This is a genomic window from Methanococcoides seepicolus (genome assembly GCF_023684405.1).
In the GTDB taxonomy this organism is placed as follows: Archaea; Halobacteriota; Methanosarcinia; order Methanosarcinales; family Methanosarcinaceae; genus Methanococcoides; species Methanococcoides seepicolus.
Genome location: NZ_JAGSOI010000001.1, coordinates 1 through 115,343 on the forward strand (window position 1 = coordinate 1; position 115,343 = coordinate 115,343).

Here is a 115,343-nt window from a genome sequence, read left to right on the forward strand (position 1 = left end):
ACTTCGAATGTCTTTAATGAAGTAGGAGTTGCACTTTCCGTACCATCGGATGCAGTGAATTGGAAGTTATGAGTATCAACTGGAAAACCTCCTACAGTGCGATAATAGTCCTTACCATCTGTAACATCCGTATCCCCCGTATTCACTTCAAACATTGAATAACTGGTACCATTAATAGATACATTGATAGGAGAAGGTAAGTCACCGTCATCATCCGTATAGGTGACAGTAAAATTGAAATCAGTAGAAGGAGTACCACTTGAAGGAGATACTGCATCAACAGACAATGTAGGAACAGTATTTCCTGAAGCCACTTCGAATGTCTTTAATGAAGTAGGAGTTGCACTTTCCGTACCATCGGATGCAGTGAATTGGAAGTTATGAGTATCAACTGGAAAACCTCCTACAGTGCGATAATAGTCCTTACCATCTGTAACATCCGTATCCCCCGTATTCACTTCAAACATTGAATAACTGGTACCATTAATAGATACATTGATAGGAGAAGGTAAGTCACCGTCATCATCCGTATAGGTGACAGTAAAATTGAAATCAGTAGAAGGAGTACCACTTGAAGGAGATACTGCATCAACAGACAATGCAGGAGCAGTCGCCATCGCCACCCCACAGCTCATTCCCAGAATGAGCAAGCTTATTAGCATAAATTTAAAATGTTTATTCATAGATAATTTCTCCAAATATTATATGATTATAAGTTATCAAATCTCCCCATATGTACATAACCTTTTCGATTTATCGAAACCTCGGACCCATCGCTCTTCTTTATAGATATTAAAGTGTCGTCAATAACTTCGCCTACAACATTTAAATAACAAACGGATTTGATATTGTCCAGCATTGAGGGGGAAACAGTGAACAACAGCTCAAAATCCCCGCCTGTGTAGAGTCCAAGTTCAAGGGCATCATTATTACCGACAAGGGCGATCACCTCATCGTCAATAGGAAGAGCTTCCCCGAATATTTTGAAACCGACACCATTGACCTCTGCCAGATCATATAATGACATGGCCAGACCATCGCTGGTATCCATCATGGAGGTGACACCACCGGTACTGGCAAGGGCCTGCCCTTCTTTTATACGTGGCACAGGTTCCAGTAAAGTATTCAGCAAATTATCGGTTACATCAAGCCCTTGCTGTAAGGCCAGCAGTGCAGCGCCGGCTGAACCGACATTTCCGGTAACACAGACAAGGTCCCCCGGTCTGGCACCACTTCTTCTCAAAAGCTGTTCCTTTTTCACCCTGCCAAGAGCGGTACCTGTGATGGTAAGTTCATCATGAAGGTCGATATCGCCGCCTATCACAGAAGTATCGCAAAAGCTTGCACAGGCATCCATGCCGCGTGCGATGTCCTCAGCGAATCCAAGTTCCATATCAGCCGTGATACCAAGGGCGGAAAGGAAACCCACAGGGGTTGCACCCATGGAAGCCACATCACTTAAGTTCACAGCAGCAGCCATCCAGCCTATCTGCCATGCACTCATGACCTCGGGAAAATCGGTCTTGCGATGCAACATATCGGTCGTTATCACCAGACAGTCCTCATCAGAGATATCTATAACAGCGCAATCATCCGAGCCTGCACCCTCCATAATAGCAGGGCTTTTCCTCGTAGAAAAAACAGAACACAGATGACCTATGAGCTCACGTTCGTTTATCCCGGATATCAGGTCTGACCTTTCCATAAGCTTATCCTACATTCTTAATATTTATTTGTAATGTCTAAAAGGAAGGATCATCTCCAGACCCTTCTCTTGACAAAAATAAGCATTATTCCCACAATACTTGCAAATATCACGATCGGGATAGCAACTCCGATGAACACGATGATACCATTGACACTGCCTATGAAACCACGTACTGAATCGGACAAGGCATCACGTAGTCCCCATGAATGCGTAATATTACGAGGCTCACTCACATCGACATTGATGGTCGCAAGATCGATCCTGTCATTAAGATAATTGAGTCTGCCAGTCAGACTTTCTATCTCACCACGCACACGTCCAAGTTCCTTCTCGACCGCAAGGACCTCTTCCACGGTCGTGGACATCTCAAGGATCTCCCCAAGACGAGTCTCCTGTTTCTCCAGATTGGAAAGGCGTGCATTCACATCGATATATTCCTCAGTAACATCAGAAGCAGTTGTGCTTTTGGAGGTCACTTTACCAAGGTCACCTATCGTCTCGAGCGCCTTGTCAAGTTCAGACGAAGGAACGCGTATAGTGATATAACCATACATACCCTCATCATCATATCGGGTATAAACAGAAGATGAAGACACATATCCATCGAACTCATCAGCGATATCGCTTATATTATCCAGCGCATCAGGAGTGTTCTTTACCTCAATGGAAACAGAAGATGTAGTAATTACCTTACGTGTAATACTGCTTTGAGATGATGCGCCGTTGTCAGCCAACTTATAAGAGGAGCCGCCATCAAAAGCAGATGTTTCTTCAAGATCATATATCATATCACTTTCAGGATAGACAGATTGCGGGCTGGAACTCTCATAGCCCGTGCAACCTGCTGCTATGACCGAAAGAGATAGCAGAATAAAAAGGAATAGATGTGTTCGTTTCATGGATACATTCCCCTTGACTTCATAAACAAAGAGACATCACGAACATATAAAGTTTTTACTTAAACTTCAGTTTGATTCGAAGTTAACCTTCTCATTACCCTTCTCTTTTGTACGTATCCACACATTATCGACAAATTCATGGGCACGCCCTGCAAGTTCCAGCATCTCATCGCGTGAAAAAGGCACAATATCCCTCATTTTCTCATCCATTGCGTTTGCAGGTATTCCCTGCTGAATTACATAGGTAGCACCCGACATGGACAGATATGGAGCTATCGAACTTGCGATCTTTGCAATATCATCCGGCTCGCCTATGAAGCCGCGTATCGCTGTGGTGCGAAGTTCATATTCCATACCTTTTTCAGTAATTATAGAGAGGCTTCTCCTGATATTTTGTACAACATCGGCAGGATCGGGAACAACAGAATATTCACCATACCCGATAGCCTTTCCGTACATATCAGGATCGTCAAGGGGGGCTTTTACATCAATGAAGAACTTGTCCACAAGGTCTAGATCCATCAATTCTTCCATAACATCGGGATAATAGCCATTCGTATGGATACCCACGAACAGCTTCTTTTTCTTTGCATAGGAAGCAAGATGCATAATTGCATTCTTCTGAGCCAGTGGTTCCCCACCGGAAAAGACAACACTGCTTACAAAAATAAGAGAGTTATCGATCTTTTCCTCAAGCTCCTTCACATCGACCATATCGGGAACTGTCAATATCTCATAGTTATGACAGTAAGGACACCTGAAAGGGCAGCCACGTAAAAAAAGAACGACTGACGCTTTTCCGTGCCAGTCAATAGTTGATATGGGGATGATCTCCCCAAAATTCACATTCATTTGATATCAAGCACCTTGGACTTCAGACCATATCGGCTGAGTTGTAACGCTTCCTGTCTTCCAGTTCCTGCTTCTTTGCAGCATTCCAGCCACTTACAGCCTGAATATAACCGGTGACCCTTGAAAGCTGCTCGATGTTATCGGAACCACAGTTCTCACAAACATCTTTCAGACCAGCCATCATATGGAAATCATCCATACAAACGCTCATATCCTTGGTAAAAGCGAAGTATCCCACCTGAGTGTTCTTCGCAATGTTCATAGCAAAATCTTTCAGACCCTTAGCGTCCGGTGAGCCTTCACCCATCCAGATATGCATGATATCCCCACCATCCACTATAGGGAAGAACACATGTTCGATATTGATCCTGTCGACCAGTGAAACATCAGCCCCTGGTGGCACATGAGTACCATTAGTGTAATAGATCGGCAGGTCGTGGGTGTTCTTTATACCTTCAACTGCTGCTTTTACATCACCCTTTACAACTGAGAGGACCTTGTCCCTGAACTCCTCATGAAGCAGATCGGAAACAGAGAACCTCTGACCAGTGGTCTCGGCAGGGGTCCTTGCAAGAGCGATCTCCATACCGTATTTCTTGGAAAGTTCCTTGCCGTATATATCCATCTCGGTCATTGCCCTGATAGCCAGCTTGAAAGCATCTCTGGATTCATGCATCTGTGAACCGGTGTGATATTGGACCATCTCATTGATACCGATAACACCAATGGTGAACACCAGCGAATCTATATCGACCGCAATCGCACCTTTCTTACCAGTAACAGGGTCCTTTGGCTGCTGTGTTGCGAATGGCATCCTGCCATTATCAATGATAGGCTTTAACCACTTGACCTTTGTCTGGAAAACTTCCATTGCCTCATCCATGAGATGTTTAAGATGAGAGAACAATTTCTCATCATCGTTCTCTGCCAGATATGCAGCTCTTGGACAGTTCAGTGAAATTACCTGCCAGGATCCCATTGAGAAATGTTTTCCCTCATTGAAGTACATTTTCTCATCGAATTCTGAATCTGAATCTGCGTTTGCTGAGAACTGGTAAGCACAGCACTGGTAACAGGAAATGCCTTCCCCAGCACCACGGTATTCAGGAAGCTGATTATCAAAGTAGGGAGTACCATACTTTGCGGTCAGTTCGAATGTCATGGTGTAAAGTTCATCATAGGTTGGAAGTTCCGGATTTGCACGGTTGAACATCTCATCCTCTTCCATGAAATCCGGTTCAATGGATATCTCAGGTTTCGGGAAGTTGAATGGTTTACCCCAGTAATCACCCTCGAGCATGACGTTCATCATTGCCTTGAAACCAAGCCTAACCTCACGTTCGTAGTCACCATAGACACGCTTGTCGGTACCATTGGTACCATCCCAGACACGACCCCTGTAAACAACAGGCTTGTCTCTCCACATCTTTGGAACACCTGGAGATAGCTGTACCGATGAGAACACAAGTTGTCCACCACGGGCAACCATCATCTGTGTCATCTCATAGATGAACATTTGCATTAGCTGTTCGATCTCCTTGTAGGGTTTGCCCTCGAAGAACGGAGCGCAAAAGGTCAGGAAATTGTAGAATCCCTGTCCGCCAGCGAAGTTGGTCTGGGCACTTCCCAGAGCCTTGACCGCGTGCAACATTGCGACCTCGGCCTTCATTGCCGGACCTGCAACACTTGCCTTTGCACCTGACCCATCGGGCATCAGACCATAGTAGAAGAAATACCTCAGGTCCCAATCCTGACAGAAAGCACGAGTACCAAAGTACTCAAGATCGTGAATGTGAAGATCACCATTGAGGTGGAGATCGGCTATCTTTGGAGGAAGCAATAGAAGATACTGCTCTTTGGAGATCTTGTCAGCTTTCTTTTTATGGGCGGTTTCCGCATTTTCCTGAAGGTTGGCGTTCTCATTGGCCTCAAAGCCTGAACCCTGGTCGATCTCACATGCATCGAAAACAGGTGAACCTACCCTTGTAGAGACATTACGCCATTCAAGATGACCACGTTCGAGCAGGATCAGGTTCACAAGTTCCCTGATAAGAGGACCAGAGAGGAACTTGATGTTCATGCCACGGATACGCTTTTCCGTTTCCTTTGCGATATCATGCGCCTCATCTTTCGAAATTGAAGAAATGTTATGATACCACTCACTAAGAGCGGTCTCTTTTAATAGTTGATTGACCACGATGTTGCGGTCCCAGTTCACCATATGACCATCGGTAGTACGAACCTTTGGCATGGTCGAAATGAAATGACCGTCAAGTGTCTGCTGCAAAGACTGTGGCTCGGTAAGTGGCATCATTGTAGCCTCTAATGACCCTTTACCCGGTACAGATCCTGCTGCACCGTTCTCAAATCCCTTATCGGGATCAACTATAGCTTTTGTATCCGATTGCACATGACCACATCCCTTATAAAATACTCTTCAGTGATCCAAGATCGACCCCATCACTGTTGAATAGCTCTTCATACGTAAGAAAGTCATCATCTATCTGTAATACCGGAGCCGTTACAGTGAAAACACCGTTTAAGCGTAGTTCTGTAAGGGACTCAGGAGTTGACATGTCCGCTTCAGTAAAAGCCACATTGTTGGACTTCAATACATTTTTCAATTGAACGCATTTCGGGCATGTTTCCGTTGTATAAATTATAATATCAGACATTGATCTTCCTTCCATTAGATTTTGATACGTAAGCGAGAGACCTTTCGCACCCATCCCCCATGAAGACATTAAATGATAAACGCCTTCAATAGCCCGCATATAATGCGGAAAAGGTCCCTACTTGAGCAAATTAGCATTATGGACCTCTCACTTAATAATGCTTTTTGCCCCCATGATTGGATACTAATACATCATACCTGGTAACAAAGCTGGTAATGGACGCAGGGATAACTCATCATTATAATGAGACAAATTGAGTATTGATTACCATGTTTGTTACCACATGAAATATCGAATAGATAACCATATTTGTTAAAGAGAAGTACACAACCTACATAACAGAACTAACATAAGAGAACATCCCTTTGCCAAAAGATGTATATCATAAATTCCACAATAGCATTTAATCCATATCGAGGTGAAGACAATAAAAGAACAGTTACCATCAAGCTGCAAGCCTCTAGATGAGCTCCTGGGAGGCGGTTTTGAAGCAGGGGTTGTTACTCAGATATTCGGAGAAGCAGGTAGCGGAAAGACCAATATTTGCCTGCAACTTGCCATCGAATGTGTTAAGAAAGGGAAAAAAGCAATATTCATCGATACTGAAGGCCTCTCTGCAGATCGATTCAAACAGATAGCCGGCGAGAACGCAAGAAAGATCGCCCAGGACATAATCATTTTTGAGCCCCATAGCTTCGAAGAGCAGTATTCTGCGGTCAGGGAAACCGAGAAGATAAGCACAGAGAACGTCGGGGTCATCATTGTTGACTCTGCAACAGCATATTATAGGTTCGAACTTGATGATGAGGATTCAAGCATAAGGACCAGAAGAGAGCTCTCAAATCAGATAGGATTCCTCCACAGTCTCGCACGAAAACGCGACATAGTGGTGGTCATAACCAATCAGGTCTATTCAGATATCAAATCAAATTCATTAAAACCAATAGGCGGCAGTAGTCTTGAGCATATCTCGAAAACAATAATTCAGCTTGAGAAGACCGGAACGGGAAGCCGCAGAGCAAAGATATGGAAACATCGCTCCCGCCCGGAAGGAACCACCTGCGAATTCACCATAACCGCAGATGGAGTCAGATAATATTCTCACAATCTGGCAATGGTGATATACCCGGTATGCCCGACCCTGGATGTTGAAGGACGTGTGCCACGATCTGAAAAGGACATTGCACGTTCGATACATTCGATCGTCCTCACCTCAAAGAAATCAGCCTCAGCTATTGCTTTTCTGATCTGTGCTGTCTGTTCCAGGAAAGGCGAATACGTGACAAGGAAACCACCGGGATTCAGTATCGAAGGAATATAAGGCACAATTGTCGCTGAATCGATGGTATCAAGCGTCACAATATCAAATTTCTCATCGAGTTCCTTAACTTCATCAACGATATTACCGCATCGCACTTCCACATTATCGAGACCTGCACGGCGTATATTTTCACGAGCAACCTCCGCGAAATCATCCCTTACCTCAAAACTGAGCACCCTTTTTGCAATAGAGCCCAGATACATGGCAAGAATACCGGAGCCTGTGCCGGCATCAAGTACAGTATCGTTCTTATTGAGACCGGTATAGCCCAATATCATACCAATATCCTTGGGCATGATAGGCGTTCCAGTACGTTTTGCATGCCTGAAGAAATCCGGCATCCTGGGAAGCTGGATGACAAATGTCTGGCCCATATGAGATTCCACCGTTTCCCCTTCTTTCTTTTCCAGCAACTCTGACATTTCTATCATGCCAAAATCCGAGTGGAACTTCTCATCAGATACCGATGTGATAAATTCTCTGATCTTACCCTTATGGCTGGTCTTTAACAGCACTATCTCGCCTAATTTCATTTTTTCGCACCTGATGTTCTCTTTTCCCGATCGCTCTGAAATCTTGCCAATGGCATTGTAACGATATCACGGGGAATGGAATGTTTGTTCATTGTAAGATCGGAAGTAATTATTTTATAATCACGTTGATAGGGATCAACAAGATCTGCCGCATATTGCACGCCTGCATCTGTCAGCACATATTCATACCGCTGCCTGAACCTGCCATCCTTCTCAAAATAACGCAGGTCCTCATCCACGACCCCCATAGCTACCAGCAACTGAATGTCCTCATAGACCTTGTTGCTGTAAAGGAAACCATATCTTGTGTGGAACTCATAGTCGAACAGGTATTTTAACCTGATGTCCTCTTTGAAAAATGCAACCTTCTTGTACAACCAGGTGATGTTCCTTATACGCGGGATAGAGACAAAACCATCGTGGACTTCCTCGAACATTTCATGAATAGCATAAAGAAGAAGGATCAAGCCCTCTATGGGAAGATACTGCTCCTCCCTGATGAAGCGAAGCAGTTTCGGCGAGAGGTCATCCACAATATTATGCATTACCACCTGGGCAGAAGAGAGTTCCGAGGTAATGGCAACATCGGGATGAGTGAAAACGGTCAATGACATCTGCCGGGATATAGCACGGACCAGACCGTTTGCCAGAGCAGACTCATCGTAGAAGAAATTCTCGCTCCCGCCAACCATCACCCTGGCACTTTTAGGGACCCCCGTTGCGATGCTCAGATCGACAAGCACATCCCCCAACCTCTTTTCCAGCTCCTTTTCGAACATCCTTGTAGCCTTGCCACTGCGTGCAATGGTCGAAAGTGCCATCCTTGTACCCGGAGATAGTGTCTTCTGATTGGACCGGGCAACCGGAACATAGATCTGCCCATCACGAATATCCTGCAACAGACCCCTTGCCACCTCACCCCCCTTCGCATTGATGAAATTCAGCAGATCCGCATCATTATAAGTAGTAAAGAAATCCGCAACCATGGTTCCAACGGCCTCATCCCCAAATAACTCCTTCTGCTGCTGAAGGGTCATCTCCAGCGCATAAAGGAGCATGACCCTGACAGCCTGAGTACGAGGATGATGAATGATCGCAGTGTAATGATGAGAACGCGCGATAAGCATCGATTCTGCCGCTGCCAGCGTAAGTTCCTCATCAAAACTGCCCGAACCCGGAGAACCGAACACAACATTATCATTCACAATGCACAGACTTTGCATTATCTGATCGACATCGATGAGTCCCAGGGATACCCCAGTATGGTAAGAATCGCGAAGTAGAAAATCGATACGATCGGCATCTATATCCCCTGACATCAACTGAGAAAGATAGGGCTTTTCAATGGATAGATCACCCGTAGCGATCTTTGACACCTCATTGAAGAACTCAAAGGGATCATACCCCAATTCATCACGAACATATCTCGCAATTATGTTGTCCTCAGGAATTACCTCTGATATGATATATTTTGTAAAAGCTTCATGATCAACAAAACAATTCTCACACATCTTTGGCTGTATCGCAGGATCCCTTTTCAATACACTTTCCACAGCATGTGAAAAAGCGGAATGACCTACATCGTGAAGAAGGCCTGCGAGCCTTAGTTTCATAATATCTTCATTGTCGAGTCCTACCGATCTGCCCAGAAGAGATGCCGTATGCATCGTTCCAAGACTATGTTCAAAACGGGAGTGGTTCGCACCCGGAAATACCACATCTGCAAGACCAAGCTGCTGAATGCCACGAAGTCTTTGAAGTTGAGGCGTACCGATAAGAAGCTGCTCCAATTCAGAGAGGATGATGGTCTTATGAACTGGATCATGAACTACCAGAGGTTTTGTCATCAGATATAATAGGTCAGCTGAGATATATAAATGAAGTGTGGTAAGGAACAGATAAGGTGAATAAACAGAAACCATTCAGAACGAACGTTCAAGCTTGAATACTTTTTTATTCGGAAACTTCGTTAAGGTCTTGAGTGATCCACATGAGAACAATAGACTGGAACGATGAATCCAAAAGTGTCGTGATGATCGATCAGACACTCCTGCCAGTAGAACTTAATGTTATTGAATGTAAGAACCTTGCATCCCTTTGTGAAGCCATAAGGTCCCTTCGGGTAAGAGGTGCTCCGGCACTTGCAGCCGCAGGAGGGTTTGGAATGGCACTTGCAGTCACACTTAGCAGTGCAGACACAATGGAAAAGTTGCTCAATGACTTGAAAGTCGCTGCTTCCACCCTTATAGCCACACGACCGACAGCAGTGAATCTCGCATGGGCCGTTAAAAGGGTCTTAAAGGCCACAGAAGATTCCTACGATCTTGAAAGCATCAAGGACATCGTTATCTTCGAGGCGATCAGGATAGCAGACGAAGATGTGGAGATAAACAAGGCCATAGGAAAGTATGGACAGAAGTTGCTGGATGACGGCGACACTGTGATGACACACTGCAATGCAGGAAGAATGGCCTGTGTTGATTGGGGAACTGCCCTTGGAGTAATTCGCTCGGCAGTTGAGAAAGGAAAGGAGATCAATGTCATAGCCTGCGAGACACGACCCCTGAACCAGGGCGGGCGCATCACCACTTGGGAACTTATGCAGGATAACATTCCGGTAAAGCTGATAACTGATTCCATGTCAGGGCATGTAATGAGGCATGGAATGGTCGATAAGATGATAGTGGGTGCCGACAGGATAACACAGGACGTTGTTTTCAATAAGATAGGAACTTACACCCATTCCATCGTAGCAAGGGAACATGAGATACCATTCTATGTTGCAGCACCGGTCTCGACCTTCGATCCTAATGGCTGGGAGGATACCGTGACAATAGAACAGAGAGATGCGGACGAGTTACGATATATTGGTGATGTCCAGATAGCACCTAAGAATGTGGATGTCTATAATCCGGCCTTTGATGCAACCCCCATGGAGAACATCACAGCACTTATTACTGAAAAGGGCATATTTGAACCACCTGTTCTTATTGATGAGATATTGGCGTAACGGGCACAAAGCTTAAAAATTTAAAGAACTAATTGAGGAACTATGACAGAAAAGAAGAAATCAAGTGGAAGTGGATTGATGTCATCTGCAGGTCTTATGACGTACTATGATGCGGATAAAAGAGCTATTCACGTACAACCAAGGACCGTATTCATCTTTGGCGCAATTAGCGGCATCGTGATCCTTGCACTTAGCGCAGGTTTTGGCCTCTGGCCCTAACCTGACAAGATCTTTTTTTGAATTCGTTCTTTTTTCATAATTACTAATTAGCTATCTTCAGATAGAGAGTTGAGACTATCGTATTTAAAAGAGCATAAATAATTTTCAACTAAATTTAAAGATTAAAAAAGGCAGTGTACCTGATCCGATGATCAGCCACCACGTGCTCCCTTGATGGCCTTTGCGATCTTTCTTGCGACCATGGTCTTAGCTTCATTGTTGTCCACAAGGATACGACCGCTTGATTCCCACCATGTACGGGGATACTTTTTATCAGCTTCCACTTCAGGGTTCAGGTTCAATTTCTCAGCTGCTGCCGTCAATTCCCTGAGTAGCGGAGCTTCGAGAGAGCTCTTTCTGGAGATTATCCTGCCACCTTTCCGCGATCGGGACTTGTCCAGGTTTGCAGGCCAAATGACCAGTTTGCCTTTTTCACGCATCATCATGCTGCATAGATTAGAACTCATATAATTTAAACTTGGTCAAGTGAGAGGTCTCAAAAATATAAAATAGATTCAGCGACCATACTAGTAAAATATTTGAAGAGGAGATACAAAATGGCTTTTTTTGGAACAAACGGAGTAAGAGGGATCGCTAACGAATATATCACACCACAGCTTGCGATAGATGTCGCAAAGAGCCTTGGGACATACATGGGTTCAAAGGGTACAGTCGTCGTTGGGAGAGATACCCGCAAATCAGGAGACATGCTAAAATCGGCTGCTATCGCCGGTGCGTTGTCCACAGGAGTTACTGTAATTGATATCGGAATAGCACCGATACCGGCCATCCAGTATTATGTAAGGGAGTATGCCGATGCAGGTATTGGCGTCACTGCATCACACAATCCAAGAGAGTACAACGGAATTAAACTGGTTGCCGGAGACGGAAGCGAGTTCTCAAGGGAAGGAGAGAGAGAGGTCGAAAAGATCTACATGTCAAAGGATTTCGCAGCAGCCAGCTGGGAAAGGACGGGCGACCTCTTCAAAGATACGAACGCAAATGAACAATATATCAATGCCATCATCAATTCCGTGGATGCGGAAAGCATACGTGAAAAGCGCTTCAAGGTAGTGGTGGATACCGGTTGCGGTGCCGGCTCTTTGACGTTGCCTTTCCTGCTTCAGAAACTTGGATGTGAGGTAATGGCACTCAACGCCCAGATAGACGGAACGTTCCCATGGCGCAATCCGGAACCTACCGAAGATGTCCTGACCGAGCTTTCCGATATTGTGAAAAGCAGGGGTGCGGACATGGGTGTTGCCCAGGATGGAGATGCGGATAGGGCAGTGTTCTTTGACGAGAACGGGAATTTCATCGATGAAGATGTCCTTTTGGCAATGATGGCGAAGTACATCCTCGAAGACAAGAAAGGAGACCTCGTCACGCCTGTCAGCTCATCACAGCGTATGCTGGATGTGGCAGAGGAGGCAGGAGTGAAACTTCACTGGACGGCTGTCGGTTCTATCAATGTCGCAAGAAAGATGATGGAAATAGGTGCGGCATTCGGAGGAGAAGGTAATGGAGGACTTATTTTCCCGGAACACCAATATTGTCGCGATGGAGCCATGGCATGTGCAAAACTTCTTGAAATAATGGCATCTGGCAGGAAACTTTCACACCTTGCAGAGAACGTACCGGTCTATTTCAATTCAAAGACAAAGGTTCATTGCAGTGACCTGGACCCCACGATGGAGAAAATAAAAGAAAGCGTTGTCGGAGGAGAACTGGAAGTAGATACAACCGATGGAGTAAAGATATGGCACCACGACGGCTGGGTGCTTATACGACCTTCTGGAACTGAACCTATTATAAGGATATTTGCAGAAGCAAAGACACTGGACAGAGCTGAAGCACTTATGGAAGAAGGTGTAAAGCTGGCAGAGAATTGCATGCAGAAATGAGATCAGGCTTTGCCGCGGGATTCGCCACAGATCATACCTGTGGCGATCATGTGTGCCACCCTGAGAGGTTCCGGAACATTGCTCCTTGTTGAAGACAAACGGACGATCTCACCTGCTTTTTCAGTATCGATGCCGGCACACTGGATGAATATAGGATTCAAAGGATCCTTTGAGACCACTTTTGTAATTGCACCTGCCCGAAGTATGATCCGAGATCTCTCTCCAGGGTCAGGCAGATTTGACAGGGCATCCTTGATCTTTTCAAGATCAGGGACCTCACGCATTATAACAATGACCGGTATTTCAGTTCCTTCATACAGCCTGACGATGTCAACCGGATTGAAACCACCATAGGTCACACCATCAAGCATTATCACTTTTATCTGACCATAGTGTTTGCTTGAGGTCACCATCTCAGCTATCCTCTCCGTAGCATCCATACCATCACGATGGATGCTGGAATGCATCACGCCATCAAGCCATTGCCCGCCACGAAAGAAAGCTCCCACTATCAGAATATCATCACTTATCAATGCGGAATCATCGATACCAAGTATCCTGATCTCAGGCTTGATATGAAATGCCAATGCAACACGACCTTTTGCTCACCAGAACATGTTCTCCGAATGATCGATATTGTTCGCTTTGGGGACCATGACCTTTGTAACTGCATCAAGCAGGTCAGACATGCCTATGTGGTCACTATCATTGCGTACAGCAAGCATTCCAGCTTCCATGACTATGGCCCCTATATCGGCACCACTTGCCCCTTCTGTAAGATCTGCCAGCTTTTTGACATCTACATCGCTGCCAATGTTAAGCCTCTCTGCATGGATACGGAAGATCGTTTCACGACCATCCTGATCAGGCAATGGTATCTCGATGATACGGTCAAGCCTTCCCGGCCTTACAATTGCCGGGTCTAGCACATCAGATCTGTTGGTGGCAGCAATTATGCGTACGTCACCCCTGTTGTCAAAGCCATCCATCTCAGCAAGCAGTTGCATGAGGGTTCTTTGAACTTCCCTGTCCGCACCGTTCGTATCTTCCAGACGTGTCGCTGCGATCGCATCCAGCTCATCGATAAAGATGATTGCAGGTGCTTTCTTCCTTGCCATCTCGAAAATATCACGAACAAGCTTTGCGCCATCGCCAATATATTTCTGTACAAGTTCAGAACCCACCACCCTTATGAAAGTGGCATTCGTCCTGTGCGCCACCGCTTTGGCAAGCAATGTCTTTCCCGTACCAGGTGGTCCGAAAAGCAGGACTCCTTTGGGAGGAGTTATACCAATGCGTTCAAAAACTTCCGGTTTAGTGATCGGCAATTCGACAGATTCACTTATCTCCATTATCTGTTGGTCCAGACCACCTATCTGCGAATAGTCAACTTCCTGTGAATCGATTACCTCCATAGCCGTGATAAGCGGTTCGTCTGATTCAGGAATGATGTCGACGACTGCCAGAGTCTGCTGGTTCAACCCCACCCTGACCCCCGGAACAAGCTGATCATCATCATCGAGGTCCTGTGAAACTTTCACAAGGAACTGAGGACCTGTACTGCTCCTGATCAGAGCTTTATCGCCATCAAACATATCCACTATACTCGCAACCACAAGTGGAGGAGACTTTAACCTATCAATTTCTGACTGAAGGCGATGCGTCTCACGTTCATACTTGAGCTTTTGTGATTCGATATAACGCTTATCGGATTCTATCTGTTCACATTGCTCTTTCAGGAGATTGTTTCGCGATTCAAGCTGCTTCATCCGATCCAGCAGATATTTTGAAAAATCCTCATCGCTTTCGGAAACAAAATCCCCATTACCAATGCCACTGAAGCTATAATCATTGCTTCTTGGCTCATCGTCGATCGTTTCTGTCATAGCTCCGAATAATTATTTAAGTAGAGACGGTATATAGCACTTTCGTAAAGAGCAATTAAAATAGCCTTTAAGAGATGATACCGATGCAATGTGAAATATGTGGTGCAGAGATCAGAGAAAAGCCGATAGACGTCACTATTGACGGAAGCCAGCTTAAGGTGTGCAGTAAGTGTTCACAATACGGAAATGCGGCAAGAGCACGCTCACCTGTATCCAGAAAGATATCACCTGTATCTCCAAAACCAATTCGGAATGTTCAAAAAAGGACAACATCAAGACGCGATCCTTTTGCTGAGCTGGATGACGAACTTGTGGACGAGTACGAGACCGTCATACGTGAAGCTCGCGAAAAACGCGGATGGACACAAGAAGTGCTTGCCATTAAGATCAAAGAGAAGGCTTCCCTGATAAAAAAGATAGAAAGGGGAGAGATAACCCCGGAAGATTCTGTCAGGAAGAAGATAGAAAAAGCACTCAATGTGAATCTTATGGAGCGGCAGGGCAAAGATGAATGGAATGCTGACCGTTTGAACAGCGGTACAACTCTTGGGGACATCGTCACAATAAAAAGGAAATGAAAATGTGGTCTCAGCCAACTATGGCTGGAATGAACTATTGCACACTGCCCATATCAAGAGACAGAAAAGGGAACTAAAATGCATCTTACAGAAAAAAGGATCGGATTCATAGGCACAGGCAAGATGGGAGAATCACTTATAAGAGGAATTCTCGCATCACATAGCGAAATAACTCTGAATGCAAGTGATGTTTACAAGCCTGCTCTTGAAAGACTCAACAATGAATTGGGTATTAATGTCTCAACTGACAATACTGAGACCATAGGAGACTCTGATGTTGTTGTGCTTGCGGTCAAGCCACAGATACTAAAAAGCGTGCTTGCAGCCATCAAGGACAGCATTACCGCTGACAAGCTAGTTATCTCCATCGCAGCAGGAGTTCCAGTAGCAGCAATTGAAGATGAACTGAATGAGGGCACAAGGGTCGTACGGGTCATGCCAAACATCGCAGCAACCGTTGCAGAAGCTGCATCTGCTGTTTGCGCAGGTACGAATGCCACTGACGAGGATATGGTGATCGCACTTGAGATGTTCCAGTCCATTGGAAGTGCAATAACGATCCCTGAGAAGCTCATGGATGCGGTCACCGGTCTATCCGGAAGCGGACCTGCATACATATTCCCAGTTATAGAAGCATTAGCTGACGGAGCAGTCCATGAAGGACTTGACCGTGCAAATGCGATCACACTGGCAGCACAGACAGTTCTTGGTGCTGCAAAAATGGTACTGGAGACAGGAATGCACCCAGGAGAACTTAAGGACATGGTAACATCCCCTGCAGGAACGACCATCAGAGCAATACGCACTCTTGAAGAGAGCGGGATAAGAGCTGCTTTTATGAATGCGGTCATTGAATCTTCAACGCGTTCAAAGGAACTTGGGAACTAATCCCAATGATCTTTTTTGAAAAACGTAACAAAATACCATACAGTATCCAAACATTAATATAATTGGAAACCTTAAATAGTTCCATTAAATTTTAATTAAGTTTGGTGTGGGGACAAAAAATGAAATCTTTTGCTGTAATTCGAGCGGAGGACCCGAACAAGGTCAAAATCGCTTTGCACGACCTAGAACACTATGGAAGTATGAAATTCGGATCGAACCCGAAAAGGATCGAGCCTAATTATGCAGATCAACTTCTTGTAAGTGTCTCAGGAGTACCACTTAAAACTAAATGTAATTCTGCAGCTTTGGTAGAACTTGATACGAATGCTGGTGCCGCAATAAGCAAGTTGAGAAAGATACACCCTCCTGCACATGTTGTGATCGTAAGTCCAAGGCACGATGCATTTGAAGAACTTCTGGAAAGCTCTGAACTTTATCCAGAGTTTGATAGAACATTCGACATCTAAAAAGGAAATAAGAGATCTTTTATTTTCTTTATTTCAGTGATCTGCGGATCTTTTTAGCAAACATATAGAATTTTGTCCCGGACCCATGGACCACGAGGCTATTGTAACAATTACAATTCCATAGAGATGTACTTGTAAGATCCCATAAGACCACGAGACAATTGTACATTCAAAGCTGAACAAGCGATAGTAGAACAATGACAATGTGGCAACTTATTTAGAGATAACATGAGCTCTAAAACTTGTTACAATCCCTAAAAAGTACCAGTAGTGATAATCAGATCAAACAGAAGAATCAGAATGGGGCCGGGACCGAGAGTCGAACTCGGATCGTAGCCTCCACAGGGCTACAGGATAACCGCTACCCTACCCCGGCACGGAATAGGTGGTGCTTCACTATGAAGCACCTTATACTAGTATTTTTATTAGATAAACTTTTTGGCTCAAATCAGCCATAGAAAGATTATCCAAGCCTTTCGATGATAAGCTCTGCAACCTGTTTGCCTGAAAGAAGCATTCCACCAAAGACAGGACCCATACGAGGTGCACCTGCAACAGCATTAGCAGCCATCCCTGCAACGTAAAGGTTTGGATATACCTCCTTTGTGGTCTCAAGGAGCATCTTTTCCCCGACATCCGCCCACATTGGCTTCTCACCCACTACACCGAGTTCGCCGAGCTTTGCCCCGGGAACCTTGCGCTGGACAGTGGAGCAAACGACTGCAGGATGGCCAGTACCATCGACAACGACCTTAGAACGTATTGCCAGAGGATCAACATGCAATTTCCCGATCTCAACAGCAGTCCAATTGATAACAAGACCACATATCTCATCATTTTCCCGGATCATAACATCCTCGACATTTACGAGGTTGAATATCTCAGCACCTGCAGATGTTGCACCACTGATGAGCTTACCAACAGATTCCACAGAATTTGCGATATAATAGCCCTTTTCGTACTCACGGTATGAGATACCGAACTCATCAAGGATGTGACGTGCATCTTCCTGTACGACAATACGCGGGAACATCATACCGCCAGCCCACATGCCGCCGCCAACAGCCAGTTTCTTCTCGTAGATGACCGTCTTCAGGCCTGCTTCTGCGAGATATTTTGCTGCTACAAGGTTAGCAGGGCCGCCGCCCACAAGTGCTACATCAACATCGGTGTAATCAAGGAAGACCTTTGAGAACTCGTCTATAATCGCTCTTGAAATCGTGACCTCATCCAGTTTCATATTAGTACCTCATGATAAATTGAAAGCAAAAGCTCATTGCATGCATGTATCTTAAAGTTATTGGAATCGGCAATTTCAGTATACAAACCGGATAATGAAAAGAATGACACGAACTAAAAAACACAAGAGATAAATGATCCCGAAAGATCATGCCTTATTAAGGGTCACCCAGAACACACTTCCTTTTTCGTAAGGATTGTCACCCACCCCAACTTTGCCACCATGCAGGTCAACTATTCTCTTGACTATCGCAAGACCCAGACCCGAACCTTTAATGCCGCCTTTATCCAGCCTCTTGAACCGTTCGAAGACCAACGGTTTATCTTCATCGGAGATACCGAATCCCTGGTCCAGAACCTTTACCTTCCACTCCTTGCCAAGATCATCTATTCCCACAGTAATACGAGTGTCCTCTGGACTATATTTTACTGCATTGGAAAGCAGATTAAAGAACACCTCTTCTATCGTCGTATCAACTGATGCAGAATAAACACCCTCTTGTGGCAGAGATATCTCAATACCAGCCCCTTTCAACTGTGGCTCAAGGGAGTGTACAACATTTCTTAATATTACAGCCAGGTCCATTGGCCTTAGCTTCACCTGTGAAACCGACTCCACCTTTGCAAATGCAGCTGCACTCTCGATCATATCAATAAGTTTGGAATTTGCACGTTTTATGGCCTGGAGCATCTTAAGGTTCTCACCTTCAAAATTACCCCTTTTTAGAAGGATATCGGTAAAACCTTTGACACCACCCGCCGGATTCATCAGGTCATGCCTGATAATGTCAATAAAGAGATCCTTTAGCTCATTGGAATGTTCAAGTTCCTCCGCATACCCCTTTAAAGCAACTTCTGCCCTCCTACGTTCGGTAACATCTTCACCAGAACCCAAAATAGAGGTATTTTCCCCCCCTTCATCCCATATAAGGACATGATGCCAACTGATAAGACGTGCTTCGCCATCAAGGGTACGGATCGGTATTTCGGTGTACTCATAGGTATTTGGATCGCCTTCGAGCAAACTGGAAAAAATAGCCTTTGAACTTTCAACATGGTCTTCAGGAATGAAAGTATCAAACCAATTCTTACCAAGGATCTCATCTTCACTGCCCCCAAGGATCTCACAGCCTTTTTTGTTGATAAGAGTGATATTTTGGGATTTATCAACTACCATGAGAATTACGCCTGCAACATCAAGATAGTTCTGTGCCTGATCCCTTTGTTGCACCAACCTGTCATTCAACTGCCTTATCCTTAAAAGAGAACGCACCCGTGTTGCAAGTTCCAGCCTGTCGACCGGTTTAGAAAGAAAATCATCCGCCCCCGCATCAATGCTCCGGATCTTATCATCCTTACCGGAAAGTGCGGTAACCATTATAATAGGTATCAATTGATAACGCGGATCGGCCTTCAACTGTTCGCATACTTCAAAACCACTAACATCCGGCATCATTATATCAAGAAGTATAAGGTCCACATCTTCAGTTGCAACCTTCTCAAGACCTTCCAGACCACCATATGCAGAAATTATTTCATAATCAGGGGAGAGATATATCTCCATCAGTTCCACATTCAAAGGTTCGTCATCAACGACCAGTATCCTCGGAGCGGCATCACCGCGCATTATTACACCAAACTCCTCTGATCAAGCAGTTTTACCGAGGTATTCCGGAATTTGCTTCTTGAACTCGTGGATGTCGATAGGTTTTGAAATATAGCCAGTACACCCGGCATCAAGGAATTTGGCCTCATCCCCTGCCATTGAGTGAGCAGTAAGAGCTACAACCGAAATATCTGCAGTATCAGGGTCCTCCTTTAAGTGAGAAAGCACCTCAAGTCCATCCATTCTCGGAAGTTGCATGTCCAGAAGAATAAGATCGTATTTAGCCTCTTTTACTTTATCAAGAGCTTCCGGACCATCTTCTGCCTGACCTACTTCATACCCCCAGGATTCTAAAAGATCAACTGTTAATTCCATGTTCATGGGATTATCTTCTACAACCAATATTTGAGCCATTATTGCCACCTTATTAATAATCTTGATTTAAATTCCGTTGAGTTTTCTATTGCACACAGCCTTGAGTGCCGCATTTAGAAAAATAAACAATAAATTAGCAGGAATGTGGATAAAGGGATCATGACCATGATCAACCAACTCCCAGCAATTTATATTTGATAAATGATATTATAACATAATATATTTACCAACTCAATATATATTAATTATCCCGTTAAAGTCATATATTGAGATGTTATAGTTCGCATCCTTAGAAATAATAATTTGAAACGGACCTTCGGTAGAATTCGCAGACCATCAGGAAACAGATTCGATCCAATAGATCTCTTACATTTATAACAAAAAAGAGCTGATAACATGGTCAGATCAACCCAGAAGACCACACAAAAAAGAGATAGGGAAGAGAATGCAGACCCTACTGAACACACTGCAGAGCTAGTCATATTGAAACCGCAGGGATATCCACTTAGCAGCATGCTTGATGAATATCCGGAGATAGACAACGCAGAGGTCTTTGAACACTATGCAAGGAAACAGTGGAACGGTTTTGTGGCAAATGAAGGAGAATATTTGTTCGACCGCCGGATGTACCCGGATTTTGCGTATAAGATAATCGAAGTAGTACCACCTGGTTCTGCCATAGGAATAAAAACCACCATAGTCATCAATGACGAAGAAAAAGCATCGATCATTCCCAGACTCAAGTCAGATGTCACTTTTGATGATGTGGTGGGGCAGAGCTCAGCACGACAGAAATGTAAACTCATCGAGAGGTTCTTGGAAGAGCCAGAGAAGTTTGGCAAATGGGCCCCCAGGAACGTACTGTTCTTCGGACCATCCGGCACAGGGAAGACAATGCTTGCAAAGGCCCTTGCAAATAAAACGGACGTTCCATTGCTACCCATCAAAGCAACCCAACTGATAGGAGAGTTCGTAGGAGAAGGTGCCCGACAGATCCATCAGCTTTACGAAAGGGCTGAAGAGATGCAGCCATGCATCATTTTTATCGATGAGCTGGATGCAATAGCACTGGACAGGCGAAATCAGGAATTAAGAGGCGATGTCGCAGAGATAGTCAATGCATTGCTTACGGAAATGGATGGGATCGTGGAACGCCGGGGAGTTTGCACCATTGGCGCGACCAACCGCCCCAACAGCCTTGATCCAGCAGTTAGGAGCAGGTTTGAGGAAGAGATAGAGTTTGCACTTCCTGATGAGCAGAACCGTTATGCGATAATAGAGAAGAACATCAGTACGTTCCCGCTACCCGCAGAGGATATTGATATGAAAAAGATAGCAAAACTCACAGCGGGGCTTTCAGGAAGAGATATTGTTGAGAAGGTTCTGAAAACCGCATTGCACCAGGCAATAATGAATGATGAAGAAGTTGTAAGGCAGGATTATTTTGAGGGAGTCATTTCCAAACTGACTAAAAAAGGAGACACTGCTGCCTTGGATAGACTTTATATATGAAAGATGGAACTTTCAACCATTATAACTCAAATGTGATATCATGAGCACCATAGAGGAAACTGACAGGTTTGAATGCAAGATCGTGAACATAATTGATAACCTGAAACAATGGAAAGGTGTCGTTGTCGAAGATATTGACTCCGGCGGACGTGTCTATTTTGCCAGGGTCAAAGCAGAAGGATTCACCAAGGAGATAGGAGATTCACTCTTTCTTAGCGTGAAGGAACTACCATACGATATTGAAGAGATGTCCATTGAGGTCCACCTTTACGATGAGAATGATACCGAAATTGACTGGACCATACTTTGAACATATGAGAACAGATCTTATTCATCGATCTCATAAGTGTGCATGATACCTTTCTCATCCACACTACTTATTTTTTGGACAGTGTGTTTCATTAGCAGATCGAAGCAGGCCGGATCGAAGAGGTTGAGACCACCACCCCATTCCAGAATAAGTGAATCCATATCAAAAAACTCATTGATGTTCACAACTCCTGCATTTGATCCATATTCCAGTCCTGCAGGAAGCATTTCCGGTGCCAGTTCAAATCTTGGTCTTGTGCTAAGCTCAAACCATTCGTGATTTATGACCAGGTTCCATTTATCCTGAGAAGCTTGCTGTGCAAAAAAAGCTTCAATGGCATAATTGATGTTTATACCAAGTTTCTTGTTCTCCGGTACTTTACGGAGAACGAGATCTTTTTTACGATTCATATCATAACGGAACTTTTCAGGATAGTGGAACATCTCCCCCAAATTCATCTTTTCGGATATCATCCTGTTAATATCATGTTCTATTTCCTTCGAATTGGCAAAATTCAGAGTGATAGCCTGATCGATAAGATTTAAAGGAATATCATCAGCTTCTTTTGCAAGTTTTACCGCAGTATTACAGACTTTGACAGTAAGTTTATTGATGCCTTTTGAGATTCTGGATATCTCTGCCCCCCATAGATGCCATCTTTGAGATGATATCGTTGAACTCATCTATATAATAAGGATCGATCTTCTGCTTTCGAATCGTTTCCCCATTGCCTCCCTCAACTCCATTTTGAATATTTTTAGACTAACACGTATGATCTTCATTTAGCATAGGCTGCCCCCCAACCAATCCCTGATACTTTATTGGGCAGTCTAGTAAAAAAGTTTTATCCGCATCCCCACGTATCAATCATCACTAAGGGGAACTTCGATCACCAGAAGGTCTTCGGCAAGTATCACGTCTTTGAATAACGCTTTTGCATCATTTAGGAGCGGAGTTGCATCGTCTGAATATCTTGAACTCAGGTGAGTCAGGACAAGCTTTTTGACACCGGCCTTCTTTGCCAGGGCAGCGGCTTCACCTGCAGTCGAATGCATGGACTCTTTTGCCCAGTCGATCATATTGTCAGCAAGGGTGCTGTCATGTATCAACAGGTCAGCGCCATCACTTGCTTTGAGAACGCCAAGACACGGGCGCGTATCACCAGAATAAACGATCGTCCTACCAGGCCGTGGATCACCTACTACATCCTCAGCTGATATAACCCTGCCACCTACCTCGACCGATCCACCATGGTGCAGTTTTGAAAAGAGAGGACCCACAGGAACGCCAAGCTCAATGGCCTTATCACGATCGAACCTTCCGGGGCGCTCAGCCTCCACAAGAGCATAGCCGATGCTTGGAACGTTATGCTCGGTATTTAAAGCTACAATGGAATAACCATCACGCTTTATGGACTCTCCACTTTTGAGCCTTATTGCATTTATTTCGAACTTCAATTTGTAATAACCCATTGCAGTGAGAAATTTCACGAATTCTTCCACCCATTCAGGACCATATATGGTAAGGGGTTCGGTACGCCCCTGAAAAGACATAGTCTGGACCAGACCGGGTATCCCGAGTATGTGGTCTGCGTGGAAATGAGTTATGAATATGGAAGATAAATTCATCATTCCGGTCTTTGCACGCATCATCTGCTGTTGGGCACCCTCACCGCAATCGAACATTATAAGTTCCCCATCCCTGTTGACCATGATCGCGGAAGGATTGCGGTTCGTTGTCGGCAAAGAGCCACCGGTACCTAAGAATGTAACTTTGAGCATGTAAAGATAAATATGCGATAGAATTATTTAGCTGTTATCACATAAATGGAATGCTCAATTGAATGGACAAAGCCGCTGGCTCGAAAAGTTCATATAGAATCCTATTAGTAAAGGAAATCCTATTAACCTATATTATAATAATAAAAATTCACATTACTTATAATAAATAAGAGGACTAATCATGCAATTCCAGGGAAGATCAAAAAGGAAATACACAGGAGCAAAGATCAAATCCGCACGCGGAAAGAGGAAGTTCGAGCTTGGCCGTGAGCCTGCAGCTACCCACGTGAACGACACAAAGAGGAAGAACGTTCCAACACGTGGCGGAAACAGAAAAGTAAGGCTCCTTCAGGCAAACATCGCAAATGTGACAAACCCAGCTGATGGGAAAACAGTTGTATCTGCTATCGAAACCGTTGTAGAGAACGCAGCAAGCGGGCACTACGTCAGGCGTAACATCATCACAAAGGGAGCAGTCATCAAGACCGCTGCTGGCAATGCACGTGTCACAAGCCGTCCAGGTCAGGACGGAGTGATCAACGCAGTATTGATCGAGTAAATTACTCGATCATTCTTTTTTTACACCCGAAGGTGTTCAAGGCATGGACGAGCAAACACGCAACATACTGGATATCCTTGAGGACGATGCAAGGACAAGCTCAGAAGAAATAGCAACACTCACTGGCATGACAGCCGATGAGGTCAGTAGGAAGATCGAGCAACTTGAGAAAGCAAAGATCATTCGCAAATACAAGACCATCATCGATTGGGACCTGGCAGGGGATGACTATGTGTACGCCATTATCGAGCTTAAGATAAGCCTTGAACGCAAACTGGGATATCAGGCAATTGCCGAGAGACTTTACAAGTTCCCCGAAGTACGTTCAGTAAGATTACTTTCGGGTGAAAATGACATAGCAATGACAGTGCGAGGCAAATCCATGAAACGGGTCGCCTTCTTTGTAGCAGAGAAAATAGCGACACAGGAACAGGTCCAGAGCACTTCCACACACTTTGTTTTGAAGACCTACAAGGAAGACGGAGTGATCCTTGATGAACCAGAGCAAGTGAAAAAGCTCGTTGTCTCACCATAAGATCTCCCCGCAGATCTGCTTTTTCTAATTAGATCGGAGGAATCGATCTTGAGAACACAATGCAAACCCTCTCAATTCATAGCAAACAGTATGCAAAAGGTACCACCATCGGGTATCCGAAAGTTCTTTGACCTAGTATCAGATAGCGAAGACGTGATCACCCTAGGAGTGGGAGAACCGGATTATGTGACACCATGGCACATAAGGGAAGCGTGCATACATTCCATCGAGCATGGAGAAACATCCTACACTTCCAACTATGGACTTATGGAACTTCGCGAAGAGCTCTCAAAACACTATACCCGAAGACATAATGTTTATTATGAACCTGAGACTGAGATCCTTGTCACCACTGGAGTCAGCGAAGGACTCGACCTTGCGATCAGAGCTATAGTCAACCCCGGAGACGAGGTAATAGTCGTACAGCCTTCATATGTCGCCTACGTGCCATCTATCATCTTTGCAGGCGGAGTCCCTGTGACCCTTGGGGCCAGGCCAGAGAATGACTTCAAGATTACAGCAGATGAGATAAGAGCCGCAATAACGAACAAGACAAAAGCGGTCATCATCAATTATCCCAATAACCCTACCGGCGCTACAATGGACAGAAGTGACCTCGAGGCCATCGCAGACGTCATTGTGGAACACGACATCCTGATGATATCAGATGAAGTGTATGAAAGGCTTACCTACGAAGGAACCCATACCTGCTTCTCCTCACTTGAAGGCATGCGCGACCGTACCATCCTACTCAACGGATTTTCAAAAGCATATGCAATGACAGGATTCAGGATGGCATACGCCCTTGCGCCGAAAGAGATCATTGATGCAATGATGCTTATCCACCAGTACACCATGCTTTGTGCCCCGATAACTGCCCAGGTAGGAGCGATTGAAGCCCTTCGCAATGGTGAAGAAGAAGTGGAAAAAATGGCCAGAGAATACAACCGCCGCAGAAAACTTATCGTAGGTGGTCTGAACAAGATCGGACTCGATTGCTTCAACCCTAGAGGTGCATTCTATGCATTCCCGGCAATAAGCAGCACAGGACTTTCAGCTGATGAATTTGCAGAAAGGCTGCTTAATGAGTATAAGGTCGTAACCATCCCAGGAAATATCTTTGGGGATACAGGAGATGGCTTCCTCAGATGTGCATACGCAGCATCAAGAGAAGATATAAAGGAAGCACTTGAAAGAATCGGCAATTTTGTCGATGGATTATGAATTGACCCATCTTTTTTTCAACAACGTCCTTTTCCAATAATTTGTTACAATAATTTCTTCTAACTACCCAGATCACTCACCCAGGAGTTCCTTATCAATATTTGCGACCAGACCGGTCACTTTTTCATACCACTTATCGATATTTTCCTGGATCATTTCTTTGACCCTTGTGGGATCAACAGCCACATATTCATAGAAATAGCCACCTATATCGATGGTCTTGGTCTCACGATAAACAAGACCACATGAGATGAGGTTCTGCAGTGAACGATAAGCTGTACTGCGCTCCCGGTTAAGGAACTCACCGAGGTTTTCAGCTGTCATTGGGCCGTTTGCAAGAAGGGATTTATATGCCTCCATATCAAGTGTTTTAAGCCCCAATATACACTTTGCCACATCGTCACATTGACAATTGGCCCTTAACATTTCCCGGATCGATGTCGTCATTTTTTACCACTTGATAAATTAGAACTTAGAAATTACTTTTGTATAGTTTATACAAAACCATAACATTCACGTCGTTAATTATATATATAGTTTATCAGAATCCATCACATGTTGAAAACTATAATCCCTGAAGATGAACGCTCCAATGAGCCCCTTGATACCGAACGCCTGATATATCACCCGGATATGATACGTGCCAATGAATGGGTATTATCAGAATATAAGCCACCGACAAGGGATTTTTGTATATTTGTCCCATGTGCAATGAGAAAACCATACCATACTAGTCCGTCACACAAAATGTATGACCGCATAATCTTTGGAATTCTCGAACAGGAAAATGCACATGTGGTCGTTTTCGGGACCTGCGGGATAACCCCCAGAGAGATCGATACAGAATATCCATTCACAGACTATAAGTTCATGATGGGAAAATGCAATGTGGCAAAGATAAAACGGGATTTTATAAAGATGGAAAGCGAGAGGCTTGCAAGATATCTCGAAAAAACACGTGATAACTACAAGCACAGGGTCGCCTACTGCATAGGAGATTTCAGAACAGCAATGGAAAAAGCTGTTAAGATGACAAATATAGAAGTCTCAATTATTCCTAAAAAAGAAACAATGGAAGAACTTGCCAACCCTGACAAGCGTTTCGTCTATGGCAGCCTGAGCCAGCAACAGTACCTTCAGGACTTTTCAGATTCCATCACAGAAAAAATGAACATCGACGCACGCACTGTTGGCGTTCACGAAGACCTGTCCACCAATGATATGGACTGGTACCTTTTGTAAAGCAGATCAATTATCAAAAAAAGTTTAAAATTAGGTACCTTAAAAGGTACCTTCTTGTTCTGTAAAATATTATTTCTCGAGGTATGGAGACTGCGGAAGTACTGCCATTCCGCTGTCGGAAATGTTGAGCACCCTTACTTCATTGATAGTGCCTGAACCCCTGAGCTTCATGACATAGACAGTACGCTGCAAGTTGCTTCCAATAATCTCACGACCGAGCTTGATAACAGAATCAGCACCATACTCGACCATCTCATCAAGACCGAACATTGAGCCTACTGTGACAAGGGCAGTGACCTCGCGTTTCCTGAAGACACCGAAGACATCATCGATCAATGTGCGGAGCTTATAATTGGACTCGATAGCAAGGAACATTGCCTCAACGGAATCGATAAAGACCCTGTCAGGTTTTACTTCCTCAAGCTTGCTCTCAATAAGCTTCTTGAAGCTCTTGATAAGTTCCGTAGGAGCGATCTCCACACTTTTCTGAAGACGAAGACTTGGGTCTGTAATATCCACAAATACAAGTTTTCCATCATTTACCAGACCATCAAGATCCCATCCGAAAGAAGATTGCATTTCACGTACAAGAGACTTTGACTCTTCAGAGGTGATTATACACATCGTTGTTTCGCCCTTGTTGACACCTTCCATCAGGAACTGTGTGCCAAAAATTGTTTTGCCGGTACCGGACTTTCCTGAAACTACGTTAGCAGTCCCTTTGAAAAAACCACCTTTCAACATCTCATCCAGACCACGAATTCCCGTACTGACCCTTTCTTGAATTACTTCATCAGCCATATTTACACCTGATAGTTATATTAGATTATGTTGAATATTTTTAAAAGAATTTTGAGAACCATACAGCAATGAAAAGATGCACCTCAATCGATCGAACATCTTAGAAACAACTGTATTGAAACATCAATATGTCTTGTTATGATATAAAAAATGATTTATGCCATGTAAAAATGATTGGAACTTAGCCCTCCACAACTTCTTCCTCCCCTTCCCGTAGAACCTCAAGGAAAATATCCCTGAACAACAATTTCTCGACCGTCCTCGCAACATATCCGCGATGCTGGTGTTTCTGTATATCCTCATTAAGACGAAGATCAGAATCCACCTGAATACGTATCAGACATAATCTGAATCCTTCAGCATCCTTTAGTTCAAGGGAATAAAAACGATCCAATAAATAAGGAAGTATATATGGATCATCTATAGCTTCACAAAGAAGCAATTGCTCCTCAGATATCCCAGTAACATCCGCAGCTAAGGACAGATCACCTGTTATCAATCGGAGACTTTTCAAAGAATATTTCTTATTATCAATAGTTATATATTCGACCATATGACCCCGACCTATCAGTTAGAGAACAAATTCTTCATAAGGAGATCTTCACACCGCTTCATATCATCCACCGTATTGATGTTCAATGCGATCTCAGGATCATCCAGCATATAATTGTGATATTCCTGCTCCTCGTTAATGAATTTCCCATCAAGAATATTGATGCCTGCAGGCACAATAAGATTTCCCTCCCAATTAAATACGGTATCAGGCCTGATACCAACTTCCTTACAAAGAGAGATAGGAACGAAAACAGACATCGAAGAACTATCACAGTCCTGATAAGCCTCAATGATGGAATCAATTAATTTAGGAGTCACCATTGGCAGATCAGACATGATTATCATCACAGGTTCCCTGATATTGGAACTCTCCACTGCATATACCATGTCACCCACGTAATTGTCACCATTGGTATTGATCGCCTGGATGTGATCCCCATATTTTTCATTCACAAGTTCTTCGGTAGCAGGGGTTGAGGGGGAGACCGCCACAAATATACGTTCAATGTAGGAGGATCTCTCAAGCGAGTCGATCACATAACTTATGAGAGGCTTACCGAGAAGCTCGACACATGGTTTTTCACCCATACCGAGCCGAAGTCCCTGGCCACCGGCCATTATAACGGCATCCAAAAGAGACCCCCGTAACCATTATTGACCGCAGTGATAGCAACTGTAAGCACCATCAATACGATGATCCTTGCAATTTCATTTGCTGTACCGATACAATCCCCATTTATGCCCTTGAAATGGCGGTTGGAAATATTCAATATTACAAAAGCTGTAACAATTGCAGAGATATAACCTATGATACCAAGGGTTCCAAATGCCAGCACACATGCCAATGCACCAAGCACGAAGGATACAACATACCTTGCAAATGTAGTATTATTGATTATCATGGAACCAAGACCTTCATGGATAGGCTTGCCAAATGCAGCCAGTGTCAGCATAGCCTGTTTTGCACTGATCTCAGCTATAAGAAGAGAGATGGGAACGATGAGTGCAGCATTGTCCGAGAAGAACAGGACCTCTGCCTGCAGGGAAGATATCGATGCATACAAAGCGATCAATGCCAAAACCGTATAACTGACTCCCCCGATACCGAGAGACAGATCTTTAAGGGCATTGACCTTCTTTTCCAAAGAACCGTGTGCTGTTGCACCATCGCCGAAATCACCCAGACCATCAAGATGATTCAATCCTGTAATATAATAGATGAACACCATTATCAGTACAGCGCTTATGGTCGAAGGGAGGAAAGATTCGGTCAAATATGCAAAAATGCCTATCATAGCCCCAAGGACAATGCCTGCAAAGGTCTGGAGATAACTGCGCTTTACAAGTTCATCAAGCCCTTCCATGGACATACCCACAGGTATTGTGGAAAGGAAACCAAAGCTTGTTCTAAGGGCAAGTAAAAATCCGCTCATCCTGCTATCACACCACTATTATCGAGATTCTTCTTTGGCTTCCTTTCATTTTCAGCCGCTTCTGCCATGCCCCTTGTGTACATGTTGGCAGAAACACCACCAATAAGACCTCCAATGACATCATCCATGAAAGGTCCCAGTTTTGAAAGGATACCAGGTTTTTGTTTGTCGAACCTCACAAACTCGAAAATGCCCTTATCCCCACTGATATATTTAGCAATGCTCATTCCCATGACCTCATCGGCGATGATGAACGTCAGATCCTTCTCATAAGAACTTCTGCTGATATTCGGAAGTTTGCCTTTTTCACCCTCCCGCTCCAGCAGTATACCGGAATATATCAGAAGACACAGGTTAGCATCGGAGATAGCAATATCCAGTTCCCTCCTGAAGCGTTCCTCTGCAATCTCACGGGTCTCAAGCCCGGGATGGGGAGCATAAAGCTCAAGAGCAGTATCAACAAGCATATCCACGGTGATACCTTCTTCTTCCAGTATTTCGATGATATTATGATTAATATCGCCTTCCAATTCCTTTGGTTGGTCTTTTTTGAGATCCTGAGAGTCTATATCTGACAATTTCATAATTATCACTTACAAGGTTCGATTATAGATAGTTGATTAAATTCGATATAATATAGATTAACGCCACAGATATTATTACAACAAGTATTGAAGACATACCGATAACTTCTGCTGCCTTTTTAATATCTTCTGCCTTTGGCAATGAGAGGCCCTTACCTATAACATAGGTATTGGGTTTCTCAAGCCGGACACCAAGAGTCCCTGCAATTGCAGCCATCGGATAACCGGAATTAGGAGAAGGCGTTGTCATGCAGTCTGTTGATGCACACCTGAACGCCCCAATATGGTCCAGTCCTTTGCTCTTCAAGAGAACACTTGAAAGGAAAGAACCTGCCATGATGAACACCACACAGATACGTGCAGGTATCCAGTTAAGCACATCATCGGTCTTTGCTGAGAAATAACCAATGTCCCTGTACTTCTCATTCATGTAGCCCACCATTGAATCAAGCGTACTTACCGCTTTGAAGATGTAAGCACCTATAAGGCCGTAAGGGCCGAATATCACATAGTAGAACAACGGGCTCAATATACCGTCAACGAAGTTCTCGGAGCAGGTCTCAATGACAGAAGAGGACACCTGCCCTTCGGTTAACTGTGAAGTATCCCTGCTCACATACATTGAGAGCTTTTTACGTGCAGATACAAGATCACCTTTTTCCAGTTCACCATAGACTTCCATTGCAGCTTCCAGTAATCTGCGAATGGCGAACGTGGATTTCAGGAAATAGGCCTCAATGAGAAGCACTACGAATTCCGGAATGAACGATAGATTTGCGATAAGAAGCACAACATAAGCTATAGAAGCTGCAAATAAGATGACAATGAGAGCAAATACCACACCATATGCTTTTTTATGTGTGGCTGGCACTTTTTTCTTGAAGAATCCAATAAGATTGCCTATCCAGACAACTGGATGCAATGCTGTGGGTGGCTCACCTATCAACAGATCAAAACCTGTTGCCAGAAGGAGCACGAATATCAGATGCCCCGTGTCAGGCAGGAAAGGTTCGATCATAAACGAGGCTCCAGCACCTTATCCCACGCTTTTTTCAATTTAATGTCCATATCGCCAGCCTCTGAAAGCACATAGAGAAGCTCTTCCACAACATCCTTTTCATGAACGAGAACACAATCCTCACAACTCCAGACCTGACCGCCACTGGAGCGGTCGACCCACTTGCCCCCTGTACGTTCATCCTCACATCCATAGAAAGGACAGAAACAGAAAGTGCAATCCTGACCGCTGAAATGACATGGGTAATAAGGGCAATCAAGGTTCCCACCAGAAGGAGCTGCATTTCCACTTTCAAGCATTGAAACAAGATCAGCTTTTGCATCGTCCCTTGCTTTTTCAACAACGACCTTTCCTATTGCCTGTGACAGTCTGTCAGTCTCCTCCTTGGGACGGACAGCGATACGGACAAAGTCCTCACCCAGGGATGGGAAAGAACTGCAATCCCTTATAAGCACCCCATGTGCAGCCAGACGCTGCGTGAGTTCAACAGAATCAAGGGGGGAGGCACTGATATCAACAAGGATATAGTTCACGGTGCTTTGAAGCGGTGTGAACTTGCGTATCCCTGAGATGCGCTCAGTAAGATAATTACGGTCGTTTTCAATGGCCTTACGTGATGCCACAAGATACGGACTGTTGCAACCGCCTTCCATGTTAAGCATTGCTATTCCGATCTCCTCGGGAATGGAACCGAGATTCCACGAAAGTCTTGCAGTGTTCAATGCATTTGCAATTGTTTTTGAAGCCACACCGAACCCGAGACGGACACCAGGGATAGCAAAATCCTTAGTAAGAGAGCGAAGAATGAAAAGATGATCGTTATCGATCACAGTATCAGTGATAGTTTGTGAAGGATCGTCCGTAAGTTCGATGAAGGCTTCATCTACGAACAAGAGAGTGTTATTGATAACACATCTTTTTGCGAGTGACAGAATATCATCCCTTTTATGAAGCTTACCGGTAGGGTTGTTCGGATTACATACGAAAAGGATCTTTGCACCCCCAAGCACATCGTCGGAGAGATCAAAGATATCATCCTGTCCTATGTAACGAACATCTGCGCCTGCTACGTTGCATTGTTGTTCATATTCGACAAACGTAGGGTGGGGTATCAGTACAATATCGCCCTGATCCACTATCGCCTCTGCCACAAGCCTGATTATCTCACAGGAACCATTGCCCGGAACTATGTTCTCGATAGACAGCCCGTTACCCAGAAACCGAACAGCGGCCTTTCTAAATTCAAGATAACGGTTATCAGGATATTGCCCAAATCGCCCCATGGCATGCTCTAGCAAGCTGTCAAGGTCAAGCCCGCCTAAAGGATGGTCGAAGGGACTTCCGAGGGGGTTAAGGCTGGCGCTCAGGTCCAGCATCTCCGATGCCGGGATGCCATACTTGTCAGCCATTTCACGAATAAGCCCGCCATGTGAGGGACAGGCCAATTCTATAATGTTTTCTTTCAGAGGGAGTTCTTTTTCTTGTGACACGCTGATCGAATAATGTAAAGAACCGAAAATATATTAAGTTATTCAATTTAGCTTTCTTTAACGAAATACATAATTGAATAAAAACCAATGCTGCGAACATAAAAAGGTAACATTATAAATAAAATAATAAAAAAAGAAAATCAGGTTGGTTTGATTCGATCCCTTTATACCATTCTGGCCAATAGCATTTCCTCACACTTTGCCAGTTCAACGACCGAGTCCACATTGATCGCAACTTCAGGAATATGAGTCAGATAATCGGAATCCACCTGCTCTTCCTCTATCTTAGCAGAATCAAGGACATTTATACCCACCGGGACCAGCATTTCACCGTTCTTGTTGAACACTGTACCCGGCCGCAACCCCAGCTCCCGGAAAAGCCCAATAGGAGCATAAACTGACATTGCCGGAATGGAACGTTCCTCATAGCTTTCAACTATGGCATCAATATGTTCTGATCCGACCAGAGGGAGGTCCGGCATCAATATCATGACAGGACCGGTGCTGCCAGCATCTTTGACAGCATTTACCATATCCCCAACATAATTATCACCAGGGGTACGGAGAATGAGAACGTCATCCCCATAGCGATCCCTGACACACGATTCGGTTTCAGGAGAATATGGAGAGGTCTGAACGAAAACACGTCCTATGTGTTCTGCACCAAGAAGCGAGTCAAGAAGATAACTGATAAGTGGCCTGTCGATAAGCATCACACATGCTTTTTCCTCCACGCCAAGCCTCTGGGCAAGACCGCCTGCCATAACGATAGCATCCATTTTAGTCATCCACCATCAAGAATATGAGACCGATATCTAAAGACATCGGCGCTTAGAACACTAGAAACACATCAAAAATGTGGCACTACTACCTGTTCCCAAGATACTTTGAGGTTATCCTCGGTTTCACTGTCGCTCATGAGGATCTTTAGAATCTCCTGAACGACTTCAGGTTTATGCAATATATTGCACTTCTCACAGCTCCAAACTTCACTGCCCGTGGTACTTTCGATCCAGCGACCACCTGTTTGAGGATCTTCGCAGGGGTAGAAAGGACAGAAACAGAAAGTACAATCCTGACCGCTGAAATGGCAGGGGTAATATTCACAGGTATTCCTGCAGGCAGGCATGCCAGCCCCGGCACTCTCTATGGTCTCTTTCAGGCGTTCCTCTGCATAATCCTTGCCTGACTCGGTAAGGACATCACCTATGGCCTGTATGAGATGATCGGTCTCCCCCCTTGTGCGGACCGCGATCCTGATATAGTCATTGTCAAGCAGGTAGAAGGAACTACAATCCCTCACAAGGATACCATGAGAAGCAAGACGGGATGTCAGCTCCTGGGAATCCATAAGAAGTTCCCTTATGTCCACAAGAACATAATTGACAGTACTTGGAAGCGGTTCGAACCCATATATCCCGGACAGGCGTTCTATGAGATATTCCCGCTCTTCTGCGATCATTTCACGAGATGCCACGAGATATTTACTGTAGCAACCGCCCTCCATGTTCAACAGAGCAGTACCTACAACATCAGGCACTGAGCCCAGATTCCACGATAGCCGGGCAGTATTGAGTGCTTTTGCCATCTCCAGGGACGCAACACCGAAACCCAGACGTATACCGGGGATAGCGAAGTTCTTGGTAAGGGAACGGAGGACAAATAAATAGTTATTAGTGGCTGCTACGTCCGCAACGCTCTGGGACGGGTCGGCAAGTTCACTGAACGCCTCATCAACGAACAATAAGGTGGAGTTCATCTCACACCTTTTGGCAAGTTCAAGAATAGAATCCCTTGAAAGCAGTTTGCCTGTAGGATTATTTGGATTGCATACGAAAAGGATCTTTACATCATTCAGTGCCTCGTCGGTAATATCCATCAGCCCTTCATGCTCAAAATAACGGATACTGGCACCCATAATCCTGCACTGCTGCTCATATTCATCGAAAGTTGGCTGCGGAATACCTACAACATCACCGCTATTGATCATGCATTCTGCAACAAGACGGATGGTCTCACATGAGCCATTACCGGGTATGATGTTATCAGCACTTATCCCATCGCCCAGAAAACCGGCTGCAGCTTCCCTGTAGTCGAGATAGCGGTTGTCAGGATAATTGTACATCCCGTCCCTTGCACTGATAAAAAGTGCCTTGAGGTCAAGACCGTATTCGGGATGTTCGAACGGGCTGCCATACGGATTGAGGCTTGCGCTCATATCGATAATATCAGATTCAGCGATCCCGTATTCCTGCGAAGCCTTGCGGACAAGACCGCCATGGGATGCAGGCACAAGACCGATTATGTGCTTTTTGAGGGGTAAATTGATTTTTTTGTCCACATTCATCGCCACGCTTTATCGTGCAAAGATAGGAAGAAAACATATATTAAGTTATGTAAAGTTTGCTTTAGGAGAGATGACAAACAAATTACTGAATAGCACAATAAGATACAAAAACGAGGGGAATAGGCACATTGATCAGTAATTCCCTTTCAATATATGATCATCACCATAAATGCTTCATAGGCAATATTACAAGATGTCTTATCGATTAGCCCGAAATTCTTAAATATGGACCGCATCTATCAAAGATACTACAAACGTGGTGGCACATGTATGACCTTATACAGAGTGTTTGCCATTATGTCAGGAAAGCCGATGTTCCCATAACTACATGGAGACTTGATCATGTAGATCGAACGGACTCTAAATCCGTTCAGCCGGGTTAGATTCCCGGAGTTTCCGCCAAATGGACATGGCTTTCCATTAAGACATTATATTTTATTTATGATGATGGACACCCATCAATTTTTAAAAGGAAGATGATAGAATGAAGTGTTTCGCAATAGGAGCCTAGAACTATGGAAAAGCAATTACTGGACGTTCTAGTAGAGCTCAACGGAGTATGGCTATCGCGAAGCGGATTGCTTCATGGGATAAGGAACTTTGAGATAACCACTAAACATATTCACATTGAGACCGACTGTGGTGCAAGGTTCACTGTGAGAAATTCCAGGTCAAGCCGTTCTGCAAGATCATTAAGGCATAACAAATATCGCAAACCCTGCAAACGCTGTCGTCCGGCAGATGAGCAGATAGACCGTTTTGTTAAGAAGACCTTTAAAGAGAAAAGGCAGGCTGTCAGCGTATTCTCCAGTCCGAAGAAACAGGTCCCCAAAAAGCCAAAAGCGGCTGTCATTAAATCAGTTTCCATTTCTACACCCAGCCCTAAGGAGGCAAGTGTGTCAAACTCAATACCAACTCCTTCTACAAGTGTCGTAAAAGATGAAGTGAAAGTACCAGAGGTTAAGTACACCCCTTCACAGATCGAGAGACTGAAGACCCTGATGTCCCCTGATGACAAGATACCCATCCAGGGCGAGTTGCCTGAGTTCAAGGTGCTCGAGAAAGAACTGATACAGAGGCGACGTGACGACCTTAAGAAGATGTACGAAGAAGACAGGGAAGACCGTCTTGGCAAACTTGAGAGGACGATAACCGAATTCTTCGTGGACAGGGGATTCCTTGAGATAAAATCACCCATAATGATACCTTTCGAATATATTGAGAGGATGGGTATAGACAAGGATGACCACCTCCACAAGCAGATATTCCGCGTTGATGAGAACATGTGCCTTCGACCTATGCTGGCACCATGTCTTTACAATTACCTGCGCAAGCTTGACAAAGTGCTCCCTGACCATATAAGGATATTTGAAGTAGGACCATGCTACCGCAAAGAATCGGATGGTAGCAGCCATCTGGAAGAGTTTACGATGGTGAACTTCTGCCAGATGGGATCAGGATGTACAAGAGAGAACCTTGAAGCGCTCATAGATGAGTTCCTTGAGCATATTGGAATAGAATATGAGATCGAGGCTGACAACTGCATGGTCTATGGAGATACCATTGACATCATGCATGGCGACCTTGAGCTGTCATCCGCAGTTGTAGGACCGGTGCCGCTTGACAGGGAATGGGGCGTGAATAAACCGTGGATAGGTGCCGGATTCGGTCTTGAAAGACTGCTAAAGGTCAGGCACAACTACACGAACATACGCCGTGCAAGCCGTTCTGAACTATACTACAACGGAATCAATACGAATCTATGAGGTGAACATCTTGTTTGAAAAAATGGACCAAAATGATCTGGAAGACTATGCTGAGCAGATAATTTCCGGATCAGAGATTTCCGATGAGAACCTCAGGGAAATGCTGCAGATAAGCGATCCTTCTGAAATAGAAAAACTGCATTATGTGGCACGCCACATACGGGATAATTTCTTCGGGAACAAAGTGTTCATGTACAGTTTCGTGTACTTTTCCACACACTGCAAGAACAATTGTGCTTTCTGCTATTACAACCGTGAGAATGACATCGAGAGGTATCGCCTGACACTTGAGGACATAAAGAAGATATGCCAGGTCCTCAAGACAGAAGAGATACACATGGTAGACCTCACCATGGGAGAGGACCCCTATTTCCATAACAATCCTGAACGTCTGGTAGAACTTGTCAGAACAGTGAAGGAAGAAGTAGAAAAACCAATAATGGTATCCCCGGGAGTTGTTGATAATGAGACCCTTATGCTGTTGAAGGAGAACGGGGCAGACTTCCTTGCACTATACCAGGAGACCTATGATAAGGACCTTTATGGAAAGCTGAGGGTGGAACAATCCTTTGAAGAGAGGATCAACTCCAGGAACCATGCAAAGAGGATAGGTTATTGCGTTGAGGACGGCATACTGACAGCAGTGGAACCGGACATAGAATCAACCCTTATCTCACTTAGAGGACTTGGAACATCCGATCCAGATATGGTAAGGGTCATGACATTCCTGCCTCAAAAGGGCACACCCCTGGAAGGAAAGGATGTTGAGGGAAGTGAAGCGGAACTCAAGATGATCTCAATACTTCGATTGATGTATCCAAACCTGCTCATTCCGGCATCACTGGACCTTGAAGGTATTGACGGAATGGTGCACAGGCTAAACTCCGGTGCCAATGTGGTCACCTCCATAATCTCATCCAATTCAGCCCTTGAAGGCGTTGTGAACTACGACAGAGAACATGCCGAGAGGGACAGGGATGTTAAGAGCGTTGTCGCCCGTCTGAAGACAATGGGAATGGAACCTGCCGAACAAAGCGATTTCGAGAAGTTGTTGGGGCAATAGGATGACGACAGTATGTCTTATAGGGGGGAAACTTCAGGGCTTCGAAGTGACATATCTTGCGAAGAAAGCGGGGATGAGAGTTGTTCTGATAGACAGGAACAAGAAGCCCCTTATTTGCAATGTTGTTGATGAGCTTTTCTGCTTTGACATAACCCAGGAACCGGACAGGTTCATCGAGATATCAAAGAATGTCGATGCCATTATTCCGGTAAATGAGAACCTTGATACACTGAACTTTATAAGGGACATCAGCAACAAGCTTGATTGCCCTGTTCTTTTTGATTTTGATGCGTATCACATCAGCATGGATAAGAAGCGCTCGAAGGAATATTTTGTTTCCATCGACATACCGACCCCTGGCGACAGACCTTCGCAACCACCTTATTTTGTAAAACCACCCTGCGAGAGCAGCAGTATTGGCACACGCATAATCTATGATGATAGCGAACTTGCCGATGTCGGACCGGATATGCTTGTTGAGGAGTACCTTGAAGGCGATGTTATCTCACTTGAGATCATCGGGGATGGAAAACGTTTTGCAGTAGTGAAGGAAACGAAGGTGCATATCGATGATACTTATGACTGTCACAGGATAACCCCGGTAGAGCATGACCCGAAGTTCAGGGAAATATCATACAAGCTTGCCCAAGGGCTTAACCTTAAGGGTATCATGGATGTGGAAGCCATTGCTTCTGAAAAAGGATTGAAGGTCCTTGAGATAGATGCACGTTTCCCAAGCCAGACACCTACGGCAGTCTACCATTCAAGTGGAATCAACCTTGTCGCATTACTTATGCAGGCGTTCACCGAAGGTGTGACCGAGATAGAAAAGGCGCCTGAGAAAGGATATTGTATCTTCGAACATCTGAAATGGGATAGTTCAGGATTGATACCTGCGGGAGAGCACATACTCTCCATGGGCGAGCGATACGAACTATTCTATGAGGAAGAGAACCTTGAGATATTCCATTCAAGTGGGGAGAACGATGTATTCACCCTTATCTCAAGGGGCAAGGATATAGAAAGTACAGAAGAGGTCCGCAGCAGAGGCATAATGCGGATCGAGGATCATTTTAATGGGGAGTGGTGAGTTTTATGGCATTATTAACACCTGAGGATCTGGAAGATCTTTTGAACAAACTTAGACAGAGCAATGAAACGATCAAGGCATCTACCGGAAAGAGTATCACGGAAATATGTGAAGAGGTCTATGGCACACGCCCAGCCTCGCAAAAGGTTGCAATAGTGCCCATAACAGCAGGCAATGGGATAATAGGCAATTTTTCTTCATCATTGCTCGCAATAACCGAATATTTCGGACTTGAAGGTTATATTACAGACCATCCCGACATAACCGGGTATCATCAGGCAGTTTCCGATGGTGCGGACATACTTCTAATGGCGGATGACCACATGTTCATCGCCCACAACCTGAAGAATGGAAAGATAGCGGCCAACCATGTATGCACAGGTGTGATCTATTCAGAGATAGCCTCAAGGTTCATCCATGCAGGATCAAAGGATGTGCTGGTAATCGGCCTTGGCCGTGTAGGTTACGCAGGTGCCGAACATCTGGTGAAGAAAGGGTTCAATGTATATGCCTATGACCCGAACACCGAATTCATGGAAAAGGCAATTGGAGAGCTTGGAGTGAACGCTTATGATATGAACGGACCCAAACAGTTCTCCATGGTCTTTGAGGCTACCCCTAACGCCAATACAATATCAGAAGGAATGATCGCAGAAAGATGTCTTGTATCGACTCCGGGAATACCCTGCGCGCTTCCACCCGAACTCGCTGAGAACGGTGATATCGACCTGGTCATGGAACCACTGGTCATAGGTGCCGCAGCAATGCTCTATTCAGTGTTCTGAAAAAGAGAGGAATATTTCACGTTCACAAACGGGAAGAAAGCTTGCAAAAAACTCAAAGAAAACTTTGACAGGACAAAACCAAAAAACTTGTCTAAAGCGACTATTGCAAGCGTTTTTTCCAAATAAAAAGGTATATATATGCTAAGTACATAGCCTAAGTACCTTTTTAGTGATTATAAAGGATTGATCAATAGGAGAATATTTAAATGACTGAATACACACCAAAGACAAGATTAGCAGCTGTACTTAATCAGACCGAGAAAGTTGACAGGATGCCAGCTATCTGTGTTACACAGACCGGTACCGTAGACCAGATGGACGCAACCGGAATATCTTGGCCAGAAGCAAACTATGACGCTAAAATGCTTGCAGGACTTGCAGAAGCTGGACACACAGAAGTCGGATTCGAAGCTGTACGTGTCCCATTCGACATCACCGCAGAAGCTGAGTTCTTCGGCTGTGGCATCAAGGACGGTACAAGAGTACAGCAGCCATCCGTCATCAACCACGTTGTAAACAGCCTTGATGACCTCAAGCAGTTCGAAGGCTACGATGTAACTGACTCATCAAAGAGAATCTCAGTTATCCTCGAGTCCGTCAAGATCCTTGCTGAAAAGTATGGAAATGAGCTTCCAATCATCGGCAGTATGATCGGTCCTTTCTCTCTTGCACAGCACATCACCGGAGACTCCTGGTTCATGGACATCATGACAAAGGGCGATTACGGTCTTGCGATCATGGAGTTCACAACCGAGTTCGGGATCGCATACGCAAATGCACAGGTCGACAACGGTGCAGACACATTGTCCATCATCGACCCAACAGCAAGCTACCAGCTCATTGGCGGAGAATTCTACAAGAAATTCGTTGTACCATTCCATGCAAAGCTCGTTGAAGCAATGCACGCACGCAATGTTCCTGTAGTTCTCCACGTCTGTGGTGACACAACCGAAGGTCTTGCGATCATGGAGACCGCAGGCATAGACGCGATCAGTGTTGACCAGAACGTAAATGCAGCAACTGCTGTATCAAAAGTAGAGAAAACACTCATTGTCGGTAACCTCGACCCAGTAAACTGTCTCTGGAACACAGATGTTGAGACAGTCACAGCAGAGTCCGAAAAAGTACTCAAGGAACTCGACGGCAAGGGACTTCTCGCACCTGGATGCGGTATCGTAAGCCAGACCCCAACTGCACACCTTCGTGCAATGATCGAAGTAGCAAAGAGCTACAAATACTAATCATACCATATTCTGAAAAGTAGAGAATTGGACTTAATAAGTCCAATTCTTTTTCTTTTCTTTCTTTTTTTAGACGGTCAAAACTTGTTTAACCCTGAGCTTTGCCTTTTGAAGGCTGACATTAAAGGAAAATGGCCAGAACACTCAGAACCCCAAGCCCGATGCAAAAATAAGAGAAATCTACTTTCTTCGCAACTTTAAGGAACAGGTCGATGGTGACCAGACCGAAAGCAAAAGCGAAGAACAGAGCTACAAAAGAATAGACATCCAGTTCGACCATATCCATCAGTCCAACTCCTATCTCTGCCACAAGGACAGCAGGGATGCTCATGAAAAAGCTCAACCTTATGGCATCCGCAGCATCGAATTTACGCAGCAATAGTGCGGACATCGTGATACCGGATCTGCTAATTCCAGGGATTGCTGCAAATCCCTGTGCAACCCCCGAGACCAAAGAATCTGACATTCCGGGAACTCTGGAAAGTGATACGTCCTTTGAGATAGTCCTCTGTAGAAGACCTGTAACTATCAACATTATACCGATCACAGCTGTTGCAGAGCCACCGGACATCTCAGCCTTGTCGGTGACGAACAATACCAAAGGAAGTCCCACGATCCCTGTAAGTGCCGTCGAGATAAGGAGAAAACTGATGATCGGGTCATGAGGCTCTTTTTTAGAAAAGCTACGAACATAATCAGGTATCCCGGAAAGGAGCTTTTTCACATCATCTCTGAAATAAACAGTAGCTGCAAGCAATGTTCCCAGATGAAGCCAGATAGAGATAGGAATGGCTTCAGAAAGGGAACGGTCAAAGAAAGTGACCATAACAAGCGAGGTCATACCTTCACTGCTTATTGGGAGCCACTCTGCCAGACCCTGTACAATGCCAAGAATGATAGCTTCAGAGAGGGATAACATGAGAAGTAATCAGACTTCATATGTATAAGTAATATCCGTTGTTTGGTAAAAGAAGAGTTATTACTCCCATTGGGAATAAATATATAAATATATCCCAATAAGTTTAAATAATTTCTCATCTATGTGCACAATACATTAAGATCAAAGTGGTGAGAAATAATGAAAATATGTATAACATCCAGAGGAACTGACCTTTTCAGCCAGTGTGACCCTCGTTTTGGCAGATGTTCTTACTTTGTCATTGTAGATGATGATACCATGAACTTTGAGACTCTTCAAAACCCAGGGCCTTTGGCAGAAGGAGGTGCAGGAATAGAGGCTGCACAGGCATTGATAGGCCTTAATATTGATGCAATTCTCACAGGAAATATTGGACCAAATGCATTTGCAGTACTGAATGCAGCTGGAATTAAAGTATTTACAGGCATCAATGGTGCAGTCGAAGACACAGTTGTACAATATGTAGAAGGACAGCTAAGCATTATAGAGGATGCCAACACTTCTGCTCAACACAAAGTTAACTCAGGATCGAGACCAGAACTTTCTGGACCAAAATAAAATAAGAGGCAAATAAAATGAAAATATGCGTACCTTCTGCAAATAATGGCGGATTAGATGATATGGTAGGTCAGCACTTTGGAATGGTCCCTACATACACCGTGATGGACATTGAGCACAACTTAGTAGAGATAGTGGGAAACACAAGCGAGCATAATGGTGGTGTAGGATTACCACCAGAACTTCTCTCAAAAAAAGGCGTGAACATAATGCTTTGTGGCGGCCTTGGACAAAAAGCTGTAGACATGTTCAATGAATATGGAATTGATGTTTTTATCGGTGCACAGGGAACTGTGGAGACAGCTATCAATGACTGGAAAGAAGGAAATCTTGTCAACCCGACCAGCGAAAATGTCTGTCAGGGCCATGGGCATGATGAAGACCAACACTGAAACACATATGAAAATTGCTATCGCAAGTGGAAAAGGCGGCACCGGTAAAACCACCGTTGCCGTAAACCTTGCACTTTCAATACCTGATGCACAGCTGATCGACTGCGATGTCGAAGAACCCAATTGCAATCTATTTTTGAACAAAGAACTGGAGCGCATCGCTGAATCAAAGATCACTGTTCCGAATATCGATGAGGAACTTTGCACACACTGCGGAAAATGTTCCGAAATGTGCCGTTTCAATGCAATTGCGACCCTACCAGAAAAAGTTATCCTATTCCCAACTCTCTGCCACAGCTGTGGAGGGTGTATTCTAGCTTGCCCGGAATATGCCATTTCCGGAAAGGAAAAGATTACAGGCATCATCAGCAGATCCTCCAATAAGAAAGATCACCCCATGCTCTATGAAGGAGTACTAAATATTGGAGAAAGCATGGCATCCCCGGTCATAACTGAACTAAAGAGAAGCATTGAACCGGGAATTCCAACAATAATCGATTCCCCACCTGGAACTGGGTGCCCTGTTATGACCACATTAGAAGATACGGATCACTGTATACTCGTAACAGAACCAACTCCATTTGGATTACATGACCTGAAACTTGCAGTGAAAATGGTAAAAATTATGAATATACCATTCGGAGTCATCATAAACCGAAGTGAACAAGAAAATTGTATCATAGATGAATATTGCGATCAGGAAAACATTGAGGTCCTAATGAGAATACCCCTCAATAAACGCATTGCAGAACTATATTCAGATGGAATTCCCTTTGTTGAGGAAATGCCTGAGTGGAAAGAAAGATTCACTAATTTATTTGAGAGAATAGTCAACAAAAAGGAGCTGGCATGAAGGAACTCGTAGTTATCAGTGGAAAAGGTGGAACCGGTAAAACCACAATAACAGCTTCATTTGCAGCAATGGCACAAAATGCAGTGATAGCTGACTGTGATGTCGATGCACCGAACCTTCATCTTGTTCTAAGACCAAGGATTGTAGAAACGAACCCTTTCTATGGCATGGATAAAGCAGAAATATGCCTTGACAGATGTATCAAATGTTACAAATGTCAAACTGCCTGTAAATTTAATGCTATCGATGATGACCTGATCGTAAATCAACATAAATGTGAAGGCTGCGGAGTATGTGAATATGTTTGCAAAGCCAGTGCTATAAATATGATCAAAAGCCGATCAGGCGATGTTCATTCATCCATCACTGACCATGGAACAATGGTCCACGCAGAACTGGAGATTGGGGAAGAAGCAAGCGGAAAACTTGTAAGTGCTGTCAAAGAACGTACACGTTCGATAGCACTGGAAAATAAAGCCGAACTTATAATAACGGACGGCCCACCCGGCACAGGTTGCCCTGTACTTGCAACAATAACAGGAGCTAGCCTTGCATTGATCGTGACCGAACCCAGCTTATCAGGGATGCATGATCTCGAAAGGGTCTTGCAGGTTACAGAACACTTCGACATTCCTTCCATTGTCTGCATCAACAAGTACGATATCAATGAGAAGAACGCAGGGAAAATAGAAGAGTTCTGTCACAAAAGAGAGATAGAAGTTGCAGGAAAGCTTCCTTATGACCCATCGCCCAATATGGCAATGAGGGAAGAGACAACCGTTGTTGAATACAGGAAGAATGTTCTTTCAGAAGGGATCAAAGCATTATGGGAACGTGTTGTTTCAGAGCTTGAGAAACAGTAAAGGAACCTCACTGATTTAAACGAGATGATAATATGAGATGTGCTGATTGTGACAGTAAGGATTGTTACCAGGGGAAGAATTGTGCCCCAAAGGAGATTCTTGCAGATTATGAAGGCGAGGACCTGGAGATCATGAAAGTTGCTTCAGGAATAGAAGCAAAATACTACATGCAGAAAACAAGGCTTGAAGAGATTCTCCTTTTTACAAAAGAACTTGGATATGAAAGAATCGGAGTTGCTTTTTGCATAGGGCTTGAAAAGGAAGCGAAGTCATTCTGTGAGATAATGGAGAAACACCTTAAAGTGGAATCTGTTTGTTGCAAGGTATGTGGCGTGGAGAAAGATACCTATGGACTGGATAAGATACGGGAAGAAAGTATAGAGATAGCCTGCAACCCTATAGCCCAGGCAAATGTGCTGAACCGTGCAGGGACACAACTGAACATCATAATTGGCCTGTGTCTTGGTCACGACATACTTTTCAACAAGTACAGTGAAGCACCTGTTACAACATTCATCGTTAAGGACAGGGTACTTGCACACAACCCCGCAGGAGCCCTTTATTCAAAATATTATATGAAGAACGTATTTGAAATGGGGAAGCAATAATGGAGATCACTGTTGTCTATGACAACAATGCCGGAAGAGGATTGGGAAAAGGCTGGGGATTTTCCTGTTCCATCGAGACTGATGAACAGAAGATTTTGTTCGATACCGGCTGGGATGGCGGGCTTTTGTTAGAGAACATGGCAGCTCTTGGAATCGATATAAGAGAATACAATATTCTGCTATTATCTCACCAGCACTGGGACCATATCGGAGGATTACCGGCTGTTCTGAATGCGAATCCCGAAATAAAGGTATACGCATTGGCATCGTTCTCTAAAAAGCTCAAGAACGAGATACAAAAGCGTGCAAAACTCAATGAGATAAACGGAATGTGCAAGATCGCAGAAGGAGTATATTCCACCGGAGAACTGGGAGACAGCATCAAGGAACAGGCACTATTGCTGGATACTGACAAAGGCGTCTATATCATAAGCGGCTGTGCACATCCCGGCTTATCAGCGATAATAGAGGTTGCATCTTCAATTGGAAATGTTCGTGGCATCATCGGAGGATTACACGACTGCCAGGATATTGAAGCGATGCAGGATCTCGAACTCATAGGTGCAGGACACTGTACATCGAACATTGATGCCATTAAAGAGAAGTATAAGAAAAGTTTTGTTCATATTGAAGCAGGCTATCGTATAACCATCTGAATGATGCCCATATCCTGAATAAGCAGAGCATTAGTGAGGTATATCATTTAGGTTTTCCATATTGATATGAAGAGTTGAAAATATGAAAGTTGCCATACCATCTTCAGAGACCGGGGGATTAGAGGACTACGTTGAACTTCATTTTGGAAAAGCCCCTACATATACCATATATGATACTGAGACCGAAACTGTCGAGATAATTAAGAATACAAGCGTACATATGGGTGGAAAAAGGAGACCTCCCGAACTGCTAAAAGATGCAGGAGTGGATATTGTCCTCTGTTCAGGTGTCGGACAGAAGATCGTTGACCTTCTTGACAAGAACGGGATAGAGATATTCGTGGGTGCTGATGAAACTGTGCAGGAGGCCATCACATCGTGGAAAGCGGGAAAGCTCTACAAGCCAAAGACCATAAATCTTGAAAAGGAACACGGCCTTGGAATGACAAAGAATCAATTGTGACCTTTTTATTTTTTATTTTATTTTATTTTATTTTATTTTTGTCACCTGAACCTGTCCAGGGGAGGGAACACATAATACATTCAGGCCCATAGCCTGCAGCATTATAACCAGTCATTCCGCCAGCTACATTGTAGACATCACTAGATCCATTCTGCTGTAAGATACTGGCACCCATACTTGAACGCTGACCACTTCCACATATCACAACGGTCTTTGTATCGGGATCAAGGTCTTTGTGGGAATTCCGCAGTTCATGAACAGGGATATTGATAGAGTTTTGTATATGTCCTTCCCGGTGTTCTGCTTCCGACCTTACATCTATCAGTACCAGTTCTTCACCACTGAAGAGAAGGTCATGGAGCTCTTCAGCTGAAAGCTGGCAAACATGTTGCGTTGAGAGACCAGCCAGGGACCATGCGGCCATTCCACCTTCAAGGAAATATCCAATTCTGTCAAGTCCTACCCTGTGAAGCCAAAGGGATGCTTGGCTCACCTGCTCCGGAGAATCAACCACCAACATAATGGTCCTGTCCTCAGGCAAAAGCCAGCCCGAAAATGTTGCAAAATTGCTGTTAATATCAATACTGTATGCACCCGGAATATGCCTGCCACCAAATGCTTCATAGCACCTGGTATCAATAACTATATTTTCAGTATCTTCACTTATTTTTTTGAACTCAAGAGGAGGTAACGCTTCAGCATGCCCAAGCTGCGAAAGAAGAACGGGACCCATAGCATTCACTTTACTACAACGTTTGAAGTGATCCGGCGTAGGAGGCATCTCATTGGTCAAGGATGAAATGAACTCGGCCTTTTCACCGATGTTGAGAGCATGATTGTAAAGGCGTTCATAACCGATGGTAGAACTTCTTTTTGCAGCCATTGCCCTGCCACAGAGAGAGCCTGCTCCGTGTGCAGGGTATACCTCACAAAAATCAGGGAGAGAGAGAAGTTTGTCATGAAGACTATCATAGAGTTCTGAAGCCAGTTCATCAGCTTTTCCAGGGAACAGATCAGGCCTGCCCACATCCCCAACAAAAAGAGCGTCACCGCAAAAAACACACACAGGGTCAGCCCCCCTTGTGCGGTCGGTCACCACATAGGAAACGTGTTCAGGAGTGTGACCGGGAGTTTCCATTACTCGAATGGACATATCCTCGATCTCGAATATATCGCCCTCTGAAACAACCACTGCATCGAATTCACACCCTGCAGAACCGGGAACAAAAATGTTCGCACCAATCCTTTGCATCAGATCCATATGCCCGGAGATGAAATCCGCATGAAGATGTGTTTCCAGTATGTGAGTTATTTTCCATCCCATATCAAAGGCCATATCGAGATATACGTCGACATCCCTGGACGGATCGATCACTGCACAGAATTTATCGCCACCAAGCAAATAGGAACTGTGCGCAATTCCTTTTACGAATACCTGCTGAACTATCAAATTACAACCCCATCTTTCCTTTGAACTGTATAAAGAATTAATATTCGGAACAAGCAACAAATGTTAAAAAATAATATAAAGGTTCATGAGATATATATTTGTACATACAAGAAAGCATATCACAGAACAATAGATGGCTGTTCTTTCGGAAAACTGATAATATGAATATTTATGAAGGAGGTCGTAACAGTGTTGGCATTTGATCTGGGCATAGACCCGATACTGTATGATTTCCTCACAAAGGTCGTGCTGTCTTTAATGATAGGCATCCTTATAGGAATTGAACGTGAACACCACCGCCAGGACCAGGAAGTGTTTGCAGGAGTACGTACTTTCGCAATAGTATGTATCTGTGGCATGCTTGCGACATTTGTAGCCCAAATGATAGATATAATGATCCTCCTAATAACTACAGTACTCATTGCAGTATCCTGTTTTTTCCTGATATACAGGGTATATATGATCAGTGGTAAGCTGGGAATGACAAGTTCCATCGCCCTTTTTCTGACCTACCTTCTGGGTGTGCTCGTAGCAATGGGACATTATCTCTTTGCCATAATCATAGGGGTCATAATAACATTCCTGCTTATCGAGAAGAAGCCTTTGCATTCTTTTGCCGAACATCTTACAGATGAGGAGATAATCAATGGTGTTCAGTTCCTTGCAGTTGCTTTTATTCTATACCCACTCATGCCGGAAGAGCCAGTAATGGGCGTACTGAACCTTAAATCCGCCATACTCATTGTGGTACTTGTGATGTTCATAGGATTCATCAGCTATGTATCGCTCAAGAGATTCGGTACTAAAGGCGGGATGTCCTATTCAGGTCTTTTTGGAGGTTTTGTCAGCAGCGAAGCCACCACTGCTGCACTGGCTGCAATGTCGAAGAACCAATCCAGCCTTATCCATGCCCTTTACATCGGCATCCTCATGTCGAACATATCAATGATAATCAGTAACACCCTTATTGCATTGATAGTCGACCCCACCGGAAGAACTATGTTGGCAATGATACCCCCACAGATCGCCATGCTTGTTATTGTTCTGATAATCATAGCAATACGAAGGGAGAGCTATGATATAATGACAGAACCACTGGAAATAGGTTCACCGTTCGCATTGAAACCTGCCTTCAAGTTCGGCGCCTTGTTCTCCATCCTTCTGGTGATCACAAGTCTTGCAGGAGAGTTTGCAGGAAGTACCGGTATCTACATTACAGCACTTGGAGGACTGGTAAGCAGTTCCGCTGTTGTAGCATCCGTTGCAGCATTGGCCTTTACAGGCAATGTTCCCTATACTGTGGCTGCCCAGACCGCTGTGATGGCAGGGATCATCAGCACCCTTAATAAGATAATGCTTATAAGAGTGTCAGGTTCAAAGGAACTTTATTACCATTCAAGGAATACCTTTGTCCTTATAGCAATAGTTGGAACGGTCGTGCTCTACCTCTGGAGCTACTTCGATCTTGCCGGCCTTTAAGGAGCTTTTACCGAAAGGCTATAGTCCAGAGACCGGGCTTCTATGAGCCATACAGGTGTGAATCTATGAAACCATATTATAATCCTTCTTTTGCTACCGAAGAACTCGAATTTCACGGTTTGGAAGATAATTCAGAAGGCAAAGCCCTATATTTCCCGGTACGAAGCCGGAAGGTGCTGGTCGAGAACGGTATCGATGCTGAAGAATATTTTAAGTACATCCCTGAAAGAAGTGTTCTTGAGAGTACAGAGGTCATCTACATCGGAACGCTTGGTGACATACCCTGCCATTGTTTTGAAATACCGGAAGGAGCAGAGTTCGAGGATATGGAATTCCTTGAACTGAATGATCTGTATGGCATCATCGATGAAGAGATGCTTGGCATCATTTCAAGAGCGGTACAGATGGCAGATTTCTACCGCACACACCAATACTGCGGGCTCTGTGGAAATTTCACACATTATGTGCCCGAAGAAACAGGGATGCAATGCGGTAGTTGTGCACATATAGCATATCCAAGGATAAGTCCTGCTGTTGTGGTCCTTATAGAAAAGGAAGAGGAATTGCTCATGGCAAGGTCACATCATTTCAAGGAAGGTATGTACGGCCTTGTTGCAGGATTTGTGGAAGCTGGAGAGACCATAGAACACGCAGTACACCGGGAGGTCAAAGAAGAGGTTGGTGTATCCATAAAGGAACTTTCATATTTTGGGAGCCAGCCCTGGCCATTTCCTTCCTCTTTAATGATAGGATTCACTGCGACCTATGAAAGCGGAGATATAGAGATAGATGCCAATGAGATAGAGGATGCAAAATGGTTCCCCATAGATAAAATCCCCACACCCCCTTCGAAAAGAAGCATTACGGGGTCGCTCATCGAGCTGTTCATTGAAAAGCATGGTCCAAAATGAGAATGCCAATTTTTGGTATGTACGCAAATTTTAAATAAAGAAGGGATCAATCAGGTCTATGGAGAACATTACAGGGCTTGAGCTATCTCCGAAAAAGATAGAGTACCTGAAATTCCTGCTTGAGAAAGGCGATAATGTGCGAACTACGGATATTTCCAGGCACATGAAAGTAGATCCCTCAACGACAACGAAAGCTATCAGTGAACTGGATTCCACAGGATATGTGAAACATATACCTTACAGAGGTGTCAGCCTTACTGAGAAAGGGAAGGAATACACACATTTCATTCTGAGAAGACACCGTATTTTAAGCCTTATGTTAAACCATTATGGACTTTCACCGGAAGAATCCTGTAAAGAGGTTGCACGTTTTGAAGGTTTTGTGTCAAAAGATGCCATTGATGCGATCTGCAATTCAATGGGACATCCAACTTTCGGGGTCTGTGGCAGGATAGAACATGATGGCTGCGGACTTGACCACGAAGGCCACGCATGAGCTTACTTTTTTATAAGCTCTTTTATGGTTTCAAGAACGAGTATAGCATCAGCTCTTTTGACATCGGTCTCGTTGTTCAGACAATAATCCAATAACGGCTCTTTTTCAGGAATTACACCTTTATCAACCGCTGTTTTCACAATACCAAGATAACTTCTGAGAGGATAGTGCAGCTCCATTGCTATATTAAGCACAGAGAGACGGGTACTCTCATCGATGATACCTTCATCGCATGCTGCCTGTAAGGTCTCCCTGATGTTAACAAGGGGAACAGATACAGGTTCAAAGGTTTCGGGATTTGTGGTGACAGCCACCTCATCGTCAGACTCGAGGATACCGTCACGATACCATTCATAGACCTTGCCGACACCTATCATGCCATGTACATCAAGTTCGGATGCACGTAGCGCCCCCATGCTGCAACCACCTACTACGGTGATACCTTTCTTCATTGCATGGAGTATCTCTTTGTGTGCAACGGCAGCCCTATCGAAGAACATGCCATCGATGATGCCGATGATATCATAGCCCTGTGATGAGACATTTTCCACATCACCCCTTGCTACCGGAGGCAGGTAAACAGCATCAAGTATAGCTTTTGCATCTTCGTGGCAGATACTTGTACCTGCAAATATCACCGCTCTCATAGGATCACTTGTTACGACCGAACTTTCTCTTCCAGGGCTTTTCAGATGAAGCTGAGGACTTGCGGCCATGCCTTAAACGTTTACCCACACGTTCGCGGTCAAGGGTATATTGTTCGAATCCGGGAATGATGACCCTTACTACAGGAACACCGATACTTTCGCGGGACAGGTCCACCACTATTGCACTGTCGGTCACTTTACGTAGCTCATTGAGGACCACGTCAATGTTCTCAGCAGGAGTTGATGCGGAGATATCATTTATCTGGTCAAGTGTTATGGCCTCACCATCGTCATACCAGAACCGGTTCATCCTTTTCATACGCTCATATCCGATCTGCCTCACAAATGATTCCCTGTCAGTATCCTCACGTGCACCGTGTATCTGTACGACCCTTGATTGTGCAGCTTCTGTGATTGCCCTTCGTACAGCGATCTCCGGCTTGAGATGGGAGCCTGCACCCATGACAAGCAATGCGGCATCTTTCAGTTCAAGGTCATCGGTTGCCGCTAAGATGGTGGTGATAGCAGTATCATGTTGCAGATACCATAATTTTATCTGCACTCCGGCATTTTCGAACTTCTTTACGAGCTCATAGTTGATACCATCATTTTCAGTAAGAACGAGTTCCTTGCCGGGATTCCTGTTAAACTCAGATATGCTCAGAGCATCACGTTCGATCACTTCAAGCAAGCCGTGGAGAATGGCCTCCTCGATAACGTTACCGGAAGCAAGTCCATTGGTATTGCTTCGGAAAAGTTTTGCTGACATTCCCGGTGAATCGTATGGGTGATGGACAGCATTTGAGGGAACATAGATCTCCTTCTCCTGCAACATATCCCAGCCTTTGGTCCATTCGACCAGTTTATCAGAGGCTATCGGTTCAAAGAGAAGTAAAGAATCTACGTCCAGTAGCTCATACCCTTCACTTGCTTTATCTGAGCTCTCGATAAATTCATCTGCTGTGATCTCTTCATCGATATCCGCATTTACACTCACACGTTCAGCAAGACATCTTTCGAAGCTTTCCATCATGGCCGAGATCCTTGCCTGTGCCTCTGAAGCTCCTTTACCGGAATAGATGGATATCGCACCATCTGCTGCGGAAGGTCTTATAGCTGAAAAAACAGGTATTCCGATACGATCAAGCTCGGTTATGCTTGCGATCCTGGTGACACCTATTCTTTTAAGATGAGGTTGCGTATTCTCAAGAGTAGCCCCCTCATCGAGAACACGCTGCGTACCTTCTATATATTGCAATGATCGATCGATCAGGATGTGACACATGGTAAGGGGAACTCTTTTGCAACATTATATTCCTTACGACAATAACAACACAAAAGTTCTTATTTCAATCGAAAAACATAAATAATATTAACTCGTTATTGAGAGTTTGGCTCTGCTATGCAGGTCAAATTCTATAACTAGAATTGAAGAGACAAGAGGAATTAAATTATGAGAAATATCATGAGAATAGATGATATATCTGCCAGAAATGGAGAAGACAGGTACTTTGCGGTTGTAAGTGGTCAGACCACTGAAAGACTGGATGCTGATGAGCGGGAACTTTGCAATTTCATGCTCGGTGGATTTCTATCTAAATAAGCTGCAAAACCTATTTTTAGCAATCTTGCGTATGAAACGAATATGTATGATATTCTTTCTGTACGCAAAGATTTCCCAGTTCTTGAGGAAGTTATCTACCTTGATAGCGGTGCCACAACACAGACACCTGTGCAAGCCGTCAACTCCATGAACGATTATTTTTTCAAATATGCTGCAAATCATGGCAGAGGAGCTCACAGGCTTGCCCGGCAGACCACTGACCACTATGAGGATGCAAGGGATACAGTTGCTGAATTCCTGAACACCGGGTCAGATGGTACCGTATTCACCAAAAATGCCACTGAAGGCATCAATATGGTATCACTTGGACTGAAATGGGAAACTGGCGACCATGTGGTGACAACTGTTGTCGAACATCATTCAAATCTTCTCCCATGGATGAGGCTAAGAGAACAGGGGGTTGAAGTCACAGTCGTCGGATCGGACAGGGAAGGACGTGTCGATCCAAAGGATATCGATGAAGCCATTACGGACAGAACAAGACTGGTAAGTGTCAACCATGTTTCAAATGTATTCGGTTCTGTCAGGGATGTCAAGAAGATAACTCAGATAGCACACCGATCCGATGTATTGACACTTGTTGACGGCTCACAGTCTGCCGGACATATGCCAGTGGACATCAAAGATATCGGGTGTGACTTTTTCATTACCCCAGGTCATAAAGGATTACTCGGACCACAGGGGACTGGCGTGCTTTGCATAAAGGACCCGGACATCCTTGAGCCCGTTTATGTAGGTGGCGGAACCGTTCATGCAGTGACCACTGAAAGTTATGAGCTTGAGCCATCCCCATCAAAGTTCGAAGCCGGGACCCCCAATATCCCAGGGGTCATAGGTCTTGGACGAGCCGTGGAATATGTGAAGGACATTGGGGTGGAAGCCATAGAGAAACATGAGAAAGAGCTGGCACAGGATACTGCAACGCGCCTTGCAGAGATAGAGGGAGTGGAGGTATACGGACCAAAGGACAGGACCGGAGTCGTGCCTTTCAATGTGCAGGGCATGAACCCGCATGATGTCGCCATGATCCTTGATGAGACCCGAAATATATGTGTTCGAAGCGGTTACCATTGCGCCATGCCATCAGTGGACCTGATCGGTGTCGAAGGTACCGTACGGGCTTCATTTGCACTGTACAATACCAAAGAAGAGGTAGATTCTTTGATAAAAGGGGTTGAGCAGATCACAATGCTGGCATGATCCCAGCATCCTCTTTTATTAATGGCAGGACCTTGGTCCATATAAGGTAGATTATCTTATTTTATCCTATTCTGCACATAAATGAATGCATACAGTGGGAAGTTTTACAAAAAGAGAACTTCAACATAAAGTTTTAAAATAAAAAAGAGGGAGATGGGAGATTATCCCAGCATCAATCTTGTAAGAGATGCCCTTGCATCTGATATCTCCTCAAGGGAGAGGGAGATGTCAAATCCATTTCCTTTGATGCCCAGGTTATTGCCGCCTACGGTTCCAATGACAGTGTAAGGGATACCGGCAAGCATTTCTTTTACCTTTTCAGGAGAGGATGTTACAAGAATTGCTCTTGCATGGGATTCGGAGAAAAGGACATCGTCAGCACGCAGGTTGTCGCCTACAGAGGTCAGATCGACATTTGCACCGATGGAGTCACACATCTCAGAGAGGGCCACGGCCAGACCACCGGCAGATACATCGTGAGCAGCCACTACATTTCCACCCCTCACCACATTGATGAGCGTTTCAATGACCTTTACTGAATCATCGGTTACCTTTGGCACATGACCGTTGAGCCTTAGCCCGGCCATGTTGTAATATTCCGAGCCACCCATTTCATCAAGGGTGTTGCCCACGAGGATGATGGTGTTGCCCTCCCCTGCAAAGTGGCTTTGAGGAACTGTTTCGAGTTCACCTGTGATGCCGATAAGACCAATGGACGGTGTTGGTGCGATGGCAGTTCCGTATTCCCCGCTTTCGTTGTAAAGGGAGACGTTCCCTCCGACCACCGGAATGGACAGGCTTCTTGCAGCGTCACCGAGACCGAGGATGGCCTGTTTGAACTGCCAGTAGATGTCCGGTCTTTCAGGGTTTCCGAAGTTCAGGCAATCCACGAGTGCGATACCTTCTGCACCTTTTACTGCAAGGTTCATACTGTTCTCGATGAGTGTGCCCTTTCCACCTTCGTACGGGTCAAGGAGTGTATGGCGCGGGTTGCATCCGCATGACATGGCAAGTCCCTTTCCATCGCCTATGCGAAGAACTGCTGCATCGGAACCGGGTTTTTCCACGGTACGTATCTGCACTTCGTGGTCATACTGGCGATAGATCCATTCTTTTGAAGCGATGTTGTGGGAGGAGAGGATATCGAGAACGACCTTTTTCAGGTCTGCAGGAAGGTCTGGTTTTTCACCGATCTCACGCTCTGGAGGAGCAGTGGATGGGCGTTCGAACGTTGGCGCACCTTCGGTGAGCAGCATTACCGGAATGTCAGCTACCATTTCACCTTCGAACTCAACAGTATAATAGAGACGTTCTGTAAGTTCACCTATCATGCTTGCATGGAGATCGTACTTCTTTCCGATCGCAAGGACAGCATCGACATTTTCAGGTTCGACTTCCATTAGTATGCGTTCCTGAGATTCGGCGATCATGATCTCGTAAGGGGTCATGCCGTCTTCCCTGAGGATAACCTTGTCAGCTTCAAGACGCATACCGAGTTTACCTTTTGATGCCATTTCAGAACTTGCACCTGCAAGCCCTGCTGCACCAAGGTCCCTGCATGAGAGAACATAGCCCGCGCCTATAGCTTCCAGGGTTGCTTCGATCGCAAGTTTTTCGGTGAATGGATCGCCAATCTGTATACTGGGACGGTCTTCTGCTTCAGCTTCTTCGGAAAGGTCGCGGGACGCAAAGGATGCACCGCCAAGACCGTCACGGCCTGTGGTAGAACCTATGAGGACGAGCTTATTGCCTGCTTTCTGTGCACATGCGGTCACGATGTTCTCTTCGCGTGCCAGACCCACACAAACAACGTTCACCAGAGGATTTCCACTGTATGATTCATCGAAGTAGGTTTCACCCCTGACAACAGGAACACCAATGCAGTTACCGTAACCTGCGATACCTTCAATGATGTGCTCAAAAAGGTAAAGGTTCTTGGGGGTGTCCAGAGGACCGAAATACAACGGGTCCATAAGTGCTATTGGGCGAGCACCCATGGATATGATATCACGCACAATTCCGCCGACACCTGTTGCTGATCCGTTATAAGGATCAACATATGAAGGATGGTTGTGGCTTTCCATTCCAATGGCAAGTACCCAGCCTTCTCCGAAGCGGATTATCGCTGCATCGTCGCCAGGACCTATGATAACACGATCTCCCACGGTGGTAAACGTTTTCAGCAGGGGAGCACTGGAACGGTAGGAGCAGTGTTCGCTCCAAAGATTCAAAAAGCATCCCTGTTCAACAAGGTTTGGTTCTCTGCCCATCTCTTCTGTTATGATCTTCAGGTCATTTTCAGGTAACATTTGTGCGCCTCATTATATAAGGAGTATGATTTAGGCTTAAATAAACCATAGATTAGATAAAGATTTCCAACGAGAACGAAGTTCAAGGTTCATCGAACATCAGATCATCCCCAACCTTGAGGTCGTTGGAAGCGATGGCACCTGAAGGTAGTTCTATGACGTGCCTGATCTTTTCACCGGAATCAGTAATACCGATCCAGGGCCTGAGAGTAGTGGTCTTGACTATCCTTTTATCTTCATTGAGAAAAAGGACATCCAGAGGAAATGGTACAAACAGCATGTGGAGAGATATTTTCTTGAGAGAGGAAAAGATAAAGACCATAGCATAGCTATCAGGGACCGAGCGTCTGAACATAAGGCCTTTAGCCTGCTTGAACATGCTTTTTGCATATTCGACATCAGATGATATAACATCACCATTAGATTTTAATAGCATAGTGGGATACATAAAAGACATCTATTTATTACGTATAGATAGCATACATTATAATAATTTATGGTTATAACGCAATCAATTTGCGGAGGAAAAACTAGAAGATGAGTTCAGAAATGTGCCCGGTTTGTGGTTTGCCATCAGAGCTATGTATCTGTGAAGAAGTGGCAAAAGAGCAACAAAGAATTACAGTGAAAGTGAACAGACGAAGATACGGCAAAGAAGTTACAGTTGTAGAAGGATTCGATGCTAATGAGATCGACCTCCACGAACTGTCCACATACCTTAAATCAAAGTTTGCATGTGGCGGAACTGTAAAGGGTAGTGCCGTAGAATTGCAGGGCAACCATCTGAGTCGCATGAAAGCCGTTCTTGTAAAGAAAGGGTTCTCTCCCGAGCAGATCAAGGACTGAAATTGACTTTGAATAACAGGACTGCCAGACAGACCTGATGTTCGTATTAAAAACCTAATAATGAACGGAACATGGCCATACCAATGCTGGTATTGAATACCATGTCCTTTTTTTGAATTGTGAGCGTCCGTTCGAGTGCAGATTTGCTCATCACCAATACTGCCAAAAAAATCAAATAGGACGAGTGAAGGATATAATATTATGAAACCTACCTGCGAGATAATGGTTCAGAGGGTTTTACCAGCAATACGAGCCGGACTTGCACGCACCATGATGATCGACCATGGATGTACACAGCAACAGGTGGCAGACATTCTCGGATTGTCCAGAGCTGCCGTTTCCCAGTACGTGAGTGAGAAAAGAGGAGCAGAAGTAGGATTTTCAGAGGAGACCAATGAAGAGATCCGTAAATTTGCTACCGACCTTGTCAATGACATGTCTGCAAAGGCCATGAACAAGGGGATGTGCAAGGTATGCAAGTTCGTGCAGCGTTCGGGTTGGTTGTTCAAAAATGCACCGGAAGCAGAATATTGCATACTATGTAAAGATGATGAAGATTGAGCAAAAGTCTATGCATCCAATGTAAAGGAAAAGGGCTTTGCGGAAGACCTCTGTGCCCTATTCTTGAGAAGTTCAGGTCTGCTGAGAACACTGCAACTTCGATATCTTCAGACGGTTCTATTTTTGGTGCATCCCCACCAGCGGTATTTGTGGGAAGATATGGTTACCCACAGGTCAAGGCCGGACCCATGATCCCACCTCAGGTGGATTCTAAGGATGCAATGGCACTGGAAGACCCCAAGCATTGGCTTTCCATGGATATCCGGGACATCATATCTGCCAGATGCCAGCTTGTCCGTGCAAATACGACCATGGATGTGAAAAATGCGAACAGACCGGATAAACTCCTGGAAAAATCACAGGAGCTCGCACTGTCAAAGTCACCCATCGATACAGAAGCGTGGTTCACCAAACCATTGAAACAGGACCTGAAGTTCGACAGCGTACTTACCCCCATGGGCCCTTCCGGAACAATGACGGACTTTGATATTGCAGAGAATCCGAAGGTCCCGAAAAAAGTGGACCATCTGGCGTACGACACTGATGCCCTTGCAAAGGATGCTGTGTGTGAACTTTTTAAAGGGGATATCCCCACAGAACATATTACAAGATTGCTTTCCATAGGCTTGTTGGGACAAGAACGGAAACTTGTACCTACCCGCTGGGCAATTACCGCCACGGATGATATGGTCGGGAAGGATATCACCGACCGTGTGATAGACCTGCCTCTTATCAGTGAGATATCCGTGTTCAGCGGAGGATGTTTCGGGAACTATTTTGAGATACTCATGACCCCCCGCAGATATTCTTACGAGCTGCTCGAGATATGGATGAAAAGTTCGGTCTGGTCCGGAGATTCTTCATGGATAGGGCAGGACATGGAAGATATTAACGGTAAAAAGGGATATTCGAACCTTGCCGGAGGATATTATGCCGCCCGTATAGCCGCCCTGGAACATCTTGAGAAGATACAAAGGCAAGCATCGGTATTCATGATAAGGGAAATAACACCTGAATACTGGGCACCGCTTGGGGTATGGGTGGTTCGCGAGGCTGCCAGAAATGCATTGTCCTCCATACCACGCACGTTCGAGACCATTGAAGAAGCACTGGATGACATGGCAACGCGAGTGAGAACGCCTTCGGAGCAATGGAAGGCAAAGGCCAAGATGCTATCAGACATACGTTTCCAGAGAACGCTGGACTCTTTTTTCTGAATCCTCCGCAAGACATTAAAATGGTATTGCACAATTGGTGATTATGTCCGAACCTAAAAGTGATATGTCGCCTCAAGAACTGGCAGATTTTCTGATAAACAAAGTAATGTCATTGTGCAGGGAAAGCCACCTCGATCAGGCACTGGAAGTTGTGGAACAGGCGATCAACCATGCACCTGATCCAACTCATGCCCTGCTTATCAAAGCGCGGATACTCACCGGACTTCATCTTTATGATGACGCCCTTAAAACCACCAATGAGGCATTGGACCTTAGAGAAGATATCGAGGCACTCAAATTAAAAGGTAATATCCTTGCTATCAAGGATGACCTTGAGGGCGCCCTTGAGATATTTACAAATATCACAGAGATGGCTCCTAAGGACGCTGAAAGCTATTTCCTTAAAGGCGGGATCCTTGCGGAAATGGGAAGGGCGCAAGAGGGTATTGAGGAATTTGAACGCTCCATAGAGATAGACCCGAGCATTGCACATGTATGGCACAGCAAAGGAATGCTACTTCTTGAATCTGAAAGATATGGTGCTGCCATTTCAGCTTTTGAGAAGACAATGGAACTGACAGAAGACTTTGTCGAGCCCCTCTTCTTCACAGGTATTGCTCACAGGAAGCTTGGGCAGGCAAAGGAAGCAGTAAAATGTTTCCATGCAGCAGCTGAGATGTGGGAGTTGAAAGCCCTTATGAGCAGGAACACTGAGACATATGAGAAAGCACTCGGAGCGATCGAGAATGCCCTTGAGCTCGATGTTTCCAACATCGACATGTGGAGAACAAGAGGTAAACTGCTTTACAAGCTTGGGCACAAACAGGAAGCAAAAGCAATACTGACAAATGCTGCCGAACTCAGTGTACAGGAAGATAATTACAATGATGCCATTAAGACATACGATATGCTGATCGAGCTGGACCCTGAGGATGAGGAAGTGAAAAAGGCACGTGAAGAGATTATTTCCATGACAAAAAATAATGATTGATACATTTATCACATATGTGACATTATCAGCCTTAATACTTGATCAAAGGAAGGAAATATGATAGACCTATTTAATCCAATTGTGGTTCTTTTGGTAATCGCAGGCCTCTATATGGCGTGGAATATCGGAGCGAACGATCTTGCTAATGCAATGGGAACTTCAGTGGGAAGTGGAGCACTCTCAATTAAACAGGTAATACTTGTGGCAGGTGTCTTCGAATTCGTTGGTGCTGTCTTTTTTGGTAAGAAGGTCACATCGACCATTGCAAAAGGAATCGTACCTATTGACAGTATTAAGCTGTTAGATCCGAACCTTGTAGCAGTGGGAATGCTGGCAGCGATCCTTGCAGCCGGTTTCTGGATCACTTTCGCTACATTTTACAACCTGCCTGTCTCTACCACGCACTCGATAGTGGGATCAGTACTTGGTTTCGGACTTGTATCTGCATACCAGGGAATTATCGCATATGGTGATATAAACTGGGTAGTACTTGCAAAGATCGTGGGCAGCTGGCTGGTCTCACCCATATTGGGTGCCGTTCTAGCATACATAATATTCACGATCATACGGTTGACATTATTACAAAAGACGGACAATCCATATAATATAGAAAAGAAATTTGTGATACTTCAGATAGGTACTGCATGTTTTATTGCATTCGCACATGGTTCTAACGATGTAGCAAACGCTGTCGGGCCACTCTACGCAGGACTTAACGCCCTGGGACTCGCTGACCTGACCATACCTATATGGGTCTTAATGGTCGGTGGTGTCGGAATGGTCATCGGACTTGCTACATGGGGATACCGCGTTATAGAGACGATAGGCACAAAGATAACTGAACTGACACCTACAAGGGGATTCTCTGCAGAACTCGCTACAGCATCTGTTGTTGTCCTTCATAGCTACAGTTCACTACCCATATCTACAACACATACCCTTGTTGGTTCTGTGATAGGGGTCGGACTTGCAGGCGGTCTTGCTGCGGTCGATCTTAGTGTTATCGGAAAGATAGCCATGTCATGGATAATCACTGTGCCAATAGCAGCAGTAACATCAGCACTTATATTCCTAGCATTAAGGGGGGTTGGATTATAATGAAAAGGGAATACATTCGTTCGGTACTTAACGTATTTGCAAGATCGCCTTTTAAACCGCTTTACCTGCACGCATCAAAAGGTGTGGAGACGGTAAGAAAGCTCGATCAGGCGGTCAATGCATATTGCACTAATATGCCACTTGTTGAAGAGCTGAGCCATGAGATCGACAACATCGAGCATGAAGCGGACATTATCAAACAGACGATAAGAGGACAGCTTTCATCTTCGATAATGCTGCCTGTGAACGCAGAGGACCTGCTGAACTTTTTAAAGCCACAGGACTCCATCGCTGATGTGGCACAGGAAGCTGCATATATGCTTACTCTGAGACAATGCGACATGCCCGAGGGGATAAAGGACCAGATCTGTCAACTGAGTGCAGAGACATTGAAAACAGTGGAAATATACGAAACGCTGGTAGATTCGTTGAGCGAGCTCCTTGAAACATCATTTAGCAAACGAGATGTCGATGAAGCTCTGTCACTCGTTCCGCAGATAGAAGAGATGGAGCATATCACAGACCTTATAGAGAAGGACCTTATCAAAGACATATATGCCCATGAAAAGGAACTTGGTGCTGTCGGAGTGTTCTATCTTATCGAACTTGTCAGAACTATTGCAGATATTGCAGATAAGACCGAACATGCAGCCGACAGGCTCAGAACAATGATAATCAGACGGTGATCAGTGAAGATTACCGTCCTCGTTCAACACTTTTAACATTTCAAGTATAGAATATGCAGCCCGGGTCACTCCCATGCTGCGTTTATCGGTATCCGTCCCTGCAACATAAAGATTCTTTACTGGAGTACGGATATCGGCAAATTTTCCATTGAGCGTCACTGCAGCTTTTTCAGGAACGATCACCTGATGATGCTTCATTTCTATGCGATCCTCGATGTTTGGAATGGCGCGGAAGATCGTCTCATAGGCGTTCTTTATATCCTTGGACTCATCATTGTCCTCATCCATGAAGAAAGCAAAACCTATCAACTGTTTTCCTTTAGGTGCAAGGGAAGGATCATAATTGCTTGTGGGCATCGCCCAGTAAGGGGTGTCCTTGAACCATATCTCAGACCCGACATATTTGAACTCATCCATCATCCTGTCAAGGCCAAGCCATAATGTGAGACTTTTAGAATGAACGATACCGTCAAGCAGCTCTTTGTAAGATGCCGGAAGGTCTTCGACCAGAGTGGGAAGGGATGTTGCAAATCCTGTGTATATCACAAGATCAGCACTATAGGCATTGTCCGCTTCGACACCCCAAGCCTTTCCATTATCAGTGAATATCTTATGGACCTCACATCCGGTCTTAATTTCCACGGTCGAGGGAAGAGAATAAAGAATTGCATTGAGCAGGGATTTTAGGCCTTTTCGCGGATATCCCTGGGAAAGACTGACCTTGTTGGAAGCAAGTCTTCCGAGGCAGGATAGGTTTATCCTTGAATGAAGTGAGAGATGGAGATTGGATGGGAGGACAGACTGAAGTATGGATTCGGTTTGAGGAGTGGATTCCTGTTTGATGATCTCTTCGAACTGTTCCTGAGTCACACTATCCCTTACAAAACTGCTTCCTGCCAGCACCCTCTGTGCAGATGTCTCTTTCATACAACGTCCGGAAAGGAAGTAGGATATAGCATCTGCGAAGTCGTAAGTGTCCTTTGAAAGGTTTGCAGGAAGGGAATCATAGACCGATTGGTCCGAGAGATCGATACCAAAGGAAGCCATTGTGAGAGACTTTGTGATGGCCTGAGTAATTGCAAGGCGGTCAAGTTTGGGAAAAACGTCAAATGTGACGAATTCTTTGATCGTTGAGGGAACTTTTACAAAACGTTCCTCGGTCCTTACATAATACTGACCGTAGTCCTCGAATACCGGCTGATAATCAAAATAGTTATCCATAAGCCGCCTGAGCGGACCTTCCGCAAGATGGGTGATCGCATGCGGACCGGTGTCTACCTGATAACCATCCACTGTGTAACTGTTGCAGTTTCCCCCAACAGAGTCCTGCTTTTCAAGCACCAGCACTTTTTTGCCATGCTTTGATAATGTAAGTGCGGCCAGAAGACCGGTCACGCCGGCTCCGACCACGATAACATCATATTTATCCATTTACTCCTCGAATATATCAGGGACAAGCCTGCGTGCAACCTTTTCATATGCTTTTGAAAGGTCACCTTTATCGAACCTGAACAGGTCCTTGTCCATGGATTCACCGGTCTCAACGTCCCAGAACCTGCAGGTGTCACAGGATATCTCATCAGCAAGGACGATCTCGCCGTCCACCCTGCCGAACTCAAGTTTGAAGTCAGGAAGCAGGAAACCATTGCTCTCAAGATAGCCCTTGAGGATATCGTTGATCTTCAATGCCATGCTGCGAATGAAATCGATCTCTTCACGTGTAGCGACACCCATTGCAACTGCGACATCATCATTGATCATAGGATCGCCGAACTCATCGCTCTTGTAATCGAATACAAGAACGGGCTCTTTGAAGACGGTACCTTCTTCAATGGGATACTTGCGAGTGATAGAACCTGCTGCGATGTTCCTTGGAATTACCTCGATGAGAATTATATCAACTTTCTTTACGAGCATCTCATTGCCGGAAACCATACCAAGATAGTGTGTTTTAATACCTTCTTCTTCGAGCATCTCGAAGATCTTCCTTGATATCTGAGCATTGTAGTAACCCTTATTCGTTGCTTCACTTTTCTTCTTGCCGTCAAAAGCTGTGAGGCTGTCCCTGAACTCTGAGATAAGCTCATTCGGGTTTTCGGTCTTATAAATGGTCTTTGCTTTGCCTGAGTAAAGTTCTTCCGTTTTCATGAATTTGGTCTCCAAATAGATAGTTTACATTTTGTTAATTATGGATACCATATAGCACACTTAAATATAAATATATATTCTAGTGCGTTTTTCGATATGAAATAACAACTAAAATAATAAAAGTGATACAAAATGTTATTACCTTTTATGCCTATTGTGATGCAGGTGAAATTATGGAACATGAACTAATGAGAATAGGCGTCTCACTTCCAGACAATCTGTTGAATAAATTCGATTCGATCATAGAGAGCAGAGGGTATTCTTCACGTTCAGAAGGCATCAGGGATTCAATACGCAACTACATCAATCAGTATGAATGGATGAGCGACATAAGGGGAAGGCGCGTAGGAACTATCACTATCATCTATGACCATACCAAAAGAGGACTTTCAAATGCTATCACTGATATCCAGCATGATTATTCAGACCTGATCAAGTCCTCAACACATATCCACCTTGACCATGATAACTGTCTTGAGGTCGTTATCTTTGACGGGGAAGGAGAACTTATCAAGGAGATGGACGAGAGATTAATGGCACTTAAAGGGGTTAAGTACGTGAAATTGAACACCGCACCACCGGCAGAAAAGATCTGAAGATACTGCCACATTTCTTTTTTGAGATATGTTTGGTCAGAATGATGTTTCTGAACGTTATTGAGATCTAAAGACATTGAGAAAAGTAGAGGGGATGATGGAGGCACAGTGTGCCCCCTGGTCCGGTGCATAGTAATGACGCAAACCAAATCGTTTTTCTCGTACGACATCACCACCGAGTCAATTCAGTAGCTTTAAGCGCACAATAAAATAAAATATACAGTAATGATATATTAACTTATGGAATGATTTTTAGAAGTTATGATTATAATCATAATGATGATTTGGATGTCAAAGTGAAAATCGAAGGCGGGAAAAACACCCAACCAAGATAATATCAGAGAATCGAAGAGATCCATTCGAACAAATTAGACCGAAAATAGTCCATAACAAAAAATGAGAAAGAGGGGATGTAAGCGGGCCTCACCACAAAGCCCGCTTTGGTTTCGATAATATCGACACCAACAAAGGCCGTACCACCACACCCTTTGTTTCGATTTTGTACCACACCACTCATAGTGTAGAAGGAAGAGAACTGCAATAGTCCTCAATATATACAAGTGGTACAATACTATATTAACTTTATGAAGGACTTAAAGGAGTCATGATACCCATCATAATGCGAAATTGATATATTGATCTCAGACCCACAAAAGCCATGAGAAGAGAACCATTTTTAGAGATATCCAATGAGGTATTGTTGAAGATCAGGTAGGGAGCGATCTTGTCGATCGCCAGAGAATTCGAAAGAACATGGTGACCACAATATGATGACCGAAAATAATCCATAACAAAAAATGAGAAAGAGGGGATTAAGCGGGCCTCACCACAAAGCCCGCTTTGGTTTCGATAATATCGACACCAACAAAGGCCGTACCACCACACCCTTTGTTTCGATTTTGTACCACACCACATATAATGTAGAGAGGAGAGAACTGCAATGGTCCTCAAAATATACAAGTGACACAATACTATATTAACATTATGAAAGACTTGCATATGTGATGATGCTCATAATAATGTGATATTAATATATTAAACCCAGATTCACAAAGTCCATATAAAAGAAAACCATTTTCAGAGATATGCAAAGAGTTCTTATTACCGGCGGTTTGGGCCAGGTCGGAAGCTATCTTGTCGATCACCTCCATGAAGATAACGAAGTGACTGTACTCGATAACTATTCCTCCACGACAAGAGAGATGCTTCCTGAAGATGTACCTGTGATAAAAGCAGACATAAGGGAAGATGTTTCAGAACACGTACAAAATGCCGATGTGATCATACATACTGCCGCCCAGATAAGCGTTGTAAGGTCGATGAACGAACCTCTTTTCGATGCACAAAACAATATTATGGGTACGTTGAACCTGCTTGAGGAAGCACGCCATGCGGATATTGAAAGATTTGTGTATTTCAGTTCAGCTGCTACCTACGGAAACCCTGTTGAGTTGCCAATACCTGAAACACATACGCAAGAGCCATTATCACCATATGGTGCCAGTAAGCTTGCAGGAGAAAAATATTGCCTTATGTATAACAAGGCATACGGATTACCAACGACCTGCATAAGGCCTTTCAATATATACAGCCCCAGACAGGACCCCTCGAACCCGTATTCAGGAGTTATCTCAAAGTTCATGGATAAAGTATCAGGAGGATCTGCCCCGATGATCTTTGGTGACGGGGAGCAGACCAGGGATTTCATCCATGTTCAGGATGTTGTGGATCTGGTGGAGTTTATGATCTCGAAGAAAGCGGCCATTGGAGATGTTTTCAATGCAGCTACAGGCAAGGCCACCACTATCAATGAGCTTGCAGAGATCATTATAGAACTATTCGAAAAGGATGTCAAGGCAGCTCATAAAGAACCACTTGCAGGAGATATAAAACACAGTGTAGCCGATATTTCAAAGGCTGAGAAACTGGGATTCGCTCCGAAAGTGGATCTGAGAAAAGGACTTGAACAATTTTTGGAAAAATGAAATATGATGAGGCTAAGAATTGCCTCATTTTAAATTTAATTCCCACAGGAGATGCGATCTACACAGTATGCAGCTTCTTCATCGTTTAGCTATGTAAATGCAAATTTGCGGAGTTATTCGCGATACCATCTTATTCTTTAGCAATATCTTCGATAGTTACAATACACATCCCCGACACCTACCGGGGCTGATGTTTCTGAATTGTAAAAGGATACACATATCCTTTAGATCTGCATATCAAAACCAATCGCGAGTGACAAAAATACAGAAGAGAGATAAAGAGACATCCAATATGAAGAAGGCAAAATTAATTTGATCTAAATTGAATATTTAAATATGACATCACAAGTATATTAACTTTATCAAAATTATAAAAACAGGACATGGAACCACATATTATTTATGTATTGGAACAGATAAAATAATAAAACAATTAAGGATGAGACCAATGGAAGAACTACAGATCAAAGTAGAGAAAGCACATCCAATCGATTTTGGACGGGGTATCATACGTCTTGATCCGAGCACATTGCTCAGTTTACAGCTATCTCCAGGGGACATTGTGGAGATCGTTGGGAAAAAGAGAACCGCAGCTAAGGTATGGCGTGCAGACCGTCAGGACTGGGGACAGGGGATAGGTCGTATCGATGGGTTCACCCGTCAAAATGCAGGAGTAGGTATTGGGGAAAGGGTTCACATCCATAGGACCGAGATACTTGTGGCGGAGAAGGTCATACTGGCACCTCCTGAAGGTGTGATGATGGAATTCGGTTCTAACATAACCGCTATCATCAAACATAATATACTGAAACGTCCGTTCGTTGCAGGGGATATCATTCCAATAACAAGTTCAATGACCCAATCAGTACCTGGAAATCAGGCGATACCTCTTGTTGCTATTAAGAGCGAGCCTGAAGAAGGCATTTTGATGGTCAATGAGAGTACAGAAATAGAACTGCGCCAGAAACCTGTGGAAGGTTATGAGGACACTGCCAGCGGCATCACTTATGAGGATATTGGCGGTCTTGGGGACGAGATCCAGAGGGTCCGCGAGATGATAGAGCTGCCTCTGAAGCATCATGAGATCTTCCAGAGACTCAATGTCGAACCTCCCAAAGGGATTATCCTTCATGGACCTCCAGGCACGGGAAAGACACTTATTGCAAAGGCAGTTGCCAATGAATCAAGGGCGAATTTCCTTTATGTTGCAGGTCCTGAGATAATGGGACGGTTCTATGGAGAGAGCGAGGAACGCCTGAGAAAGATATTCGAGGAAGCGGCCGAGAATGCGCCTTCCATCATATTCATAGATGAGATAGATTCCATTGCCCCAAAACGTGAGAACGTGACAGGTGAGGTCGAACGCAGGGTAGTGGCCCAGCTTTTGACGCTTATGGATGGCATGGATGAGAGAGGACAGATAGTCGTTATCGGAGCTACCAACCGCGTGGACTCCATCGACCCGGCCCTTCGCAGACCGGGAAGATTCGACCGTGAGATAGAGATAGGGGTGCCGGATAGCGATGACAGGCTGGAAGTGCTCCAGATACATACTCGCGGAATGCCGCTTGCGGAAGATGTAGATCTTGAACATCTCTCCACCTACACCCAGGGTTTTGTGGGTGCGGACCTGCTTTCACTTGTCCAGGAAGCTTCAATGCGGTCCCTGCGCAGGATCATCCCAGAGATAAATCTTGATGAGGATGAGATCCCACAGGAAGTACTGGAAAAGCTCATTGTCCAGGCTGATGATTTTGAGGAAGCACTTAAGGAAGTGGAACCTTCCGCCATGAGAGAGGTGCTTGTGGAAATACCGTCCATTACATGGGAGGATGTTGGTGGTCTTGATGATGCGAAGCAGGAGATCGTCGAAGCTGTCGAGTGGCCGCTGAAACATCCGGACAGGATCATTGAGATGGGGATCAAGGCGCCTAAGGGGATCTTACTGTATGGTCCGCCAGGTACCGGAAAGACCCTTATTGCACAGGCTGTGGCAAATGAGGCGAATGCTAATTTCATTAGCATAAAGGGACCACAGATGCTGTCAAAGTTCGTGGGTGAGTCCGAGAAGGCTGTACGTGATACTTTCAAGAAAGCAAGACAGGTATCCCCTTGCATCATCTTCTTCGATGAGATAGATTCCATTGCTACAACGAGGATGGCAGATAGTGAGACCGGAAGAAGCTCACAACAGGTCGTCAATCAATTGTTGACAGAGCTTGACGGATTGGAGCCTCTAAAGGAAGTAGTAGTTATTGCTGCTACCAACAGACCGGATATGCTCGATCCTGCCCTGATGCGTTCAGGAAGGTTTGACAGACTTGTGCTTGTAGGCAGTTCCACGATCCAGGGAAGGGAAAGTATATTCAACATCCATACCCGCAACGTGCCGCTGGATAGCGATGTCAGTATCCAGGAGCTTGCTACCATGACCGAAGGGTATGTAGGGGCTGATATAGAATCAGTGTGCAGAGAGGCTGCAATGCTTGCACTGCGCGAGGATTTTGATGCTGAGAAGGTAAAGGCAAGGCATTTCTTTGCTGCAATCGAGAAGGTCAAGCCTACGATTACAGAGGATATGGCCGAATTCTATAACAAGGTCCAGGACAAACTTAAGGGTGGAACTCATAAACAAGAAACAAGTTCTTATATGGGTTACATGTAAAGATTCTACTAAATATTCAAAGGGAGATAAAGGATGGCAAAAGTGTTTGCAAAGAACCTGACCAATAAACAGGTAATGGCCACAGATGGAACCGAGCTAGGCGTACTGAACAATATAGTGATGGAAAATAAGACAGGTGAGTTGGAAAACCTTATCATTAAGCCGGATATCGGCCTGGATACTTCCAAATATCAAAAGGACGGACAGTACATCGTCGTTTCTTTTGATGCGGTCAGTGCTATCAAGGATTACATAGTTGTTGATAAGCTCATGGCGAAAAGCCTGCCACGCAACAACCTGTAATTCCCTTTTTTATTTAGAGCAGGCCATTGGAGATAGCATACTCAATGGCCTCAAGGGTACCTTTGCCAAAGGACGCCTGGGTCATGTATTTTGCAGCCAGTCTTGCTTCATTGTCTGCATTGCCGACTGCAATCCCAAACCCTGCGACTTGCATCATTTCGGCATCGTTACATGAGTCGCCGATGGCAAGATAATCTGAGGGTTCAAGCCCCATAAGCTCTGCAACTGTCACTAGCCCTGTGCCTTTATTCATGCTACTGCTTTTGATGTGGATGGCATAACCGGTGTCGATGATCTCTATGTCAATACCGTGTTCTGAGACGGTCCTGCGGAGATCTTCGACTGCGACATCCCTGTTAAGTACGACCTCGGTCTTGCGATATGCAGCATCGAGCTTTACCAATTCATAATATTGAGAAAGCAGCTCATAGGCTTTTTCGCATTCTTCTTTGCCATCGGCTATAATGGAAGGACTGTCAAAACCGGTGGAGACCACGCCCCCGTTCTCTGCTATTACGATGCCGCTGATGCCTATGAGCTTTGCAGCGGCGTGGACATAGCATAGAGGATTGCCTGTAGACAGGATCACCGGTACGTTCAATTCGCGAAATCTTTTTGCGACATCGAGGTCCAGTGACCTGTTTGGGTTGGTTATAGTTCCGTCAATATCAATGACAATAGCTTTGAGGACCATGCCACCAGATATGACGAAGAAACATATAATTGTTTACTCAGGCATCCCCAAGACCATCTGTTGTGACGGAGATGAGTGCTTCGCCATCCGGCAGGTTCGGAGAGTCCACGAGCTTGACTATCCTTTTCTCGCCTTTGGATTTTCTTATGTAGAGCCTGAAGGTGGCAGTGTGACCGAGAATGTGACCGCCTATTGGTTTTGTGGGGTCGCCGAAGAAAGCGTCAGGTTTTGACATGACCTGATTGGTGACCACTACACATGCGTTGGAAAGATCACCGAAACGCAGGATGTCATGAAGATGTTTGTTGAGCTTCTGCTGCCGGTCGGCAAGTGTACCCCTGCCGATATACTCAGCCCTGAAATGGGCAGTGAGGGAGTCAACGATAAGAAGTTTGACTGGCATCTCGGTATTTTTGAGCTCGTTGGCAAGCTCATTGGCGGAGTCCACAAGAAGGATCTGATGATTGGAATTGAAGGCACGTGCCACATGGATGTTCTTGAGGAATTCCTCAGGGTCGTACTCGATGCCGTGCTTATCAGAGATACCTTTTACCATCTGTGCGATCCTTTCAGGCCTGAAGGTGTTCTCGGTATCGATCATGATCACAGAGCCACCAAGACCGCCCTGCTCGGGAGGCAATTGTACGTTCACAGCAAGCTGATGGGCGATCTGCGTCTTTCCAGACCCGAACTCCCCATACATTTCCGTGATGGACTGGGTCTCTATCCCGCCACCCATCATCTCATCGAATTCCGTGCACCCGGTGGACAGTTTGCCCACAAGTTTCCGCCTTTCAAGAACAAGGTCGCCGGTCTCGAATCCACCGACATCCGCCGACTGCCTGGCGGCGTTGATTATCTTTGCAGCTGTAGATTCCCCGATCTCCGCACTGTTGGCAAGTTCTGCCGGAGAGGCTACAGCAATGGCTTCAATAGTAGTGAATCCGGCATCCTTGAGCTTCTGTGCTGTTGCTGGTCCTACGTGATCAAGATCTTCCAATAATACTTCTGTCATTTTAATTACTCCTTAAGGTGCACTAGTTTCTTTTGTTCATGTGTGCACATTTGTTCTTCATTTATCCCCCAGGACTATATATACATAAGGTAAGCGGGTTGAAAGTATTCAAAGCATGATATCCTTTGGAAGAAATATAAGAATACAGATATTATTACTGAATCAAAGCTCCACTTCCATGAAGAAACACCGTTTCAATACGAATGTCAAGAATAAAATTAAAATATATATAGATATAAAAGTATTATTTCACACGAGGAATACTAGTGAACACATCAGAGATATTAACAGAATTTATTGAAGATACTGGAAAAACAGTCAGTGACCGAACACTCAATAAATATAAAGACGCAATCGATCTATTTGCATTATTTCTAAGAGATACCAAATATGATGAGAACGAGGATCTGGAATATGACGTCAAGGAAGAGCAGAAGCGTGTTTTGGCAGCATTGGACTTTGACTTTTCGGAGGTTACTTCTGAAGCAATAGAACAATTCCTCGGATATTTTTTGATACGAAAAGTGATGGACACAATTTCTTTTAAAGATGATGTTTCAAAGAGAATGCACAAATTTGTCAAGTGGGCATATCAAAAAGGATACATGAGCAAAGAGAATTATGAAGATTGCGAGCCAATGGTTAAAAGATTGAAAACCGATGTCCGCTTAGCTGAAGAGTTATTTTTTGTTTTGGCAGATTATGTCGATGAAGATCAACCTGAAAATTGTGAAGAAGAGTCCTACGAAGATTATTTCCAGATCAAAAAAGTAACACCAGGAAAACTTTATTTGGAATCGATTTATCCTTTTGGTGATGAACTGGACGAAGAGATAATTGTGAAAGTTCCAGAAAAGATCAGTTCGATGTGCAAAGCTGATTGGCAGATATATATGGAAATAGCAAAATGTGGACCAGAATGGAAGATCCTCATGAGTGGAAGTGTCTATCCAATTCCGTATTAAAGATGAGAGATTAGCTCTGAAAGAACACAATATTTTTACTGAGAAGTAAGAACTAGGTCAGCTTTTTTCGGTCGTAAAAAGAAACTTTCATATCTTGAACAAATATACGATCAGCCAGAAGCATCGCTTATTGTCCTATACAGCAGAAGGCGTGGGGGAAAGACCGAACTTGACAGAGAGTCCCTAAGGGTAGGAAAGGATCGTACCTTTTTGATGATAGCTAACATCATTTTACCCCCAAGGAATAGTATTATTGAACAGTTATTAGCTGGTGTGTACATGCTTGCCCTTCACTTGCAGCCACATCTTTTCAGATGTTACGTAATCTCACAACCCCCTATGGACACAATTCCCAAAAACGCCGTCATAACACTTAATGTGCTTACACATTAAGTCAAAATCATGTTTATCATTGGGCGTTTGGGGATTACACTGGCGATCTTTTTGATCATATCGCTTCTTATTCCGTCCATTCGGAAGAGGATCGATTATCGGTTCGTTGCCATTGGGGCACTTTTATCGGACCTTATCGACAAGCCGATAGGGAGATTGTTCTTTGAAGAGATATTTGCCAATGGAAGGATATTTGCCCACATATTCTTGTTCGTATTAGCCATCTTCCTTTTGGGTGTCTTCATTTACAGGCAGCAGAGGGAGAATGGATCAGGGATGATCGTTCTGTCTTTTGCCAGCCTCATACATCTTTTACAAGACCGTATGTGGTTAGTACCGCAGACTTTCCTGTGGCCTGCTCTGGGATGGGAATTCCCTCATGGGTCTGTTTATGGAGGATTTTCACATTACCTATCCGTAGTCACCACGAACAGTTTTGCACCTGAGGTCTCGAACACATACATGTTCGAACTTGCCGGACTTGGAGTGTTCATAGTAGTGATATACTGGCAGCTCTTCAGGATCATTGTACCACACACGACAGATCAGGATTCATAACATTTATTCAGAGAGTGCCGAATTACTGACATCACACCATTTCCCCATCCCAAAACCACCATCCCAAATGTCACACCCACGCCCGCCAATCCATCATAACACTTATGACATACGAACCCCTTTTGCAAGCGATGGGAAGAACAGCGGTAGGAGGAACCTTTGAATTCCTTCACGATGGCCACACGGCATTGATCAGAAAGGCGTTCGAGATGGCGAAAGGCGACATTGTGGATATCGGCCTTACATCCGATGAGATGGCCAAACAGAAGAACAGGAACATCCCCGATATTGCAACCCGCAAGAAGAATCTGACCGCTTTTATCGAGCAACTTGGCATACCTAAGAAAAGGTACAATATACAGACCCTGAAAGATCCTTATGGCTCGACAATCAAAGAAGATTACGAGTTCATCGTAGTATCCCCTGAGACCCATCCCGTTGCCCTGAAGATCAACGAGATAAGAAAGGCTGCCGGAAGAGGAGAAATAAAGATAGTGAGCATAAACTACGTAATGGCGGATGATGATCTCCCCATATCGTCCACACGTATCGGCCAGGGAGAGATCGATGTGCACGGGCATTTGAAGCTTAAATGAAATGGCTTTTCAGGTGTGAACTACTAACCTCCAAGCACTCCACAAATGTACCAATTTAAATTATTATGTGTTTTCTTTTTATACATTCATTCTAAAAAAAGTACAACCGTCCCCCTTAAATATTTTTAGACCATCAATATATTGGGAGTAGAGGTGGTAAATACTATCAGTGTAGAGAAGAACTGCCCTGTATGTGGCAGTAAATTCGTGGTGGATAAGAGCGTAGCTGAGAGAGATCTGTGTTGCACACTCGGGTGTTGTTTGAAGATTACGAGTAGTTCACAGGATAATTTAGTACAGTTTTGAGAATATCGGCCAGCATTAAAGACATGAAGATATTTTGAGGATCTAGTGCATTAGTCGTACTATTATCAGATTAATCTGTTTTTAAGGAGTTATTATCATGGTGCGTGTCGGAGTAATCGGAACCGGAGTTATGGGTGTTAACCATATACGAATATATCACGAGATGGAAGGCGTGGAGCTTGTAGGAATTTCTGATATAGATGAAGAAAGAGTGAAAGAGCTATCCAGAAAGTATGGCACCGAGCCCTTTACAGACTATAAAAGATTGCTCAGAAAAGATCTTGATGCCATTAGCATCGTTGTCCCTACAAAGCTCCACAAACAGGTGTGTCTTGATGCCCTTGAAGCAGGGGCAAATGTGCTTGTGGAAAAGCCCATCGCTGATACGCCAGAAAATGCAGATATAATGATACAGGCTGCAAAGAATGCAGGAAAAGCCTTGATGATCGGACACATCGAAAGGTTCAATCCAGCGGTCATAAAACTTAAGGAGATCATCGATGCGGGCCTGCTTGGAAAGATAGTATCTATGTCGACCCGAAGAGTAGGTGCATACAATCCGAGGATAAGGGATGTAGGTGTTATCCTGGATATCGGAGTACACGACATCGATATTATCTCATATCTTTACGGCCTTAAGGTGAACAAGGTCCATGCCATTGCAGGTGCGAACATCCATCCGTTCGAGGATCATGCCTCCATACATTTAAGGTTCGACCATAACCAGACAGGTCTTGTAGATACCAACTGGCTGACCCCTCACAAGATACGCAACCTTACAGCCGTAGGAATTAAAAGCGTGGCATATCTGGACTACATCAACCAGACTTTAGAACTTCATGACGAGAAATGGATAAGGGAAGCAAAAGTTGACAAAGCCGAACCCCTCAGGAACGAGCTGGAGCATTTCATCAAATGTGTGAGCACAGGTGAAATGATACACTGCAACGGAGAGGACGGAAAACATGCACTGGAAGCATGCATGGCTGCCATTGATTCATACAAGCAGGAAAAGACGATCCAATTGTGATCGACACAAACTAAATTTTCATATTTATAACACGGATAACACAGGTTGATATCATGAGTGATAAGTTACAGAAGATCATAGATGCAAGAGGACCCATCAAAAAAATAGGTGTTCTTGGTATGGGATACGTAGGCATACCTGCAGCAGCTCTTTTCGCAGATGTTGACAAATTTGAGAAAGTCCTGGGATTTCAGAGGAATTCCGCATCCTCCGGCTACAAGATCGACATGATCAACAACGGTGAAAGCCCCCTAAAAGGCGAAGAACCCGGCCTAGAAGACCTCTTAAGAAAAGTCACCGATACCAAAAAGTTCGAGTGCACCCCCGACTTCTCAAGAATTACAGAGTTGGACGCAGTGACCCTTGCTATCCAGACCCCATTCAAAAATCCCGCAGACCTCATCCCTGATTTCGGGGCCCTGATCGAGGGCATACGCAACGTAGGCAAATACCTCAAACCCGGCATGCTTGTAGTACTGGAATCCACCATCACCCCGGGAACCACAAAGGGAATGGCTAAAGAAATCCTCGAGGAAGAGTCCGGCCTGAAAGCAGGAGAGGATTTCGCCCTGGCCCATGCCCCCGAACGCGTAATGGTGGGCCGCCTCCTCAAGAACATACAGGAACACGACAGAATTGTCGGAGGAATAGACGAGACCAGCACAAAACGAGCCATCGAACTCTACTCCCCAGTCCTCACAAAGGGAAAGATAATCCCAATGTCCGCCACCGCAGCCGAGGTCACCAAAACCGCCGAGAACACATTCCGGGACCTACAGATCGCAGCAGCCAACCAGCTCGCCCTCTATTGCGAATCCATGGGGATCAACTTCTACGATGTACGTGCAGGAATAGACAGCCTAAAAGGAGAAGGCATTACAAGAGCCATCCTCTGGCCCGGAGCCGGAGTCGGCGGTCACTGCCTTACCAAAGACACCTATCACCTTGAACGCGGCATAGAGATAGCCGGTGAAATGCCTTTAGACTATCCCAAAAATGCTGATTCCATCTACATCCTGGCCCGCAAGGTGAACGATTTCATGCCCAATCACATGTTCAAGCTCACCGAAGAAGCCCTTGCAGCCGCCGACAAAAGGATCAAAGGCTCAAAGATCGCCATGTTAGGCTGGGCCTTCATCAATGATTCTGATGATGCCAGGAATCCCCCATCAGAGCCATACAGAGACCTTTTAGTTGAAGCTGGTGCTGAAGTTATGGTGCATGATCCGCATGTGTTGAACTATCCGAATGTTGAGATAGAGAAGGACATGGAATCAGTAGTGAAAGATGCCGATGCAGTCGTGATCCTGACCGGCCACTCCGAATACTTCAAGCTGGATCCTGCTGAGGTTAAAGCATTGATGGGGAAAGATCAGCCTGTTGTTGTGGATGGCAGGAACGTGATCAAGCCTGAGGAATTTATTGATGGAGGGTTCGTTTATAGAGGGATTGGAAGAGGGGATATTAACTGAACATCTGAGGTAATAAGTTTAGAAGGAGGTCATCCGGTGATACAGAGGACATGGAACTGCGGGATTTTGTGTGCATATATATGTGGGGAGCTAGCATGGGCACTAACAATTTAAAAATACCATCCACCGTTTCTCTGGAACATATACCCCACTTTTGGGAACAGAATGAAATTCTTATCCTTATAGTTGATCTGAATGACTATGATACATTGAGTACAGATCATCTGGATGACATTGAAAAAGAACATCTGGAAAGCTTGCAAACCGAGTATTTCAAAAAAAGATACATAACATCCAGAATGGTTTTGAAATATATTCTGTGTAGTCTCCTCAAAGAACGAGCCGTATACGACATATCCATGTATAAAGACAAATGTGGAAGAGTCCATGTACGCGATCATAAAGAAGTACATATCTGTATCTCCTATACTGAAAATATTGTCACCTTGGCAATCTCAAAGATCGAGGTTGGTATTGATGTCGAACTTAGAAAATTGCGGTCCCTTACAAATGTTTCAAAATACCTGCACACAACACTTTTACATGCCGACACATATGCGAATGGTCACGATCCTTTAATGATATGGACCCTGAAAGAAGCGTATTGTAAGTTTTCGAATAAGAGCATTTTTTCTAATTTTAATAAAGAATTAGATCTTAACAATATCTGTCATTCAAATTATATTATAAACAACAAATACATACTTGCCGTTGTTACTGATTCGGATCAGTATACAATTAATATTAGTCGTCTTCAGAAAATTGTCTGTAACGGAAACTCAGCATAATTATTGTAGATCAAAATGAAGTATGGAATAATACCAATGTTAAAAATATATTAGTGCAACTGTTAAAAATATATTAATATAATTGGGAACAATATTATACATAACAAAGAACTAACTTGTATCCCTCACGATCATCGATTCGCAAAAAAGGAATGCATGGGGGCTTAACACTTCAATGATCGAGGCAGATACTTCATCCGAAGACTATGTCAGGGACATGTTCTGATCTTGGAGGCCATTCAGCAGAGAGGTCATGTGATGGATGGACGTAACATCCTTTAATAAACAGGTTCCAAGATTTAATCGTGATAGAAAATAGAAGAGAACTCAGAAATCAAAGGAGCAGTACGAAAAGAAAATCATGTGAAAGAATCTAAGAAGTGGGCAAAGAGGTGTTCAATGCAGGAAAAGTGGTGCTTACTAAGGTCCACAACAACATTGGTACACCAACAAATAATCACGATCTGACGCATTCCCATCCCAGCTCTCGCAAGGAGTCTCCTGCGTTAAGTAAGATGAACAACATATTTAAAATCGGTAATGACAATGATATCTAATAGAGATAAAGTAACTTCAGTAGTTCGCTAATTTCAGTACTTCGCTAATATTCTATCTCCTCCATAATAACCCCAATTTAGCTACAACATTCAATTGTTAATCTAACCCTCAACTTCTTTCTTACCCATTCCATAACAAAATGAATGAACATATCAAACCTAAACATATCGTATTCAATTACCTGCGGTCCTCTTTTAACTCTCGTGAAGTGCCTTCTTTGTAATGTTACCCACGTATTTTTGAGAAGAAAAGAAACCAACGTATAGAAATATCGGAACATGGGATTTTTAGAAGATGTCTTTGGCTTTACAATATTTCTCATCCTGTAGGATGCCTCAATAGCAAATCTTTTCCTGTAGGTCGTACTTACTTTTCGAGGATCCCAATCAGTACCGTAAACAACAAATCCAAAGTTTTCACAGCCCGTTTCCCCTCGATTTCCCTTCTTATATTTAACGTCAATAACGACATCGAGTTTAACATTTCCCTCAGCACCTTTCATGACATATGTGTCATAACGCTTTTTTCTACCCATTAGAACCGTTTTGATTTTTCTCCCTCTTTTGACAACAGGAATAATATGGGGAATCTCTTTTTCCTGTAAAAAAGCAAAAACTTTAGATGAATAGAATTCCCGATCTAAACAAAGGACGTTGACCTTGAAATTAAGTTCATCAATCCGTTTTATAAAACAGTTAATATAATCAGTCTTTAATTTCCCATTTTCGACAGGCAGCACAGAGATTGTAAATCTTTTATTATTGTTAATAATGTAAAGTGATACATAGGAATAGAACGTGTTCGTTGATTTTTTAGCCTGTCCTCTGATAAGGTACTTTTTGTTTTCTTTATCCCTTTTTCCATAGTATGGATCGTTTGTATAATCGATAGCAAAGTCATATTTTTGGTTTTGGTTGAGAGTTCCAAGTGCTGTTTGCATGAGTATTTTTGCATTTGATTCAATGAGTTGATCCATACTCATTTTTTTCAAATGATACCTTATTGATGTTTCGCAAGGCGTCTCAAGATACTGTTTATTTATTGAATGTGCGGATTTTTTATCAACTGCCATACCTAGAAGAGTGTGAAATAGGTCTTTACGGGTAAGTGAGCCATTTATAGGAATGTGAATGTTGTCGAGAAGAGGTTGCAAAGCGTTTTTTGTACATTCGTATGGAGTTAGTTGTAATCGAGAAAACATGGGGAGGCGGCATTATTCGCATATAAATTTGCTGGTAGGTAATGGGGTTATGTGGATTCAGATAAAATTAGCGAACTACTGAATATAGATAAGTATTGCTATGAATTCACAATATCAGTCCGACAAGTGAATACCAATGATGCTGCTTAATGACGATTCTGAAATACAGATCAGCATAATTTGAAGTACAGATATACACGTGTTTTTATATAACAGACTGAGCGGAAGCCAATGCCCTTATGAATGATTTCAGATGCGAGATAAGTCATCTTAAAATGTATGAAAAAACACGCAAATGTACACTAAATGCATTCCCACATACACAACGATACACATCCCAAAAAAAGACACGATTTTATATCAGTCTGCCATACAATAATTCATGGGACGAGAATTTTCAGACAGGGATAAAGAGATCTTCAACAAGCTTGCACCTGAGAACGGCGGTACGCACATGTCACCCATGGGACACCCATATCCGTTCATTTTGAGACCCATATCCCACAAGTTCGTGGAAGACTCGGATGATTTCAGGGAACGACTTGAGAGACTTACCGGGGAAGAGCTTGACTACCTTGTAGGCCTTGCCTTGGAAGGGGAAGAGGACATCAGGTCCCTTGAGGATGAGGACGTGGACACGTTCTTCGAGCTTGTGGAAGAGAAGGTCTCAGAGGAGCGGGCAAAGGAGCTGCGCCTCCATCTGGGGATGGCATGAAGCAACTGCTCTTCGGGACCGCAGGGGCCCCCCTAAGCTCAAAGAAGAAAGGCTCCATTGAGGGGATCAAGCGGGTAAGGGAGATTGGGCTTGACTGCATGGAACTGGAATTCGTGCGAGGGGTTCGCATGAAAGAAGAGACCGCTGCAAATGTCCGGCAGACCGCCGAGGAAGAGAACGTGGCCCTCAGTGTGCATGCCCCTTATTACATCAACCTCAACTCCGCCGAAGCAGAGAAGATCGAGGCCAGTATAGAGCGTATATATCAGTCCGCACGTATCGGGGCTCTCTGTGGAGCATCATCCATCGTATTCCATCCTGCCTATTACCAGGGCCAGAGCAGCGAAAAGGTGATGGAGAAGGTCACCGTGCTGCTCGAAGGTCTTACTTCAAGGCTCGCTGACGAGGGCATCGATGTGGTGCTTCGCCCGGAGATCACCGGCAAAGCGACCCAGTTCGGCAGTCTGGAGGAGACCCTTATGATGGCATCAGCCATCGAGGGGGTAATGCCCTGCATAGACTTCTCCCATCTGCACGCACGCAGCTGCGGAGAGTATAATACCATGGAAGAGTTTAGAAGCGTTCTTGAGAGCGTGGAAAATACCCTGGGAAGGGGTGGGCTGGATAACATGCATTGCCATGTCTCCGGCATAGCCTATGGGGATAAGGGGGAGAAGAACCACCTGGTGCTTAGTGAGTCGGACCTTAACTATATGGATCTCATGGCAGTATTCCAGGAGTTCGACATAAAGGGGCTTGTGATATGTGAAAGCCCGAATCTTGAAGAGGATGCCCTTCTTTTGAAAAGCACCTTCGTAAACTGAGATCCATGGGAACGGTAACCAAAGGATAAACGGGTCTTTATGAGAATTTAAAAAACTTCCGGTCGTAACCATTATTTACTAACAGAAGGAAACTTAAACATAAGAAGATTTTATAAAAGGAAGTTCTGTGACACAACGCAGAACATTTCGAGAGGGTGGTATTTATGAGCAGATTATGCACTGGAATAACGTTAGTTTTGTCCCTATTGATCACATTGTCATTCATAACAGTGGCATTTGCAGATACCATGAATGACGAATACATACTGGAAATAAGCATTGATGAGAACCACGTCAGTTTTGCCGATCATAATGGCACGGCAGAAGGCAACTGGATCGCCTTAAGCGGCGGAACAGCCAAAAGCGTACCCGTCACCATAGAGGTCCTTAAACAAACATCAGAACTTGTAAAAGAAACACCCGAAGGGACTGTTTACAAGAACCTGAACATATGGGTAGGCTACGAAGGATTCTCCATCCCAAAGAACATAAAGGACGCAATACTGGAATTCAATGTAAATACCGCATGGCTTGAAGAGAACAACATCGAACCCCACAGGGTCTTCATGAAGTATTACAACTCTGAAACCGATAAATGGGAAACCGTCCCGACAACATATATTGAGACCCTTGATGGTATTGCCTACTATCAGGCAACTCCGGACTCATCCTCACCCTTTGCCATTGTAGGAATGGAAGACAAGGACACCCAGAAGAGCATTTATGACCTCGACACAGAGACAGACCATTCGTATCAGGATAATTCAAGCTCGATCAAAAAAACGATGTTCACCTCCAATTTGATCACCCTTATCGCAGGAGTGATAATTCTGGCAGGAACATTAGTGTCCTACAGAAAGAACCGTAACAAAGAGTGAATCCCACTCTTTGTCTTTTTTCTCATTAACATCGACCGGACAATTATAACGTCCTGCAAACGATATCAATCATAGCCCATCCCTTGTACGAACCATATTGAAGTGTGATATCTTTGCTCATTCGATCGCGAACCGGATCCGTTCTTTGAACCCTAACACCGGAAATAAAGATAAAATAAATTCAGTCACCCATTCAATATTGAAGGGTTTTCCTTTTTCATTGACATCTTGCCACACCCCATTGCAGAAAAGAGATGTAGATCAAATAAGGAACAAAAAAAGAAGAGCATAAGGTTTACTCATCCCTTCATCCCGTGGACAGGAACATGATAGCAAGTATTGCCATCATTGACAATGCAATTGGAGCTCAGGGACATTCTCACTAATAGCCATGAACGGACCTTAACTGAAAAGAAAGGCCTAAAAGCTAAATATCATACAGGTAGAAATGGAAAAATAATATGAGCCCATGAAAAGCTCAGTAATTCTCACAGACCTCAAAGAAGTTCATGAACAACTCTTCCCCTTTATGGGTATGAGCAACCTCAGGATGCCACTGCACCCCATAGATAGGCCTCTCTTCATGACGCATTGCCTCGATCTCACAGACATCTGAACGGGCGAGATGAATGAACTCATCAGGAAGTACTGTGACCTCATCCGCATGAGAAGCCCACACAGAGGTCCTCGGACCAAGTCCTTTCAGTATATCATCCTCTTCGATCACCTCAATGTCGATGGCTGCATATCCACCAAGCTCACCTGCACCGGTCTGTCCGCCAAAGGTCCTGGCTATAAGCTGGTGTCCGAGGCATATACCAAGAATAGGAATGTCAATGCTCTCCACATATTCCTGACAGAGGCCAACACGTTCCATGGAAGGACCACCACTAAGAATGATGCCATCCGGCTCTTCATCAAGGATATCCTCTACGGAAGTGGTGTTAGCCACGATCTTCGTATCCATATCAAGGTCACGCACCGTACGATGAATAAGGTGACAGAACTGGCCATAGTTGTTGATAACAAGGATCTTTAATTCTCTCATGATGAAAATCACACCGTTAAGGTCAATACTCGCAGTATTGATGAATCTATATATAAGACTATTCCACATTTCAAAAGGAAACAAATAACAAAGTTTAAATATTACTCCGTGCTAGTATGTCACATAGTAACACGGTGAAGATACATACCGATATTAACCAAATAACAGAGAGTGATATATATGGCAGAGATAGGAAAAAGGATACGAATTGAAAGAATTATGCACAGAGACAGCAGGAACATGGTCATCATCCCAATGGACCACGGTATGTCCGATGGACCTATCAGAGGAGTGATAGACATAGCAGATTCCATCAATAAAGTAGCTGAAGGCGGAGCTAATGCCATTCTCATGCAAAAAGGAATGGTCTACCATGGCCACAGAGGCTACGGCCACGATGTAGGCCTCATAGTCCACATGAGTGCATCCACATCCCTTGGACCTGACCCCAATGACAAGGTCCTCGTCTGCAAGGTCGAGGAAGCAATGAAAATGGGCGCTGATGCGGTATCCATCCATGTGAACATAGGCTCAGAAACAGAAGCAGAACAGCTCAAGAAGCTCGGATCCGTTGCAGAACAATGTGACGAATGGGGCATACCTCTGCTCTCAATGATGTACCCCAGAGGAAAGAACATAACAAATCCTCATGACCCACAGATGGTGGCTCATGCAGCAAGAGTAGGTGCAGAGCTGGGTTCCGATGTTATCAAGACGGTCTACACCGGAGATGTGGACAGTTTCAGAGAAGTTGTCGATGGTTGTCCCGTACCAGTGGTCATTGCAGGCGGACCAAAAACAGAGACCGACCAGGAATTCCTGGAAATGATCAGCGGAGCCATGGAAGCAGGTGCAAGAGGAGTTGCTATTGGCAGGAATGTATTCCAGCACCCTGACCCCATAAAGATGACAAATGCTATCACGCAGATCGTCCACCACAAGATGAGTGTCGAAGAGGCACTACAAACACTTAAATGATAAACTCCAATGGCGTATAATATGAAGGACAAGACAATTTGGATAAAGGCCGATAAAGGCCACTGGGAAGCTCACAAGGATAGAATAACAACAGGACTTGAGTCCGGTGCCAATTGTGTGCTCGTGAACTCTGACGAAGTGGAAAAAGTAAGGGAACTTGGCGACATACAGGTCGCTGCATTTGCCTATGACGACAAGTCCGGTGCTGACATAATTGTCGTTGGAAAGGGCGGAGAAGGAGACGGAACAAAACCATTGTCCCCTGACCCCATTGGTTCCCTCGACATGGTCACTGCGATCCGATTGAAAGAAAAAGGATTGACCGTCGGAGCCTACGTAGTGATACAGAACAAGAAATACGAAGAATTTGCTGCGGAGATAGGCAAAGAATGCGATTTCCTTATCATAGTAGGTACTGACTGGAAGATCATCCCCCTTGAGAACCTCATTGCCGGACTTCAGGATAGCAATGTGAAGATCATTGCCGGTGTGCGTGACCAGGATGAAGCAAAACTTGCCCTTGAGACCATGGAGCATGGCTCAGAAGGTGTCCTGCTTGACTCCGATGACCCCAATGCCATCAAAGCCACCGTTGCAGTAGCAGAAAGTTCAGGTATCGAGGACCTTAAACTTGTTCCCGGAAAGGTCACAAAGGTCGAAGCTGTGGGAATGGGAGATCGCGTCTGTGTGGATACCTGCAACATGATGGTCAAAGGCGAGGGAATGCTTGTGGGTTCACAGGCAAGCGGAATGTTCCTAGTACATTCAGAATCCGAAGAAAGCCCGTACGTTGCATCCCGTCCGTTCCGTGTCAATGCCGGAGCAGTTCATGCTTACGTAAAAGTGGGAGACAGGACCAGATATCTTTCCGAGCTCAGCTCCGGTGACGAGGTCACCATTGTCAATGCCGAGGGAAAACAGCGAACCGGTGTTGTAGGCAGGGTCAAGATCGAAAGACGTCCGCTCATGCTCGTAGAAGCCGAAGTAAATGGGGAGGTCATAAAGAACATCCTCCAGAACGCCGAGACCATCAAACTGGTGGACATAAACGGAGAACCCATCTCTGTGGCCGACCTGAAACCCGGAGATGAAGTAATGGTCTACTATGAAGGCGGAGCAAGGCATTTCGGAATGAAGGTAGAAGAAACGATAATCGAGAAATGAGCAATGTTGAAAATAGGGAAGTTCGATCTGGAAGAAAGGGCAGCTATCGTCGCTGCCATCAGCAACGAACCTTTACAACAGTCCGGGACCGCAGCCGAACATGGTGCAGACATCCTCGAGATAAGGTTCGACCTGCTTGGGATAACTACCCCCAAAGAGGCTGCAGACCTGTTGAGAACTGTCAAAGATAAGACCAGCCTCCCATGTATTGCAACCAATAGGTTACAAACCCAGGGCGGAAATTGGGAAGGTACGGAAGAGAGCAGAATTGCCCTATTGGAAGATATCATGCATCTTACAGATGCCGTGGATATCGAGCTTGAAACAGATGAACATCTCAGGGACAGGATAGTCAAAAAAGCAAAAGAGGAAAAGAAGACCGTAATAATATCCTCGCATGATTTTGAAAGAACGCCTGACAAAGCCACACTGAAGAGCATCCTTGACCACTCCCACAACGCAGGTGCCGATATTGCAAAACTTGCAGTGATGCCTGAGAATATGCAGGATGTACTGGACCTGCTGGAAGTGACAATGGAAGTAGACGATGTCTGCACGATATCCATGGGACAGATGGGAAAACACACTCGCATCATTGCCCCCCTATATGGCTCAAAGCTTACCTATGCAAGCGTATCCGATGCAGTGGCACCAGGGCAATTGAAAGTGGAAGACCTGAAAAAAGCAATGGAGATGGTGGAATGAAGAAGGTATTTGCAGTCCTTGGGAATCCCATAGAACATTCACTATCACCTATCATGCACAATTCAGCATTCGAAGCCCTGGACATGGACTGCACCTACCATGCATTCAGAGTTGAGAAGAACAACCTTGAAGATGCACTGCAGGGTGCAAAGGCCATGGGATTCGGAGGATTGAACCTCACAGTGCCCCTCAAAGAGACCGCCCTCAGTTTCGTTGATGCAGATCCCCTTGCTGCAAAGATAGGTGCGATAAACACCATTGACTTCAAGGACGGCATTAAAGGCTACAACACTGACGGCATTGGTGCAAAACGAACTATCGAGGATGAAGGTGTCGAGATTAAGGACAAGAATGTCCTGATCCTCGGAGCAGGCGGTGCTGCAAGAGCCATCGCATTCACATTTGCAGAAGCAGGAGCAATGGTGAACATTGCCAACCGAACCCCTGAACGTGCCATGCAGCTCGCTGCAGAGATCGGGGATGCAAGAGGATACGGGCTTGATATCGTTGACAAGGGCCTTGATGAGATTGATATTATTATCAATACCACCACCGTAGGACTGGGCAATTCCAATGGAACCCTTGTGAGCGCGGAGCAGATGCATTCAGACCTTGCAGTTTTTGATATAGTTTACAATCCGCTTATGACGAAACTGTTGCAGGAAGCAGAGACCGCAGGTGCAAGACCTATCACAGGCATTATGATGCTCGTATATCAGGGAGCTGAAGCCTTCCGCATCTGGACCGGAAGAGAACCACCCATAGAGATCATGAAGAGAACTGTCATGGAGGCATTGGACATATGAAAATGCTCATCATCGGCGGCACAGGAGAGATGGGGAAGTGGTTCACGAAGTTCTTTACTGATCACGGTTACGAAGTTGTGGTCTGGGGTAGCAGCGGAAAGACCGAGATAGCAAAACAGATGGGAGTTGAATTTGCATCAGACCTTGACGATGCAATCAGAACCTCAGATGTGGTGGTCATCACAGTACCAATAGACATTACTGCAGATGTTATCAGGGAGACAGCTCCGAAAATGAAAGCGGGAAGCTTGCTGATGGACCTGACCTCCATAAAGGCCGAACCTGTCAGGGCAATGAGAGAAACAGCACCTGAAGGCGTTGAGATCCTCGGCACACACCCCATGTTCGGACCATCCATTCCGACATTACAGGGACAGATAGTGATAATGAGCCCCACCAAAGGACGATCTGAGAAGTGGTTCCCCATAATGCGAAACCTCTTCGAGGAAAATGGTGCACATATAGAGATTATCAAGCCCGAGGAACACGATAAGTTCGTCTCTGTTGTTCAGGGTCTGACACATTTTGCATACATAACAATAGGGAACACGTTCAAAAGTCTTGATTTTGATGTTAGCATGTCACGGCGTTTCATGAGCCCTGTCTATGAGATAATGGTCGATTTCGTTGGCAGGATACTTGGGCAGAATCCCTACCTGTACGCGCACATACAGATGCAGAACGAACAGGTGTTAAAGGTCCATGAGACATTCATAAGTGAGTGTAACATCCTCTCTGAGATAGTCAGGGAACAGGACATTGAAGCATTCTGCAACAAGATGACAGAGGCTGCTGCTCATTTTAAGGACACACCATCCGCACTTCACCGATCGGACAAGCTCATCAATGCAAAAATATCCGAATTCGAGGAGATGATCGCATCTGTGGGAGTCGAAAGAGGCCTTTATCATAATTACTCAGGCGTCACACATGTGGGAACTATCAAGAAAGTGACACCAAGAGCAGTGATAATCTCCAAAGGTGGAAAGGACGTATACCTAAAGACAGAGAATGTCAGGCTGTACACCGAGAAGGAACTTAAGGGTTGGAAAGTGAAAAACCTCCCCCATCCAAAAAGGGATATTTCGGTATTGATACCTGCAGAGGCCGATGCATCGGTATTTGAGAAGGTCATCGATAATGATGAAAGGATAGTTTCGACCGAGATAATTGATACCTATTCGGGCATTTCCGATAACAGATTAAGTGTTACGTTCCGAATCACCATACTTGAAGAGAGCAACACAACAAAGATGCAGGTCGATGTTGAAAAACTCCTCTGTGGACTTGGTTGCGAGATACGAGGATGAACCTCTCCTATATATGCTATGAGGACAGAACAAATAGCCACATAAATAGAACACTACCTACGGTGATTATTTGAAAACTAATAACAAAGGGCTTAAAGCTGCCAATGTGCTCCCCGGAGGCATCGAAAAGTATCTCCGATTCTACAAGATGGGATTGTTCTTCATTTCCGTCTTTGGGATATACCTGGGAATACAGGGACTTTATCTTATCATTGTAGAAAATAACTACATTCCAGGATTTTGCCTGTTCGGTGCAGCACTGCTGATATCACCACCGCCCATAGGGATATCCAATATGGTTGCCCGAAATCTCCATATGGAACTCACAATGGGAATAAAAGTGGGATTCTCCACACTATTGTTGGCAATCGCAGTGTATTTCCTTTAAAAAAAAGGGAATAAGATAAAAATAGTATATTGATGCCTTCCGCATCACAAATTCTTTTTTAGATAAGACTGACAAGATCTTCAAGCGCAGCTTTTGGATCTTTGGCCTTTACAATGCCTGATGCGAGAAGCACACCAACTGAACCAAGTTCTATTGCAGCTTTAAGGTCCTCCCCTTTGGAGATACCTGCACCACAAAGCACCTTCACTGCTGTATCGATCCTCTCAACTGCTGCCACAGAACCTGTTACAACCTCTGGGTCTGCCTTTGATACAGGAATTCCAGAGCCTATAAGTTCCGGAGGCTCAACTGCAACATAGTCAGGACCTAATGCCGCTGCTGCGGCTGTTGTTGCAATATTGTTAGTACAGATTATCGTGCGAAGACCTTCGCCTTTTGCTGCTGTCACAGAAGCTTCGATGTCAGCAAGTTTCAGTCTGCACTCCGAGTGATTGATAAGCGTACCCACAGCTCCGGCATCCTTTATGCACTTTGCAAAAGCATGTCCGGTAAAACTACCTGCTCCGACACCATCGAGATGCTGGGAATATACGGGAACATCGACCTGGGATGCGACCCTGTAGATATCACAGAACTGAGGTGCGATAGCGATCTCGATCCCGCTTGCTCCACCAACCTCTTTACAGGCACGAGCTATCCTTACGGCACCTTCACCGGTACCTTCGAGATATGTCTTTAGGTTCAATACGATCAAAGGTTTCAAACTACCACCTCTAAAAAAAAAGAACGTGCGAAAGATCGCACGCTTAGAAATCGGTCATTATTCTGAACTGGTCGATCTCAGGCTTGTTCAAGCCTTCAATGAACTGGTCAGCTGCCTGCCTGACATCCTTTGAATTGGTGATAGCCCTGCCAACGACAAGGATATCAGCACCTGCTCCAAGTGCATCAGGGATAGTGTCAACACGTACACCACCAGCGACTGCCACAAGGATCTTGGAAGAACGCTTCACTGCAAGTGCCTTGATACCTTCGATACTGCCCCATGCGTGAGCGGTCTCCTCGATGTCAATTGCACGGTGTAGTTCAACTACATCAGGAAGTACGTCCAATTGTTCAAGAACAGCTACTGGATCAGGAGTGTTCAATGTATCCATGACAGCATAGATACCTGTCTTGTGTGCCTCTTCAATTACCTTGTTGAGTGTTGCGATAGGTGCAAGAGCGGATACTACAATAGCATCAGCGGTTGCATCAGCCACCATACGTGCCTCAAGGTTACCTGTGTCGAGGGTCTTAAGATCTGCAACGATGAACGCGTCAGGTCTGACCTCACGTATTTTTGTAATGACATCCACACCATAGCGTTTGATAAGAGGTGTACCTGCTTCCAGTATCAAGTGGTCGCTCTTTGGGAGCTGCTTGATGATATTTAGGATAACAGGAAGGTTTGGATTGTCAAGTGCGACCTGCAAGTATGGAGCATCCCAAAGTTTTGAGATCTTGAATCCCATGACAGCGTGTGCAGCCCTGTCCTTCTCATGAAGAACTGTGTCAATGTCAGGGAAACCGTCAAGTGCGCGTTTAAGTGCCAATTTTGTAGCTCCGTAATTGTACCTGTAGATACGGTTATAGTCCACTGCCTGCGGGTGAATGAAAACGCTTGCAATAATGACAAGGTCTTCTGCCTTTTCCTTAGGGATCAGTCCTTCTTCCACTGCATCAGCAACTGCCTTTGAAACAGCGGCCTGTGCAGGACCGAATATCTGTGAAGCCTGGTCCATTCCCTTAACGGTCACTTTTGGAACGATAAGAGTGGATGGCTTTGTAGGTAAGTTCGGGCGGATGACAGAAAGAACGGGAGTGTGGCCTGCTGAAAGCTGGGTCATTCCTGTTGCGAATGCCTGTCCGACCGGCCCCTCCTTATCCCCGATCATAAGATCAACGTGTGCGAGCTCTGGTGCCTCGCCAATTAGTGCTTCTCCGATCAACATCATAGTTATCAATGCGCTAAATTGCTATGACTATATATATTAGTTCTGATGCAAAATTTGCAGCAAGGCATAAAATATAAAAAAGGTATTCCTAATTCATTATATATATTTGTAGAACAAATGGAATAATGTGATAATAGATATATATAACCACCTTATTAAAAAAAGGAACCTTACATTAATGTACCTGTTATCCGCAATAGTAGCCACATATTTCGCAAGTTGGCTACCTGATTTTGAGAACCTAATCGGCATAGAAGGTGCCAGAATCAGTTCAGTGGTATCATTTGGCGCACTGAACGGATTTCTCCTGGGACCTTTCTGGGGAGCTATCGCATCTCTTGCCGGCATAATGGCACATGTCATCATAAGACATCAAAGCCCTGATATGTTCCATATCCTCACACCGTTCTTCGTAGCAATGGCTTCCGTGGTGACAGGGCTGTGCATCACCAAAAGGGAGAAAGCTGCAATGATATTGTTCAGCATACTTATCCTTGGGTGGTACATTACCCCAATAGGAAGGGAATTATTATACTGGCCATGGTTCCACATTTTAGTTCTTGGCGGCTTTATCCTATTTCACCATAAATATCGTAGCCGGACAGGAAATATATACACATTCGCATTTCTCCTATTTACGACCCTAATTGCCATCCTTGCAGACCACCTTGCTGGCAGCATAACAGCGGCAATTCTCTTTGACCTTCCCCCACAGATGTTCGCATCCGTGGTGACCATATATCCAATCGAGAGGATAACACTTGCATTTGCGGCTGCTGCGATAGTATATCTTTTAATTATTGCACTCCAGACCACACTAATGGAATCGGAAACATTTCAGGACAAGGTCGAAGAGAAAAAAATGGATGAGCTGTTCAGTTATGTTGATGATGTAAAAGATATCATCGATAAAGAGAACAGTAAATGATCTTTTTTAAAATAGAGAAACCATATCTGAGATCTTTGTTGATGATCAGGAAGTTATCTTGTCAAGAGATTCCATGACATCGTAAATTTTCTTTGAGAACGAGTGGTCCGGTTCCGTAAGTACCAGAACCTCATTATCACAACGGACAGCAACATCACACATACAGGGGATAGATGCCAGAACCGGAAGATCGAACTTTTTACCTGAAAGATCAGTAGGATTGTCATTGTGACACATGTTCTCAATAATATAACAGTCCTTATCCAGAGGCATATAGACACCCCCAATGACCTGCTCCATCGACCTCTGCCTGGAAGCCCCCGGCCTGCCCACCGAGATGACATAATCTGCAACCGCAATTGCATTGACGGAAGTAAAATCCACACCAGCACCAGTATCCAGAATAACAACATCGATACCGGCATCTGAAAGGTCCCTCTTAGCAGTCATCAGGAGTTTCAATGCTTTTGACTGCCATTTTCGATCCTTGCTTGAAACCTCACGCACAGCAAGAATATCAGGATTAGAATAGCCAACATAGAACGCACCCTTGGTACCCATTTCCTTGCTGACATCCTTAATTACATCCATGACACCGTATCGCCCTTCAAAGATATCATTGACCCAGTGTTTAGCTTCAGGAAGCAGATAATTGAATGAACTGGGCGCCTTTAGATCAACATCCAGAAGGCATACGCTCTTTCCAACAGATGCATATGCAGATGCAAGATTAATTGCAAACGAGGTTTTACCGGAACCACCTTTATAAGAATGTACCGCAATTGTCAATGCCATATCCCTATCCCTTCAATATTGTAAAGTTTCAATTAGATAAATGATTAAACTTGTATATAAAATAATTCAAAGTAATAATTGACTAGTAATAAAGTTTACTTTACTTAAAATGATATTATATATACCACATTTCAACTCAATAATCAGATTGCTTAACTTGTTTACTTACCCAGCCCTTCCCCAATACTAAAATATACTTTCCTACCTTTCCTGTTCTTTGCAACATGACCCATTCGTACCAATTGGTTCAAATAATTGCTTTCAACCGCTCTCTCTTTATTGGTTCTCTCCGCAAGCTCGTCCGCTGTAGCCGAACCCAGCTCAAAAAGGGCTGTTGCAGTCGTACGTAAATGGTCTGGCAAAGTGAGCAATGTCATAACATCCAGAACATCTAAGATACCATCATCCGGTTCGTTATCAGATGATCCCTGGATAAGGATACGATCCAGTTTGCCACTGATCTCACGAAGGAGCCTGATCATTTCTTCAGTTGATGAATTATCGGTCATATGATCCCGCCAATATTATTATTGGATAGCATATATAGAATAAAGGAACAATTATACCAATCACGACATCCTTTAATATAAATGTATTGAAGGCTTACAGTAATACAACAGATTAAAAAAAAACAAAATAAATGAAAGATATTAGCAATTCTTCATATCATTTTTGACATATATACACCATCGCGATAATATCCAAACTTGCGATAATACTGCCTTACACCAATGCCACTGATAATAGAGATCTTTGAGTAACCTGCCTCTTTTGCCAGAAGTTCTGCATTCTCCAACAATTCAGCACCATAGCCCTTATGCTGCCAGTCCATACCCTCAGCACCTTTGCCCACCGGGACCATAGAACCATATACATGAAGCTCTCTCACCAATGCAGCATCCTGCAACTCTTCCCTGTGAGGTGTATTCGGGAACCGAAGACGTAAGAAGCCTATCAAAATATCAGTACCGGCATCCTCGAACGAAAGGAAATGTTCCTTTCCGCCACAGGAATCATAGGTATCGATGGTAAGCTCTATACTATCAACATCAGGTTCATTCCCTTTGAGGACATTATGACCAACTTCCCTGCAACGTATACACTTACACTTGACACCCCTTGACTCGAGACGTTCTTTCGCAAGCTGCCTTATATTACTTTTCTTCACACCTGCGAATATCTGCGGGGACGGGATATCCCTCTGTATACGCTGCATACGGACCCACTTAGGCAGAATTGCCTTGATATCCGCCAGAAGCTCGATGGCATCCTCATCATCAAGAGCCTCATATTCCCCTCTCGCCCACATATCATAGAGTTCAGTACCTTCCGTCACCAGTGTAGGATATACCTTTAGATAGTCCGGCATGAAATTACTATCAGAGAACAGCTTTTTGAATCCCCGAAGGTCCCTTGCAGAGTCCATCCCCGGAAGATGAGGCATCATATGGAAACCTACCTTCAGTGCACTATCCCGTAGCACCCGGTTCGAATCCACCGAGTCCTGAACACTATGACCCCTCCGCATCCTCTCAAGCACGAAGTCATATACACTTTGCACACCGATCTCGACCTTGGTAGCACCCAGCTTAAGCATCCGGTCCACATGATCAGTATTTGTCCAATCCGGTCTTGTCTCAAAGGTTATACCAGTATTACGGACCATAGCGGTCTCGTTCGCCTTCTGGACATCTTCGACCGTCACATAAGGAACAGTATCCCCGATAACTTTTACATCTTCACGCCACTGAGTACCGGAAAAATCGTTCATGGCCTCAAGGCATCTCTTAGTGTACCATTCCTGATAATCGATAGCACGTGAAGAGAACGTACCACCCATGACAATAAGCTCTGCCTTGTCCACATCATGACCTATATGCTTTAACTGGGAAAGGCGGCCAGAAACAATGCGATAAGGATCGTACTCATATTGCATCGCCCTCATTGTGGCAGGTTCCCTGCCCATATAGCTTTGAGGAGAATTAAAAGAGGATTTCGGGCCCCCAGGACAGGGTATACAGATCCCATGAGGACATTCACAGGGAGAGGTCATTGCCGCTATGACCGCCACTCCCGAGATAGTCCGAACAGGCTTTCGGCGGAGAAGATCACGAACGAGCTTCTGCTCTTCATCCGTCCCCACCCTGATAATATCAGGATGTTTAGGAAGAGTGGACAACCTGAACTCCTTGCTGACAACCTTCTTCGCTTTGGTCAATTGCTTCTCGTCAGAGATCTCACCGTCAAGCACCATGTCCAGCAACTTTCGGCATGCGACCCTGAAATTATCATTAACTTCCGATGTCATATTCAAAACCAGATTCAATAAAGTTCCAGGACCAACTTCTCCAGATGGATCCGTGGATTCGCACTGTCGATGACCATGGCATCCGTGTCCGCGATCCTGCAGATAGCCCTTGCAACCCCATCCTCGCCCCTACCGGAGCCCACTACCACAGAATGTAACTGCTGCAACACCTCGCCCCCTGTAAAACCTTCTTCGATAAGAAGCGTATCTATCAGTTTTCGTGCATTCAGTATATCATGCTCAATAGCAGCATTATGAAGCTCGGTCACATTTTTGGACACATCCACTAACGCTTCCTCATAAAGGAGATCCCCTGTGATGGTTTTTCCAGGATGGTTCATGACCGCGAACTGAAGTGTAAGAAGGGCTTTGGAAACATTACCCCCTGCATAATAAAGCAGAGCATCGTACCCATCATCCGATATAGAGATACCTTCCTTCTCTGCCACCGAGATCACAAATGCCCGGAGTGCATCGTCCGGCACATAAGTAAAGAACAGCTCCAGCCCTCTGGAACGCAAAGGAGCTATCAGTTTTGAAGGTTGCGTGGTGGATAATATGAACCTGCAGGTCCTGGTATATTTTTCCATCATGCGCCTTAAAGCGTGTTGGGCACTCGTTTCCAGAGATTCAACATTGTCGATGAATATTATCTTATAATCTGCATCTAATGAGCCCATGCCTGCAAATTCATTTATGACTTCCTTGAATATGGAAATAACACTGGAATATATCTTTTTGGGGTCATCGGTACCTATAATGTGAACAAAACGCTTATCCCTCACAAGATAGCGTTTCCCCTGATCAAAGAAATCAGAACCATTGAAGTAAGTGAAATTGTTCTCATAGTATTCCCCATAGAGCTCGTATGCCAAAGCGAACGCTGTGGAAGACTTGCCGGAATTCACCGGCCCATGAAAAACAAGATGCGGGAGGTTGCCCGAATCCACAAGCCGGACGAGAGAATTCACAGACTCCCCGTTCCCCACAATATCCTCAAGCTTCTGAGGCCGGTATTTTACAGTCCATAGATCCTTCATTGAACAACCTCCAAACAACCATCACTCTGCTTTGTCAAGGACCACTTTGATCACTTTGCCATATACAGGCCTTGCAATAAGCACACCGATAAGCACACCAACTATTGTAGTGATAGCAAATCCCCTGAGAGCACCGAATCCCATGACCACCAGAGGTGACATGGCAATTGTCGTTGTCGCTGCAGCTGCAAATATGATAGCAAATGCCTTGGAGATCCTTTCCATATAGACCTTGGTAGATGGAAGCTTGCCTTCATACAGAACTTCATCCGTGATGATCACAAGATGGTCGATACCCGTACCGATAGCCGCAATAATACCAGCTATTGCCGGAAGGTCAAGCTGCCAGTTGATAGCACCGGCAAAACCGAGTATTATTATGACCTCACAGAGAGATGTTCCCACCATAGGCAACAAGATCTCCTTTTGATGGTATCTCCTGAACACCACTGCAGCCACTGCCAACAATGCGAAAAGCCCTGCTAAAGCCACCTGCCTCTTGAACTGTTCACCTAATGCTGCATCCACCTGACCAGAGCCCATGAGCACGACATTCACAGGCAACGCACCTGCACGCAAATGTATCTGAAGCTGGTCTGCCTGGGTCTTACCATCCTCATCGAGACCCGTGGAAGCCTGCCATGAATAGATAGGGTGTTCGTTCAGTGCTGAAGCCGCGGAAAAGCTCAACGGTGCACCATATACCTCCCTGTCATCCAGATACATATAGAGCAGATGGGAATTTGGATCAGTGATAGCACCGGTCTCAATGGCGATCTTCTGCAAAGCAAAAGCACCGTCCTCATCGAGAGTGAAAGGAGTGTTCCAGTGCCCATCCACCTGGGTAACAATACCCACCTTTTCGATAGAATCACCATAAAGTACATGCACACTTTCATTCCCAGTGGTTTGCATGCGTATCTCGAACTTACCTGGTTTCTCTACGATCTCCTTTGCAGTAGTAAGATCGGTACCTGCAAAATCGATTAGAATATACTCCTCACCAACCGTACGCACAGGTATATCCTTAAGACCAAGGGAGTTCAGCTTTTCACTAAGGATATCACGGGTCATGTCCCGCGTATCTGTCCTGACACCTTCCCTGAATATCGCAGCTCCGTCACTTCCTGTAAGAACATTGCCTCCAACCGGGACCATCAATGCCTGCAATTCTTCCAAAGAGACAGCTGTACGGATCTCGTACTCAACGCCATCCCCAACAAAAAGAGGAACAACCTCAGTATTGAGAGCCTTGGAAAGATATTGCATGATAAGGGTCTGTTTGTTCGTGGAAAGCACGATACTGCTTGTATCATCAGAATATGAGATATCGGACTCTCCGAGACCCAAAAGATCCATCTGGAGGTCAGAGACATATGTACTGGTCGTGAAAGTGACAGTATTGCCATCATTGGAATATCCTTCGCCGGCATCCCCTGTAACGCTTATGATCTCTATAGGAGCATCAATTGCAGACTCCACTATTTCCGTCACCAGCATTGAAATATCAGCATCCAGTTGAGTAACGGCACCCTGCAACTTGATCTGTATCCATGAACCGCCTTCAAGATCAAGACCATAATTAAGATCAGTGTTCAGACCCTCCTCAGCAGAGTAGCCCGGACCTATCATCACAACAGAGAGAACTACAGCCGCGATCAATAACCAGACACGTATATCATTCTTCAATCCTTTCGGAACTTCCTCTTCTCTCATGCCCTTCTCCTCCTTGGAGTACTGCGGCGAACATGCCACCTCAGAATACCAGTGTTAAGTAGCCACGTATTCATCAGATCGGCAGCCAGTCCAAATATAAGGACTATCGCAATGTCGGAAAGCAGATTTATCTGTGAAACAGAAGAGGTCACCAGATAAGAGAAAGTGGAAACAATATACATCACTACCAACGCAGCAAGCGTTGTAGTGGTCATGGTGATACCGGTATGCATCGCACGCCCGATGTTCTCATCAGGACTGCCCCTTCTCTTAAGGACACGAGTGGTCAGCAATATATCACTGTCTACCGAATAACCGATCAGCATCAACAGTGCTGCAACGGTTCCAAGGGACAGCTCGATCCCTACAAGGTTCATAAAACCAATAGCTATGGCAATATCTGAGAATGCGGAGAGCACCACAGCAAGTGATGGTACCGCCGTTCTGAAAATAAGGAACACAACAAGGGCCATACCTATGAACGAAAGACAAAGAGCTATCAAAGCCTGTGTCTGCAATTCCTTACCGTACAATGCACCTATCTGTTTTATCTCCACACTGCTATACTTGGAAGTTATTGCCTTTTCAAGCTCAGACTGAGATTCGCCATCCATCGGGCCGAACTGTAGAATAGCACGGTCTCCGGTCTTACGGGCATCGACAAGGGAATGAGCTGAATATGCAAGCTCAAGGACTTCTGCAGATTCCTGCGTCTCAAAAGCGATCATCGTTCCGCCTTCAAATTCCATCCCAAGCTTCACCGGTGCTCCGGTCGTTGCAAATACGAATCCCGAAACTAAAAGGGAAAGCACCAACACTGCAAGTGGGATCGCGATCAATTTCTTATCATCGCAACTCCGTACAAAAGAGTCAAGATACTCTGTTAAAATGACTGCCATTCTTAATGCTCCATTATCAAAAATATGTCACAATATAATAATCGATACTATTCTCAGAATCATACACTACAACTTATATATACTACTTGCTATTTTCATTTAACACATGACTGAAAGACCTTCCATAGATGAATATTTCCTGGAGATAGCATCAGTTGTCTCAAAACGTTCCACCTGCCTGAGGAACAAGGTCGGTGCCGTCATCGTAAGGAACAAGAGAATTCTTTCGACCGGCTACAACGGCGCACCAAGCAATATGGAACATTGTCTTGAGATCGGCTGCATAAGACAGCAGAACAATATCGCATCAGGAACCCGCCATGAGAAATGTAGGGCAGTACATGCGGAACAGAACGCCATCATACAGGCAGCCCTTCACGGAGTAGGCATAGGAGGCGCAACAGTGTACTGTACCCACCAGCCATGCATCCTTTGTGCAAAGATGATAATCAATTCCAATATAACCAAGGTAGTATACAGCACTTCATACCCTGACACCGACACTCAGGAATTCTTCGACGCAGCAGGTGTTGAGATGGTGTACATTCCATCTCAGGAATGACGAAGACACTTCAACCCTTTTCTAATAATATCCTCGCCTTCCCGGCGATACATTTCTTTTACAGATACATCATCACTACTGTAAAGGTCAAGCCCCCGTACAATGACCACAGGAGTTCCACCTGCAGCCTCACCCATCAACAGGTTCGCAGCCGAAGCAACCTCATCAGCCACCGCTTCCTCGGTTATCTCAAGCACTTTCCCGAAAAGGTCTTTCTCGCCCCGCCAGTTCTTGATAGGGTGAACACCATAGACACCCACCGCAACACCGGTTTGCCCGATCTTAAAGGACCGGCCATTCGTATCAGTGATAATTACGCTGACATCCTTGCCGCATAGATCAGCAACATGCATTCCAATGGCCTTTGCAGACCCATCCGGATCATGCGGCATCTCCAGGAAATACTCGTCCTCCACATTGGAATCATCAATACCAGCGTTTATACTTACATGACCGTTAAGGTTCTCAACAAGCAGAACCGGGAATTCAACGATCTGTTCGACACTGTTGTCAAGTACCACCTGTACAAGCGCAGGATCGGTACCACACTTCTTCGCCATTGCAACAGCACGTTCGGAGGGAATTATCGCACCCTTAAGAACAGTTGCTGCCTCTGATTTTGCAACAATGGTCGATGCAATGACGACCACATCATGCGACTCAAGTTGTGTTCGCTCACATATCATAGCCGCAATATTGTCGCCTTCTTTGATAAGCGGCAGATCATCCACAGTAAAAAGTTCCATCTTCAAAATGATACCTCGATCAAGATTGTATCGAAAATAATAATAACATGGTAAATAATACTATCCACATAAACGCTATTGCGGCGATGATGAGAGTTACCCCGACCGAGCAAAATATGACGATAAACTCTGACTGATGCCGCAAACTATCATCGGTGGGTAAAAAAGAGAGGAAGATCGATCACTCGATCATGATCTTCGTTTTTTCTTCAGCTTTTGTCTTTGGAAGCGTTATGGTCAATACACCATTTTCCAACTTTGCTTTTGCGCCTTCATCCGAGACCACGGATGGAAGAACAGCAGATCTTGAGAAGCTACTATATGTGCGCTCTTTTTGGACGTAACCTTCCTTTTCAGACTCACTTTCCTTCTTGCACTCTGCATGGATCTCAAGAACATCATCCCTCACACTTATCTCAACATCCTTTTTATCGATTCCCGGAAGATCGGTCGTAACGATAACGTCATTATCTTCTTCCTTGATGTCCATCAGAGGTGCCCTTGTTTTATCTTCGAACCATCCCCCGAAAGGAGAGACTTCTCTGAATAACTGATTGAGGTGTTCCTGTGTCTGCATAATCTCATCAAACGGATCCCAGCGTGAAACATCAAAGGGACCCCTACGTGTTAAACCGAATTTCATATATATACCACTCCCGTAATATTTATGCAATAAAAAATAGCACAGGCGAGAATAAAAGGATGACGGTGTAAAAAAATGATGTGTTGAAAGGATGGAGCAAGAGACGATTTATGCCTGCTTTGCCCGCTCCATCATGAGCTGAACGAGGTCACAACCCCGCACAATTCCAAGAGAACCTTTTTTCATAGCATCCTCATCGAAAGTCTCCACATCATCGACCTCATTCTCAAGTGTGGAATACATCACGAAAGGAACCGGTTCTGAAGTGTGCGTCCTGAGAGCTATGGGGGTCGGATGGTCAGGAAGAACAACTATAGTGTAATCCTCATCACTTTCTTTTGCAGCACGAAGGACCGTACCCACGACCTTCTCATCGAAATCTTCGACCGCCTGCAACTTAGCTTCAAGATCGCCCATATGCCCGGCCTCATCCGGAGCTTCAACATGGACCACGACAAGGTCCTTATCTTTCAACGATGCCATGGCAAATTCCGCTTTACCCACATAATTGGTATCAAGATATCCGGTAGCTCCGGGAACTTCAATTACATCGAGACCCGCATATATCCCAAGTCCCATGATAAGGTCCACCGCTGAAATGACCGACCCTGTAAGTCCGTAAAGCTCCTCGAACGTACGGAAGCTCGGTGCATAACCCTGCCCCCAGAACCACACGCAATTTCCAGGATTCTTACCGTCTGAGACCCTTTTCTCATTTACGGGATGCCCTTCCAGTATCGGGATGGAGTCCTCGATAAGCTTTCCAAGTATATCACTGCCTTCCCCTTTCGGCATATGGTCGTTCTTATTCCCATCGATAACATCATGAGGAGGAGTACAATCCGCATTTGCCCCAAGGCCATTGGATGCAACAAGGAGATGACGGTAGCTGATACCCGGATAGAATTTCAATTCCTCACTTCCAAGCTCATCATCCACAGCTTCGATAAGCTCCTTTGCTTCCTCACTTGTGATATGACCGGCACTGTGGTCTGCAATAAGGCCATCCTTGACAGTGATAAGATTACACCTGAAAGCCACATCGCTCGCCTCCAATGGAATACCCATGCTTGCAGCTTCAAGGGGAGCACGTCCCGAATAATACAAAGCTGGATCATAACCCATAACAGACATGTTAGCAACATCGCTTCCCGGAGGATAGCCCTCAGGAACATTTATCGCAAGACCCGCAAGACCGTTCTTTGTCATCTGGTCCATGTTCGGAGTGTTTGCTTTCTGTAGGACCGTCCTGCCACCCAACTCTTCCAGCGGATGATCGGCCATCCCATCACCAATGAGAATAATATATTTCAATTATACACCTCTTTTTCATAATAAAAGCCAAAACGACCAAATGAATGTGTCGATAAAGATATAAACCCAATGTTCCCTTTTTTAGCAATGTTAAAATATCTTCGTGAATGGTGAGGTTTAATGAAATATATACATTTTGTAATCATAGGATTTTTTGCCATGCTGTTTGCAATAACCCCTGCAACAGCACTTGACCCGACCGAACCAATAATACACTATTCTGAAAGTGTGATAGATATTGGCACCAAACTTACATTTGACCAAGGATACACCCTGCATATCGTTGACATCAACGAGAACGAGGGAGATATCTGGGTAGAAGTATTGCATGATGGAAAAGTTGTCAAAGATGGAGAAGGGACCGGACAAGAAGATGACCCTTTCGAATACATATTGACCGTTGAAGCAGAAGATGCGGACGAAGAGGACAAGGACTACCTTGTGTTCCGAGTCACGCCAAAGGATGTCGTTTCCAAAGACCCTGCCTCTGCAAAGATAAGGATAGAACAGTTCCGCAACCCTGAAGAGAATCTCAATGATCTTTTGATATATGACGATTCAAGGTCGGCCAATGTAGGAGAAGAACTAGATCTGGAAGAAGGATTCTCACTAAAAGCATCCAACTATGACGACGAGGAAGAGACCATCACCATAACACTGGAAAAGAACGGTCACCTCGTCAAAGAGATGAACGACATGGAAAAAGGTGAGATATTCAGCCATTACAAGACAATTGACGGAGAGATAACAACAATTGTAATTGCGAACATATACGAGTTCTTTGATAGCAGCGAAACTATCGTTTTCCTGAAAGAGGTTTCACAAAGAGAGGATGTCATAATAGAAAATAATGTGGAAATAACGATAGATGTGATCCAAAAAGAAAAACTCGCCATAATCCACTATGAACTTGACAATGATGTATCCGAAATAAAGGTATATGTGGATGATGAGCTGATAGATACCCGCAAAGAAGTAGATGAAGGAAAATACCCAGCGGTCGCAGAAGAAATGGATACAGGAACACATGAGGTAACCATAACCATTGTTTCTGAAGATGGCTCCGTATCTTCAGAGGATAGCTCATTCACTATAGAGAAAAGTAACTCCATAACAGAGACAATAAAAGAGACGAGCTTAGACGTAGAGAACACGACTAAACTCAATGAAGTAATAGAAGACAGCGAGAATATAACTGATGCTGTATCAGAGGTCATTTCAGATTCTGCCGATGATGTAAAAGGATCAAGCGGTTTCAGCTATGTCGTTGTTGCAATACTGATCGCGCTTACCGCATTCTTCTTAAAAAGGGAATTCAGCTGATTCCCTTTTTCACATTGGAAACAATGCCATGATACTGTCGTTCATAATCTTTATATTACACTGCTGTCCTTATAGCCACATTCAAATCAAGCTCAATTTACAAATGTGATCATCTATGAGATATGTAATGAAATTCGGCGGAACATCCATTGCAGATGGAAAGAAGATACGCCATGTTGCACAACTTTTGATAAGCTATAAAGAGGCAGGCAACCAGGTCGTAGCTATCACTTCAGCACTCGGAGGTGTTACTGATGGGCTTCTTACAAACGCAGCGGAAGCATCACAAAAAGGCAAGGTCTCCCAGGTAAAGGAGTTCATGACAGATCTTGCAAAGAAGCACTATGATGCGATCAGTGATGCCATCGATAATGAAAGGATCGCGGATGAGGTTATTGAGACCATCGACATCCGCATCGATGAACTTGAAAAGGCCCTTATAGGCATCTGTTACCTTGGAGAACTGACCCCGCGTTCCATAGATTATATCTCATCCTACGGAGAACGTCTGGCAGTCCCTATAATCAGCGGTTCGATACGTTCCCTGGGCACAGATTCAAAACCATTTACCGGCGGAGAGGCAGGCATCAGCACTACAGATGACTACGGAAACGCCAGACCTCTGCAAAAAAGCTATGCGCAGATAAGGAGAACTGTAGGACCTCTTGTGGAAAATTCAATTCCGGTGGTCACAGGTTTCATTGCAGAGGACGAGAATGGCATCATAACCACCCTCGGACGCGGAGGTTCCGATTTTACTGCATCCCTGGTCGGTGCTGCGATCCAGGCAGATGAGATATGGTTATGGAAAGAGGTTCACGGAATCATGACCACTGACCCGAAAATAGTACCGGAAGCATCCACGATATCACAGATATCATACATCGAAGCAATGGAACTATCATATTTCGGTGCCAAGGTACTTCATCCAAGGGCCATAGAGCCTGCTATCATCCATGGCATACCGGTACGTGTAAAGAACACGTTTGACACACAATTCCCCGGAACCCTCATCGTTGCAGACCAGAATTGCAGTGAAGAGGTAGCAAAAGCAGTGACACTGATAAGAAAGGTAGCAGCCATCAACATATGTGGTGCAGGCATGGTAGGTGCCATTGGTACTGCTGCAAAGATCTTTACCACCCTTGCTAATGCCGGAGTTAACATCATCATGATCAGCCAGAGCTCATCTGAAGCGAACATGTCACTGATCATTGAACAGTCCCATCTTAAAAGGGCCGTCAAAGCTCTGGAGCATGCATTCAATGAAGGTGTTGTCGGAGAGGTCGCATACGATGAAGATGTCTGTGTGGTCGCTGTGGTAGGTGCCGGGATGGACGGCAGCCCAGGAGTTGCAGGGAAGATCTTTGGTGCTCTCGGGAAAGGAAAGATCAACGTAATTATGATAAGCCAGGGTTCATCCCAGCACAACATTTCATTTGTAGTAAAGGAAGAAGATGCAGAAGAAGCGGTGAAAGTTCTGCATCGTGAGTTCGGTCTCGGAAAAAAGAACGGATGCAACTAAAAAGAGGGAATTAAATGAACGAGAAACATCTTACATATGCAGATTCTGGTGTCGACATCGAGAAAGAGGAATCGACAATCAAGGCACTTACAAATGGAATGACCTACAAACGCGAAGGTCTCGGTGCCCCCCTTACAAGCATCGGTCACTACGCAGGACTTATCGATTTCGGCGAATATGCGCTTGCAATGGCAACCGATGGTGTCGGTTCAAAAGTGCTCATAGCAAATGAGATGAAGCGCTGGAACACTGTAGGCATCGATTGCATCGCAATGAACGTCAACGACCTTCTTGCCATCGGTGCAGAACCTATAAGTTTTGTCGATTATCTCGCCCTTGAGAAACACTCTGATGACTTTGCAAGCCAGATAGGTGAAGGACTTGTCAGGGGTGCAGAGATCTCAAGAATGAGCATCGTAGGCGGCGAAACTGCAACCCTGCCGGAGATTGTGAACGGGTTCGACCTTGCTGGCACATGTCTTGGAATGGTCAAGAAAGATGAAGTGATCACCGGCGAGAAAGTTCAGCTTGGAGATGTACTGGTGGGAATTCCTAGCGATGGGGTTCACAGTAACGGTTACACCCTTGTGAGAAATATAATCAAGGAATCAGGACATTCCTATCATGAAGATTTCCCTTACGATACAGAGACCACAATAGGGGACGAGCTTCTCATCCCGACCCGCATTTACATGGAAGTCCTTGATGTGATAAAAGAATGTGACGTTCACGGACTCGCGCACATTACAGGAAGCGGACTTTTGAAACTTAAAAGGGTCACAGACCTTGGTTTTGACTTCACTGCCCCGATCGAGCCAGGAAACATATTCAAGTTCCTGCAGGAAGAAGGCAATGTGGATGAACTTGAGATGTACCGCACATTCAACATGGGAATGGGGTTCCTCATCATCTTACCTGAAGCAGATGCAGAAAAGGCTGCAGAGATGACAGGTGGAAAGATAGTCGGAAAGATAGTTGAAAGCGGCATTCGTGTACGCGATCTTGAGATAGTGTGAAATATGGCCTGTATAAACGATATTCCCTATGAGATCCTCCTCAAAGGAGCCACACCCCAGGAATGTGAAGACTTCATCAAGAAAGAATGCGATGAGGTCTATCACGTCAAAGGCGGTTACAAATTACATGGGATCATGCTCCGCGGAGGAAACTCCATACCCATAGGGATAAAGGGAGACGACCTGATATTCCAGTTCATAAAACCATGCAGTGGCCTATACATCCTTAGATATCCTGACGCAAAGGAAGATATCGAACAGCTACGCGATAGCCAGAAATGATCATATCTTCGATCGTTTTGCTTTTTCACTGATATATTTTAGGAATGCTGACGAAGGGAACTCATGGATGGTCGTGGCTATCACCAGCCCATCCCCTATTTCCTTTATTACCAGGACCGCATTTCCTTCACTGTTCTCTATTATGACATTCCCATCAGTCTCTGAATAATAGCCATCACATTCCACGCTTTCCTGAACATCTGCAATACAGGACACCTCGTGGGACGACACCTGCACCAGTCCGACCTCCCCGTGCTATTCTATATAGGTAAGTTTCATGGGCAACCAATCGTGCCCATATTCAGGCATAAGTGCACCGAACACCACAAGAATACCCCCGGAGCGAACAAATCTCTCAAAGGACCTAGCATTATTCTCTATACCCGGACATATCTTAGTGTATGCAGGATTTGCAAATCCTGTAGGTATGACCACACACTTACAGGGAGGAAGAAAAGGCGTTCCGACAGAAGTCGAAAGAACACGCTGACATTTAAGACCGTTCTCTGTAAAGAGCTTCTCAAAAAGTAAAGGATCGTCCCAAAGTAGCATCACATCTGTCATGAGAAGAACTTATCATGAATCGATTTAACATTTATGGAACTTTGAACTAAAACAAATAAACAAGCGAAGAAAAAAAAGGATAAGTGAGAGTATGAACTCTCACACAGTATTGAGATATCTTTCGATCTCCCAAGGATGTACCTGAATACGATAGGAATCCCATTCAGCCTTTGCGAGACTCAAGACACTATTGATCACATGAGTACCGAGTGCTTCTATTAAGAGCTCATCTTCTGCCAGATACTTTGCAGAATCATTAAGTGTTGATGGAAGGGTTTCGATACCAAAGTCCTTGAGACCTTTATCACTGAGCTCAAAGATGTTCTCTTCTCTGTTATCCCCAGGATCGATCTTGTTCCTTATACCATCAAGACCTGCTGCAAGAACGGCAGCGAAAGTGATGTAAGGGTTGCATGATGGGTCAGGGCTTCTAAGCTCTACACGAGTACCCTTGCCCCTTGCCGCAGGGATACGGATAAGAGAGCTTCTGTTGGCACCAGACCATGCGATGTAGACCGGAGCTTCATATCCAGGAACAAGGCGCTTGTAGGAGTTTACAAGTGGATTGGAAATTGCGGTTATAGCTTTTACGTGTTTGAGAAGACCACCGATAAAGTAGCGTGCTTCATCACTTATCTGCATATCACCATCAGCATCATAGAATATATTCTCGCCATTCTTTGAAAGGGAGAGGTTCACATGCATACCGGAGCCGTTCTCACCAAAGATCGGTTTTGGCATGAAAGTTGCGTGCAATCCGTTGAGCTTCGCGATGGTACGGGTCACGTACTTGAAGGTCGTTACGTTGTCAGCGGTTGTAAGGGCATCGCCATACTTGAAATCGATCTCATGCTGACCAAATGCAACTTCGTGGTGTGAAGCTTCGATATCAAATCCAAGGTCCATGAGAGTCAATACGATATCACGGCGGATGTCCTCTGCAAGGTCTGCCGGTGCAAACTCGAAATACCTGCCAAAGTCGTGAGGAATAGTTGTTGCTTTTCCATCCTGTTTCTCGAAAAGGAAGAACTCGAGTTCAGGGCCCACATTAAGTGAGAATCCCATTTCTTCCGCCTCTTTGATGACCTTTTTGAGTGCGTAGCGTGGATCCCCTACAAAAGGAGTTCCGTCAGGAAGATGGATATCACAGATCATCCTTGCAACGACACCCTTCTTCTGGTTCCATGGAAGGACGGCAAAGGAAGAAGCATCCGGTTTTAGAACCATATCAGACTCATTGATACGAACAAACCCTTCAATAGAAGAACCATCGAAGGATATCCCTACACTAAGAGCCTTTTCGATCTGTGTTACAGGAATTTCCACGTCTTTCACGACACCCTGAATGTCCGTGAACTGTAACCTTATGAACTTAACATTGTTACTCTCAATTGCTTTGAGAACATCTTCTTTAGTATTGATATTCATTGCATCACCCACATCATGGATCGTTTTGTGCTGTTTTGATATAGTATAATAAGATATTATGCTCTAAAACTTGCCTTTCTATATATATTCTTTTGTTAGAAGAGTAGAAGAGATAAGAAAAAGGGGAACTGAGGATTCTTTTTGAGGGGATGGAATATTTTCGTTTTTATGAATCCAAGATCAAGTTTTGACGGTTGGAACCCTTCAGTTGCCCTTTATCAGAGGATATTCGATATTGTAAGGGATGAGATATATAATCATTGGTGATCAATATTCATGCCAAAACAATATCTTTTTTATTTAAACAAATCTAATACCAACATCATGCATCTTATTGCGTATGGCGATATTTATCACCAATGGTGTCAGAGATTCAACCATTCCGGAAGTCTCAAGTGGTCCGATATCTAAAGGTCGCATGTTAGAGATATCATTTACAAGAGCGAACACTATTTTCTTTGAATGCATGCAGTTACCACATACCGCAATATCATAATCAAGTTCAATATCAAGGTCTGCAAGTTTCTTTGCAGGAACATTGTGGAATGCGGATACAACTTCAATATCAGATGGTAAAAGTGCTTCGATCTCTGCTGCAGCACTGCCGGCTGCGGGAGTTGTGTAACAGAAGTAATCAGCATTATACTCGGACTTGGAAGCATCGATTGTAATATTTTCATTAACGGTTGGATCCGGCTGTATGTAACAGCGGTCCTTTCCCATAGGAACTACAACTGAAACCACAACCTGGTCCTTGAGGACAGGTGTTATGAGCTCGATCACAGAAGGAACCTGATCATAACGAATTGCAATGATTATTACATCTGCAACTGCTGCTGCGGATCTGTTGTCCATACCTTCGATCTTGGAATCAAAACCCCTTTCATTCAGGATACGAGTATATTCTTCTGCGACTGTAATAGCTTTCTCAGAATTTCTGGAACCTATCACCACATCATGCATCTGACCCCAGCGCAGGGCAAAGCCTCTACCAATATTGCCAGTTCCACCAAGGATTGCGATCTTCATAATGACCTCTAATCTCCCAAGTTAGTTATATCTTTTTTGATAAGTAGAATGCGATATCCAATGACGAACATTTAGAATTATTGAATATAATACAAATGTTTTAGGACATCACAGGTCTAAAAAGGGAGAAGATCACCCCCTCCCTTCAAACCAAGAGTTATTTTTCGAAAATGTCTACAATGCTTAGTATAACCATCCGCGGTCTGACATTGCTTCAACTACACGGTTGACAGCTACGACATATGCTGCAGTTCTCATGTTGACATTGTATTGCTTGGAAGCTTCGAGAACAGCGTGGTATGCGTTGGTCATCTTTGCGTCAAGTCTGTTGTGGACCCTCTCTATGCTCCAGCGGTACATGTAGAAGTTCTGTACCATCTCGAAGTAAGATACTGTCACACCGCCACCATTACAGAGGAAGTCAGGAATGAGGTGTACGCCTTTCTGGAAAAGCATCTCATCTGCTTCCGGAGTGGTTGGACCATTTGCAAGTTCTGCAACGATCTTTGCTTTGATCTTGTCTGCATTCTCGTGTGTGATGACGTGCTCAAGAGCTGCTGGGATAAGTATATCGACATCAAGCTCAAGGATGTCTTCGTTGGAGATAGGCTCTGTGCCTGCGAGACCAACAACTGAACCGGTTGCCTTCTTGTGCTCCTGTGCTGCTTCTGCGCTGATACCGTTCATGTTGACGGCTCCGCCGCGGCTGTCACTTACAGCAACGACCTTGCATCCGAAGAGCTCTTCACAGAGAGTTCCAGCGAAATAACCTGCATTACCGTATCCCTGAATTGCGACAGTTGCGTCCTTAAGGTCAAGGCCGATCTCTACTGCTGCTTCACGGACTGCGTAAAGACCACCACGTGCTGTAGCGTCGCCACGACCGAGGGAACCACCAATGCTGAGTGGCTTACCGGTGATGACACCAGCCTGGTTCTTGCCTGCGAACTTGGAGAACTCGTCCATCATCCATGCCATCATCTGTGGATTGGTGTAGACATCAGGAGCAGGTATGTCCTTGTCAGGACCTACGATCATTGAGATGCTTGAAATGAACTTCCTTGAAAGGCGCTCAAGTTCACCCTGGGACATTTCCTTAGGGTTGCAGATAACTCCACCCTTACCTCCACCGAGGGGGATGTCCATAACTGCACATTTCCATGTCATCCATGCTGCAAGTGCCTTGACAGTGTCAACGGTCTCTTCTGGGTGGAAGCGGATACCACCTTTTGTTGGACCTTTTGCATCATTGTACTGTACCCTGAATCCCTGGAAGACCTTGATGCTTCCATCGTCCATGCGGACAGGAAGGGACACATGCATTTCCCTCATTGGGTTCTTCAGGATATCATGAATGCCCTCATCGAGCTCAAGGATATCTGCGCACTTCTGTAACTGCTTTCTTGCATTCTCAAATGGGTTTTGTTCTGCCATTATTTTACCTCACGTTTAGTTTTTTAAATTGTAATAGGCACATATAAAAAAACTTATGCAACCATAATCTTTTTTATTAATATATAGTCATTTTTGCCACCAAGACTGTAACCATTACATCCCGTGGCTTGACAAGGATACTTATTACCGCTATCTAGTATAAGTAAATTGCGTTCCTGCGAACATATGAAAAAATAATATAAATAGAGGAAAACGTCCTATAGCGCTTTATTTTAATAGTCACGTCTTAGAATTACCACCAATTCATCTGAACAGGGCATCCTTTCCCCGACCTTCCAATTACCGGCCTTACATCATAGCCAACATCAAAGAATCCCACAGTGGAAAACCGAGTGTCCAGAACTCCACAACTCCACAACTCCACAACTCCACAACTCCACAACTTGCACCGACACGCCCATCCCTTCGATGCCCCACAGAACCGGGATCTACTATCCTGACACCCTCAACCCCCAGACACAGCCGGTCAGGGGGAATGGAAAGCACCGAATCCAGAGCTTCAAGATTACTGCGTGTATCAGAAAAAAGAAGTAGTTCCAGAAAGGAAATGAAAGCTAACACATAATATAACAGCTATTTGAAGCCTTTTTGCAAACCATTTTGCGTAATACCATACGACCAGAGTACGATAACAAAAGAACAACACATGAAAATTAGACACAGACAAAACGTTATCTTTATATCATCCTACCATGTACTGTACTCTGGCGCATTGTAAGGTCCTTGCATGAGAATATGGCAGAGCCTTTCTGTGATTGTATAGACAACCTCAATGCGGCACATACGATAATGCAATATAAGCCTGACACGAGGGAAACCGGAAGGGACAGCGGGAATCCCAATAGGATGAACTTTCGGAGTTAGTGGGCCAGGTTACAGCATTATCGACATTTTCTAAACACACCTATCGAAGAGTTCTTACTATGGGCACATCTTTTGAAAAAGCTATCAAAGAAACAAAGGATGGTATCGCCATCGACCTGGAAGTTACCCCCGGGTCAAAGAAAGCCTGTTTTCCTGCAGGTTATAACCAGTGGCGGGAACGTATCGAAATCAAACTTACGTCCGCAGCACAGAAAGGGAAGGCCAACGGACAGCTTATAGAGATCGTGGCAGACTTTTTTAACATCAGTTCAAGGGATATTGCAATCGTATCCGGTGCAAAAAGCTCAAAGAAGACAGTGATAATAAATGGAATTGCCCAAACCCAGGCTGTTTTGGCACTTGATAGTGTGTTGATGAAATAGTAAAGACGCTAGTCGATAAAAAGAAACCATTGGAGATATATAGGATTGTCTGTAGATACATGACAATGACACTAACACAAATTCTTAAAGATCCCAATAGTTTTTTTGAAGAGGAGATAAATACCGAAATTGAATTTAAAACTCCCATTCTGATAATGTTATTTATCGGAGCATTAGCTGCCATAAGTGCCATTATCACAGCCCAACAGATATGCGTATTATGCCAGAAGAACTTGCTGTTTTTGGGAGCGTTGGCATTGTACTCGGAGCCATAGGAGCAGTTGCTGGTACACTGATCGCGTGGGTAATATACACAATAATATTCTACCTGTTATCATCTGTTTTTGGTGGACAAGGGGATTTTAAAAGAACACTTGAATTCGTTGCATACGGATTTATACCAACCATTCTTAGCAGCTTACTAACTATTTATGTAATGTCAAACGTTATTTCAATGGCAGATATGGCCGCACAAGACCCTGCACTTATAAAAGAGACCCTTCTTGCAGACCCGACAATGCAAATGGTCACCATAATAGGAATTATCATCAACCTCTGGAGTGCGAACATCTGGAGATATGGCCTGGTCCACGCAAGGAACATGACCGTAAAGAACGCAACAATAACAGTTATGATCCCAATCGGGATATCAATATTATTCAGCATAAAAAGCCTTATTGGGCTGTAAGTAAAAAAACCGATAATTAAGAATTATCGAATAATAGAAAAGTATTGAACAATTTTAAAAAAATAAGAGGGGGATCATGCCATATGATCCCTGACCATCTGAGCAGTACCCTCGCCATTGAAAGCCTTGATGAAAAGAAGGGTTTCAGCGTAACACATTGCATCAATTGCTTCCAGCGTATCCTCGCTCACTGAATAGATCCTGTCGAAGAACTCCTTGATAGAGAATTTGCTGAACTTGCCAAATAGCTCATTGTCGTTCTTTTCCGGAGCCTTTTCCTTGTAATTTGCAATTGTCCAGTCCCAGATATCCTTGTAGAGTTCCGGCTCATATACCTTGAAAATATCCCAGACTATGTTCTGGTAGAAGGTTGCCACATTGCCCTTTACAATATCACCATGCGGGAAATGATTGTGGATAAGGTCACGTGGAGTACCGGTGATCCCATGCTGTGCGATCCTTACATCGAGATCGTTGTCCTTCAGTGCCTGAGCTACTGCAATGGTCTGCTCGATATCTACAGATACCTGCTCGATGAGGTTGCCGTTAGCATCATAAGTGTTCCCATGAGCACTACCGTTAGCAATTGCCAGGAAGTGAGGATAAACACCGTTCTCGTTCAATGCCTTGATGAAAGTTGCAGCCTCCTCCGGCTGGGTCAGAACTCTGCCATTCTCATCTTCCCTTCCGATCTCGCCGACCTCGACCTCAAGACCATAATCCTTATCGCCCATACCCTCTTTGATGTATAACCCGATTTTTGTTGTTGCATCGATATTGTTCGCAAGTTCTTCACGCAGATTGCCACCCTGGAAATTGAACAGATGGGATGCGTCAATGGCAAAGGAAGTGTAACCAGCCGCGATCTGTGCATCGACAAGCTTTTTCGTAGCCTCGATATCTTCATCAGTACCCTTCTTGATACCGATATGATCCGCATGCAATGCCCACATATCGAACTCGAGCTCTTTTGCGGCATCTCTTGTGATCTTGGAGATCGCAGCAGGAGTCAGACCTGCATAGCCACCTTCCAGATTGCACTCAGATCTTGCCAGCTCAAGAATAAGCGGCGCATCCATTTCTTTTGCTGCTCGCATGATGCCTTTTGTCACAAGGGCTATACGAGGATTTGCAGTCATAATTATCGTGTTCTTATCAAGCAGGCTCTTAAACATAAATGAGCTTGGTATCGGTTCAAAACTGTTATTGGTCATGGGATTACCTTCAAAAGTTCATATAACGTATTTTTGCTACTAGATGTATCTTTCAATTATAACCATTTCTATAGACAAAATGAAACAATGCACATCAATGCTCAGAAAAGGACAAAACCACAAACTCTAAATATTTAACTCCTAATCCATTAGAGTAAGAAATACGGAGGAAGGAAAATGGAAATGGCCGAACTATTGAAGCTGGAAGATAATCTTACAGCTATGGGTGCAAATGAACTGTATACCTATGCGACCGAAAAATATCCGGAAGTTCCGAACATGGGGCTGGGGAAGAAGAAACTGGTGGTTCGGAGAATACTGAACCATGAAAGGAACAAGATGAACGAAGAAGAGACTGCAGAGTAAACCTTACATTCCTTTTAACTTTTTTTACCATTATATCGTACGGTCAGAGGCCGAACATTGTCAGAAGGATTTTTGATATTACAAACTCGTATATCAAGATAAACAGTACACTGATAACTGCCAGGGCCACCAGTCCAACCGAGGTACAGGTGATCTTGTCCATACATTCTTGCGAACAACAGAATTTCATTAGCATCGCGCCCCCATATTATGCTAAAGACATTACCATTTTAAAGAAAGAGTTGAAACTACATCAACGTTTGTGCGAGTGAAAAAATTCCACTTTGTACATAGAGGAGATAGAAAAAGGGAAATCAGCTCATATCAGAGAAGAAGAAGAGAAGAAAGGAGCATTCGAGAATATCGAACATTCGGAATGCCTTTTAGCATCTCTCTTCAACCAGACTTGTACTAACACCCATCACACGAATACGTGTTTCAAGAGGATGTGCCCATCCATCAGGGATTATCTCCTGTTTCTCTATATCCACACTCACATGCTCGGGGTCCATACCTGCATCCATCATATACTGTATAATGGACTCCCTCCCGGTCTCCGAAGCATACTCGAGTGCTTCTTCATATTCATAGAAGCTCACACGTCCTTTTTCAGAGAATACATAGAACTCCCAGTCAGGTGCTGCCATTGATACCGGCCTCACAAGGAAATCCACCCTGCGAATACCTTTTGCTGCCAGTGCCCCTGTCGCATTCCCCACATTGGAATATTCAGGCACGATGATCTCTGCATCTAATATTGATTGCAGGTCATCAAGGTATGCAATTACAGGACCGCCTATGAGCACGACCGGAATATCCACCTTGAATTTCGTGGGGGACTCGATGTCGAATATCTTACGGATCTCCGCCTTTGGAATTCCTTCAAGGAAGAAAGACATAAGATCGGATGCCATGTTCTTTGCAAATTCCTGCTTTACAAATGATGCAAACTCAAACGCATCACGTTTACACAATGATCCAAGATATTTAGCACCGATCTCAGATGCTTCTACATTATGTTCAGCATAGTTCCCAAGAACATGAAGTGCATCAGTGGGAGTGAAACCTATTGTCTGTATCAGACGTTTCTGCAAAAGCAAGTCCAGATACTTTGAGGAAGGATATTTGTTCATCCTGCTACGCAGCTCTCTCATGGAAGTCGGCTCATCAGAGACCGATCTGAAAACATCCATTTCCTCTGGACTTATGCCTATCGGGTCATAGCCTGTCCTTATGTAAAATTTTGTGGGCTGGAAGTTGATCCCAAGCAAACCCCTTGAAGGCATCGGATTTGCCCTAAGCTGGTCCAGGAAACCGGGATAGAGGTCGGCTGCACGGCAGAGAGGAATTACCCTGCGAGGACCCATATTGACACTATTTTCCTTTACCCAGACATCACTGTCCCCGCCCATTGCAGAGGTCTCCATCTTGATAGCCTTCACCATTGTCTTCCAGCCACCGACAACAGCTCCCGATTCACTCATTTCGGGCACCCCGTTGATTATGACCGAAATATCGGTGCTGGTGCCACCCACATCGATAACGGCACAGGTATCATTCCCTGTCAAAAAGGAAGCACCTACAAGACTGCCTGCCGGGCCTGAAAAGATGGACTCGATCGGTTTTTCAAGTGCACTTCTGATACCAATTACCGAGCCATCACATTTGAGCATGAATATCTTTGCATCCATGCCCCTGCTCCTTATCTCGGATTCCACACTGGTCATGAACTTCTCGGTTACAGGGATCAACTGAGCGTTCAGAAATGCGGTCACTGCCCTCTCGAAAGCACCAAGTTCCTGCGAAAGCTCATGAGCACATACAATAGGAAGACCTGTGGATTCTTTTATGATCTCCTTGACCCTCAATTCATGTTCAGGGTTCC

Annotated in this window: 120 protein-coding genes, 1 tRNA gene and 1 pseudogene (1 of these 122 running past the window's edge); 64 read left to right on the plus strand and 58 right to left on the minus strand. The window is 44.6% G+C overall.

Translation table 11 applies throughout. The features are described 5' to 3' along the window. The 6 genes and pseudogenes from KDK67_RS00005 to KDK67_RS00030 all read right to left on the minus strand — a co-directional run. A pseudogene (locus KDK67_RS00005) lies at positions 1-635 on the minus strand (S-layer protein domain-containing protein); the annotation flags it as partial. 74 nt (positions 636-709) lie between these two features. Next, complete coding sequence (gene thiL / locus KDK67_RS00010; protein WP_250866793.1) at positions 710-1,705, minus strand: thiamine-phosphate kinase; 996 nt, start codon at positions 1,703-1,705, stop codon at positions 710-712. A gap of 50 nt (positions 1,706-1,755) precedes the next feature. After that, a complete protein-coding gene (locus KDK67_RS00015; RefSeq protein WP_250866794.1) occupies positions 1,756-2,607 on the minus strand; it encodes a DUF4349 domain-containing protein in 852 nt (283 codons plus the stop codon). 66 nt (positions 2,608-2,673) lie between these two features. Beyond that, positions 2,674-3,459 carry an anaerobic ribonucleoside-triphosphate reductase activating protein gene (locus tag KDK67_RS00020; protein ID WP_250866795.1) on the minus strand — a complete coding sequence of 262 codons (786 nt, stop codon included), beginning with the start codon at positions 3,457-3,459 and terminating at the stop codon, positions 2,674-2,676. A gap of 22 nt (positions 3,460-3,481) precedes the next feature. Then, positions 3,482-5,773, minus strand: coding sequence for an anaerobic ribonucleoside-triphosphate reductase (nrdD, locus tag KDK67_RS00025; RefSeq protein ID WP_250866901.1), 2,292 nt, complete (start codon positions 5,771-5,773; stop codon positions 3,482-3,484). A gap of 109 nt (positions 5,774-5,882) precedes the next feature. Next, on the minus strand, positions 5,883-6,134 hold the full coding sequence (locus KDK67_RS00030) for a glutaredoxin family protein (RefSeq protein WP_250866796.1): 252 nt from the start codon (positions 6,132-6,134) through the stop codon (positions 5,883-5,885). A gap of 418 nt (positions 6,135-6,552) precedes the next feature. Here KDK67_RS00030 and radB point away from each other — a divergent pair, with 418 nt between their 5' ends. Next, on the plus strand, positions 6,553-7,230 hold the full coding sequence (gene radB / locus KDK67_RS00035) for a DNA repair and recombination protein RadB (protein WP_250866797.1): 678 nt from the start codon (positions 6,553-6,555) through the stop codon (positions 7,228-7,230). Positions 7,231-7,235: 5 nt separating this feature from the next. Here radB and KDK67_RS00040 read toward each other — a convergent pair whose 3' ends face one another. After that, positions 7,236-7,988, minus strand: a complete 753-nt coding sequence (locus tag KDK67_RS00040; protein WP_250866798.1) for a tRNA (adenine-N1)-methyltransferase — start codon at positions 7,986-7,988, stop codon at positions 7,236-7,238. Then, positions 7,985-9,835 (minus strand): HD domain-containing protein, encoded by a 1,851-nt coding sequence (locus KDK67_RS00045; protein ID WP_250866799.1) that lies wholly within the window; start codon positions 9,833-9,835, stop codon positions 7,985-7,987. The genes KDK67_RS00040 and KDK67_RS00045 overlap by 4 nt, the downstream gene beginning before the upstream one ends. A gap of 143 nt (positions 9,836-9,978) precedes the next feature. On the opposite strand from KDK67_RS00045, the gene KDK67_RS00050 reads away from it, so the two are divergent. Further along, positions 9,979-10,998 (plus strand): S-methyl-5-thioribose-1-phosphate isomerase, encoded by a 1,020-nt coding sequence (locus KDK67_RS00050; protein WP_250866800.1) that lies wholly within the window; start codon positions 9,979-9,981, stop codon positions 10,996-10,998. A gap of 42 nt (positions 10,999-11,040) precedes the next feature. Further along, positions 11,041-11,217, plus strand: coding sequence for a preprotein translocase subunit Sec61beta (locus KDK67_RS00055; protein WP_250866801.1), 177 nt, complete (start codon positions 11,041-11,043; stop codon positions 11,215-11,217). Between the two features lie 152 nt (positions 11,218-11,369). On the opposite strand, the gene KDK67_RS00060 is transcribed toward KDK67_RS00055, so the two are convergent. Next, the gene (locus KDK67_RS00060; protein WP_250866902.1) at positions 11,370-11,657 is read right to left on the minus strand and encodes a signal recognition particle protein Srp19; all 288 of its coding nucleotides are present in this window, start codon (positions 11,655-11,657) and stop codon (positions 11,370-11,372) included. Positions 11,658-11,774: 117 nt separating this feature from the next. Between KDK67_RS00060 and glmM the strand changes: the two genes are divergently transcribed. Then, the gene (glmM, locus tag KDK67_RS00065; RefSeq protein ID WP_250866802.1) at positions 11,775-13,121 is read left to right on the plus strand and encodes a phosphoglucosamine mutase; all 1,347 of its coding nucleotides are present in this window, start codon (positions 11,775-11,777) and stop codon (positions 13,119-13,121) included. Positions 13,122-13,123: 2 nt separating this feature from the next. Here glmM and KDK67_RS00070 read toward each other — a convergent pair whose 3' ends face one another. Both KDK67_RS00070 and KDK67_RS00075 read right to left on the minus strand, forming a co-directional pair. Beyond that, positions 13,124-13,708 carry an endonuclease dU gene (locus tag KDK67_RS00070; protein ID WP_250866803.1) on the minus strand — a complete coding sequence of 195 codons (585 nt, stop codon included), beginning with the start codon at positions 13,706-13,708 and terminating at the stop codon, positions 13,124-13,126. Positions 13,709-13,726: 18 nt separating this feature from the next. Further along, a complete protein-coding gene (locus KDK67_RS00075; protein ID WP_250866804.1) occupies positions 13,727-15,007 on the minus strand; it encodes a proteasome-activating nucleotidase in 1,281 nt (426 codons plus the stop codon). 83 nt (positions 15,008-15,090) lie between these two features. Between KDK67_RS00075 and KDK67_RS00080 the strand changes: the two genes are divergently transcribed. From KDK67_RS00080 to KDK67_RS00090, 3 genes are all read left to right on the plus strand, one after another. Then, the gene (locus tag KDK67_RS00080) at positions 15,091-15,585 is read left to right on the plus strand and encodes a multiprotein bridging factor aMBF1 (protein ID WP_250866805.1); all 495 of its coding nucleotides are present in this window, start codon (positions 15,091-15,093) and stop codon (positions 15,583-15,585) included. 78 nt (positions 15,586-15,663) lie between these two features. Beyond that, positions 15,664-16,473 carry a pyrroline-5-carboxylate reductase gene (gene proC / locus KDK67_RS00085; protein WP_250866806.1) on the plus strand — a complete coding sequence of 270 codons (810 nt, stop codon included), beginning with the start codon at positions 15,664-15,666 and terminating at the stop codon, positions 16,471-16,473. Between the two features lie 119 nt (positions 16,474-16,592). After that, positions 16,593-16,940, plus strand: coding sequence for a DUF356 domain-containing protein (locus tag KDK67_RS00090; RefSeq protein ID WP_172368676.1), 348 nt, complete (start codon positions 16,593-16,595; stop codon positions 16,938-16,940). Positions 16,941-17,241: 301 nt separating this feature from the next. Here KDK67_RS00090 and KDK67_RS00095 read toward each other — a convergent pair. The 4 genes from KDK67_RS00095 to KDK67_RS00110 all read right to left on the minus strand — a co-directional run bounded on the left by KDK67_RS00095 (position 17,242) and on the right by KDK67_RS00110 (position 20,199). Beyond that, positions 17,242-17,316: transfer RNA gene (locus KDK67_RS00095), tRNA-His, on the minus strand. 87 nt (positions 17,317-17,403) lie between these two features. Further along, positions 17,404-18,180 (minus strand): sulfide-dependent adenosine diphosphate thiazole synthase, encoded by a 777-nt coding sequence (locus KDK67_RS00100; RefSeq protein WP_250866807.1) that lies wholly within the window; start codon positions 18,178-18,180, stop codon positions 17,404-17,406. 147 nt (positions 18,181-18,327) lie between these two features. Continuing rightward, the gene (locus KDK67_RS00105) at positions 18,328-19,806 is read right to left on the minus strand and encodes a response regulator (RefSeq protein ID WP_250866808.1); all 1,479 of its coding nucleotides are present in this window, start codon (positions 19,804-19,806) and stop codon (positions 18,328-18,330) included. Positions 19,807-19,827: 21 nt separating this feature from the next. Beyond that, a complete protein-coding gene (locus KDK67_RS00110; protein WP_276575014.1) occupies positions 19,828-20,199 on the minus strand; it encodes a response regulator in 372 nt (123 codons plus the stop codon). 357 nt (positions 20,200-20,556) lie between these two features. On the opposite strand from KDK67_RS00110, the gene KDK67_RS00115 reads away from it, so the two are divergent. Together KDK67_RS00115 and KDK67_RS00120 are read left to right on the plus strand one after the other, a co-directional pair. Beyond that, positions 20,557-21,672 carry an AAA family ATPase gene (locus KDK67_RS00115; protein ID WP_250866809.1) on the plus strand — a complete coding sequence of 372 codons (1,116 nt, stop codon included), beginning with the start codon at positions 20,557-20,559 and terminating at the stop codon, positions 21,670-21,672. A gap of 40 nt (positions 21,673-21,712) precedes the next feature. Then, positions 21,713-21,982 (plus strand): hypothetical protein, encoded by a 270-nt coding sequence (locus KDK67_RS00120; RefSeq protein WP_250866810.1) that lies wholly within the window; start codon positions 21,713-21,715, stop codon positions 21,980-21,982. A 17-nt stretch (positions 21,983-21,999) separates the two neighbouring features. On the opposite strand, the gene KDK67_RS00125 is transcribed toward KDK67_RS00120, so the two are convergent. Together KDK67_RS00125 and rnz are read right to left on the minus strand one after the other, a co-directional pair. Then, positions 22,000-22,665 carry a hypothetical protein gene (locus KDK67_RS00125; protein WP_250866811.1) on the minus strand — a complete coding sequence of 222 codons (666 nt, stop codon included), beginning with the start codon at positions 22,663-22,665 and terminating at the stop codon, positions 22,000-22,002. A 180-nt stretch (positions 22,666-22,845) separates the two neighbouring features. Beyond that, positions 22,846-23,763 carry a ribonuclease Z gene (gene rnz, locus KDK67_RS00130; RefSeq protein ID WP_250866812.1) on the minus strand — a complete coding sequence of 306 codons (918 nt, stop codon included), beginning with the start codon at positions 23,761-23,763 and terminating at the stop codon, positions 22,846-22,848. Between the two features lie 181 nt (positions 23,764-23,944). On the opposite strand from rnz, the gene KDK67_RS00135 reads away from it, so the two are divergent. The 3 genes from KDK67_RS00135 to KDK67_RS00145 are packed head-to-tail and all read left to right on the plus strand — an operon-like array spanning position 23,945 to position 26,081. Next, on the plus strand, positions 23,945-24,322 hold the full coding sequence (locus tag KDK67_RS00135; protein WP_250866813.1) for a 30S ribosomal protein S8e: 378 nt from the start codon (positions 23,945-23,947) through the stop codon (positions 24,320-24,322). Positions 24,323-24,365: 43 nt separating this feature from the next. After that, positions 24,366-24,857, plus strand: a complete 492-nt coding sequence (locus KDK67_RS00140) for an Lrp/AsnC family transcriptional regulator (protein WP_250866814.1) — start codon at positions 24,366-24,368, stop codon at positions 24,855-24,857. A gap of 48 nt (positions 24,858-24,905) precedes the next feature. Then, on the plus strand, positions 24,906-26,081 hold the full coding sequence (locus KDK67_RS00145) for an aminotransferase class I/II-fold pyridoxal phosphate-dependent enzyme (protein WP_276575015.1): 1,176 nt from the start codon (positions 24,906-24,908) through the stop codon (positions 26,079-26,081). 72 nt (positions 26,082-26,153) lie between these two features. On the opposite strand, the gene KDK67_RS00150 is transcribed toward KDK67_RS00145, so the two are convergent. Further along, positions 26,154-26,528 carry a helix-turn-helix domain-containing protein gene (locus tag KDK67_RS00150; protein WP_172367688.1) on the minus strand — a complete coding sequence of 125 codons (375 nt, stop codon included), beginning with the start codon at positions 26,526-26,528 and terminating at the stop codon, positions 26,154-26,156. 108 nt (positions 26,529-26,636) lie between these two features. Between KDK67_RS00150 and KDK67_RS00155 the strand changes: the two genes are divergently transcribed. Continuing rightward, complete coding sequence (locus tag KDK67_RS00155; protein WP_250866816.1) at positions 26,637-27,323, plus strand: DUF5591 domain-containing protein; 687 nt, start codon at positions 26,637-26,639, stop codon at positions 27,321-27,323. 69 nt (positions 27,324-27,392) lie between these two features. On the opposite strand, the gene KDK67_RS00160 is transcribed toward KDK67_RS00155, so the two are convergent. The 9 genes from KDK67_RS00160 to cobD (KDK67_RS00200) all read right to left on the minus strand — a co-directional run bounded on the left by KDK67_RS00160 (position 27,393) and on the right by cobD (KDK67_RS00200) (position 35,551). Continuing rightward, positions 27,393-28,124 carry an RAD55 family ATPase gene (locus KDK67_RS00160; protein WP_250866817.1) on the minus strand — a complete coding sequence of 244 codons (732 nt, stop codon included), beginning with the start codon at positions 28,122-28,124 and terminating at the stop codon, positions 27,393-27,395. Positions 28,125-28,305: 181 nt separating this feature from the next. Next, on the minus strand, positions 28,306-28,677 hold the full coding sequence (locus KDK67_RS00165) for a hypothetical protein (RefSeq protein WP_250866818.1): 372 nt from the start codon (positions 28,675-28,677) through the stop codon (positions 28,306-28,308). Between the two features lie 14 nt (positions 28,678-28,691). Beyond that, complete coding sequence (locus KDK67_RS00170; RefSeq protein ID WP_250866819.1) at positions 28,692-29,312, minus strand: NTP transferase domain-containing protein; 621 nt, start codon at positions 29,310-29,312, stop codon at positions 28,692-28,694. Next, a complete protein-coding gene (gene cobS, locus KDK67_RS00175) occupies positions 29,297-30,112 on the minus strand; it encodes an adenosylcobinamide-GDP ribazoletransferase (protein ID WP_250866820.1) in 816 nt (271 codons plus the stop codon). The genes KDK67_RS00170 and cobS overlap by 16 nt, the downstream gene beginning before the upstream one ends. Beyond that, complete coding sequence (gene cobZ / locus KDK67_RS00180; RefSeq protein WP_250866821.1) at positions 30,109-30,696, minus strand: alpha-ribazole phosphatase CobZ; 588 nt, start codon at positions 30,694-30,696, stop codon at positions 30,109-30,111. The genes cobS and cobZ overlap by 4 nt, the downstream gene beginning before the upstream one ends. 22 nt (positions 30,697-30,718) lie before the next feature. Further along, the gene (locus KDK67_RS00185; protein ID WP_250866822.1) at positions 30,719-31,714 is read right to left on the minus strand and encodes a cobalamin biosynthesis protein; all 996 of its coding nucleotides are present in this window, start codon (positions 31,712-31,714) and stop codon (positions 30,719-30,721) included. After that, positions 31,711-33,204: a threonine-phosphate decarboxylase CobD gene (gene cobD, locus KDK67_RS00190; RefSeq protein ID WP_250866823.1), complete on the minus strand. Its 1,494-nt coding sequence runs from the start codon at positions 33,202-33,204 to the stop codon at positions 31,711-31,713. The genes KDK67_RS00185 and cobD (KDK67_RS00190) overlap by 4 nt, the downstream gene beginning before the upstream one ends. A 164-nt stretch (positions 33,205-33,368) precedes the next feature. Beyond that, positions 33,369-33,992, minus strand: coding sequence for an NTP transferase domain-containing protein (locus KDK67_RS00195; protein ID WP_250866824.1), 624 nt, complete (start codon positions 33,990-33,992; stop codon positions 33,369-33,371). Positions 33,993-34,054: 62 nt separating this feature from the next. After that, positions 34,055-35,551 carry a threonine-phosphate decarboxylase CobD gene (cobD, locus tag KDK67_RS00200; protein WP_250866825.1) on the minus strand — a complete coding sequence of 499 codons (1,497 nt, stop codon included), beginning with the start codon at positions 35,549-35,551 and terminating at the stop codon, positions 34,055-34,057. A 515-nt stretch (positions 35,552-36,066) separates the two neighbouring features. Here cobD (KDK67_RS00200) and pylS point away from each other — a divergent pair. The 5 genes from pylS (at position 36,067) to mtbA (ending at position 41,496) form a co-directional block, all read left to right on the plus strand. Beyond that, positions 36,067-37,317 (plus strand): pyrrolysine--tRNA(Pyl) ligase, encoded by a 1,251-nt coding sequence (gene pylS, locus KDK67_RS00205; protein WP_250866826.1) that lies wholly within the window; start codon positions 36,067-36,069, stop codon positions 37,315-37,317. Between the two features lie 10 nt (positions 37,318-37,327). Beyond that, positions 37,328-38,380, plus strand: a complete 1,053-nt coding sequence (pylB, locus tag KDK67_RS00210; RefSeq protein ID WP_250866827.1) for a methylornithine synthase PylB — start codon at positions 37,328-37,330, stop codon at positions 38,378-38,380. A gap of 1 nt (position 38,381) precedes the next feature. Then, complete coding sequence (gene pylC / locus KDK67_RS00215) at positions 38,382-39,470, plus strand: 3-methylornithine--L-lysine ligase PylC (protein ID WP_250866828.1); 1,089 nt, start codon at positions 38,382-38,384, stop codon at positions 39,468-39,470. Between the two features lie 5 nt (positions 39,471-39,475). Next, positions 39,476-40,255 carry a 3-methylornithyl-N6-L-lysine dehydrogenase PylD gene (gene pylD / locus KDK67_RS00220; RefSeq protein WP_276575017.1) on the plus strand — a complete coding sequence of 260 codons (780 nt, stop codon included), beginning with the start codon at positions 39,476-39,478 and terminating at the stop codon, positions 40,253-40,255. A 206-nt stretch (positions 40,256-40,461) separates the two neighbouring features. Beyond that, positions 40,462-41,496, plus strand: a complete 1,035-nt coding sequence (gene mtbA, locus KDK67_RS00225) for a methylcobamide:CoM methyltransferase MtbA (protein ID WP_250866830.1) — start codon at positions 40,462-40,464, stop codon at positions 41,494-41,496. Positions 41,497-41,617: 121 nt separating this feature from the next. On the opposite strand, the gene KDK67_RS00230 is transcribed toward mtbA, so the two are convergent. Then, positions 41,618-42,415 carry an undecaprenyl-diphosphate phosphatase gene (locus KDK67_RS00230; RefSeq protein WP_250866831.1) on the minus strand — a complete coding sequence of 266 codons (798 nt, stop codon included), beginning with the start codon at positions 42,413-42,415 and terminating at the stop codon, positions 41,618-41,620. A 159-nt stretch (positions 42,416-42,574) separates the two neighbouring features. Between KDK67_RS00230 and KDK67_RS00235 the strand changes: the two genes are divergently transcribed. The 7 genes from KDK67_RS00235 to KDK67_RS00265 all read left to right on the plus strand — a co-directional run bounded on the left by KDK67_RS00235 (position 42,575) and on the right by KDK67_RS00265 (position 46,808). After that, positions 42,575-42,973, plus strand: coding sequence for a NifB/NifX family molybdenum-iron cluster-binding protein (locus tag KDK67_RS00235; protein ID WP_250866832.1), 399 nt, complete (start codon positions 42,575-42,577; stop codon positions 42,971-42,973). 17 nt (positions 42,974-42,990) lie between these two features. Beyond that, on the plus strand, positions 42,991-43,365 hold the full coding sequence (locus tag KDK67_RS00240) for a NifB/NifX family molybdenum-iron cluster-binding protein (RefSeq protein ID WP_250866833.1): 375 nt from the start codon (positions 42,991-42,993) through the stop codon (positions 43,363-43,365). Further along, positions 43,304-44,218 (plus strand): ATP-binding protein, encoded by a 915-nt coding sequence (locus KDK67_RS00245; RefSeq protein ID WP_338101211.1) that lies wholly within the window; start codon positions 43,304-43,306, stop codon positions 44,216-44,218. The genes KDK67_RS00240 and KDK67_RS00245 overlap by 62 nt, the downstream gene beginning before the upstream one ends. Further along, on the plus strand, positions 44,215-45,081 hold the full coding sequence (locus tag KDK67_RS00250; RefSeq protein ID WP_250866834.1) for an ATP-binding protein: 867 nt from the start codon (positions 44,215-44,217) through the stop codon (positions 45,079-45,081). The genes KDK67_RS00245 and KDK67_RS00250 overlap by 4 nt, the downstream gene beginning before the upstream one ends. Before the next feature lie 32 nt (positions 45,082-45,113). Beyond that, on the plus strand, positions 45,114-45,689 hold the full coding sequence (locus KDK67_RS00255; RefSeq protein ID WP_250866835.1) for a DUF1847 domain-containing protein: 576 nt from the start codon (positions 45,114-45,116) through the stop codon (positions 45,687-45,689). Beyond that, entirely contained in the window at positions 45,689-46,345 is a 657-nt protein-coding gene (locus KDK67_RS00260) for an MBL fold metallo-hydrolase (protein WP_250866836.1), read from the plus strand. The genes KDK67_RS00255 and KDK67_RS00260 overlap by 1 nt, the downstream gene beginning before the upstream one ends. Positions 46,346-46,427: 82 nt before the next feature. Next, complete coding sequence (locus KDK67_RS00265; RefSeq protein WP_250866837.1) at positions 46,428-46,808, plus strand: NifB/NifX family molybdenum-iron cluster-binding protein; 381 nt, start codon at positions 46,428-46,430, stop codon at positions 46,806-46,808. A gap of 22 nt (positions 46,809-46,830) precedes the next feature. Here the strand turns inward: KDK67_RS00265 and KDK67_RS00270 are convergent, their stop codons facing one another. Further along, complete coding sequence (locus KDK67_RS00270) at positions 46,831-48,258, minus strand: MBL fold metallo-hydrolase (RefSeq protein ID WP_250866838.1); 1,428 nt, start codon at positions 48,256-48,258, stop codon at positions 46,831-46,833. 171 nt (positions 48,259-48,429) lie between these two features. On the opposite strand from KDK67_RS00270, the gene KDK67_RS00275 reads away from it, so the two are divergent. The 3 genes from KDK67_RS00275 to KDK67_RS00285 all read left to right on the plus strand — a co-directional run bounded on the left by KDK67_RS00275 (position 48,430) and on the right by KDK67_RS00285 (position 51,144). Continuing rightward, positions 48,430-49,737, plus strand: coding sequence for an MgtC/SapB family protein (locus KDK67_RS00275; RefSeq protein WP_250866839.1), 1,308 nt, complete (start codon positions 48,430-48,432; stop codon positions 49,735-49,737). Between the two features lie 65 nt (positions 49,738-49,802). After that, a complete protein-coding gene (gene nudC, locus KDK67_RS00280; RefSeq protein WP_250866840.1) occupies positions 49,803-50,648 on the plus strand; it encodes an NAD(+) diphosphatase in 846 nt (281 codons plus the stop codon). 58 nt (positions 50,649-50,706) lie between these two features. Beyond that, complete coding sequence (locus tag KDK67_RS00285) at positions 50,707-51,144, plus strand: metal-dependent transcriptional regulator (protein ID WP_250866841.1); 438 nt, start codon at positions 50,707-50,709, stop codon at positions 51,142-51,144. Positions 51,145-51,146: 2 nt separating this feature from the next. Here KDK67_RS00285 and KDK67_RS00290 read toward each other — a convergent pair whose 3' ends face one another. Together KDK67_RS00290 and KDK67_RS00295 are read right to left on the minus strand one after the other, a co-directional pair. After that, positions 51,147-51,791, minus strand: coding sequence for a TfuA-related McrA-glycine thioamidation protein (locus tag KDK67_RS00290; RefSeq protein WP_250866905.1), 645 nt, complete (start codon positions 51,789-51,791; stop codon positions 51,147-51,149). A gap of 4 nt (positions 51,792-51,795) precedes the next feature. Continuing rightward, the gene (locus KDK67_RS00295; RefSeq protein ID WP_250866842.1) at positions 51,796-53,076 is read right to left on the minus strand and encodes a YcaO-related McrA-glycine thioamidation protein; all 1,281 of its coding nucleotides are present in this window, start codon (positions 53,074-53,076) and stop codon (positions 51,796-51,798) included. Positions 53,077-53,256: 180 nt separating this feature from the next. Here KDK67_RS00295 and KDK67_RS00300 point away from each other — a divergent pair, with 180 nt between their 5' ends. Together KDK67_RS00300 and KDK67_RS00305 are read left to right on the plus strand one after the other, a co-directional pair. Continuing rightward, on the plus strand, positions 53,257-53,394 hold the full coding sequence (locus KDK67_RS00300; RefSeq protein WP_250866843.1) for a hypothetical protein: 138 nt from the start codon (positions 53,257-53,259) through the stop codon (positions 53,392-53,394). A gap of 42 nt (positions 53,395-53,436) precedes the next feature. Then, on the plus strand, positions 53,437-54,615 hold the full coding sequence (locus KDK67_RS00305; protein WP_250866844.1) for a cysteine desulfurase: 1,179 nt from the start codon (positions 53,437-53,439) through the stop codon (positions 54,613-54,615). Positions 54,616-54,776: 161 nt separating this feature from the next. On the opposite strand, the gene purL is transcribed toward KDK67_RS00305, so the two are convergent. Both purL and KDK67_RS00315 read right to left on the minus strand, forming a co-directional pair. Continuing rightward, positions 54,777-56,924 (minus strand): phosphoribosylformylglycinamidine synthase subunit PurL, encoded by a 2,148-nt coding sequence (purL, locus tag KDK67_RS00310; RefSeq protein ID WP_250866845.1) that lies wholly within the window; start codon positions 56,922-56,924, stop codon positions 54,777-54,779. An 82-nt stretch (positions 56,925-57,006) separates the two neighbouring features. Next, complete coding sequence (locus tag KDK67_RS00315; protein WP_250866846.1) at positions 57,007-57,360, minus strand: DUF192 domain-containing protein; 354 nt, start codon at positions 57,358-57,360, stop codon at positions 57,007-57,009. Between the two features lie 101 nt (positions 57,361-57,461). Here KDK67_RS00315 and yciH point away from each other — a divergent pair, with 101 nt between their 5' ends. The 6 genes from yciH to KDK67_RS00345 all read left to right on the plus strand — a co-directional run bounded on the left by yciH (position 57,462) and on the right by KDK67_RS00345 (position 62,323). After that, a complete protein-coding gene (yciH, locus tag KDK67_RS00320; RefSeq protein WP_011500065.1) occupies positions 57,462-57,770 on the plus strand; it encodes a stress response translation initiation inhibitor YciH in 309 nt (102 codons plus the stop codon). 201 nt (positions 57,771-57,971) lie between these two features. Further along, a complete protein-coding gene (locus KDK67_RS00325; protein WP_250866847.1) occupies positions 57,972-58,331 on the plus strand; it encodes a transcriptional regulator in 360 nt (119 codons plus the stop codon). After that, on the plus strand, positions 58,328-59,548 hold the full coding sequence (locus KDK67_RS00330; protein ID WP_250866848.1) for an Nre family DNA repair protein: 1,221 nt from the start codon (positions 58,328-58,330) through the stop codon (positions 59,546-59,548). Before KDK67_RS00325 ends, KDK67_RS00330 begins: the two co-directional genes overlap by 4 nt. Positions 59,549-59,591: 43 nt before the next feature. Beyond that, the gene (locus tag KDK67_RS00335; protein WP_250866849.1) at positions 59,592-60,539 is read left to right on the plus strand and encodes a tetratricopeptide repeat protein; all 948 of its coding nucleotides are present in this window, start codon (positions 59,592-59,594) and stop codon (positions 60,537-60,539) included. A gap of 57 nt (positions 60,540-60,596) precedes the next feature. Continuing rightward, the gene (locus KDK67_RS00340) at positions 60,597-61,637 is read left to right on the plus strand and encodes an inorganic phosphate transporter (RefSeq protein ID WP_250866850.1); all 1,041 of its coding nucleotides are present in this window, start codon (positions 60,597-60,599) and stop codon (positions 61,635-61,637) included. After that, complete coding sequence (locus tag KDK67_RS00345; protein WP_250866851.1) at positions 61,637-62,323, plus strand: TIGR00153 family protein; 687 nt, start codon at positions 61,637-61,639, stop codon at positions 62,321-62,323. The genes KDK67_RS00340 and KDK67_RS00345 overlap by 1 nt, the downstream gene beginning before the upstream one ends. Here KDK67_RS00345 and KDK67_RS00350 read toward each other — a convergent pair whose 3' ends face one another. Together KDK67_RS00350 and purC are read right to left on the minus strand one after the other, a co-directional pair. After that, complete coding sequence (locus KDK67_RS00350; RefSeq protein ID WP_250866852.1) at positions 62,324-63,754, minus strand: phytoene desaturase family protein; 1,431 nt, start codon at positions 63,752-63,754, stop codon at positions 62,324-62,326. Then, positions 63,755-64,471 (minus strand): phosphoribosylaminoimidazolesuccinocarboxamide synthase, encoded by a 717-nt coding sequence (purC, locus tag KDK67_RS00355; protein WP_250866853.1) that lies wholly within the window; start codon positions 64,469-64,471, stop codon positions 63,755-63,757. A gap of 173 nt (positions 64,472-64,644) precedes the next feature. Here purC and nikR point away from each other — a divergent pair, with 173 nt between their 5' ends. The 4 genes from nikR to KDK67_RS00375 all read left to right on the plus strand — a co-directional run bounded on the left by nikR (position 64,645) and on the right by KDK67_RS00375 (position 70,020). Next, the gene (gene nikR, locus KDK67_RS00360; protein ID WP_250866854.1) at positions 64,645-65,067 is read left to right on the plus strand and encodes a nickel-responsive transcriptional regulator NikR; all 423 of its coding nucleotides are present in this window, start codon (positions 64,645-64,647) and stop codon (positions 65,065-65,067) included. Between the two features lie 1,085 nt (positions 65,068-66,152). Then, positions 66,153-67,052, plus strand: a complete 900-nt coding sequence (locus tag KDK67_RS00365) for an NAD-dependent epimerase/dehydratase family protein (RefSeq protein WP_250866855.1) — start codon at positions 66,153-66,155, stop codon at positions 67,050-67,052. Positions 67,053-67,500: 448 nt separating this feature from the next. Beyond that, entirely contained in the window at positions 67,501-69,717 is a 2,217-nt protein-coding gene (locus KDK67_RS00370; RefSeq protein ID WP_250866856.1) for a CDC48 family AAA ATPase, read from the plus strand. A gap of 33 nt (positions 69,718-69,750) precedes the next feature. Next, the gene (locus KDK67_RS00375; protein WP_172365100.1) at positions 69,751-70,020 is read left to right on the plus strand and encodes a PRC-barrel domain-containing protein; all 270 of its coding nucleotides are present in this window, start codon (positions 69,751-69,753) and stop codon (positions 70,018-70,020) included. A gap of 13 nt (positions 70,021-70,033) precedes the next feature. Here the strand turns inward: KDK67_RS00375 and KDK67_RS00380 are convergent, their stop codons facing one another. Next, complete coding sequence (locus KDK67_RS00380; protein ID WP_250866857.1) at positions 70,034-70,714, minus strand: phosphoglycolate phosphatase; 681 nt, start codon at positions 70,712-70,714, stop codon at positions 70,034-70,036. Between the two features lie 37 nt (positions 70,715-70,751). Beyond that, on the minus strand, positions 70,752-71,729 hold the full coding sequence (gene radA / locus KDK67_RS00385; protein ID WP_250866858.1) for a DNA repair and recombination protein RadA: 978 nt from the start codon (positions 71,727-71,729) through the stop codon (positions 70,752-70,754). A gap of 266 nt (positions 71,730-71,995) precedes the next feature. On the opposite strand from radA, the gene KDK67_RS00390 reads away from it, so the two are divergent. From KDK67_RS00390 to KDK67_RS00415, 6 genes are all read left to right on the plus strand, one after another. Beyond that, positions 71,996-72,694: a phage integrase SAM-like domain-containing protein gene (locus tag KDK67_RS00390; protein WP_250866859.1), complete on the plus strand. Its 699-nt coding sequence runs from the start codon at positions 71,996-71,998 to the stop codon at positions 72,692-72,694. Positions 72,695-73,096: 402 nt separating this feature from the next. Next, the gene (locus tag KDK67_RS00395; protein ID WP_250866860.1) at positions 73,097-73,645 is read left to right on the plus strand and encodes a metal-dependent hydrolase; all 549 of its coding nucleotides are present in this window, start codon (positions 73,097-73,099) and stop codon (positions 73,643-73,645) included. Between the two features lie 131 nt (positions 73,646-73,776). Beyond that, positions 73,777-74,241, plus strand: coding sequence for a phosphopantetheine adenylyltransferase (locus KDK67_RS00400; protein ID WP_250866861.1), 465 nt, complete (start codon positions 73,777-73,779; stop codon positions 74,239-74,241). Positions 74,242-74,644: 403 nt separating this feature from the next. Continuing rightward, a complete protein-coding gene (locus KDK67_RS00405) occupies positions 74,645-75,577 on the plus strand; it encodes a UDP-N-acetylglucosamine 3-dehydrogenase (protein WP_250866862.1) in 933 nt (310 codons plus the stop codon). A gap of 53 nt (positions 75,578-75,630) precedes the next feature. Further along, on the plus strand, positions 75,631-77,049 hold the full coding sequence (locus tag KDK67_RS00410; RefSeq protein WP_250866863.1) for a nucleotide sugar dehydrogenase: 1,419 nt from the start codon (positions 75,631-75,633) through the stop codon (positions 77,047-77,049). A gap of 95 nt (positions 77,050-77,144) precedes the next feature. Continuing rightward, positions 77,145-77,837, plus strand: a complete 693-nt coding sequence (locus KDK67_RS00415; RefSeq protein WP_250866864.1) for a 4'-phosphopantetheinyl transferase family protein — start codon at positions 77,145-77,147, stop codon at positions 77,835-77,837. Positions 77,838-78,471: 634 nt separating this feature from the next. Here the strand turns inward: KDK67_RS00415 and KDK67_RS00420 are convergent. Then, the gene (locus tag KDK67_RS00420) at positions 78,472-79,596 is read right to left on the minus strand and encodes an ISH3 family transposase (RefSeq protein WP_250866865.1); all 1,125 of its coding nucleotides are present in this window, start codon (positions 79,594-79,596) and stop codon (positions 78,472-78,474) included. Between the two features lie 382 nt (positions 79,597-79,978). Here KDK67_RS00420 and KDK67_RS00425 point away from each other — a divergent pair, with 382 nt between their 5' ends. The 3 genes from KDK67_RS00425 (at position 79,979) to KDK67_RS00435 (ending at position 82,013) form a co-directional block, all read left to right on the plus strand. Beyond that, positions 79,979-80,311: a hypothetical protein gene (locus KDK67_RS00425; protein ID WP_250866866.1), complete on the plus strand. Its 333-nt coding sequence runs from the start codon at positions 79,979-79,981 to the stop codon at positions 80,309-80,311. After that, entirely contained in the window at positions 80,308-81,135 is an 828-nt protein-coding gene (locus tag KDK67_RS00430) for a TIM barrel protein (protein WP_250866867.1), read from the plus strand. The genes KDK67_RS00425 and KDK67_RS00430 overlap by 4 nt, the downstream gene beginning before the upstream one ends. A 164-nt stretch (positions 81,136-81,299) precedes the next feature. Then, entirely contained in the window at positions 81,300-82,013 is a 714-nt protein-coding gene (locus KDK67_RS00435; protein WP_250866868.1) for a PGF-pre-PGF domain-containing protein, read from the plus strand. A gap of 478 nt (positions 82,014-82,491) precedes the next feature. Here KDK67_RS00435 and KDK67_RS00440 read toward each other — a convergent pair whose 3' ends face one another. Then, complete coding sequence (locus tag KDK67_RS00440; RefSeq protein ID WP_250866906.1) at positions 82,492-83,061, minus strand: GMP synthase subunit A; 570 nt, start codon at positions 83,059-83,061, stop codon at positions 82,492-82,494. Between the two features lie 180 nt (positions 83,062-83,241). On the opposite strand from KDK67_RS00440, the gene KDK67_RS00445 reads away from it, so the two are divergent. The 6 genes from KDK67_RS00445 (at position 83,242) to KDK67_RS00470 (ending at position 88,412) form a co-directional block, all read left to right on the plus strand. Next, positions 83,242-84,039 (plus strand): 2-amino-3,7-dideoxy-D-threo-hept-6-ulosonate synthase, encoded by a 798-nt coding sequence (locus tag KDK67_RS00445; RefSeq protein WP_250866869.1) that lies wholly within the window; start codon positions 83,242-83,244, stop codon positions 84,037-84,039. A gap of 21 nt (positions 84,040-84,060) precedes the next feature. Further along, complete coding sequence (locus KDK67_RS00450) at positions 84,061-85,203, plus strand: 3-dehydroquinate synthase II (RefSeq protein ID WP_250866870.1); 1,143 nt, start codon at positions 84,061-84,063, stop codon at positions 85,201-85,203. Positions 85,204-85,206: 3 nt separating this feature from the next. Continuing rightward, positions 85,207-85,908 (plus strand): type I 3-dehydroquinate dehydratase, encoded by a 702-nt coding sequence (aroD, locus tag KDK67_RS00455; protein WP_250866871.1) that lies wholly within the window; start codon positions 85,207-85,209, stop codon positions 85,906-85,908. Beyond that, positions 85,905-86,714: a shikimate dehydrogenase gene (locus tag KDK67_RS00460; RefSeq protein WP_250866872.1), complete on the plus strand. Its 810-nt coding sequence runs from the start codon at positions 85,905-85,907 to the stop codon at positions 86,712-86,714. Before aroD ends, KDK67_RS00460 begins: the two co-directional genes overlap by 4 nt. After that, the gene (locus tag KDK67_RS00465) at positions 86,711-88,024 is read left to right on the plus strand and encodes a prephenate dehydrogenase (RefSeq protein WP_250866873.1); all 1,314 of its coding nucleotides are present in this window, start codon (positions 86,711-86,713) and stop codon (positions 88,022-88,024) included. Before KDK67_RS00460 ends, KDK67_RS00465 begins: the two co-directional genes overlap by 4 nt. A gap of 70 nt (positions 88,025-88,094) precedes the next feature. After that, the gene (locus tag KDK67_RS00470) at positions 88,095-88,412 is read left to right on the plus strand and encodes a hypothetical protein (protein ID WP_172362413.1); all 318 of its coding nucleotides are present in this window, start codon (positions 88,095-88,097) and stop codon (positions 88,410-88,412) included. Between the two features lie 58 nt (positions 88,413-88,470). Here the strand turns inward: KDK67_RS00470 and tpiA are convergent, their stop codons facing one another. Next, positions 88,471-89,136, minus strand: coding sequence for a triose-phosphate isomerase (tpiA, locus tag KDK67_RS00475; protein WP_250866874.1), 666 nt, complete (start codon positions 89,134-89,136; stop codon positions 88,471-88,473). 43 nt (positions 89,137-89,179) lie between these two features. Next, positions 89,180-90,370, minus strand: a complete 1,191-nt coding sequence (locus KDK67_RS00480) for a bifunctional 5,6,7,8-tetrahydromethanopterin hydro-lyase/3-hexulose-6-phosphate synthase (RefSeq protein ID WP_250866875.1) — start codon at positions 90,368-90,370, stop codon at positions 89,180-89,182. Positions 90,371-90,497: 127 nt separating this feature from the next. On the opposite strand from KDK67_RS00480, the gene KDK67_RS00485 reads away from it, so the two are divergent. Continuing rightward, a complete protein-coding gene (locus tag KDK67_RS00485) occupies positions 90,498-91,298 on the plus strand; it encodes a hypothetical protein (RefSeq protein WP_250866876.1) in 801 nt (266 codons plus the stop codon). Positions 91,299-91,343: 45 nt separating this feature from the next. Here KDK67_RS00485 and KDK67_RS00490 read toward each other — a convergent pair whose 3' ends face one another. The 6 genes from KDK67_RS00490 to KDK67_RS00515 form a co-directional block, all read right to left on the minus strand. Beyond that, entirely contained in the window at positions 91,344-92,093 is a 750-nt protein-coding gene (locus KDK67_RS00490) for a MinD/ParA family ATP-binding protein (RefSeq protein ID WP_250866877.1), read from the minus strand. Positions 92,094-92,254: 161 nt separating this feature from the next. Next, on the minus strand, positions 92,255-92,602 hold the full coding sequence (locus KDK67_RS00495) for a helix-turn-helix domain-containing protein (RefSeq protein WP_250866878.1): 348 nt from the start codon (positions 92,600-92,602) through the stop codon (positions 92,255-92,257). A gap of 152 nt (positions 92,603-92,754) precedes the next feature. Continuing rightward, complete coding sequence (locus KDK67_RS00500; protein ID WP_250866879.1) at positions 92,755-94,401, minus strand: tRNA uridine(34) 5-carboxymethylaminomethyl modification radical SAM/GNAT enzyme Elp3; 1,647 nt, start codon at positions 94,399-94,401, stop codon at positions 92,755-92,757. Positions 94,402-94,415: 14 nt separating this feature from the next. After that, complete coding sequence (locus KDK67_RS00505; protein WP_250866880.1) at positions 94,416-95,441, minus strand: AAA family ATPase; 1,026 nt, start codon at positions 95,439-95,441, stop codon at positions 94,416-94,418. A 21-nt stretch (positions 95,442-95,462) separates the two neighbouring features. Further along, the gene (locus KDK67_RS00510; protein WP_250866881.1) at positions 95,463-97,157 is read right to left on the minus strand and encodes a preprotein translocase subunit SecD; all 1,695 of its coding nucleotides are present in this window, start codon (positions 97,155-97,157) and stop codon (positions 95,463-95,465) included. Next, positions 97,154-98,056, minus strand: a complete 903-nt coding sequence (locus KDK67_RS00515) for a protein translocase subunit SecF (protein ID WP_250866882.1) — start codon at positions 98,054-98,056, stop codon at positions 97,154-97,156. Before KDK67_RS00515 ends, KDK67_RS00510 begins: the two co-directional genes overlap by 4 nt. A 106-nt stretch (positions 98,057-98,162) precedes the next feature. Between KDK67_RS00515 and KDK67_RS00520 the strand changes: the two genes are divergently transcribed. After that, positions 98,163-98,618, plus strand: a complete 456-nt coding sequence (locus KDK67_RS00520; protein ID WP_250866883.1) for a deoxycytidylate deaminase — start codon at positions 98,163-98,165, stop codon at positions 98,616-98,618. Here KDK67_RS00520 and KDK67_RS00525 read toward each other — a convergent pair. The 3 genes from KDK67_RS00525 to KDK67_RS00535 form a co-directional block, all read right to left on the minus strand. Then, positions 98,609-99,370 carry a coenzyme F420-0:L-glutamate ligase gene (locus KDK67_RS00525; protein ID WP_420846913.1) on the minus strand — a complete coding sequence of 254 codons (762 nt, stop codon included), beginning with the start codon at positions 99,368-99,370 and terminating at the stop codon, positions 98,609-98,611. The genes KDK67_RS00520 and KDK67_RS00525 overlap by 10 nt on opposite strands. A gap of 175 nt (positions 99,371-99,545) precedes the next feature. Next, positions 99,546-100,007: an Hsp20/alpha crystallin family protein gene (locus tag KDK67_RS00530; RefSeq protein ID WP_250866884.1), complete on the minus strand. Its 462-nt coding sequence runs from the start codon at positions 100,005-100,007 to the stop codon at positions 99,546-99,548. 108 nt (positions 100,008-100,115) lie between these two features. Next, positions 100,116-101,321, minus strand: a complete 1,206-nt coding sequence (locus KDK67_RS00535; RefSeq protein WP_250866885.1) for a cofactor-independent phosphoglycerate mutase — start codon at positions 101,319-101,321, stop codon at positions 100,116-100,118. Between the two features lie 120 nt (positions 101,322-101,441). Here KDK67_RS00535 and KDK67_RS00540 point away from each other — a divergent pair, with 120 nt between their 5' ends. From KDK67_RS00540 to KDK67_RS00555, 4 genes are all read left to right on the plus strand, one after another. Then, on the plus strand, positions 101,442-102,644 hold the full coding sequence (locus tag KDK67_RS00540) for a hypothetical protein (protein WP_250866886.1): 1,203 nt from the start codon (positions 101,442-101,444) through the stop codon (positions 102,642-102,644). A gap of 127 nt (positions 102,645-102,771) precedes the next feature. Then, positions 102,772-104,169, plus strand: a complete 1,398-nt coding sequence (locus KDK67_RS00545; RefSeq protein ID WP_250866887.1) for an aspartate kinase — start codon at positions 102,772-102,774, stop codon at positions 104,167-104,169. 14 nt (positions 104,170-104,183) lie between these two features. Then, positions 104,184-105,185, plus strand: a complete 1,002-nt coding sequence (gene purM / locus KDK67_RS00550; protein ID WP_250866888.1) for a phosphoribosylformylglycinamidine cyclo-ligase — start codon at positions 104,184-104,186, stop codon at positions 105,183-105,185. Between the two features lie 3 nt (positions 105,186-105,188). Beyond that, positions 105,189-105,467 carry a DUF1894 domain-containing protein gene (locus KDK67_RS00555; protein WP_250866889.1) on the plus strand — a complete coding sequence of 93 codons (279 nt, stop codon included), beginning with the start codon at positions 105,189-105,191 and terminating at the stop codon, positions 105,465-105,467. Here the strand turns inward: KDK67_RS00555 and KDK67_RS00560 are convergent, their stop codons facing one another. The 6 genes from KDK67_RS00560 to KDK67_RS00585 all read right to left on the minus strand — a co-directional run bounded on the left by KDK67_RS00560 (position 105,468) and on the right by KDK67_RS00585 (position 110,504). After that, the gene (locus KDK67_RS00560; protein ID WP_250866890.1) at positions 105,468-105,704 is read right to left on the minus strand and encodes a hypothetical protein; all 237 of its coding nucleotides are present in this window, start codon (positions 105,702-105,704) and stop codon (positions 105,468-105,470) included. Between the two features lie 18 nt (positions 105,705-105,722). Beyond that, positions 105,723-106,031: a hypothetical protein gene (locus KDK67_RS00565; RefSeq protein WP_250866891.1), complete on the minus strand. Its 309-nt coding sequence runs from the start codon at positions 106,029-106,031 to the stop codon at positions 105,723-105,725. 99 nt (positions 106,032-106,130) lie between these two features. Further along, positions 106,131-107,459 carry a type I glutamate--ammonia ligase gene (gene glnA, locus KDK67_RS00570; RefSeq protein ID WP_250866892.1) on the minus strand — a complete coding sequence of 443 codons (1,329 nt, stop codon included), beginning with the start codon at positions 107,457-107,459 and terminating at the stop codon, positions 106,131-106,133. Positions 107,460-107,759: 300 nt separating this feature from the next. Next, a complete protein-coding gene (locus KDK67_RS00575) occupies positions 107,760-108,488 on the minus strand; it encodes an NAD(P)-binding domain-containing protein (RefSeq protein WP_250866893.1) in 729 nt (242 codons plus the stop codon). A 183-nt stretch (positions 108,489-108,671) separates the two neighbouring features. Then, on the minus strand, positions 108,672-109,922 hold the full coding sequence (locus KDK67_RS00580; RefSeq protein ID WP_250866894.1) for a Glu/Leu/Phe/Val family dehydrogenase: 1,251 nt from the start codon (positions 109,920-109,922) through the stop codon (positions 108,672-108,674). 309 nt (positions 109,923-110,231) lie between these two features. Next, entirely contained in the window at positions 110,232-110,504 is a 273-nt protein-coding gene (locus KDK67_RS00585) for a hypothetical protein (protein ID WP_250866895.1), read from the minus strand. Positions 110,505-110,866: 362 nt separating this feature from the next. Here KDK67_RS00585 and KDK67_RS00590 point away from each other — a divergent pair, with 362 nt between their 5' ends. Together KDK67_RS00590 and KDK67_RS00595 are read left to right on the plus strand one after the other, a co-directional pair. Continuing rightward, positions 110,867-111,190: a DUF167 domain-containing protein gene (locus KDK67_RS00590; RefSeq protein WP_250866896.1), complete on the plus strand. Its 324-nt coding sequence runs from the start codon at positions 110,867-110,869 to the stop codon at positions 111,188-111,190. Positions 111,191-111,401: 211 nt separating this feature from the next. Beyond that, complete coding sequence (locus KDK67_RS00595; RefSeq protein WP_250866897.1) at positions 111,402-111,878, plus strand: Yip1 family protein; 477 nt, start codon at positions 111,402-111,404, stop codon at positions 111,876-111,878. Positions 111,879-111,952: 74 nt separating this feature from the next. Here KDK67_RS00595 and KDK67_RS00600 read toward each other — a convergent pair whose 3' ends face one another. Beyond that, positions 111,953-113,092 carry a class II fructose-bisphosphate aldolase gene (locus KDK67_RS00600; RefSeq protein ID WP_250866898.1) on the minus strand — a complete coding sequence of 380 codons (1,140 nt, stop codon included), beginning with the start codon at positions 113,090-113,092 and terminating at the stop codon, positions 111,953-111,955. Positions 113,093-113,269: 177 nt separating this feature from the next. Between KDK67_RS00600 and KDK67_RS00605 the strand changes: the two genes are divergently transcribed. After that, the gene (locus tag KDK67_RS00605) at positions 113,270-113,458 is read left to right on the plus strand and encodes a hypothetical protein (RefSeq protein WP_250866899.1); all 189 of its coding nucleotides are present in this window, start codon (positions 113,270-113,272) and stop codon (positions 113,456-113,458) included. 383 nt (positions 113,459-113,841) lie between these two features. Here KDK67_RS00605 and KDK67_RS00610 read toward each other — a convergent pair whose 3' ends face one another. Further along, a protein-coding gene (locus KDK67_RS00610) for a hydantoinase/oxoprolinase family protein (RefSeq protein ID WP_250866900.1) crosses the window boundary here: on the minus strand, positions 113,842-115,343 show its 3' portion. 430 nt of this gene lie beyond the right edge of the window; only the last 1,502 of its 1,932 coding nucleotides appear in the window; its start codon lies beyond the right edge, outside the window; the stop codon is at positions 113,842-113,844.

Coding starts and splice junctions, on each gene's coding strand:
- rnz (WP_250866812.1), bottom strand. CDS start 23,763: ATGCTCAAAGTTACATTCTTAGGTACCGGTGGCTCTTTGCCGACAACG.
- KDK67_RS00115 (WP_250866809.1), top strand. CDS start 20,557: ATGGTCAGATCAACCCAGAAGACCACACAAAAAAGAGATAGGGAAGAG.
- KDK67_RS00435 (WP_250866868.1), top strand. CDS start 81,300: ATGAGCAGATTATGCACTGGAATAACGTTAGTTTTGTCCCTATTGATC.
- KDK67_RS00060 (WP_250866902.1), bottom strand. CDS start 11,657: ATGCGTGAAAAAGGCAAACTGGTCATTTGGCCTGCAAACCTGGACAAG.
- nrdD (WP_250866901.1), bottom strand. CDS start 5,773: ATGATGCCACTTACCGAGCCACAGTCTTTGCAGCAGACACTTGACGGT.
- KDK67_RS00315 (WP_250866846.1), bottom strand. CDS start 57,360: ATGCTATTAAAATCTAATGGTGATGTTATATCATCTGATGTCGAATAT.
- KDK67_RS00135 (WP_250866813.1), top strand. CDS start 23,945: ATGCAATTCCAGGGAAGATCAAAAAGGAAATACACAGGAGCAAAGATC.
- KDK67_RS00540 (WP_250866886.1), top strand. CDS start 101,442: ATGAAATATATACATTTTGTAATCATAGGATTTTTTGCCATGCTGTTT.
- nudC (WP_250866840.1), top strand. CDS start 49,803: ATGAAACCATATTATAATCCTTCTTTTGCTACCGAAGAACTCGAATTT.
- KDK67_RS00240 (WP_250866833.1), top strand. CDS start 42,991: ATGAAAATATGCGTACCTTCTGCAAATAATGGCGGATTAGATGATATG.
- KDK67_RS00405 (WP_250866862.1), top strand. CDS start 74,645: ATGGTGCGTGTCGGAGTAATCGGAACCGGAGTTATGGGTGTTAACCAT.
- pylC (WP_250866828.1), top strand. CDS start 38,382: ATGACGACAGTATGTCTTATAGGGGGGAAACTTCAGGGCTTCGAAGTG.
- KDK67_RS00165 (WP_250866818.1), bottom strand. CDS start 28,677: ATGGTCGAATATATAACTATTGATAATAAGAAATATTCTTTGAAAAGT.
- KDK67_RS00255 (WP_250866835.1), top strand. CDS start 45,114: ATGAGATGTGCTGATTGTGACAGTAAGGATTGTTACCAGGGGAAGAAT.
- KDK67_RS00495 (WP_250866878.1), bottom strand. CDS start 92,602: ATGACCGATAATTCATCAACTGAAGAAATGATCAGGCTCCTTCGTGAG.
- KDK67_RS00350 (WP_250866852.1), bottom strand. CDS start 63,754: ATGGATAAATATGATGTTATCGTGGTCGGAGCCGGCGTGACCGGTCTT.
- KDK67_RS00445 (WP_250866869.1), top strand. CDS start 83,242: ATGGCAGAGATAGGAAAAAGGATACGAATTGAAAGAATTATGCACAGA.
- KDK67_RS00415 (WP_250866864.1), top strand. CDS start 77,145: ATGGGCACTAACAATTTAAAAATACCATCCACCGTTTCTCTGGAACAT.
- KDK67_RS00195 (WP_250866824.1), bottom strand. CDS start 33,992: ATGACTAAAATGGATGCTATCGTTATGGCAGGCGGTCTTGCCCAGAGG.
- KDK67_RS00420 (WP_250866865.1), bottom strand. CDS start 79,596: ATGTTTTCTCGATTACAACTAACTCCATACGAATGTACAAAAAACGCT.
- pylS (WP_250866826.1), top strand. CDS start 36,067: ATGGAAAAGCAATTACTGGACGTTCTAGTAGAGCTCAACGGAGTATGG.
- glnA (WP_250866892.1), bottom strand. CDS start 107,459: ATGAATATCAATACTAAAGAAGATGTTCTCAAAGCAATTGAGAGTAAC.
- KDK67_RS00595 (WP_250866897.1), top strand. CDS start 111,402: ATGCGTATTATGCCAGAAGAACTTGCTGTTTTTGGGAGCGTTGGCATT.
- thiL (WP_250866793.1), bottom strand. CDS start 1,705: ATGGAAAGGTCAGACCTGATATCCGGGATAAACGAACGTGAGCTCATA.
- KDK67_RS00520 (WP_250866883.1), top strand. CDS start 98,163: ATGACTGAAAGACCTTCCATAGATGAATATTTCCTGGAGATAGCATCA.
- radA (WP_250866858.1), bottom strand. CDS start 71,729: ATGACAGAAGTATTATTGGAAGATCTTGATCACGTAGGACCAGCAACA.
- KDK67_RS00575 (WP_250866893.1), bottom strand. CDS start 108,488: ATGAAGATCGCAATCCTTGGTGGAACTGGCAATATTGGTAGAGGCTTT.
- KDK67_RS00500 (WP_250866879.1), bottom strand. CDS start 94,401: ATGACATCGGAAGTTAATGATAATTTCAGGGTCGCATGCCGAAAGTTG.
- KDK67_RS00345 (WP_250866851.1), top strand. CDS start 61,637: ATGAAAAGGGAATACATTCGTTCGGTACTTAACGTATTTGCAAGATCG.
- KDK67_RS00250 (WP_250866834.1), top strand. CDS start 44,215: ATGAAGGAACTCGTAGTTATCAGTGGAAAAGGTGGAACCGGTAAAACC.
- glmM (WP_250866802.1), top strand. CDS start 11,775: ATGGCTTTTTTTGGAACAAACGGAGTAAGAGGGATCGCTAACGAATAT.
- KDK67_RS00530 (WP_250866884.1), bottom strand. CDS start 100,007: ATGAAATTCGGTTTAACACGTAGGGGTCCCTTTGATGTTTCACGCTGG.
- KDK67_RS00545 (WP_250866887.1), top strand. CDS start 102,772: ATGAAATTCGGCGGAACATCCATTGCAGATGGAAAGAAGATACGCCAT.
- KDK67_RS00505 (WP_250866880.1), bottom strand. CDS start 95,441: ATGAAGGATCTATGGACTGTAAAATACCGGCCTCAGAAGCTTGAGGAT.
- KDK67_RS00440 (WP_250866906.1), bottom strand. CDS start 83,061: ATGAGAGAATTAAAGATCCTTGTTATCAACAACTATGGCCAGTTCTGT.
- KDK67_RS00290 (WP_250866905.1), bottom strand. CDS start 51,791: ATGAGAGCGGTGATATTTGCAGGTACAAGTATCTGCCACGAAGATGCA.
- KDK67_RS00335 (WP_250866849.1), top strand. CDS start 59,592: ATGTCCGAACCTAAAAGTGATATGTCGCCTCAAGAACTGGCAGATTTT.
- cobS (WP_250866820.1), bottom strand. CDS start 30,112: ATGAGCGGATTTTTACTTGCCCTTAGAACAAGCTTTGGTTTCCTTTCC.
- KDK67_RS00565 (WP_250866891.1), bottom strand. CDS start 106,031: ATGACAGATGTGATGCTACTTTGGGACGATCCTTTACTTTTTGAGAAG.
- KDK67_RS00555 (WP_250866889.1), top strand. CDS start 105,189: ATGGCCTGTATAAACGATATTCCCTATGAGATCCTCCTCAAAGGAGCC.
- KDK67_RS00160 (WP_250866817.1), bottom strand. CDS start 28,124: ATGGCTGATGAAGTAATTCAAGAAAGGGTCAGTACGGGAATTCGTGGT.
- KDK67_RS00140 (WP_250866814.1), top strand. CDS start 24,366: ATGGACGAGCAAACACGCAACATACTGGATATCCTTGAGGACGATGCA.
- KDK67_RS00090 (WP_172368676.1), top strand. CDS start 16,593: ATGAAATCTTTTGCTGTAATTCGAGCGGAGGACCCGAACAAGGTCAAA.
- nikR (WP_250866854.1), top strand. CDS start 64,645: ATGGAACATGAACTAATGAGAATAGGCGTCTCACTTCCAGACAATCTG.
- KDK67_RS00395 (WP_250866860.1), top strand. CDS start 73,097: ATGTTTATCATTGGGCGTTTGGGGATTACACTGGCGATCTTTTTGATC.
- KDK67_RS00510 (WP_250866881.1), bottom strand. CDS start 97,157: ATGAGAGAAGAGGAAGTTCCGAAAGGATTGAAGAATGATATACGTGTC.
- KDK67_RS00295 (WP_250866842.1), bottom strand. CDS start 53,076: ATGTGTCACATCCTGATCGATCGATCATTGCAATATATAGAAGGTACG.
- KDK67_RS00040 (WP_250866798.1), bottom strand. CDS start 7,988: ATGAAATTAGGCGAGATAGTGCTGTTAAAGACCAGCCATAAGGGTAAG.
- KDK67_RS00460 (WP_250866872.1), top strand. CDS start 85,905: ATGAAGAAGGTATTTGCAGTCCTTGGGAATCCCATAGAACATTCACTA.
- mtbA (WP_250866830.1), top strand. CDS start 40,462: ATGACTGAATACACACCAAAGACAAGATTAGCAGCTGTACTTAATCAG.
- KDK67_RS00050 (WP_250866800.1), top strand. CDS start 9,979: ATGAGAACAATAGACTGGAACGATGAATCCAAAAGTGTCGTGATGATC.
- KDK67_RS00045 (WP_250866799.1), bottom strand. CDS start 9,835: ATGACAAAACCTCTGGTAGTTCATGATCCAGTTCATAAGACCATCATC.
- KDK67_RS00400 (WP_250866861.1), top strand. CDS start 73,777: ATGGGAAGAACAGCGGTAGGAGGAACCTTTGAATTCCTTCACGATGGC.
- KDK67_RS00450 (WP_250866870.1), top strand. CDS start 84,061: ATGAAGGACAAGACAATTTGGATAAAGGCCGATAAAGGCCACTGGGAA.
- KDK67_RS00305 (WP_250866844.1), top strand. CDS start 53,437: ATGTATGATATTCTTTCTGTACGCAAAGATTTCCCAGTTCTTGAGGAA.
- KDK67_RS00490 (WP_250866877.1), bottom strand. CDS start 92,093: ATGGCATTGACAATTGCGGTACATTCTTATAAAGGTGGTTCCGGTAAA.
- KDK67_RS00030 (WP_250866796.1), bottom strand. CDS start 6,134: ATGTCTGATATTATAATTTATACAACGGAAACATGCCCGAAATGCGTT.
- KDK67_RS00285 (WP_250866841.1), top strand. CDS start 50,707: ATGGAGAACATTACAGGGCTTGAGCTATCTCCGAAAAAGATAGAGTAC.
- KDK67_RS00265 (WP_250866837.1), top strand. CDS start 46,428: ATGAAAGTTGCCATACCATCTTCAGAGACCGGGGGATTAGAGGACTAC.
- KDK67_RS00155 (WP_250866816.1), top strand. CDS start 26,637: ATGTTGAAAACTATAATCCCTGAAGATGAACGCTCCAATGAGCCCCTT.
- purL (WP_250866845.1), bottom strand. CDS start 56,924: ATGTTACCTGAAAATGACCTGAAGATCATAACAGAAGAGATGGGCAGA.
- KDK67_RS00125 (WP_250866811.1), bottom strand. CDS start 22,665: ATGAGTTCAACGATATCATCTCAAAGATGGCATCTATGGGGGGCAGAG.
- KDK67_RS00480 (WP_250866875.1), bottom strand. CDS start 90,370: ATGATGTTGATCGGAGAAGCACTAATTGGCGAGGCACCAGAGCTCGCA.
- KDK67_RS00590 (WP_250866896.1), top strand. CDS start 110,867: ATGGGCACATCTTTTGAAAAAGCTATCAAAGAAACAAAGGATGGTATC.
- KDK67_RS00515 (WP_250866882.1), bottom strand. CDS start 98,056: ATGGCAGTCATTTTAACAGAGTATCTTGACTCTTTTGTACGGAGTTGC.
- KDK67_RS00325 (WP_250866847.1), top strand. CDS start 57,972: ATGAAACCTACCTGCGAGATAATGGTTCAGAGGGTTTTACCAGCAATA.
- KDK67_RS00340 (WP_250866850.1), top strand. CDS start 60,597: ATGATAGACCTATTTAATCCAATTGTGGTTCTTTTGGTAATCGCAGGC.
- KDK67_RS00105 (WP_250866808.1), bottom strand. CDS start 19,806: ATGCGCGGTGATGCCGCTCCGAGGATACTGGTCGTTGATGACGAACCT.
- purC (WP_250866853.1), bottom strand. CDS start 64,471: ATGAAAACGGAAGAACTTTACTCAGGCAAAGCAAAGACCATTTATAAG.
- purM (WP_250866888.1), top strand. CDS start 104,184: ATGAACGAGAAACATCTTACATATGCAGATTCTGGTGTCGACATCGAG.
- KDK67_RS00425 (WP_250866866.1), top strand. CDS start 79,979: ATGGGACGAGAATTTTCAGACAGGGATAAAGAGATCTTCAACAAGCTT.
- KDK67_RS00370 (WP_250866856.1), top strand. CDS start 67,501: ATGGAAGAACTACAGATCAAAGTAGAGAAAGCACATCCAATCGATTTT.
- KDK67_RS00465 (WP_250866873.1), top strand. CDS start 86,711: ATGAAAATGCTCATCATCGGCGGCACAGGAGAGATGGGGAAGTGGTTC.
- proC (WP_250866806.1), top strand. CDS start 15,664: ATGCATCTTACAGAAAAAAGGATCGGATTCATAGGCACAGGCAAGATG.
- KDK67_RS00055 (WP_250866801.1), top strand. CDS start 11,041: ATGACAGAAAAGAAGAAATCAAGTGGAAGTGGATTGATGTCATCTGCA.
- KDK67_RS00300 (WP_250866843.1), top strand. CDS start 53,257: ATGAGAATAGATGATATATCTGCCAGAAATGGAGAAGACAGGTACTTT.
- KDK67_RS00580 (WP_250866894.1), bottom strand. CDS start 109,922: ATGGCAGAACAAAACCCATTTGAGAATGCAAGAAAGCAGTTACAGAAG.
- KDK67_RS00275 (WP_250866839.1), top strand. CDS start 48,430: ATGAAGGAGGTCGTAACAGTGTTGGCATTTGATCTGGGCATAGACCCG.
- pylD (WP_276575017.1), top strand. CDS start 39,476: ATGGCATTATTAACACCTGAGGATCTGGAAGATCTTTTGAACAAACTT.
- KDK67_RS00230 (WP_250866831.1), bottom strand. CDS start 42,415: ATGTTATCCCTCTCTGAAGCTATCATTCTTGGCATTGTACAGGGTCTG.
- KDK67_RS00365 (WP_250866855.1), top strand. CDS start 66,153: ATGCAAAGAGTTCTTATTACCGGCGGTTTGGGCCAGGTCGGAAGCTAT.
- KDK67_RS00260 (WP_250866836.1), top strand. CDS start 45,689: ATGGAGATCACTGTTGTCTATGACAACAATGCCGGAAGAGGATTGGGA.
- KDK67_RS00235 (WP_250866832.1), top strand. CDS start 42,575: ATGAAAATATGTATAACATCCAGAGGAACTGACCTTTTCAGCCAGTGT.
- KDK67_RS00185 (WP_250866822.1), bottom strand. CDS start 31,714: ATGATCGAACCTTTCCTGCCTGACACGGGGCATCTGATATTCGTGCTC.
- KDK67_RS00430 (WP_250866867.1), top strand. CDS start 80,308: ATGAAGCAACTGCTCTTCGGGACCGCAGGGGCCCCCCTAAGCTCAAAG.
- KDK67_RS00150 (WP_172367688.1), bottom strand. CDS start 26,528: ATGACGACATCGATCCGGGAAATGTTAAGGGCCAATTGTCAATGTGAC.
- KDK67_RS00410 (WP_250866863.1), top strand. CDS start 75,631: ATGAGTGATAAGTTACAGAAGATCATAGATGCAAGAGGACCCATCAAA.
- KDK67_RS00075 (WP_250866804.1), bottom strand. CDS start 15,007: ATGACAGAAACGATCGACGATGAGCCAAGAAGCAATGATTATAGCTTC.
- cobD (WP_250866825.1), bottom strand. CDS start 35,551: ATGAATGTGGACAAAAAAATCAATTTACCCCTCAAAAAGCACATAATC.
- KDK67_RS00015 (WP_250866794.1), bottom strand. CDS start 2,607: ATGAAACGAACACATCTATTCCTTTTTATTCTGCTATCTCTTTCGGTC.
- cobZ (WP_250866821.1), bottom strand. CDS start 30,696: ATGAAATTGTCAGATATAGACTCTCAGGATCTCAAAAAAGACCAACCA.
- KDK67_RS00605 (WP_250866899.1), top strand. CDS start 113,270: ATGGAAATGGCCGAACTATTGAAGCTGGAAGATAATCTTACAGCTATG.
- KDK67_RS00080 (WP_250866805.1), top strand. CDS start 15,091: ATGCAATGTGAAATATGTGGTGCAGAGATCAGAGAAAAGCCGATAGAC.
- KDK67_RS00110 (WP_276575014.1), bottom strand. CDS start 20,199: ATGGCTCAAATATTGGTTGTAGAAGATAATCCCATGAACATGGAATTA.
- KDK67_RS00120 (WP_250866810.1), top strand. CDS start 21,713: ATGAGCACCATAGAGGAAACTGACAGGTTTGAATGCAAGATCGTGAAC.
- KDK67_RS00100 (WP_250866807.1), bottom strand. CDS start 18,180: ATGAAACTGGATGAGGTCACGATTTCAAGAGCGATTATAGACGAGTTC.
- KDK67_RS00380 (WP_250866857.1), bottom strand. CDS start 70,714: ATGGTCCTCAAAGCTATTGTCATTGATATTGACGGAACTATAACCAAC.
- yciH (WP_011500065.1), top strand. CDS start 57,462: ATGAGTTCAGAAATGTGCCCGGTTTGTGGTTTGCCATCAGAGCTATGT.
- KDK67_RS00020 (WP_250866795.1), bottom strand. CDS start 3,459: ATGAATGTGAATTTTGGGGAGATCATCCCCATATCAACTATTGACTGG.
- KDK67_RS00375 (WP_172365100.1), top strand. CDS start 69,751: ATGGCAAAAGTGTTTGCAAAGAACCTGACCAATAAACAGGTAATGGCC.
- KDK67_RS00600 (WP_250866898.1), bottom strand. CDS start 113,092: ATGACCAATAACAGTTTTGAACCGATACCAAGCTCATTTATGTTTAAG.
- aroD (WP_250866871.1), top strand. CDS start 85,207: ATGTTGAAAATAGGGAAGTTCGATCTGGAAGAAAGGGCAGCTATCGTC.